The sequence below is a fragment of the Erythrobacter sp. S43 genome (genome assembly GCF_057364955.1).
In genome coordinates this window covers 2,856,366-2,970,611 of record NZ_CP200285.1, presented here as the reverse complement: position 1 = coordinate 2,970,611, position 114,246 = coordinate 2,856,366, and the positions used below count along the sequence as shown (strand labels likewise).

The 114,246-nt window shown below is 57.7% G+C and carries 111 protein-coding genes, 2 tRNA genes and 2 pseudogenes (2 of these 115 running past the window's edge); 62 read left to right on the top strand and 53 right to left on the bottom strand.

Features of this window, described 5'->3' with window-relative positions; genetic code table 11:
• Both AC0V6K_RS14685 and AC0V6K_RS14680 read left to right on the top strand, forming a co-directional pair.
• Window positions 1-1,227, top strand: the 3' portion of a protein-coding gene (locus tag AC0V6K_RS14685) for a beta-ketoacyl synthase N-terminal-like domain-containing protein (protein WP_472623523.1). The gene continues 3 nt to the left of window position 1, outside the view; the window shows 1,227 of its 1,230 coding nt (coding positions 4-1,230); the start codon falls outside the window, past its left edge; its stop codon occupies window positions 1,225-1,227.
• A gap of 31 nt (window positions 1,228-1,258) precedes the next feature.
• Window positions 1,259-2,047 carry an enoyl-ACP reductase FabI gene (locus AC0V6K_RS14680; protein WP_472623521.1) on the top strand — a complete coding sequence of 263 codons (789 nt, stop codon included), beginning with the start codon at window positions 1,259-1,261 and terminating at the stop codon, window positions 2,045-2,047.
• A gap of 6 nt (window positions 2,048-2,053) precedes the next feature.
• Here the strand turns inward: AC0V6K_RS14680 and AC0V6K_RS14675 are convergent, their stop codons facing one another.
• A complete protein-coding gene (locus tag AC0V6K_RS14675) occupies window positions 2,054-2,479 on the bottom strand; it encodes a hypothetical protein (protein WP_472623519.1) in 426 nt (141 codons plus the stop codon).
• A gap of 24 nt (window positions 2,480-2,503) precedes the next feature.
• Entirely contained in the window at window positions 2,504-3,502 is a 999-nt protein-coding gene (locus AC0V6K_RS14670) for a 2-hydroxyacid dehydrogenase (RefSeq protein ID WP_472623517.1), read from the bottom strand.
• A gap of 91 nt (window positions 3,503-3,593) precedes the next feature.
• On the opposite strand from AC0V6K_RS14670, the gene AC0V6K_RS14665 reads away from it, so the two are divergent.
• Window positions 3,594-4,091, top strand: coding sequence for an SH3 domain-containing protein (locus AC0V6K_RS14665; RefSeq protein WP_472623515.1), 498 nt, complete (start codon window positions 3,594-3,596; stop codon window positions 4,089-4,091).
• Between the two features lie 7 nt (window positions 4,092-4,098).
• On the opposite strand, the gene AC0V6K_RS14660 is transcribed toward AC0V6K_RS14665, so the two are convergent.
• A complete protein-coding gene (locus AC0V6K_RS14660) occupies window positions 4,099-5,295 on the bottom strand; it encodes a thiolase family protein (protein WP_472623513.1) in 1,197 nt (398 codons plus the stop codon).
• Between AC0V6K_RS14660 and AC0V6K_RS14655 the strand changes: the two genes are divergently transcribed.
• The 26 genes and pseudogenes from AC0V6K_RS14655 to AC0V6K_RS14530 all read left to right on the top strand — a co-directional run bounded on the left by AC0V6K_RS14655 (window position 5,294) and on the right by AC0V6K_RS14530 (window position 26,999).
• Window positions 5,294-5,497 (top strand): hypothetical protein, encoded by a 204-nt coding sequence (locus AC0V6K_RS14655; protein ID WP_472623511.1) that lies wholly within the window; start codon window positions 5,294-5,296, stop codon window positions 5,495-5,497. The two genes, AC0V6K_RS14660 and AC0V6K_RS14655, sit on opposite strands and share 2 nt — an antisense overlap.
• Window positions 5,458-6,888 (top strand): coniferyl aldehyde dehydrogenase, encoded by a 1,431-nt coding sequence (locus AC0V6K_RS14650; RefSeq protein WP_472623509.1) that lies wholly within the window; start codon window positions 5,458-5,460, stop codon window positions 6,886-6,888. Before AC0V6K_RS14655 ends, AC0V6K_RS14650 begins: the two co-directional genes overlap by 40 nt.
• A 177-nt stretch (window positions 6,889-7,065) precedes the next feature.
• Complete coding sequence (locus tag AC0V6K_RS14645; protein WP_472626169.1) at window positions 7,066-7,440, top strand: NADH-quinone oxidoreductase subunit A; 375 nt, start codon at window positions 7,066-7,068, stop codon at window positions 7,438-7,440.
• 68 nt (window positions 7,441-7,508) lie between these two features.
• The gene (locus AC0V6K_RS14640; protein ID WP_472626167.1) at window positions 7,509-8,042 is read left to right on the top strand and encodes a NuoB/complex I 20 kDa subunit family protein; all 534 of its coding nucleotides are present in this window, start codon (window positions 7,509-7,511) and stop codon (window positions 8,040-8,042) included.
• A gap of 62 nt (window positions 8,043-8,104) precedes the next feature.
• The gene (locus tag AC0V6K_RS14635; protein ID WP_472623507.1) at window positions 8,105-8,617 is read left to right on the top strand and encodes a hypothetical protein; all 513 of its coding nucleotides are present in this window, start codon (window positions 8,105-8,107) and stop codon (window positions 8,615-8,617) included.
• Window positions 8,614-9,228: pseudogene (locus AC0V6K_RS14630) on the top strand (NADH-quinone oxidoreductase subunit C); the annotation flags it as partial. The gene AC0V6K_RS14635 and the pseudogene AC0V6K_RS14630, both read left to right, overlap by 4 nt.
• A 17-nt stretch (window positions 9,229-9,245) precedes the next feature.
• A complete protein-coding gene (locus tag AC0V6K_RS14625; RefSeq protein ID WP_472623505.1) occupies window positions 9,246-10,457 on the top strand; it encodes an NADH-quinone oxidoreductase subunit D in 1,212 nt (403 codons plus the stop codon).
• Window positions 10,454-10,630, top strand: a complete 177-nt coding sequence (locus AC0V6K_RS14620; protein ID WP_472623503.1) for a hypothetical protein — start codon at window positions 10,454-10,456, stop codon at window positions 10,628-10,630. Before AC0V6K_RS14625 ends, AC0V6K_RS14620 begins: the two co-directional genes overlap by 4 nt.
• Window positions 10,623-11,291 carry a complex I 24 kDa subunit family protein gene (locus AC0V6K_RS14615; protein ID WP_472623501.1) on the top strand — a complete coding sequence of 223 codons (669 nt, stop codon included), beginning with the start codon at window positions 10,623-10,625 and terminating at the stop codon, window positions 11,289-11,291. The genes AC0V6K_RS14620 and AC0V6K_RS14615 overlap by 8 nt, the downstream gene beginning before the upstream one ends.
• Window positions 11,288-11,443: a hypothetical protein gene (locus AC0V6K_RS14610; protein ID WP_472623499.1), complete on the top strand. Its 156-nt coding sequence runs from the start codon at window positions 11,288-11,290 to the stop codon at window positions 11,441-11,443. The genes AC0V6K_RS14615 and AC0V6K_RS14610 overlap by 4 nt, the downstream gene beginning before the upstream one ends.
• Window positions 11,440-11,637, top strand: coding sequence for a hypothetical protein (locus AC0V6K_RS14605; RefSeq protein WP_472623497.1), 198 nt, complete (start codon window positions 11,440-11,442; stop codon window positions 11,635-11,637). Before AC0V6K_RS14610 ends, AC0V6K_RS14605 begins: the two co-directional genes overlap by 4 nt.
• Complete coding sequence (gene nuoF, locus AC0V6K_RS14600) at window positions 11,627-12,919, top strand: NADH-quinone oxidoreductase subunit NuoF (RefSeq protein WP_472623495.1); 1,293 nt, start codon at window positions 11,627-11,629, stop codon at window positions 12,917-12,919. Before AC0V6K_RS14605 ends, nuoF begins: the two co-directional genes overlap by 11 nt.
• Window positions 12,916-13,755 (top strand): hypothetical protein, encoded by an 840-nt coding sequence (locus AC0V6K_RS14595; protein WP_486172682.1) that lies wholly within the window; start codon window positions 12,916-12,918, stop codon window positions 13,753-13,755. Before nuoF ends, AC0V6K_RS14595 begins: the two co-directional genes overlap by 4 nt.
• Window positions 13,748-15,769 (top strand): NADH-quinone oxidoreductase subunit NuoG, encoded by a 2,022-nt coding sequence (gene nuoG, locus AC0V6K_RS14590; RefSeq protein WP_472623491.1) that lies wholly within the window; start codon window positions 13,748-13,750, stop codon window positions 15,767-15,769. The genes AC0V6K_RS14595 and nuoG overlap by 8 nt, the downstream gene beginning before the upstream one ends.
• Window positions 15,766-15,957, top strand: a complete 192-nt coding sequence (locus tag AC0V6K_RS14585) for a hypothetical protein (protein ID WP_472623489.1) — start codon at window positions 15,766-15,768, stop codon at window positions 15,955-15,957. The genes nuoG and AC0V6K_RS14585 overlap by 4 nt, the downstream gene beginning before the upstream one ends.
• Entirely contained in the window at window positions 15,954-17,000 is a 1,047-nt protein-coding gene (gene nuoH / locus AC0V6K_RS14580) for an NADH-quinone oxidoreductase subunit NuoH (protein WP_472623487.1), read from the top strand. Before AC0V6K_RS14585 ends, nuoH begins: the two co-directional genes overlap by 4 nt.
• Entirely contained in the window at window positions 16,997-17,485 is a 489-nt protein-coding gene (gene nuoI, locus AC0V6K_RS14575) for an NADH-quinone oxidoreductase subunit NuoI (RefSeq protein WP_472623485.1), read from the top strand. Before nuoH ends, nuoI begins: the two co-directional genes overlap by 4 nt.
• A 43-nt stretch (window positions 17,486-17,528) precedes the next feature.
• Window positions 17,529-18,155: an NADH-quinone oxidoreductase subunit J gene (locus AC0V6K_RS14570; RefSeq protein WP_472623483.1), complete on the top strand. Its 627-nt coding sequence runs from the start codon at window positions 17,529-17,531 to the stop codon at window positions 18,153-18,155.
• 5 nt (window positions 18,156-18,160) lie between these two features.
• Window positions 18,161-18,466: an NADH-quinone oxidoreductase subunit NuoK gene (gene nuoK, locus AC0V6K_RS14565; RefSeq protein ID WP_472626165.1), complete on the top strand. Its 306-nt coding sequence runs from the start codon at window positions 18,161-18,163 to the stop codon at window positions 18,464-18,466.
• 6 nt (window positions 18,467-18,472) lie between these two features.
• Window positions 18,473-20,467: an NADH-quinone oxidoreductase subunit L gene (gene nuoL, locus AC0V6K_RS14560; protein ID WP_472623481.1), complete on the top strand. Its 1,995-nt coding sequence runs from the start codon at window positions 18,473-18,475 to the stop codon at window positions 20,465-20,467.
• Window positions 20,468-20,480: 13 nt separating this feature from the next.
• Window positions 20,481-22,028, top strand: coding sequence for an NADH-quinone oxidoreductase subunit M (locus AC0V6K_RS14555; protein ID WP_472623479.1), 1,548 nt, complete (start codon window positions 20,481-20,483; stop codon window positions 22,026-22,028).
• Complete coding sequence (gene nuoN, locus AC0V6K_RS14550; protein ID WP_472623477.1) at window positions 22,028-23,506, top strand: NADH-quinone oxidoreductase subunit NuoN; 1,479 nt, start codon at window positions 22,028-22,030, stop codon at window positions 23,504-23,506. The genes AC0V6K_RS14555 and nuoN overlap by 1 nt, the downstream gene beginning before the upstream one ends.
• Window positions 23,503-24,213, top strand: a complete 711-nt coding sequence (locus AC0V6K_RS14545; RefSeq protein WP_472623475.1) for a biotin--[acetyl-CoA-carboxylase] ligase — start codon at window positions 23,503-23,505, stop codon at window positions 24,211-24,213. The genes nuoN and AC0V6K_RS14545 overlap by 4 nt, the downstream gene beginning before the upstream one ends.
• Before the next feature lie 11 nt (window positions 24,214-24,224).
• Entirely contained in the window at window positions 24,225-25,016 is a 792-nt protein-coding gene (locus tag AC0V6K_RS14540; protein WP_472623473.1) for a type III pantothenate kinase, read from the top strand.
• A 37-nt stretch (window positions 25,017-25,053) separates the two neighbouring features.
• On the top strand, window positions 25,054-26,709 hold the full coding sequence (locus tag AC0V6K_RS14535; RefSeq protein WP_472623471.1) for a ribonuclease J: 1,656 nt from the start codon (window positions 25,054-25,056) through the stop codon (window positions 26,707-26,709).
• On the top strand, window positions 26,709-26,999 hold the full coding sequence (locus tag AC0V6K_RS14530) for a DUF1467 family protein (RefSeq protein WP_472623469.1): 291 nt from the start codon (window positions 26,709-26,711) through the stop codon (window positions 26,997-26,999). Before AC0V6K_RS14535 ends, AC0V6K_RS14530 begins: the two co-directional genes overlap by 1 nt.
• On the opposite strand, the gene AC0V6K_RS14525 is transcribed toward AC0V6K_RS14530, so the two are convergent.
• Window positions 26,996-29,554 (bottom strand): coiled-coil domain-containing protein, encoded by a 2,559-nt coding sequence (locus tag AC0V6K_RS14525; RefSeq protein WP_472623467.1) that lies wholly within the window; start codon window positions 29,552-29,554, stop codon window positions 26,996-26,998. The genes AC0V6K_RS14530 and AC0V6K_RS14525 overlap by 4 nt on opposite strands.
• Window positions 29,555-29,642: 88 nt before the next feature.
• On the opposite strand from AC0V6K_RS14525, the gene AC0V6K_RS14520 reads away from it, so the two are divergent.
• The 4 genes from AC0V6K_RS14520 to AC0V6K_RS14505 all read left to right on the top strand — a co-directional run bounded on the left by AC0V6K_RS14520 (window position 29,643) and on the right by AC0V6K_RS14505 (window position 33,649).
• Window positions 29,643-29,954: an Hpt domain-containing protein gene (locus AC0V6K_RS14520; RefSeq protein WP_472623465.1), complete on the top strand. Its 312-nt coding sequence runs from the start codon at window positions 29,643-29,645 to the stop codon at window positions 29,952-29,954.
• A gap of 86 nt (window positions 29,955-30,040) precedes the next feature.
• Window positions 30,041-31,252, top strand: a complete 1,212-nt coding sequence (locus AC0V6K_RS14515) for a hypothetical protein (RefSeq protein WP_486172681.1) — start codon at window positions 30,041-30,043, stop codon at window positions 31,250-31,252.
• A gap of 48 nt (window positions 31,253-31,300) precedes the next feature.
• A complete protein-coding gene (locus AC0V6K_RS14510) occupies window positions 31,301-32,245 on the top strand; it encodes a hypothetical protein (RefSeq protein WP_486172680.1) in 945 nt (314 codons plus the stop codon).
• Between the two features lie 9 nt (window positions 32,246-32,254).
• Window positions 32,255-33,649, top strand: coding sequence for a sensor histidine kinase (locus AC0V6K_RS14505; RefSeq protein WP_472623459.1), 1,395 nt, complete (start codon window positions 32,255-32,257; stop codon window positions 33,647-33,649).
• A gap of 54 nt (window positions 33,650-33,703) precedes the next feature.
• Here the strand turns inward: AC0V6K_RS14505 and AC0V6K_RS14500 are convergent, their stop codons facing one another.
• Together AC0V6K_RS14500 and gltX are read right to left on the bottom strand one after the other, a co-directional pair.
• On the bottom strand, window positions 33,704-34,990 hold the full coding sequence (locus AC0V6K_RS14500; protein ID WP_472623457.1) for a citrate synthase: 1,287 nt from the start codon (window positions 34,988-34,990) through the stop codon (window positions 33,704-33,706).
• 41 nt (window positions 34,991-35,031) lie between these two features.
• On the bottom strand, window positions 35,032-36,468 hold the full coding sequence (gene gltX / locus AC0V6K_RS14495) for a glutamate--tRNA ligase (protein WP_472623455.1): 1,437 nt from the start codon (window positions 36,466-36,468) through the stop codon (window positions 35,032-35,034).
• 52 nt (window positions 36,469-36,520) lie between these two features.
• On the opposite strand from gltX, the gene AC0V6K_RS14490 reads away from it, so the two are divergent.
• Window positions 36,521-38,755, top strand: a complete 2,235-nt coding sequence (locus tag AC0V6K_RS14490) for a ComEC/Rec2 family competence protein (protein ID WP_472623453.1) — start codon at window positions 36,521-36,523, stop codon at window positions 38,753-38,755.
• A 24-nt stretch (window positions 38,756-38,779) separates the two neighbouring features.
• Here the strand turns inward: AC0V6K_RS14490 and lexA are convergent, their stop codons facing one another.
• From lexA to AC0V6K_RS14440, 10 genes are all read right to left on the bottom strand, one after another.
• Window positions 38,780-39,466 (bottom strand): transcriptional repressor LexA, encoded by a 687-nt coding sequence (lexA, locus tag AC0V6K_RS14485; protein WP_472623451.1) that lies wholly within the window; start codon window positions 39,464-39,466, stop codon window positions 38,780-38,782.
• A 216-nt stretch (window positions 39,467-39,682) separates the two neighbouring features.
• Entirely contained in the window at window positions 39,683-40,879 is a 1,197-nt protein-coding gene (locus AC0V6K_RS14480) for a molybdopterin molybdotransferase MoeA (RefSeq protein WP_472623449.1), read from the bottom strand.
• The gene (gene moaC / locus AC0V6K_RS14475; protein ID WP_472623447.1) at window positions 40,876-41,349 is read right to left on the bottom strand and encodes a cyclic pyranopterin monophosphate synthase MoaC; all 474 of its coding nucleotides are present in this window, start codon (window positions 41,347-41,349) and stop codon (window positions 40,876-40,878) included. Before moaC ends, AC0V6K_RS14480 begins: the two co-directional genes overlap by 4 nt.
• The gene (trpC, locus tag AC0V6K_RS14470) at window positions 41,346-42,146 is read right to left on the bottom strand and encodes an indole-3-glycerol phosphate synthase TrpC (protein WP_472623445.1); all 801 of its coding nucleotides are present in this window, start codon (window positions 42,144-42,146) and stop codon (window positions 41,346-41,348) included. The genes moaC and trpC overlap by 4 nt, the downstream gene beginning before the upstream one ends.
• Window positions 42,143-43,135 (bottom strand): anthranilate phosphoribosyltransferase, encoded by a 993-nt coding sequence (trpD, locus tag AC0V6K_RS14465; protein ID WP_472623443.1) that lies wholly within the window; start codon window positions 43,133-43,135, stop codon window positions 42,143-42,145. The genes trpC and trpD overlap by 4 nt, the downstream gene beginning before the upstream one ends.
• Window positions 43,132-43,728 (bottom strand): anthranilate synthase component II, encoded by a 597-nt coding sequence (locus AC0V6K_RS14460; RefSeq protein ID WP_472623441.1) that lies wholly within the window; start codon window positions 43,726-43,728, stop codon window positions 43,132-43,134. The genes trpD and AC0V6K_RS14460 overlap by 4 nt, the downstream gene beginning before the upstream one ends.
• Entirely contained in the window at window positions 43,725-44,684 is a 960-nt protein-coding gene (gene pip / locus AC0V6K_RS14455) for a prolyl aminopeptidase (RefSeq protein ID WP_472623439.1), read from the bottom strand. Before pip ends, AC0V6K_RS14460 begins: the two co-directional genes overlap by 4 nt.
• Window position 44,685: 1 nt before the next feature.
• Window positions 44,686-45,522 (bottom strand): phosphodiester glycosidase family protein, encoded by an 837-nt coding sequence (locus AC0V6K_RS14450; RefSeq protein ID WP_472623437.1) that lies wholly within the window; start codon window positions 45,520-45,522, stop codon window positions 44,686-44,688.
• Window positions 45,519-47,048 carry an anthranilate synthase component I gene (gene trpE / locus AC0V6K_RS14445; RefSeq protein ID WP_472623435.1) on the bottom strand — a complete coding sequence of 510 codons (1,530 nt, stop codon included), beginning with the start codon at window positions 47,046-47,048 and terminating at the stop codon, window positions 45,519-45,521. The genes AC0V6K_RS14450 and trpE overlap by 4 nt, the downstream gene beginning before the upstream one ends.
• 21 nt (window positions 47,049-47,069) lie before the next feature.
• Complete coding sequence (locus tag AC0V6K_RS14440) at window positions 47,070-49,004, bottom strand: peptidylprolyl isomerase (RefSeq protein ID WP_472623433.1); 1,935 nt, start codon at window positions 49,002-49,004, stop codon at window positions 47,070-47,072.
• Window positions 49,005-49,217: 213 nt separating this feature from the next.
• Between AC0V6K_RS14440 and tpiA the strand changes: the two genes are divergently transcribed.
• The 3 genes from tpiA (at window position 49,218) to pyrG (ending at window position 52,219) form a co-directional block, all read left to right on the top strand.
• Complete coding sequence (tpiA, locus tag AC0V6K_RS14435; RefSeq protein WP_472623431.1) at window positions 49,218-49,991, top strand: triose-phosphate isomerase; 774 nt, start codon at window positions 49,218-49,220, stop codon at window positions 49,989-49,991.
• An 81-nt stretch (window positions 49,992-50,072) separates the two neighbouring features.
• Window positions 50,073-50,483, top strand: coding sequence for a preprotein translocase subunit SecG (secG, locus tag AC0V6K_RS14430; protein WP_472623429.1), 411 nt, complete (start codon window positions 50,073-50,075; stop codon window positions 50,481-50,483).
• Window positions 50,484-50,584: 101 nt separating this feature from the next.
• Window positions 50,585-52,219: a CTP synthase gene (gene pyrG, locus AC0V6K_RS14425; protein ID WP_472623427.1), complete on the top strand. Its 1,635-nt coding sequence runs from the start codon at window positions 50,585-50,587 to the stop codon at window positions 52,217-52,219.
• Window positions 52,220-52,626: 407 nt separating this feature from the next.
• On the opposite strand, the gene AC0V6K_RS14420 is transcribed toward pyrG, so the two are convergent.
• Complete coding sequence (locus AC0V6K_RS14420) at window positions 52,627-53,103, bottom strand: Hsp20 family protein (protein ID WP_472623425.1); 477 nt, start codon at window positions 53,101-53,103, stop codon at window positions 52,627-52,629.
• A 170-nt stretch (window positions 53,104-53,273) separates the two neighbouring features.
• Between AC0V6K_RS14420 and grxC the strand changes: the two genes are divergently transcribed.
• From grxC to AC0V6K_RS14400, 4 genes are all read left to right on the top strand, one after another.
• On the top strand, window positions 53,274-53,537 hold the full coding sequence (gene grxC, locus AC0V6K_RS14415; RefSeq protein ID WP_472623423.1) for a glutaredoxin 3: 264 nt from the start codon (window positions 53,274-53,276) through the stop codon (window positions 53,535-53,537).
• 9 nt (window positions 53,538-53,546) lie between these two features.
• Window positions 53,547-54,401, top strand: a complete 855-nt coding sequence (locus tag AC0V6K_RS14410; RefSeq protein ID WP_472623421.1) for a carbon-nitrogen hydrolase family protein — start codon at window positions 53,547-53,549, stop codon at window positions 54,399-54,401.
• Entirely contained in the window at window positions 54,398-54,874 is a 477-nt protein-coding gene (locus tag AC0V6K_RS14405) for a DUF1178 family protein (protein WP_472623419.1), read from the top strand. The genes AC0V6K_RS14410 and AC0V6K_RS14405 overlap by 4 nt, the downstream gene beginning before the upstream one ends.
• A 33-nt stretch (window positions 54,875-54,907) precedes the next feature.
• Window positions 54,908-54,984: transfer RNA gene (locus tag AC0V6K_RS14400), tRNA-Arg, on the top strand.
• A gap of 12 nt (window positions 54,985-54,996) precedes the next feature.
• Here the strand turns inward: AC0V6K_RS14400 and AC0V6K_RS14395 are convergent.
• Window positions 54,997-56,223, bottom strand: coding sequence for an MFS transporter (locus AC0V6K_RS14395; protein WP_472623417.1), 1,227 nt, complete (start codon window positions 56,221-56,223; stop codon window positions 54,997-54,999).
• Entirely contained in the window at window positions 56,220-57,206 is a 987-nt protein-coding gene (locus AC0V6K_RS14390; RefSeq protein ID WP_472623415.1) for a haloalkane dehalogenase, read from the bottom strand. Before AC0V6K_RS14390 ends, AC0V6K_RS14395 begins: the two co-directional genes overlap by 4 nt.
• A 13-nt stretch (window positions 57,207-57,219) precedes the next feature.
• On the opposite strand from AC0V6K_RS14390, the gene AC0V6K_RS14385 reads away from it, so the two are divergent.
• The 6 genes from AC0V6K_RS14385 (at window position 57,220) to AC0V6K_RS14360 (ending at window position 62,580) form a co-directional block, all read left to right on the top strand.
• Window positions 57,220-58,380 (top strand): acyl-CoA dehydrogenase family protein, encoded by a 1,161-nt coding sequence (locus AC0V6K_RS14385; RefSeq protein WP_472623413.1) that lies wholly within the window; start codon window positions 57,220-57,222, stop codon window positions 58,378-58,380.
• 112 nt (window positions 58,381-58,492) lie between these two features.
• The gene (locus AC0V6K_RS14380) at window positions 58,493-58,789 is read left to right on the top strand and encodes a septum formation initiator family protein (protein ID WP_472623411.1); all 297 of its coding nucleotides are present in this window, start codon (window positions 58,493-58,495) and stop codon (window positions 58,787-58,789) included.
• Between the two features lie 154 nt (window positions 58,790-58,943).
• On the top strand, window positions 58,944-60,038 hold the full coding sequence (gene pdhA, locus AC0V6K_RS14375; protein ID WP_472623409.1) for a pyruvate dehydrogenase (acetyl-transferring) E1 component subunit alpha: 1,095 nt from the start codon (window positions 58,944-58,946) through the stop codon (window positions 60,036-60,038).
• Between the two features lie 3 nt (window positions 60,039-60,041).
• The gene (locus tag AC0V6K_RS14370; RefSeq protein ID WP_472623407.1) at window positions 60,042-61,385 is read left to right on the top strand and encodes a pyruvate dehydrogenase complex E1 component subunit beta; all 1,344 of its coding nucleotides are present in this window, start codon (window positions 60,042-60,044) and stop codon (window positions 61,383-61,385) included.
• 22 nt (window positions 61,386-61,407) lie between these two features.
• Window positions 61,408-62,061 carry a hypothetical protein gene (locus AC0V6K_RS14365; RefSeq protein WP_472623405.1) on the top strand — a complete coding sequence of 218 codons (654 nt, stop codon included), beginning with the start codon at window positions 61,408-61,410 and terminating at the stop codon, window positions 62,059-62,061.
• 51 nt (window positions 62,062-62,112) lie between these two features.
• Entirely contained in the window at window positions 62,113-62,580 is a 468-nt protein-coding gene (locus tag AC0V6K_RS14360; RefSeq protein ID WP_472623403.1) for an EF-hand domain-containing protein, read from the top strand.
• Here the strand turns inward: AC0V6K_RS14360 and trmFO are convergent, their stop codons facing one another.
• Window positions 62,581-63,966, bottom strand: coding sequence for a methylenetetrahydrofolate--tRNA-(uracil(54)-C(5))-methyltransferase (FADH(2)-oxidizing) TrmFO (trmFO, locus tag AC0V6K_RS14355; protein ID WP_472623401.1), 1,386 nt, complete (start codon window positions 63,964-63,966; stop codon window positions 62,581-62,583).
• A gap of 58 nt (window positions 63,967-64,024) precedes the next feature.
• Between trmFO and AC0V6K_RS14350 the strand changes: the two genes are divergently transcribed.
• Window positions 64,025-64,675 carry a lysoplasmalogenase family protein gene (locus tag AC0V6K_RS14350; RefSeq protein WP_472623399.1) on the top strand — a complete coding sequence of 217 codons (651 nt, stop codon included), beginning with the start codon at window positions 64,025-64,027 and terminating at the stop codon, window positions 64,673-64,675.
• Here AC0V6K_RS14350 and AC0V6K_RS14345 read toward each other — a convergent pair.
• A complete protein-coding gene (locus AC0V6K_RS14345; RefSeq protein ID WP_472623397.1) occupies window positions 64,672-65,511 on the bottom strand; it encodes a TauD/TfdA dioxygenase family protein in 840 nt (279 codons plus the stop codon). The two genes, AC0V6K_RS14350 and AC0V6K_RS14345, sit on opposite strands and share 4 nt — an antisense overlap.
• A 60-nt stretch (window positions 65,512-65,571) precedes the next feature.
• The gene (gyrA, locus tag AC0V6K_RS14340) at window positions 65,572-68,370 is read right to left on the bottom strand and encodes a DNA gyrase subunit A (RefSeq protein ID WP_472623395.1); all 2,799 of its coding nucleotides are present in this window, start codon (window positions 68,368-68,370) and stop codon (window positions 65,572-65,574) included.
• A 333-nt stretch (window positions 68,371-68,703) separates the two neighbouring features.
• Here gyrA and AC0V6K_RS14335 point away from each other — a divergent pair, with 333 nt between their 5' ends.
• Window positions 68,704-70,017, top strand: coding sequence for a tol-pal system YbgF family protein (locus tag AC0V6K_RS14335; protein ID WP_472623393.1), 1,314 nt, complete (start codon window positions 68,704-68,706; stop codon window positions 70,015-70,017).
• Between the two features lie 52 nt (window positions 70,018-70,069).
• Here AC0V6K_RS14335 and AC0V6K_RS14330 read toward each other — a convergent pair whose 3' ends face one another.
• Window positions 70,070-70,798, bottom strand: coding sequence for an NYN domain-containing protein (locus tag AC0V6K_RS14330; RefSeq protein WP_472623391.1), 729 nt, complete (start codon window positions 70,796-70,798; stop codon window positions 70,070-70,072).
• A gap of 40 nt (window positions 70,799-70,838) precedes the next feature.
• Window positions 70,839-71,492 (bottom strand): carbonic anhydrase, encoded by a 654-nt coding sequence (locus AC0V6K_RS14325; protein WP_472623389.1) that lies wholly within the window; start codon window positions 71,490-71,492, stop codon window positions 70,839-70,841.
• A gap of 58 nt (window positions 71,493-71,550) precedes the next feature.
• Between AC0V6K_RS14325 and lipA the strand changes: the two genes are divergently transcribed.
• A complete protein-coding gene (gene lipA, locus AC0V6K_RS14320; protein WP_472626163.1) occupies window positions 71,551-72,507 on the top strand; it encodes a lipoyl synthase in 957 nt (318 codons plus the stop codon).
• Complete coding sequence (locus AC0V6K_RS14315; protein ID WP_472623387.1) at window positions 72,507-72,938, top strand: type II toxin-antitoxin system RatA family toxin; 432 nt, start codon at window positions 72,507-72,509, stop codon at window positions 72,936-72,938. The genes lipA and AC0V6K_RS14315 overlap by 1 nt, the downstream gene beginning before the upstream one ends.
• Here the strand turns inward: AC0V6K_RS14315 and AC0V6K_RS14310 are convergent.
• The 3 genes from AC0V6K_RS14310 to AC0V6K_RS14300 are packed head-to-tail and all read right to left on the bottom strand — an operon-like array spanning window position 72,929 to window position 75,189.
• On the bottom strand, window positions 72,929-73,453 hold the full coding sequence (locus AC0V6K_RS14310) for a CinA family protein (protein WP_472623385.1): 525 nt from the start codon (window positions 73,451-73,453) through the stop codon (window positions 72,929-72,931). The two genes, AC0V6K_RS14315 and AC0V6K_RS14310, sit on opposite strands and share 10 nt — an antisense overlap.
• Window positions 73,454-73,460: 7 nt before the next feature.
• Complete coding sequence (locus AC0V6K_RS14305) at window positions 73,461-74,003, bottom strand: hypothetical protein (protein ID WP_472623383.1); 543 nt, start codon at window positions 74,001-74,003, stop codon at window positions 73,461-73,463.
• 28 nt (window positions 74,004-74,031) lie between these two features.
• Window positions 74,032-75,189: a bifunctional 2-C-methyl-D-erythritol 4-phosphate cytidylyltransferase/2-C-methyl-D-erythritol 2,4-cyclodiphosphate synthase gene (locus AC0V6K_RS14300; RefSeq protein WP_472623381.1), complete on the bottom strand. Its 1,158-nt coding sequence runs from the start codon at window positions 75,187-75,189 to the stop codon at window positions 74,032-74,034.
• Between the two features lie 83 nt (window positions 75,190-75,272).
• Here AC0V6K_RS14300 and dusB point away from each other — a divergent pair, with 83 nt between their 5' ends.
• From dusB to hflX, 7 genes are all read left to right on the top strand, one after another.
• A complete protein-coding gene (gene dusB, locus AC0V6K_RS14295; RefSeq protein WP_472623379.1) occupies window positions 75,273-76,289 on the top strand; it encodes a tRNA dihydrouridine synthase DusB in 1,017 nt (338 codons plus the stop codon).
• A gap of 1 nt (window position 76,290) precedes the next feature.
• Window positions 76,291-77,418, top strand: a complete 1,128-nt coding sequence (locus tag AC0V6K_RS14290) for a two-component system sensor histidine kinase NtrB (RefSeq protein WP_486172679.1) — start codon at window positions 76,291-76,293, stop codon at window positions 77,416-77,418.
• Window positions 77,415-78,839, top strand: coding sequence for a sigma 54-interacting transcriptional regulator (locus tag AC0V6K_RS14285; RefSeq protein WP_472623375.1), 1,425 nt, complete (start codon window positions 77,415-77,417; stop codon window positions 78,837-78,839). Before AC0V6K_RS14290 ends, AC0V6K_RS14285 begins: the two co-directional genes overlap by 4 nt.
• Window positions 78,840-78,910: 71 nt before the next feature.
• Window positions 78,911-81,148, top strand: coding sequence for a sensor histidine kinase (locus AC0V6K_RS14280; protein ID WP_472623373.1), 2,238 nt, complete (start codon window positions 78,911-78,913; stop codon window positions 81,146-81,148).
• 46 nt (window positions 81,149-81,194) lie between these two features.
• On the top strand, window positions 81,195-82,586 hold the full coding sequence (ntrX, locus tag AC0V6K_RS14275; protein ID WP_472623371.1) for a nitrogen assimilation response regulator NtrX: 1,392 nt from the start codon (window positions 81,195-81,197) through the stop codon (window positions 82,584-82,586).
• Between the two features lie 184 nt (window positions 82,587-82,770).
• Window positions 82,771-83,325, top strand: a complete 555-nt coding sequence (gene hfq, locus AC0V6K_RS14270; protein WP_472623369.1) for an RNA chaperone Hfq — start codon at window positions 82,771-82,773, stop codon at window positions 83,323-83,325.
• A 17-nt stretch (window positions 83,326-83,342) separates the two neighbouring features.
• Window positions 83,343-84,641 (top strand): GTPase HflX, encoded by a 1,299-nt coding sequence (hflX, locus tag AC0V6K_RS14265; protein WP_472623367.1) that lies wholly within the window; start codon window positions 83,343-83,345, stop codon window positions 84,639-84,641.
• A 16-nt stretch (window positions 84,642-84,657) separates the two neighbouring features.
• Here the strand turns inward: hflX and mazG are convergent, their stop codons facing one another.
• The 12 genes and pseudogenes from mazG to AC0V6K_RS14205 form a co-directional block, all read right to left on the bottom strand.
• Window positions 84,658-85,425, bottom strand: a complete 768-nt coding sequence (mazG, locus tag AC0V6K_RS14260) for a nucleoside triphosphate pyrophosphohydrolase (protein WP_486172678.1) — start codon at window positions 85,423-85,425, stop codon at window positions 84,658-84,660.
• Window positions 85,426-85,497: 72 nt separating this feature from the next.
• Window positions 85,498-85,668, bottom strand: a complete 171-nt coding sequence (locus AC0V6K_RS14255; RefSeq protein ID WP_472623363.1) for a hypothetical protein — start codon at window positions 85,666-85,668, stop codon at window positions 85,498-85,500.
• The gene (locus tag AC0V6K_RS14250) at window positions 85,665-86,447 is read right to left on the bottom strand and encodes an MBL fold metallo-hydrolase (protein WP_472623361.1); all 783 of its coding nucleotides are present in this window, start codon (window positions 86,445-86,447) and stop codon (window positions 85,665-85,667) included. Before AC0V6K_RS14250 ends, AC0V6K_RS14255 begins: the two co-directional genes overlap by 4 nt.
• Window positions 86,444-87,220 carry a TatD family hydrolase gene (locus AC0V6K_RS14245; protein WP_472623359.1) on the bottom strand — a complete coding sequence of 259 codons (777 nt, stop codon included), beginning with the start codon at window positions 87,218-87,220 and terminating at the stop codon, window positions 86,444-86,446. Before AC0V6K_RS14245 ends, AC0V6K_RS14250 begins: the two co-directional genes overlap by 4 nt.
• Window positions 87,220-88,802, bottom strand: a pseudogene (gene metG, locus AC0V6K_RS14240) (methionine--tRNA ligase). The gene AC0V6K_RS14245 and the pseudogene metG overlap by 1 nt, the downstream one beginning before the upstream one ends.
• A complete protein-coding gene (locus AC0V6K_RS14235) occupies window positions 88,795-89,763 on the bottom strand; it encodes a DNA polymerase III subunit delta' (RefSeq protein WP_472623357.1) in 969 nt (322 codons plus the stop codon). Before AC0V6K_RS14235 ends, metG begins: the two are co-directional and overlap by 8 nt.
• Window positions 89,760-90,419: a dTMP kinase gene (gene tmk, locus AC0V6K_RS14230; protein ID WP_472623355.1), complete on the bottom strand. Its 660-nt coding sequence runs from the start codon at window positions 90,417-90,419 to the stop codon at window positions 89,760-89,762. The genes AC0V6K_RS14235 and tmk overlap by 4 nt, the downstream gene beginning before the upstream one ends.
• Window positions 90,416-91,621: a D-alanyl-D-alanine carboxypeptidase family protein gene (locus AC0V6K_RS14225; protein ID WP_472623353.1), complete on the bottom strand. Its 1,206-nt coding sequence runs from the start codon at window positions 91,619-91,621 to the stop codon at window positions 90,416-90,418. Before AC0V6K_RS14225 ends, tmk begins: the two co-directional genes overlap by 4 nt.
• Before the next feature lie 19 nt (window positions 91,622-91,640).
• Window positions 91,641-92,684 (bottom strand): lytic murein transglycosylase, encoded by a 1,044-nt coding sequence (locus AC0V6K_RS14220; protein ID WP_472623351.1) that lies wholly within the window; start codon window positions 92,682-92,684, stop codon window positions 91,641-91,643.
• Window positions 92,685-92,760: 76 nt separating this feature from the next.
• Entirely contained in the window at window positions 92,761-93,483 is a 723-nt protein-coding gene (locus tag AC0V6K_RS14215) for a sulfotransferase-like domain-containing protein (RefSeq protein WP_472623349.1), read from the bottom strand.
• The gene (locus AC0V6K_RS14210) at window positions 93,480-94,151 is read right to left on the bottom strand and encodes an aminotransferase class IV (RefSeq protein ID WP_486172677.1); all 672 of its coding nucleotides are present in this window, start codon (window positions 94,149-94,151) and stop codon (window positions 93,480-93,482) included. Before AC0V6K_RS14210 ends, AC0V6K_RS14215 begins: the two co-directional genes overlap by 4 nt.
• Window positions 94,105-94,395, bottom strand: coding sequence for an aminotransferase class IV (locus AC0V6K_RS14205; RefSeq protein ID WP_472623345.1), 291 nt, complete (start codon window positions 94,393-94,395; stop codon window positions 94,105-94,107). Before AC0V6K_RS14205 ends, AC0V6K_RS14210 begins: the two co-directional genes overlap by 47 nt.
• A 70-nt stretch (window positions 94,396-94,465) precedes the next feature.
• Between AC0V6K_RS14205 and AC0V6K_RS14200 the strand changes: the two genes are divergently transcribed.
• Window positions 94,466-94,555: transfer RNA gene (locus AC0V6K_RS14200), tRNA-Ser, on the top strand.
• Between the two features lie 14 nt (window positions 94,556-94,569).
• On the opposite strand, the gene AC0V6K_RS14195 is transcribed toward AC0V6K_RS14200, so the two are convergent.
• From AC0V6K_RS14195 to AC0V6K_RS14180, 4 genes are read right to left on the bottom strand one after another with little or no spacing between them, the layout of a single operon-like run.
• Window positions 94,570-95,004, bottom strand: a complete 435-nt coding sequence (locus tag AC0V6K_RS14195; protein ID WP_472623343.1) for a response regulator — start codon at window positions 95,002-95,004, stop codon at window positions 94,570-94,572.
• Window positions 94,946-96,955, bottom strand: coding sequence for a sensor histidine kinase (locus AC0V6K_RS14190; protein ID WP_472623341.1), 2,010 nt, complete (start codon window positions 96,953-96,955; stop codon window positions 94,946-94,948). Before AC0V6K_RS14190 ends, AC0V6K_RS14195 begins: the two co-directional genes overlap by 59 nt.
• 7 nt (window positions 96,956-96,962) lie before the next feature.
• Window positions 96,963-97,604: a response regulator gene (locus AC0V6K_RS14185; RefSeq protein WP_472623339.1), complete on the bottom strand. Its 642-nt coding sequence runs from the start codon at window positions 97,602-97,604 to the stop codon at window positions 96,963-96,965.
• Between the two features lies 1 nt (window position 97,605).
• Entirely contained in the window at window positions 97,606-98,706 is a 1,101-nt protein-coding gene (locus tag AC0V6K_RS14180; RefSeq protein WP_472623337.1) for a sensor histidine kinase, read from the bottom strand.
• 148 nt (window positions 98,707-98,854) lie between these two features.
• Between AC0V6K_RS14180 and AC0V6K_RS14175 the strand changes: the two genes are divergently transcribed.
• Both AC0V6K_RS14175 and AC0V6K_RS14170 read left to right on the top strand, forming a co-directional pair.
• A complete protein-coding gene (locus AC0V6K_RS14175; RefSeq protein ID WP_472623335.1) occupies window positions 98,855-99,406 on the top strand; it encodes a phosphoribosyl-AMP cyclohydrolase in 552 nt (183 codons plus the stop codon).
• A gap of 118 nt (window positions 99,407-99,524) precedes the next feature.
• Complete coding sequence (locus tag AC0V6K_RS14170) at window positions 99,525-100,196, top strand: DUF2490 domain-containing protein (RefSeq protein ID WP_486172676.1); 672 nt, start codon at window positions 99,525-99,527, stop codon at window positions 100,194-100,196.
• A 13-nt stretch (window positions 100,197-100,209) separates the two neighbouring features.
• Here AC0V6K_RS14170 and AC0V6K_RS14165 read toward each other — a convergent pair whose 3' ends face one another.
• From AC0V6K_RS14165 to AC0V6K_RS14145, 5 genes are all read right to left on the bottom strand, one after another.
• Complete coding sequence (locus AC0V6K_RS14165) at window positions 100,210-102,801, bottom strand: putative bifunctional diguanylate cyclase/phosphodiesterase (protein WP_472623331.1); 2,592 nt, start codon at window positions 102,799-102,801, stop codon at window positions 100,210-100,212.
• A gap of 375 nt (window positions 102,802-103,176) precedes the next feature.
• Window positions 103,177-104,589 carry a dihydrolipoyl dehydrogenase gene (gene lpdA, locus AC0V6K_RS14160; RefSeq protein WP_472623329.1) on the bottom strand — a complete coding sequence of 471 codons (1,413 nt, stop codon included), beginning with the start codon at window positions 104,587-104,589 and terminating at the stop codon, window positions 103,177-103,179.
• 168 nt (window positions 104,590-104,757) lie between these two features.
• Window positions 104,758-105,099, bottom strand: coding sequence for an acyl-CoA thioesterase (locus AC0V6K_RS14155; protein WP_486172675.1), 342 nt, complete (start codon window positions 105,097-105,099; stop codon window positions 104,758-104,760).
• 42 nt (window positions 105,100-105,141) lie between these two features.
• Window positions 105,142-105,687: a hypothetical protein gene (locus AC0V6K_RS14150; protein ID WP_472623325.1), complete on the bottom strand. Its 546-nt coding sequence runs from the start codon at window positions 105,685-105,687 to the stop codon at window positions 105,142-105,144.
• A 20-nt stretch (window positions 105,688-105,707) separates the two neighbouring features.
• Window positions 105,708-106,973, bottom strand: a complete 1,266-nt coding sequence (locus AC0V6K_RS14145) for a pyruvate dehydrogenase complex dihydrolipoamide acetyltransferase (RefSeq protein ID WP_472623323.1) — start codon at window positions 106,971-106,973, stop codon at window positions 105,708-105,710.
• Window positions 106,974-107,109: 136 nt separating this feature from the next.
• On the opposite strand from AC0V6K_RS14145, the gene AC0V6K_RS14140 reads away from it, so the two are divergent.
• Entirely contained in the window at window positions 107,110-107,562 is a 453-nt protein-coding gene (locus AC0V6K_RS14140; RefSeq protein WP_472623321.1) for a universal stress protein, read from the top strand.
• Here AC0V6K_RS14140 and rnr read toward each other — a convergent pair whose 3' ends face one another.
• The 5 genes from rnr to alr all read right to left on the bottom strand — a co-directional run.
• Window positions 107,563-109,860: a ribonuclease R gene (gene rnr / locus AC0V6K_RS14135; RefSeq protein ID WP_472623319.1), complete on the bottom strand. Its 2,298-nt coding sequence runs from the start codon at window positions 109,858-109,860 to the stop codon at window positions 107,563-107,565.
• Between the two features lie 57 nt (window positions 109,861-109,917).
• Window positions 109,918-111,189 carry a M28 family peptidase gene (locus AC0V6K_RS14130; RefSeq protein ID WP_472623317.1) on the bottom strand — a complete coding sequence of 424 codons (1,272 nt, stop codon included), beginning with the start codon at window positions 111,187-111,189 and terminating at the stop codon, window positions 109,918-109,920.
• Window positions 111,190-111,342: 153 nt separating this feature from the next.
• Window positions 111,343-112,887 (bottom strand): proline--tRNA ligase, encoded by a 1,545-nt coding sequence (gene proS, locus AC0V6K_RS14125; RefSeq protein ID WP_472623315.1) that lies wholly within the window; start codon window positions 112,885-112,887, stop codon window positions 111,343-111,345.
• 59 nt (window positions 112,888-112,946) lie between these two features.
• Entirely contained in the window at window positions 112,947-113,531 is a 585-nt protein-coding gene (gene phaR, locus AC0V6K_RS14120) for a polyhydroxyalkanoate synthesis repressor PhaR (protein ID WP_472623313.1), read from the bottom strand.
• 79 nt (window positions 113,532-113,610) lie between these two features.
• A protein-coding gene (gene alr, locus AC0V6K_RS14115) for an alanine racemase (RefSeq protein ID WP_472623311.1) crosses the window boundary here: on the bottom strand, window positions 113,611-114,246 show its 3' portion. It continues 411 nt past the right edge of the window; the window shows 636 of its 1,047 coding nt (coding positions 412-1,047); its start codon lies off the right edge, out of view; it ends in the stop codon at window positions 113,611-113,613.

The following is a 114,246-nucleotide window of genomic DNA, read 5'->3' as shown; positions in this document are numbered from 1 at the left end:
CGTCGCGTCGTCGTAACAGGGCTGGGGATAGTATCCTCGATTGGCAACAATGCAGAAGAAGTGCTGGCTTCGCTCAAAGCGGGCAAGTCGGGCATCACCTTTAATGAGGATATGGCCGAGCATGGCTTCCGCTCGCAAATCGCGGGCGCGATTGACCTTGATATCAAGGAACACGTCGACAAACGCACGCTGCGTTTCATGGGGCCGGGCGCGGCCTACGCCCATATCGCCATGGGTCAAGCGATTGCCGATGCGGGGCTAGAGGAAAAGGACGTCGTGAACCCGATGACCGGCGTGATTGCCGGGTCTGGCGGACCGTCAACCTCAGCGATGCTGGCTGCGCATCAAACGGTGCTAAAGACCGGAAACACCAAGCGTGTAGGGCCGTTTGCCGTGCCCAAGACCATGTCTTCGACGGTCAGTGCGAACCTTGCGACTGCGTACCAGATCAAGGGTATGAATATGTCGATCACTTCGGCCTGTTCGACGTCTCTGCACTGTATCGGCCTCGCGGCGCAGCAGATCGCGCTGGGCGTTCAGGATGTGATGTTCGGCGGCGGCGGCGAAGAGCTTGATTGGACGCTTTCATGCCTGTTCGATGCGATGGGCGCGATGTCGAGCAAGTATAACGACACGCCTGAGCGAGCGAGCCGCGCTTTTGATGCAGACCGTGATGGCTTCGTGATAGGCGGCGGCGGTGCGATTGTCGTGCTCGAAGCTCTAGAGCATGCGCAAGCACGTGGTGCGAAAATCTATGCCGAAGTCACTGGCTTCTCGGCCACTTCTGACGGTGCTGACATGGTTGCACCATCGGGTGAGGGCGGCGAACGCGCGATGCGCGGGGCGCTGGCGACTATCCCCGACGGCCGCAAGGTCAGCTATATCAATGCTCACGGCACTTCCACGCCGGTGGGCGATGTGGGTGAGATCGAAGCGGTCCGCCGGGTCTTCGGTGAAGGCTCAACGCCTCCGGTAAGCTCGACCAAGTCGATGACGGGCCACAGCCAAGGGGCGACCGGCGCGCAGGAAGCGGTCTATTGCCTGCTCGCGCTGGAAAACGATTTCATCATTCCATCGATCAATGTCGAGACGCTCGATCCGGAACTGAAGCCGGAAGAGATTGCGACAAGTCTGGTCGAGAATGCTGGCTTGGATACGGTGATGACCAACAGCTTCGGGTTCGGTGGGACCAATGGCTCGATGCTGCTTTCGAAGTTTCACAGTTAGGTTGGGACGCCATTAGGCGAGGGTTGTGAATATGGGTGTGCTTTCCGGAAAACGTGGCCTTGTGATGGGCGTGGCCAATGATCGCTCGATTGCTTGGGGGATTGCGAAAGCCTGCGCCGATGCAGGCGCGGACCTGGCCTTTACCTATCAAGGCGATGCCTTCCGCAAGCGTCTTGAGCCGTTGGCTGAAAGCGTCGGCTCGGACATCACGCTCGATGTTGATGTTACCGATGATACGTCGTTGGATGCAGCGTTTGGTGCGCTGCAGGAGCGGTGGGACAGCCTCGATTTTCTCGTCCACGCCATCGCCTATTCGGACAAATCCGAGCTGACCGGGCGCATCCTCGACACGAGCCGCGCGAACTTCAAAAACTCGATGGATATCTCGGCTTACAGCCTGATCGAAGTCGCCCGCCGCGCGCATCCTATGATGAGCGAGAACGGCGGGGCGATCCTGACGCTGAGCTATATGGGCTCGAACCGCGTGACGCCGAACTACAACGTGATGGGCGTGGCTAAAGCCGCTCTCGAGGCGGGTGTGCGTTATCTCGCCAACGACCTTGGCCCAGAGGGTATTCGTGTGAACGCGATCAGCCCGGGTCCGATGAAGACACTCGCCGGTTCAGCCATCGGCGGCGCGCGCAAGACTTTCAAACACACCGAAGCCAACACGCCGCTGCGCGCCAATGCGACGCTGGAGGCAGTAGGTGGGACGGCGGTGTATCTGTGCTCAGATGCAGGCGCTTGCACGACCGGTGAGATCATCCGTGTCGATGGCGGTTTCCACGTGCTCGGCATGCCGCAGCACGAGAACCTTTAGGGCGGGCTAGACGCAATCGCCGAATGTCGGTGGACCATCGCGCTTGAGCATTTTGGTAAGATCTGCATCAAGTTTGGCAGCGTCTACTTTACGAATGTGAGCGTAAATATCGTCATCATCTGCAAGTTCGCAGATACGCTTGTCGGCAGGTGCTGAAACACCTTGATCCTTCTTGAAGCGATCTAGGTCTTCCTGCCCGTCTGGTAGATTCCTGATGAGATAGGCATCAAGGCGTTCGCGGTAATCCAGCAGGCGTTTTTGGTACTCGGGGTCTTCGCCGACGGCGCATGTTTCACCCTGGATTTGCACGGCATAGAGAAAAGTGCCGATGCACAAGACGCCTTCGCCCGGCTTTGTTTCCCGCTCGATAGGGGAGGCGCCCAAGAGGGCGAGAGCGGCGAAGGGTAGGGCGAGGCAAGGCATCTGCGTCATTCCAAGTTCCTCAAACCAAAGCCGTCAGAACCTGATCGGGGGGCGGTGCCCGTTCACCCAAAACTGGATATTGGCGATCACCTTTTCGCCTGAAGCCTCGCGGCCTTCAACTGTGGCGCTGCCAATATGGGGCAGGGTCATAACGTTGGGGTGTTTGAGCAAGCGCTCGTCGACATTTGGCTCGTCGGGATAGACGTCCAATCCCGCTCCAGCCAGGTGCCCATCATACAAAGCAGCGATCAGTGCCTCTTGGTCGATCAACTCACCACGTGCGGTGTTGATGATGCTTGAGCCCGGTTTCATCGTCGCAATTCGGCGTGCATCGATCATGCCCCGTGTCTCGTCGGTCAGCGGGCAGTGCAGCGTCAGAATGTCAGCCTGAGCTATCAGGTCGTCAGCCTCTGGTACAAACCGCGCACCAAACATGCTCTCGACCGAGGCGGGCAGTTGCTTGCGGTTGTAATAGGCAATTTCCAATCCGAACGCCCGAGCGCGGTGGGCCACGGCCTGACCAATGCGGCCCATGCCGACGATCCCGAGCACCTTTCCGCCGATCTTGCGACCAAGCAGGCCCGAAGGCGCCCATCCGGTCCATTCCCCGCGCCGTACTAACCCGGTTCCTTCGCGGATACGGCGGGGCACGCCGATAATGCCGGCCATGGCGATATCGGCGGTGTCGTCCGTAAAAACGCCCGGTGTGTTTGTAACCATGATCTTGCGCTTAGCCGCTGCCGCGAGGTCGATATGCTCGGTACCCGCGCCGAAATTGGCGATCAGACGCAAGTCGTCTCCTGCCGCTGCAATCATATCGGCATCGATGCGGTCTGTGACCGTAGGTACAAGCACATCGCAATTCTGCATCGCTGCGATCAACGCTTCGCGATCCATCGGCGTGTCCGCCGTGTTAAGCGCGCAATCGAACAGCTCGCTCATCCGTTCTTCCACGCTTGGCATAAGGTGGCGGGTGACCGCGATACGGGGCTTGCCCGAGGCGAATTGAGGAACGTTAGCGCTGTCAGCCATGGCCGTTCGCTACGGGGTTGGGGGCAGGGCGGTCAAGGGCGGTTGTTTCATCGCTTGCAGGGAATCGCAGAGCCTGTTTATTTCCAAAGACATGAGCGCATTACGTCTTCCATCGATCCTTGGTGTGATTGCCCTGCTGATTGCTGCGGTGTTTGTTCAACCCGTGGCTGAACCGGTGCGCGCGCAGGATCGTGAGACGCCGTATTGGGCCTCGCTTAAATTCGATAAGGTCAACATGCGCGTTGGCCCCAGTCGCGAATACCCGATCGACTGGGTGTACCAACGCAAGGGCCTTCCCGTGAAAGTCGTGCGACTGCGCGAAGAATGGCGACTGGTTCAGGACCATGAGGGCACGCAAGGTTGGGTTTCACGCAGCCAGCTGACCGAAGCCCGCGGGGCGATGGTGACTGGCAAGGGCGAGGTTGAGTTGCGCGAAGATGCGTCAGCTGGGTCCACACTTCGGTGGCGCGCACAGCCGGGAGTGGTCGGCAAATTGCTACGTTGCCGCAACGATTGGTGTGAAATCGATATCGATGGCAAGAGCGGTTGGGTACTCGCCGCACGCCTCTGGGGCGCGGGCGAGCCCTGATAGAGATTTAGACCAGTTCGACCGCCACGGCGGTAGCTTCACCACCACCAATACACAGGCTCGCGACACCGCGTGTTTTGCCTTGCGACTTTAGCGCATTTAGCAGCGTTACGACGATGCGGGTGCCCGATGCGCCGATGGGGTGGCCGAGAGCTGTCGCGCCGCCATTTACGTTGATCTTCGCATGGTCGATCCCGATGTCGCGCATGGCGAACATCGAAACGCAGGCAAACGCCTCATTCACTTCCCAGAGGTCGACGTCGTCGACCGACCAGCCCGCATTGGCGAGCACCTTCTCGATGGCGCCGACCGGTGCGACGGTGAAGTCCTTTGGTTCGCGAGCATGAGCGGCCATGGCGACGATCTTAGCGACCGGCTCTACGCCTTTTTCCTTGGCGATGCTTTCGCGTGTCAAGACAACCGCAGCGGCTCCGTCCGAGATCGAGCTTGAGGTCGCAGCGGTGATGGTGCCGTCCTTGGCAAACGCAGGACGAAGGGCAGGGATCTTATCCGGGCGACCACGACCGGGCTGCTCATCGGTATCGACGGTCACTTCGCCCTTCCGGGTGGCAAAGGTGACCGGAACAACCTCACCAGCAAACGCGCCGTTTTCAATGGCAGCGTTGGCGCGGCGCAGCGACTCAATTGAGTAGTTGTCCTGATCTTCGCGAGTCAGCTGGTATTCGTCCGCAGTGTCTTGCGCGAATGTACCCATCGCTCGGCCTTCTTCGTAAGCATCTTCGAGGCCGTCGAGGAACATGTGGTCATAGGCCGTGTCATGTCCGATGCGCGCGCCCGAGCGGTGCTTCTTGAGCAGATAAGGCGCGTTGGTCATGCTCTCCATGCCGCCTGCGATGACCATATCAACGGTGCCGCTGGCGAGGGCTTCGGCGCCCATTATGACGGTCTGCATACCGCTGCCGCACACTTTGTTGATCGTGGTTGCCTGAACCGATTTGGGCAGACCAGCTTTGATTGTCGCCTGACGGGCAGGAGCTTGACCGAGCCCAGCAGGAAGCACGCAGCCCATGTAAGTGCGGTCGAAATCGTCGCCGCTAATACCCGAGCGCTCAACCGCCGCTTTCACAGCAGTCGCGCCAAGATCGGTGGCCGAAACATCGGACAATGCCCCCTGCATACCGCCCATGGGAGTGCGGGCATAAGAGAGGATAACGATCGGGTCTGCGGCAGAAAACTGGGCCATGAAAAGCGTTCCTTTGTTCGAACGATTGAATGTTGCGGGTGATGTAATGCTGCGCTGCGGCAATGGCAATGAGACGAAGGGCCTATTCGTATTCGCTTGTCAGGCTCGCACGATTGCGCAAGAAGAGTGGCAATTCAAAACCAGTGTTTGGGAGAGAGACACATGGCCGACGACCGCCGCGCCGAGCAAGAAGCAATCCTGAAACTCCAGCGTGATGCCTTCACTGCGTCGCGTCCCGAGGGAATGGCAATCCGCAAAGACCGGATCAGGCGGGCGATGGCTCTGCTGAAGGACAAGGGCGAAGAGCTTTGCAAGGCGATGAGCGCGGACTTCGGCAATCGCGCGATGGAGCAGTCAATGCTCACCGATATCGCGGGCACGGTCGGTGCGGGCAAACATGCGCTGAAGCACATGGACAAATGGGCGAAGACTGAAAAACGCCCGGTGCAGTTTCCGCTCGGTCTGCTGGGTGCCAAGGCAGAGGTTCGTTATGAGCCCAAGGGCGTGATCGGCATCCTTTCGCCGTGGAACTTCCCTGTGAATTTGGCTTTCTCACCGCTGATGCAGGTGCTTGCGGCCGGTAACCGCGCGATGATCAAACCGAGCGAATTCACCGAGCGCACCAGCGAACTGATGGCTGAGTATGTCAGTGAGTACTTTGCGCAGGACGAGGTCGCCGTGATGACGGGCGGCCCCGAAGTTGCGGCGGCGTTCTCTTCGCTCCCATTCGATCACCTGGTCTTCACCGGTTCGACCCCGACCGGCAAGATCGTGATGAAGGCGGCGGCAGAAAACCTCGTGCCGGTCACGCTTGAGCTGGGCGGCAAATCGCCCGTTATCATGGGCCGCAGCGCCGATTACGAGAAAGCGGGCGAGCGCATAGCGCTCGGCAAGATGATGAATGCCGGACAGATCTGTCTGTCACCCGACTACATGGTTGTGCCAGAGGATAAGCAAGACGAGGCCGTTGCCGGTGTCGCCAGCGGTGTCGGCAATCTCTATCCGACGCTGCTCGAAAATGACGATTACGCCTCGATTGTTTCGGACCGCCACTTCGAGCGGCTGCAGGGACTGGTGGAAGACGCGCGAGATAAAGGCGCCGATGTGATCGAGGTCAATCCTGGTGGCGAGGACTTCTCCAACGCAAACCAGCGCAAAATGCCGCTCAACATCATCAAGAACGTCAATGACGATATGAAGGTGATGCAGGAAGAGATCTTCGGCCCGCTGCTGCCGGTTATGACATACAAGTCAGTCGATCAGGCGGTCGATTACGTCAACGACCACGATCGTCCTCTTGGCCTCTATTACTTTGGGGATGACAAAGCCGAGCAGGAGCGCGTGCTCACCCGTACAATCTCCGGCGGTGTGACGACCAACGATGTGATTTTCCACGTGTCGATGGAAGACCTGCCATTTGGGGGTGTCGGACCATCCGGCATCGGCAGCTATCACGCGATCGAGGGTTTCCGCGAATTCAGCCATGCGCGCGCCGTGTATCATCAGCCCAAGATCGACATCGCCAAACTGGGTGGGTTCAAGCCGCCCTACGGCAAGGCGACCGAGAAGGCCGCCGCCAATATGATGAAGTGATGCGGAGCGCGATCGCGCGCACCAATCTCTTTCTGAGCCTCGCCGTTCGCCAAGCGCGATTGGCGGGGTTCGCTTTTATGCAACAAATATACGCAGGTTTGCCCGATTCGAGGTCTTGCGCGGTGGCGGCGAGGGGCCTAGTGCGCGCGGTAGGGATTAATAAGCTTGGACATTGCTGTGATAGACCTCAGCCAGTATCTGCCGATACTGTTATTCATCTTGGTCGCGCTAGGCCTTTCAGTGCTCTTCGTGTTTTTGCCGATGGGCGTGTCTCGTCTGACGGGTGCGCACAATCCGGACGCTGAAAAGCTGTCTGAATATGAGTGCGGATTTCCCGCATTTGAAGACGCGCGCAGCCAGTTTGACGTGCGCTTCTACCTCGTCGCGATCAGTTTCATCATCTTCGATCTCGAAGCTGCGTTCCTGTTTCCTTGGGCAGTGAGCCTGGGTGAGACGCAGTGGGTCGGATGGATCGGCATGATGACCTTCCTGTTCATCCTCGCTGTTGGTCTCGCATACGAATGGAAGAAGGGAGCTCTGGACTGGGAATGAGCACCTCGAATAACTCCACAATCATCACGCCGCCCACCGCGCCGATCAACGCAGCCGAAGCCGCTGCGATGATGCCGACCGCGCAAGGCGGCGAGGTGCGTCTGCCTGACGCCGATTACTTCGATGCGCTGCAGACTGAGGTGAATGACAAGGGTTTCCTTGTTACTTCGACCGAGGACGTCTTCCAATGGGCGCGCACCGGCTCGCTGTGGTGGATGACTTTCGGCCTCGCGTGCTGCGCGGTCGAGATGATCCATGTGAACATGCCGCGTTATGACATGGAGCGCTTTGGCGCTGCCCCGCGCGCATCCCCGCGTCAGTCGGACCTGATGATCGTCGCAGGCACGCTATGCAACAAGATGGCTCCGGCGCTGCGCAAGGTTTACGACCAGATGTCTGATCCGAAATACGTGATCAGCATGGGATCGTGCGCCAATGGCGGCGGCTACTATCACTACAGTTATAGCGTTGTGCGCGGATGCGACCGCATCGTTCCGGTTGATATCTATGTGCCCGGTTGCCCGCCGACTGCCGAAGCTTTGCTCTATGGCGTGATGCAGTTGCAGCGGAAAATCCGCCGCGTGGGGACGATTGAGCGATGATGCCAGACCGAGCCAACGAGCGTCCAATTGCACAGTTTGCAGCGAGCTGTGCTTTGCTCTTGATGGGGGGTATCCCCACGTCTGCATTGGCGCAAGAGTTCGACGAGGGCAGTGCCATCGATTTTCAGCAGACGATCAGCAAGAGCGTTACTGTTAAGGGCGCTCAAGTCTCTGCGCAAATGCCATGCGCGAAGCCGTCGACAAGGGTGCACAGCTCTGGCTCATTGTCCAGCCTCTGTGCGGACGAAAACGTGATGTACATTCTCGCTGTCTCCACTGGAGTAGACAGTGACAAGGAATTTCCGATCGTCTCAAATTTTGAGCAGGTCTTGAAAGAAGCAAAGGCTGAGAGCGATTTGATCTCGCTTGATACAAGAGCATCAAACGGTCGGCGTTCGTTTCAAGTCGCTCGCGGACCCGAAACCGAATTTAGCTTGGCTCGCATGGTTGAAGTCGAGCCTGGCTTGATTGCGGCTGCTTTGGTCGTCCGTAGCCCGGGCGCGTCTGAGCCCACCAGCGCTGATCAGAGAACAAAGGCGCTTACATACGTGGCATCGCTAGAGGTCAAGAAATGACAGTCCTCCACTCCGCCCCGAAATTTGCCACCAATGAAGGCGTGATCGACGCGATTGGCGAGACGATCAGCGTTTGGATTGACGGCGCGCACGAAGCGCATGGTGAGGTAATCTTCACCGTCAAACGCGAGGAAATCGCTCGCGTGCTGCAGATCCTTCGTGACGAGCATGAATACCAGCAGTTGATGGAAATTGCGGGCGCCGACTATCCGGCGCGCGGTGAGCGTTTTGAAGTCGTGTACATGCTGCTGAGCCTGACCAATAACCACCGGATCATGGTCAAATGCTCGACTGATGAGAGCACACCGGTGCCGACGGTCACAACACTTTGGCCTAACGCTGGTTGGCTCGAGCGTGAAGTGTTTGACATGTACGGTGTCACATTCGCAGGCAACCCTGACCTTCGCCGCATCCTCACCGATTATGGCTTTGAAGGGCACCCGTTCCGCAAAGATTTCCCGATGACGGGCTATACAGAGCTACGTTACTCCGAGGAAGAAAAGCGCGTGGTTTACGAGCCGGTGGAGCTGGCGCAAGACATGCGGACTTTTGACTTTTTGTCGCCATGGGAGGGTTCGGACTACGTGCTGCCCGGCGATGAAAAGGCCGATGAGAAGGGGGACGACAAATGAGCGTCCAGATGGAAGAATCGCCCACCAATGACGGCGATGTCATCAGCAATTACACGATCAACTTCGGCCCGCAGCACCCCGCTGCGCACGGCGTTTTGCGCATGGTCATGGAGCTGGATGGCGAGGTCATTGAACGCATCGACCCGCATGTCGGTCTGCTTCACCGCGGCACTGAGAAGCTGATCGAGCAGAAGACCTATCTGCAGGCGCTGCCGTATTTTGACCGGCTCGATTACTGTTCGCCGCTGTGCATGGAGCACTCATACGTGCTCGCCATCGAGAAGCTGCTCAATCTCGAAGTGCCCGAGCGTGCGCAATATCTGCGCGTGCTGTTTGCCGAGCTGACCCGCATCTGCAACCACTTCCTCAACATGGGCGCGCATGTCCTTGATGTGGGGGCATTTACACCGAACCTGTGGATGATGGATCTGCGCGAAGATTGCATGAACTTCTTCGAGCGGGCGTCTGGCGCGCGCATGCACTCGGCATGGTATCGTCCGGGTGGTGTCCACCAGGATGTGCCGGAAAAGCTGCTGGTCGATATTGGCGACTGGATCGACAACCGTCTGTTCCAGCTGTTCGATGACGCGATGAGCCTGGTGATCGACAACCGCATCTTCAAACAGCGCAATGTCGATATCGCCGTGGTCAGCCGCGACGATGCGGTCGCATGGGGCTTTAGCGGCCCGATGATCCGCGCGGCGGGCATTCCGTGGGACCTGCGCAAATCGCAGCCTTATGACGTTTATGACCGCATGGAATTCGACATTCCGGTCGGCACAAACAGCGACTGTTATGACCGCTTCATGGTCCGCGTTGCTGAAATCCGCGAGAGTGCGAAGATCATCAAACAGTGCCTGCGCGATATGCCCGAAGGTCCTGTTGCCAGCACCCATGGCAAGGTTTCGCCCCCGAAGCGCGGCGAGATGAAGCAGTCGATGGAAAGCCTGATCCACCACTTCAAACTGTACACCGAAGGCTTCCACGTGCCGGAAGGTGAGGTTTATGTCGCGACCGAAAGTCCCAAGGGTGAGTTCGGCGTCTATCTCGTCAGCGATGGCACCAACAAACCGTACCGCTGCAAGATCCGCCCGACCGCGTTTAGCCACCTTCAAGCAATGGACATGATGAGCAAGGGCCACATGCTGCCCGATGCAACCGCTATCCTAGGCGCTATCGACGTTGTGTTTGGGGAGTGTGACCGTTGAGTAAGCGCCAACTTGCGATCTATGCCCTTGTGCCCCTGGCCATAATCAATGCGCTCAATGCGCTTGATCTGGTCGATCTTGGTTGGCTGCTTTGGCCGCTGGTTTTCGCAATCATTGTGGCTGCTGCGATTGTGATCACAACGCCTAGCGATAAGGACACCGGCAATGGCTGACCGTACACCCGCACCCGATACGCCTGAGCTTCGCGCGCGCTGGGGAGACTTTATGTGGACCCCGGCGAACAAGAAGAAGGCCGACTACCACATCGCCAAATACCCCGAAGGCCGCGCGAAATCCGCGACCATGCCGTTGCTCGACCTCGCGCAGCGTCAGGTCGGCGAAGAAACCGATACGCAGGGCTGGCTCCCGTTGCCGGTGATTGAATATGTCGCTGACTATATCGACGTGCCGGTCATCCGCGTGCTCGAAGTCGCGACGTTCTATTTCATGTACAACATGAAGCCGGTCGGGAAATACCACGTGCAGGTTTGCGGCACGACGCCGTGCATGCTTCGTGGATCGGATGACATCATCTCCGCGTGCAAAAAGCGCGGGATGGAGTTCGGCAAGGTCTCCGAAGACGGCCTTTGGACCCTCACCGAAGTTGAATGTATGGGCAACTGCGCCACCGCGCCGATGGTCCAGATCAACGACGACAATTATGAAGACCTGACCGAAGATCGCCTCAATGCGGTGCTCGATGCTCTGGCGAAGGGTGAGCAACCCAAAGTCGGCACGCAAGAGCCCGGTCGCCATACATCGGAACCCAAGGAAGGCGTCACCAGCCTCAAAGAAATGGTCGATGCCAATCACGACTATAGAGGTGAGTGGTGAGCGGCATTCTCTCTATAATTGCGGCGCTATTCATCGCCTTTATCGCGTACAAATTGCTGATGGGCGTTGTGCGGGTTGTGGTGATCGTCGCTATCTTGGCGACGCTTGGCTACCTCTATTCAACCGGCACGCTTTCGGGGCTGCTCGGATGAACGGTGCAACCATTGCCTTGATGATGGCAGGCCTCGTGTCCTTTCTGGCGGGAGCCTATCTTGCCGCTGACGGCAGCCGAACAACCGGCATTGTGCTGATGGCCAATGGCCTGATCTTTCAAGCGCTAACGCTGCGCCAATTGCGGGCAGTATCGAAGACCGACAAGGATAAGGATGAAAGTGATGCTGGCTGATAAGGACCGCATCTTCACCAATGTCTATGGCTTCCAGGATTGGGGCCTGAAGGAAGCGCAGGCGCGCGGCGATTGGGACAACACCAAGGCGCTGATCGAGCGTGGGCAGGACAATATCATCGAAGAGATGAAGGCTTCGGGCCTGCGCGGGCGGGGCGGGGCAGGCTTCCCCACCGGCCTAAAATGGTCATTCATGCCGAAGGAAAGCAAGGATGGTCGCCCGAGCTTCCTCGTCATCAATGCTGACGAGTCCGAGCCGGGTTCGTGCAAAGACCGCGAGATTATCCGTCACGATCCGCATAAGCTGATCGAAGGTGCGCTGGTCGCCGGTTTCGCAATGCGTGCGCGCGCCGCCTACATTTACATTCGCGGTGAATACATTCGTGAAGCCGAGACGCTCCAGAAGGCGATCGACGAGGCATATGACGCCGGCCTGATTGGCAAGAACGCCAGCGGTTCCGGCTACGATTTCGATGTGTTCATGCACCGCGGTGCGGGCGCTTACATCTGCGGTGAGGAAACCGCGATGATTGAAAGCCTTGAAGGCAAAAAGGGGCAACCGCGCCTCAAGCCGCCATTCCCGGCAGGTGCTGGATTGTATGGTTGTCCGACCACGGTCAACAACGTCGAGTCCATCGCGGTTGTACCGACGATCCTTCGTCGCGGCGCATCGTGGTTTGCAAGCTTTGGGCGGGAAAACAACGCTGGCACCAAACTGTTCCAGATCAGCGGCCATGTTGAGCAACCCTGCGTTGTCGAAGAAGCCATGAGTATTCCCTTCCGCGAGCTGATCGAAAAGCATTGCGGCGGCATTCGTGGTGGTTGGGACAATTTGCTGGCTGTGATCCCTGGCGGTTCCTCGGTTCCGTTGGTTCCCGCAGAGCAGATTATGGACGCGCCGATGGACTTTGACGGTCTCAAAGACCTTGGCTCCGGCCTCGGCACGGCTGCTGTGATCGTGATGGACAAATCGACCGACATCGTTCGCGCAATTTCCCGTCTGAGCTATTTCTACAAGCACGAGAGCTGTGGCCAGTGCACGCCTTGCCGTGAGGGCACAGGCTGGATGTGGCGCGTGATGGAGCGCCTGCGTACTGGCGATGCGGCGATTGAAGAAATCGACATGCTGCACGAAGTGACCAAGCAGGTCGAAGGGCATACGATCTGTGCGTTGGGCGATGCAGCGGCGTGGCCCATTCAGGGCTTGATCCGTCACTTCCGCCCGGAACTCGAAAAGCGCATCCACGAACACAACGCCCAATTTGCGGAGGCGGCAGAGTGAACCGCCTGATCGCTTTTGGTGTTATCGCCAGCTTGATGGCTGGGGCCCTTAACGCGCAGCCACGTCCGCGTATGGAGCAGAATGTTGCGAAGCAGCGTGAGGCTGTGGAGGCATGGACCGCGTGTATTGCAGACGAGAATGTCGAGGAAGTCAGCGAAGTGCTGGTGCTCGATTTTCGTTCTGGTCCGTACGGCGAGAAGATGAAGAAGCTTGCGAAGAAGCGCGTGAGCCAGCGTTGTTTTGATGCCATGCCGCGCAGCTACCGCAAGATTGAGCTTGGCGGCCTGCCTTTCGCGGGTGGTCTTGCCGAGCGGCTGATAGAAACTTCGGCGGAACCGCTGCTCAAGCGCTTGTCCTATGCAGCTATTGGCAAGGCTCCGGCAACATTCTCTTACACCGACGAAGTTGCAAGTTGCGTCGTACGCGGTGCGCCCAATCTCGCCGCCGATCTGTTCGCAACCGAGATCAACTCGGAAGAGGAAACAGCCGCACTGGGAGCTATTGCGCCGGTGACAAAGATCTGCACTTCGCAGGGCACGCCAATCGAAGCCTCGCCACTGGCTTTGCGCTCGATGCTCGCCACCGCTGCGTTTCGCGTTTTGGCTGCGCAGGGCGCGGTTGTTAGCGACCAAGAGCCGGAGGCGGCCTTTGTCGCGTGCCTCAAAGACAAGCAGCCAGACATGATCGCCAAGATCCGCGACGCATCCGGCGAAGACGCATTCCTTAGCGCGCTCAAACAGGGCGCGGAAATCTGCTCAATCAAAGTCGAAGGCATGAGCATGGGTAAGCTTTTCAAGGCATTGAACGCATACAAACAGGACGACACCGATGCCTAAGGTAACCGTAGACGGACAAGAGGTCGAAGTGCCCGCAGGTGCCACAGTGCTTCAGGCGTGTGAGGCAGCGGGCAAAGAGATCCCGCGCTTCTGTTATCACGAGCGTCTCAGCATTGCCGGCAATTGCCGCATGTGTCTGGTCGAAGTGAAGCCGGGACCGCCGAAGCCTCAGGCTTCGTGTGCGTTGCCCGCTGGTGACGGTCAGGAAATCCGCACCGACACGCCAATGGTCAAGAAGGCGCGTGAAGGGGTGATGGAGTTTTTGCTCATCAACCACCCTCTCGATTGCCCGATTTGCGACCAGGGCGGCGAATGCGATTTGCAGGACCAAGCGGTCTCCTATGGCCGTGGCGGCTCGCGTTACGAGCGCGAGAACAAGCGCGCCGTGACCGAGAAGTACATGGGGCCGCTGATCAAGACGATCATGACCCGCTGCATCCACTGCACCCGCTGCGTGCGTTTCTCCGAGGAGATTGCGGGCGTGGACGAGATCGGCGCGCTCTATCGCGGCGAAGATATGCAGATCACCACCTATCTGGAGCAGGCGGCGTCGCACGAACTTTCGGCGAATGTGATTGATCTGTGCCCGGTCGGTGCGCTCACCTCGCGTCCTTACGCATTTGAGGCCCGACCATGGGAATTGAAGCGCACGCTGAGTATTGATGTTAGCGATGCGGTCGGCGCGAACATTTCGCTCCATTCCAAAGGCCGCGAAGTCATGCGCGCGCTTCCGCGCGTGAACGACGAGGTCAACGAAGAATGGCTGTCGGACAAAGGCCGATATCAAGTCGATGGCCTGAGCAAGCGGCGCTTGGACAAGGTCTTCATCCGCAAAGGCGGCAAGCTGCAAGCTGCGGATTGGAGCGAGGCCTTTGATGCCATCGCGAAGAAGCTGAGAGGCAAGAGCAAATCGAGCATCGCCGCGGTTGCGGGCGATATGGTTGATTGCGAAACGATGTTCGCGGCCAAGACGCTGCTGAAAGCTTGCGGAAGCGACCTTACAGAAGCGCGCCAGACCGGCATGACATATGACGTGTCGAATCTCGCGGCGGTGAACTTCAACTCGACGCTGGCGGGGATCGAAAAGGCGGACTGCATCCTGATTGTGGGCGGCCAAGTGCGCTGGGAAGCAGCGTTGGTGAATACACGTCTGCGCAAAGCCGCCAAGAGTGGCGCGAAGGTGTTTGTGGTCGGCCCCGAATGGGAAACAACCTACCCGGCGGAATTCCTTGGCGAAGACCTGAAGGTACTCAATCGCGTGCCCAAGGCTTTGGGCGATGCGATGAAGGCCGCAGAGCGTCCGGCGGTGATCCTCGGCGGAGCGGCTCTGGCCAAAGGTGCGCTGGCACCCGCTCTGAAGCTTGTCGACAAGTTCGACTTGGTTCGTGACGATTGGAACGGTTTCAACGTTTTGCACATGAGTGCAGCGCGCATGGGATCGCTGATGCTCGACTTTACCGTTGAAGGTGGCATGGCCGACCTCGCAGCGGCTAAGCCCAAAGTGGTGCTGAGCCTTGGTGCAGATGAAATGGACTTCGAAACGTTCGCGGACAGCCTCAAAGTCTATATCGGCCACCATGGCGATGTTGGCGCACATGCCGCCGATGTGATTCTGCCTGCGGCGTCCTATGCCGAGAAAGACGGCACCTACGTCAACACCGAAGGTCGGGTACAGTTCGCTGAAAAAGCCGTGTTCGCGCCTGGTGACGCACGCGAAGACTGGACGATCCTGCGCGCTCTCGCCGATGCATTGAAGGTGAAAGTCGGCTTCGACAGCTTCGACGAATTGCAGACAGCAATGATCCAAGCGGTTCCGGCTCTGGGCGAAGAAGGCCTGGCCGATTACGGCGCGCTTCCCAAAGCGGACAGCAAGGCGAAGGCGGAAGGCGAAATCAACGCCTATCCGATTGCAGACTTCTACCTCACAAACCCTATCGCCCGCGCAAGCGCCGTGATGCAGCAATGTTCGGCGGAACTGCTCCATGCGGACGAGCTTAAGGAGGCGGCAGAATGAGCGATCCGTTCACCCGCTTTGTGGCACGCTATACGCCGCACTTTCTCATCGTGTTTTTTGTATACGCAATCGGCGCAACCGTGCTCTTCAACGGGCCGATCATCGAAAATGTGTTCTACGGTAGCTGGCTGCTGATCGCCGCAGCGCTGCTCACCCGGCTCGACATGTATATGGAGCGTCGCTCGTGACCGAGTTCTTCCAATCCTTTGGCATGTCCTATGAATGGGCATGGACCATCGCGACATTTGTCGGGATCATCGTGATCTCGCTGCTGGTCATGTTCTCGGTCGCCATGGTGATCTATGTCGACCGTAAGGTGCTGGGCGCGATCATGTTGCGGCGCGGTCCGAACGTGGTGGGGCCGTTTGGGCTACTCCAGTCCTTTGCGGACGGCCTCAAGGTGTTCCTGCAGGAAACCATCATCCCGAGCGCCGCGAACAAAGGTATCTTCCTCCTCGCGCCGATCATCACCTTCACGGTCGCGCTCGCCGCGTGGGCGGTTATCCCGTTTGACGAGGGCGTGCTGGTCTCGGACATCAACCTTGGCCTGCTATACATCCTCGCGATCAGCTCGCTGGGTGTTTACGGCGTGGTGATGTCGGGTTGGGCCTCCAACTCGAAGTACCCGTTCTTCTCCGCGATGCGCGCTGCTGCGCAGATGATCTCTTATGAGGTCTCGATCGGCTTTATTCTGGTTTGCGTGGTTCTGTGGACCAAGAGCTTCAACATGACCGATATCGTCATGGCTCAGAAGGGTCACGGCCTTGGCTTCGTCAACGGGTTCTATTTCAACCTGCTGCTGTTCCCGATGTTTGTGGTGTTCTTCATCTCGGCGCTGGCAGAGACGGCCCGCGCGCCGTTTGATCTAACCGAAGCAGAGTCGGAGCTCGTCGCCGGGTATCAGACCGAGTATTCGAGCATGGCCTTCGCGCTGTTCTGGCTTGGCGAATATGCCAACATCCTGCTGATGTGCTCACTGTGCACGCTGCTGTTCTTCGGCGGGTGGTTGCCCCCTGTTGAATGGGCGCCGCTGTACTATGTGCCGGGCATCATCTGGTTCCTGACCAAGACGTTCTTCTTCTTCTTCCTCTTCAGCTGGATCTGGGCGACCGTGCCGCGGTATCGCTATGACCAGCTGATGCGGCTTGGCTGGAAAGTGTTCCTGCCAATGAGCCTGTTCTTTGTCGCTGCAATCTCTGGCTACCTGATGGCCATTGGACACTTCTCATGACCTCCGCAACCCAACTCCTCAAATCGTTCACCCTGTGGGAATTCTTGAAGGCCCACGCGAAGACCATGCGCTATCTCTTCAAGCCCAAGGTGACGATCAACTATCCGTTCGAGAAGAACCCGCTGTCGCCCCGATTTCGCGGTGAGCATGCGCTGCGCCGTTATCCCAATGGCGAAGAGCGCTGCATTGCTTGTAAGCTGTGCGAAGCGGTGTGTCCGGCGCAGGCGATCACGATCGAGAGTGAACCGCGCGATGACGGCAGCCGCCGCACCACGCGCTATGACATCGACATGACGAAATGCATCTATTGCGGCTTCTGTCAGGAAGCGTGCCCGGTGGATGCAATCGTTGAGGGACCAAACTTCGAATACGCCACCGAAACGCGCGAAGAGCTGCTTTACGACAAAGCCAAGCTGCTCGCGAATGGTGACAAATGGGAACGGGCCATCGCGGCCAATCTTGAAGCCGACGCACCCTATCGTTAAGGGCGCCCATCGCTAGGGATCAGCGGGACGGAAAACAGGGATCATGTTACAAGCAATCGCTTTCTATATTTTCGCGACGATTGTTGTGGCCAGCGCGGTCATGGTGATCATGTCGCGGAACCCCGTACACAGCGTGCTGTGGCTGATCCTCGCGTTCTTTAACGCGGCGGGTCTGATGGTTCTGGTAGGCGCGGAGTTTATCGCGATGCTGCTGGTGATTGTCTATGTCGGTGCGGTCGCGGTCTTGTTCCTTTTCGTGGTGATGATGCTCGATATCGACTTCGCGGAGATGCGGGCCGGTTTCATCAAGAATTTTCCGCTGGGGATCGCGATTGCGGCGGTGCTTCTGGCTGAGCTTTTCCTTGGAATTGGCGCATACAACGTTGGCGGGCTGGAGCTGGCCTCGTCCGCAGACACAGTCGCAGCGCAGGGCGCAGATGAGAGCAACATCGAAGCTATCGGTCGCTTGCTCTACGGCCCCTACATCTTCCTATTCGAAGTGGCTGGCATCATCTTGCTGGTGGCCATGATCGGCGCGATTGTGCTGACCCACCGCGCACCGAAGCCGGGCGCACGCGGCCGTCAGGATATCGGCAAGCAGATCGCGCGACGTCCCGAGGATGCAACCGTCATGAAAAACCCGGAAACTGGGCAGGGGGTCGAGCTGTGAACGACATCATTGGCATCGAGCATTTCCTTGTCGTCGGCGCGATCCTGTTCGTGCTGGGCGTGCTGGGCATCTTCCTCAACCGCAAGAACATTATCGTCATCCTGATGGCGGTCGAGCTGATCTTGCTGGCTGTGAATATCAACCTCGTCGCGTTTAGCGCGGCGATGGACAATCTTGTGGGACAGGTCTTCGCGATGCTGGTTCTTACGGTTGCTGCGGCGGAGGCTGCCATCGGCCTCGCCATTCTAACCATCTACTATCGTGGACGCGGAACCATCGCCGTCGACGATGTGAACCGGATGAAGGGATAAGCTCCGGTGCAGACCCAAATCCTCATCATCGTCTTCTTGCCATTGCTCGCGTCCATCGTGGCGGGGCTGGGCAACCGGATGATCGGCAATGTCGCGGCAAAGTCGATCACGACGGGCGCGTTGTTCATCGCCGCTGGCCTTAGCTGGCCGATTTTCCTTGGCTTTTTGAACGGCACAGCGACCGCTGAGGTCGTACCTGTGCTCAAATGGGTGCAGTCCGGCACGTTGAACTTTGATTGGGCGCTTCGGGTCGACACGCTGACCGCGATCATGCTGGTCGTGATCAACAGCGTCTCGGCGCTCGTTCACCTGTATTCATGGGGATACATGGAGGAAGACCCGGATCAGCCGCGCTTCTTCTCCTACTTGTCGCTGTTCACCTTCGCGATGTTGATGCTGGTGACGGCGGACAACCTCGTCCAGATGTTCTTTGGATGGGAAGGGGTGGGCCTTGCCTCGTATCTGCTGATCGGCTTCTGGTTCAAAAAACCGAGTGCCGGTGCCGCCGCCATTAAGGCGTTTGTGGTCAACCGCGTGGGCGACCTTGGCTTTATGCTCGGCATTTTCGGCACCTATCTGGTGTTCCAGACCACTTCGATCACCGAGATCCTTGAAGCTGCGCCCGCGATGTCGGGTGCGAGCATCGGTTTCCTCGGCACGCGCTTCTACACAATGGATATCCTGTGCATCCTGCTGTTCATTGGTGCGATGGGTAAGTCGGCGCAGCTGTTCCTGCACACATGGCTGCCTGACGCGATGGAAGGTCCGACACCGGTTTCGGCGCTGATCCATGCTGCAACCATGGTGACTGCAGGCGTGTTTATGGTTTGCCGCCTGTCGCCGATGTTTGAAACCGCCCCGACGGCGTTGACCATTGTGGCGGTAGTAGGTGCGGCGACATGTTTCTTCGCGGCGACCATCGGCACCACCCAGTGGGACATCAAACGGGTCATCGCCTATTCGACTTGTTCGCAGCTGGGCTACATGTTCTTTGCTGCGGGCGTTGGCGCATATGGCGTCGCCATGTTCCACCTGTTCACGCACGCTTTCTTCAAGGCGTTGCTGTTCCTTGGTGCGGGTTCGGTCATTCACTCGATGCACCATGAGCAGGACATGCGCTATTACGGTGGCCTGCGTAAGCATATTCCAGTGACCTTCTGGGCCATGATGGCAGGCACGCTCGCGATCACCGGTCTGGGTGTCTATCACCTTGGCGTTGGCTTTGCAGGCTTCTGGTCCAAAGATGCGATCCTCGAGGTGGCCTTTGCGCGCGGTACCGAGGTTTCAACGATGGCCTTCTGGCTCGGCGTCACTGCCGCGCTGCTCACAAGCTTCTACAGCTGGCGCCTGATGTTCCTGACATTCTGGGGCAAACCGCGCTGGATCGAGAGCGAGCATATTCAACACACGGTCCACAAAACACCCGAAGAAGCGGGCGAAGACACAACCGGCGGCTATCACCCGCACGAAAGCCCGTTGGCGATGCTCATCCCGCTTGGGTTGCTGACCGTGGGCGCAGTGGCCGCTGGCCAGGTGTTCGCGCCAAGTTTCCTAGATGATGCCGCGTTCTGGGCAGGGTCCATCTTCTACAACGAGAACCTAATCCACGCGATGCACGCTGTTCCGTACTGGGTGAAGTATTCCGCCTTTGTTGTGATGATCCTTGGCTTCGTTGGCGCTTATGTCGCTTACATCGTCAAACCCGATATTCCGGCCAAGTTCGTCGCTGCGGTTCCATGGTTGCACAAGTTTGTGTTCAACAAATGGTATTTCGACGAGCTGTATGATCGCATTTTCGTTAAGCCGGCCTTCTGGCTCGGCCGCCAGTTCTGGAAGTTAGGCGATATCGGTACGATTGACCGGTTTGGCCCCAACGGCATCGCCTGGGTGGTCGAACGTGGTTCGGCGGCCGCCAAGACGTTCCAGTCTGGCTATCTCTACACCTATGCGCTGATCATGCTTCTCGGCTTGATCGCCGCTGTAACCTACGTGCTGTTGTAGGGAGGGCGGTCTAATGGAAGGTTTCGCCATTCTTTCGGTCATGATGCTGGTGCCGCTGATCGGCGCGCTCGCTTGCCTGTTTATCGGTGCCGCAGCCTCGCGCTGGGTCGCCTTGATTTCGACACTGGTCACTTTCGTGCTCGGCTGCTTGCTGTGGGCGAATTACGAGATCGGCGGCGCGCAGTGGCAGTTTGTTGAACGGGCTGAGCTGTTCCGCGGCTTCAGTTATGCACTCGGCATTGATGGCATTTCGCTGATGCTGATAATGCTCAGCGTCTTCCTGATGCCAATCTGTATTCTCTCCAGCTGGACCGCAATCACGAAGCGCGTTGGCGAATACATGAGCGCCTTCCTGTTTATGGAAGTGCTGATGATCGGCACCTTCGCGGCGCAGGATATCTTCCTGTTCTACATCTTCTTCGAAGCTGGCCTGATCCCGATGTATCTGATCATCGGCGTATGGGGCGGCGATAACCGGATCTACGCGAGTTATAAGTTCTTCCTTTACACGCTGCTTGGCTCGGTTCTGATGCTGATCGCGATGTTCTGGATGGTGGCCGAGGCAGGCACCTCGGACATTCCGACGCTGATGCAATATGACTTCCCGGCCGGCGCGCAGATATGGCTCTTCCTTGCCTTCTTTGCCTCCTTCGCGGTGAAGGTCCCGATGTGGCCGTTCCACACGTGGTTGCCTGACGCGCACGTTCAGGCTCCAACGGCGGGTTCTGTCATTCTGGCGGGCGTTCTGCTGAAACTCGGCGGATACGGTTTCATCCGTTTCAGTTTGCCGATGTTCCCAGAAGCTTCTGCTGACCTCGCTTGGCTGGTGTTTGGCCTGTCGATGGTTGCGGTTATTTACACCTCGCTCGTTGCTCTGGTTCAGCACGATATGAAGAAGCTGATAGCTTATTCATCGGTCGCGCACATGGCGATCGTGACGGTTGGTCTGTTCGCATTCAACGTTCAAGGCCTTGAAGGCGCAATGATTGTGATGCTGTCGCACGGCCTTGTTTCGGGCGCGTTGTTCCTGTGCGTGGGCGTGATTTACGACCGCTTGCATACCCGCGAGATTGACCGTTACGGCGGTCTTAGCATCAATATGCCTTATTACGCGCTGTTCTTTCTGCTGTTCACTATGGCGAGCATCGGCCTGCCGGGCACGAGCGGGTTTGTCGGCGAATTCCTGTCGTTGGCGGGTATCTACCAGACATCGACCACAGTCGCGCTAGTCGCCACCACGGGTATCATCCTTGGCGCGGCATACATGCTCTATCTCTATCGCCGTGTCGCATTCGGCGACCAGAAAAATGAAGACGCTGCGGCCATGTCCGACATTTCCGCGCGCGAGTGGATCATGATGACGCCAATCGCAGCCGTGGTGCTGTGGATGGGTGTTTATCCGGAGAGCTTCCTTGCCCCCATGCGCGCGGACATCGCTGCGTTGGATGCCCGGATCGCATCCGCTGCCCCCGAAAGTGACAGCCAACTCGAGGCCGGTGAGCCTCGTGAGAAAGCCGCCAATGCAATCGAGTTTGAAGCCAAGGAAGGGGAGGCTCACTGATGGATTTCGCCGCTTCCTTTAAACTGATCGTTCCGGAGCTGAGCCTGACGGTGGCTGGTCTTGTTCTATTGCTCGTGGCGGCATGGGCGGGCGACAAGTCTGCGCGCGCCGTAACATTGCTCGCGTGTGCTGTTCTGTTCGGCGCCGGTCTTACGCTCATTCCGAATCTGCATGTCGGGACTGATGGTCCGCAAACGCTGGCCTTTGGCGGATTGCTGACGGTTGATAGCTTCGCACTCTATGCCAAGGCGCTGATCTATCTCGCCGCAATCGGCTGTCTTGTGGTGGCGCCGGCCTTCTTCGACGGGCCTGCCGCCGGGCAAGAGCGCGGCATGCGCGCCGAATATTCGGTGCTGGTGCTGTTTGCCGTAGTTGGCATGAGCATCATGGTGTCGGCCACCGACTTTATGGCGCTCTATCTGGGGCTCGAACTGAACAGTCTGGCAGCCTATGTGCTCGCTTCGATCCTGCGGCGCGACACGCGCTCAGCAGAGGCTGGTCTGAAGTACTTCGTCCTTGGCGCACTCGCCTCCGGCATCCTGCTCTACGGTATGAGCCTGCTTTACGGCTTCACCGGCGGTACCGACTTCGATGTCGTCCGCGCTGGCCTAACTGGTGAAATTTCAACCGGTGCGCTGTTCGGCCTGATCTTTGTCATGGCAGGCCTCGCGTTCAAGATCGCGGCTGTGCCGTTCCATATGTGGACACCGGACGTGTACGAGGGCGCACCAACGCCCGTCACGGCTTTCTTCGCGACCGCACCCAAGGTTGCCGCTGTGGCTCTGACCGCGCGAGTGGTGTTCGACGTTTTCGGGGCGCAGGAGGCCGCGTGGCAACAGATCGTGATGTTCGCCGCATTGGCTTCAATCGTGTTCGGCGCACTGGGCGCCATCGGTCAGAGCAATCTCAAGCGTCTGCTGGCCTATTCTTCGATCAACAATGTCGGCTTCATCCTGCTGGGATTGGCCGTCGCCACACAGACAGGTGCAAGCGCTATGCTCATCTACCTGTTCATATATGTGGCCATGAGCCTTGGTAGCTTTGTCGCTTTGCTGATGCTGCGCGATGGTGAGGGCAATCTGTTCGAAACGTTTGATGACATCAAAGGTCTAGCGGTCACACAACCTGCAATTGCATGGAGCCTGCTGATCCTGATGTTCAGCCTTGCTGGCATTCCGCCGCTTCTTGGCTTCTACAGCAAGTTTGTGGTGTTCCAGGCGACAGTAGAGGCGGGTCTGGTAGCCTTCGCAGCCATTGCCATCGCCGCCAGCGTGATTGGTGCGTTCTACTACATCAAGTTCGTCAAAGTGATGTTCTTTGATGAGCCTGCCGAATTGGTCACTGGCAAGAGCGGGGCAGGGCACTGGACCGTTCTGATCATAACCGTGCTGATCGTCTCGCCGTTGGGCTATTTGATGACACCATCGATTTCTGATCTGGCAGACAAGGCGGCTTCGGCGCTATTTTTGATCCCTTGATCACAGTCGTTGAGGAAACGGGCTCGACCAACGCAGATTGCGTTGCGGCGTTGAAATCGGGGGCTGCGCCGGTCGAAGGTGATTGGATCGTTGCCCGTCGGCAATCAGCCGGGCGCGGGCGCCAGTCGCGTAACTGGGAAGACCATCCGGGCAATTTCAAAGGCTCTACGGTTGTCGATATATCTCAGGGTGGCCACGTCCCATCCACCCTGAGTTTCGTTGCGGCATTGGCAGTTGCCGACGCAGCAGAGGAGGCGTTGGGTGGCGCATGTGCGCCCGAGTTCAAATGGCCCAACGATGTGCTTATCGATGGAGACAAGCTGGCGGGCATTCTGCTTGAAATGGTCGGCACATGGGTGGTGATCGGCATTGGTGTGAATATCGCCCATGCGCCGCAACTGTCCGACCGGAAGACTGCTGCAGTTTCCGACTATGCACCTGCAATGCCGATTGAAGAGTTCGCTGAAATTCTCGCGTCATGCTTACGCGAGAGGCTTTCAGAGTGGCGCACACACGGGTTTGTGACTATTTTGCGCGCCTTTATGCAACGGTCCATCCATAAGGCTGGTGACCCGATCACTGTCCACGACACCGATGGTTCAAGACTGACAGGCACATTCGTGGAGCTGGACCAACATGACGGCGCGTTGCGCATTCGCTTGGCCCACGGCGAGGAACGTGTAATTCGCGCTGGTGATATTTCTTAGGAGACACGCATATGCTGCTCGCTGCTGATGTCGGAAACACAAATGTTGTATTCGCGCTTTTCGAGCCAAATGGCGAGGGCGGGCACGATGTGCGCGCGCGGTGGCGCATTGCCACGGACCCGCGCCGGACGGGTGACGAGTACGCCGTTTGGCTGATGCAGTTACTGGCCATCGAAGGCGTCGCGAAGGAAGAGATCACTCAAATCATCTTCGCTTCGGTGGTGCCGCGGGCGGATCATAACCTCACGGTCCTGTCGCAGAAGTATTTCGGCAAAACGCCGATCATTGCGGGGCAGGGTGCAGCGGCGTGGCCATTCCAGATCGATGTGGACCAACCCAGCTCACTTGGCGCCGACCGCGCGCTCAACATCCTAGCCGCGCATCACAAGTACGGAGGTGATCTGATCGTCCTCGACTTTGGAACCGCAACCAAGTTTGAAGCGATCGATTTCAATGGGACTTACAAAGGCGGTTCGATCGCGCCCGGTATCAATCTCTCGCTTGACGCACTTGTGGGTAAGACCGCGAAGCTCCCACGCATCGCTATCCGCGCACCGGAAAGTCGCAGTGTGATTGGCCGCAACACGGAAGATCAGATGCTGATTGGTGTGTTTTGGGGCTATGTTGCGATGATGGAAGGTGTTGTCGAACGCATGAAATCCGAGATTGGTCGACCGACCAAGGTTGTGGCCACAGGGGGACTTGCGATCCTGTTTGATGATGCCACTGACATCTTTGACTATGTCGATGCAGATTTGACCATTCAAGGTCTGTCGATCCTCGCAACCCAAGCGGGTGCGTGAGCGTATCTGATTCAGACCATTTGAACATCGAGAACACGTGAAAAAGAACTACCAACCTGAAAACGAGCTGCTGTTCCTTGCGCTGGGCGGCTCGGGCGAGATCGGCATGAACGTCAACCTGTATGGGTGCGACGGCAAATGGCTAATGGTCGATCTGGGCATGACATTCTCTGGCGGGGAATATCCCGGCGTTGATCTGGTGTTTGCCGATCTGGATTTCATCGAGGAACGCACCAAGGACCTGCTCGGCATTGTCCTGACCCATGGGCATGAGGACCATATCGGCGCCGTTCCCTATTTCGCGGGCGAGCTTGGCGTGCCGCTCTATGCGACGCCGTTCACCGCCGATCTGGTTGCGCGCAAGCTGCAAGAGGCGGGGCTTCAGGACGATGTCGAGCTGAACATTATCCCTGAAGATCACGGCCAGATCGGTATTGGACCGTTTACGGTAACCTATCTGCCGCTTGCGCACTCTATCGCCGAGGGCAACGCGTTGTTGATCAGCACGCCGTATGGTCGCGTGTTCCACACTGGTGACTGGAAACTTGACGAAGAGCCGATCATCGGTGAGCCGACCACCGAGGAAGAACTTCGCGAAATCGGTGACGAAGGTGTGCTGGCGCTGGTGTGTGACAGCACCAATGTCTTCAACCCGAACCCGTCTGGCAGCGAGGGAGCCGTCCATCGCGGCCTGATGGAAGAAATCGCGCGCCACGATGGCAAGCGTGTGCTCGTGACAACCTTCGCCAGCAACGTTGCGCGCCTGCAAATCCTCGGAGAGGTAGCACGCGAGACGGGGCGGCATTTGTGCATCGCTGGCCGCTCGCTCGACCGCATTATCGAAGTTGCGCAGGACAATGGCTATCTCGGGGACTTTCCCGAGCCCGTCGATTTCGACACAGCCATGCGACTGCCGCGCGGCGAAGTCCTGATCCTCGCCACCGGCGGGCAGGGTGAACCGCGCGCGGCACTTTCACGTATTGCAGAGGAAAACCATCCGCTAGAGCTCTCACGCGGCGACGTGGTGTTGTTCTCATCACGTCAGATACCGGGCAATGAGATCGCGATCGGCAAGATGCAGAATCGCTTGGCCGAGCGCGGGATCGAAATGGTCACGGATCGCCAGAGCATTATTCACGTGTCCGGGCATCCGGGGCGCCCCGAGCTTGAAGCGCTCTATTCATGGCTTCGACCCGAAATCCTCGTGCCGGTGCACGGTGAAATGAGGCACATGCAAGAGCAGGCGCGGGTGGGCAAAGCGTGCGGCATTGCTGACAACATTGTCCAGTCCAACGGCGACATCGTGAAACTGGCACCCGGCCACCCACAGCGCATCGGGCAGATCGAAACCGGACGACTTGTGCTTGATGGCGACATCATCGCGCCAGCGGACGGCGATGCGATCACCATGCGCCGCCGCATATCGGGCGAGGGGGCTATGGTCGTTGTGCTGGCCAAGGCTGCACGCCCTTACATTGAGATGTTCGGACTCCCACTTGATGAAGACCTGCCAGAATTTATCGAGGAAACGCAGGAAGATATCTTAAAGGCCATAGGCAAATTGCGCGGCCGCGACGCTCAGGATCCCGCTCAGGTGCATGAGGCCGCCCGCCTTGCTGCTCGACGTGCGGCGCGGCGCTGGTCGGGCAAGAGCCCTCAGGTTCGCGTAGTTATGCCGGGAGCAACCAACTGATGCAGTGGACCAGTATCCTTGCGATCTATTTCCTGATCTGGGTGATGTCCGCCTTCGTCATGCTCCCATTCGGCGTGCGCACAGCTGAAGAAACAGGCGAGGAACTTGTGCCCGGACAGGCGGAAAGCGCGCCAAGCAAATTCCGCCCGGGAAAGATCGTGAGTCGCGCGACGATAGTCGCGGCCGTCCTGACCACCCTATACGTGCTCAACTACGAGTATGGCTGGATCACCGTAGATGACATCGACATTCTGCCCGAACCACCCGTTGAGATCGGCCCACGCGACTAGTTGCGGAAACGCTCAATTGCCTGTGCAAGCAGGACGTAGAGCTTGCCCATATCCGACCCCAACACGGTAACGCTCAACGCGTTGCCATCACGGGTCGAGAGCATGGAGCGAAGCATAGATTCGAAGTCGTGAATGTAGCGGCTGACATTGCTCTTGAACGCCTCATCGGCCTGATACAGGTCCGCGATCTCCTTCGCGTCGCCGCTATCGAGAAGGCGCACTGCGCGGCGGGTGAAGATGCCACGATCCCCTTTGAGATAGGCGTCCCAAGCGGTGTCGGTCACTTCGGTCGAGAGCGAACCCGCGATATCGATGGCGTTTGAATTAAGGCTGTCAGTGATCAGAGCCATTCGCCGTGCAAAATCATTGTTCACTTGCTCTTCGGCCAGTTCACGCGCCCGGGTGATGCGCTGTTCGAGATTGCCGGTCAGCTCGTTCACAGCCGACAGCTGATCGCGCAGCTGGACCGTCGCTTCACGACCAACTCCAGATGCATGTGAGGCGGCCTGTTCGAGAGCACCAATGGTCTCCGCGGTCTCGTTTCGAAGGCCTCGTTCAAGCGCTTGCAGCGCTTCGTTGCTCAGGTCACCGGCAAGCGCCTGAACACGTTCCCGTGCTCCGGTGTCGAGTGCAGCGAAGGACTGGGTGGTCGCCTGCTCCAGCTCCGCAAGTGCATCGCGAAGTTGCCCTTGTTTCTCTGTTGCCAGTCCTTCCGTTTCCTCGGAGAATTGCGACAGGCGACTGCGCAGGCCTTGCAGCTTGGCCATTGTGTCGTCGGCTTGCTCGCTCAGCTTGGCCTGTACCGCGTCCAGTGAGCCATCCGCCGTCTCGATATCGGCCTGAGTTTTGAGCACATAATCGCTCAGCGCGTGGCCGCTCTCTGCGGTCTGCATCATCAATAGATTAACCGCGCTGGTGCGCTCTTCGATCGACGTCAGCGCATCTGACGCAGATGTTATCGCCTCGGGCAGGTCCTCGCGGCTATGCTTGGCGCCCGACTGAATGATCTCGAGAAGACGAATGCTTGCCTCGGTGACTGAGGCCAATTGGTCCTCGGTCTCAACGAGAGCGGTCCGTTTCGCGGCGAGCTCTTCTTCAAACGCGCTCAGCCCTTCGCCCAAGCTAGCACGAGCACTCTCGCTGGATTCGTTGATCTGCGAAATCAGCGCATTGAATGCTTCAAGCTCATTCGTCATCTCGCGTCCATGCTCGACCAGTTTGGCGGTTTCGGCCATCTGGGTCTCACGACGTGCTTCCAACGCTTCGTCCAACTCGGCAAGGCGTAGCGCCAACAGTTCGCTGGCTTGGGTTTCACGAGTTTCGAACTCGGCCTGACGGCGCTCGACTTCTTCGACAACGCGTTGATCGCGCTTCTGCAATTCTTCATCGAATTTGCCAGCCTGTATATGCAACTGGCTGATGCGTTCGCGTGAGCTAGAAGCAGCCTGCTCGTCCAGCTTGACGACGGATTGCACCATCGCTTTCATATCGCCTTGGAGACGCTCAATAGCCGCGCTCATCTGCGCGGACGTTTCTTGCTCGGCCTCCTTCATGCTTTCGGCAAGCGAAGCGGTTTCCGACTGAAGCTCGCCAATACGGCTCCGCATCTGCTCGAGGGCAGATGCTTCATTGTCATCAATAGTGACACGATAGCTTTCGGCATCCTGTTTGAGAGCATCGAAGCGTTCGTTGATCGACGTGTCGATTTGACCGAGCTGCGCTTGATAACCGCCAAGCATTTCCTCGATACGAGTGCCGAGCGCGGCAACTTGCGTCTCGCTCGCTTTCCCAAACTCATTGAGCCGTTCGAAACCGGCCACAAGATTTTCGACCCGCTCTTTGGCGGTGCGGCCTGCGTTGCCGATCTGGTTGGTTACATCCCGCGCTGATGTCGCGACAACGGGCAGGTCATCACGCAGGCTTGTCATGTTGGCGAGGGCGCTTTCACTTGCCGATCCGATGCGATCGACCTGCGCGCCATTGTCCATGATCAACTGCTGCAATTCGCCTGCATGGGTGGATATGCGCTCCGAAGCTATGCGACCCAGCGATTCGAGCTCGCGTGATTGCGCCGCGAGAAACTCGCGGGCAAGGCTCAGCTCGCGATTTACAATCGTAAGCCGGCCCTCAAGCTCTTGGCTCTCCTGACTGAGCAGAGCCGCAGATTTGGCGAACCGTGACGCTTCAGCGCGAGAATTGCGCATCGCGATCATCCAGACCATGCCAATCAGTACAACTGGGATTGCCCAGTCAATGATCAGGCGGACCCAATCTGCGGGACCAGCCCCTCCGATCCCGTCCAGGGTGCTTTGCATGGCCCAGCCATAAAATCCGGTCCAAGCGAGGACAAAAAGGCCAGCAATCGCCGGAGCGACCCATTCCCGCCTGGGTCCAGCGGTGTAGGCTTCCTCTGGGTATTCGTCCTCTTCGAAGACAGCGTCATCGCTCCCGATGAGATCGTCAACGCTTTGATCAAGCTGATCGGTCGCTGCAGGGGTTTCACCTTCAGCGGGGCTCTCTGCGTTCGCATCGGTTTCGTCACCGACGGCGCGCATATGTTTTCCTCCGGTCATGGCGCGGGGATACCACAGGACGCCACAGGATAAACCCCGCTTTAACCTGAAGTGTTTTATTGGCATTTCCATGGTTTACGAAGCCGGAGCCCTTGATGCCACGTTGGCCGCTGCAGCAGGCGATGATTCTGCACTGCTGGGTGAGCTGCGCAGTGCGTTTTTAGAGAGCGCTTCCAAACAGTTAGACTTGCTCAAGCGGTCTCGCTGTGATGGAAACTGGAACGTTGCCGCGATGCGCCTGAAAGGGCTTGCAGCCAGTTTTCACGCTGAGGATCTCCTCTTGGCGGCGGAACACGCATTGGATTCCGCCCCGGGTGAACCGGCTGCAATTCGCGATATTGAGGCTGTTCTGGAGCGCTTTTCGGGCAATCCCAGCTTCTGACAACTGCCCAATCGGGGCAAAATTTCGAACATTTCACCGCTGTCTGCTTGAACGGGGCCGGATTTCACTCCTACGCTCATGTGACGTTGGGAGAATTAGCGGTGCGCACGGCGCTTTTATCTGCACAAAGGCATAGCGATAAAGGTGATCTTCGCGCACTGGCCAAGATGGCGGGGCGCAGCATCCTTTCGTGGCAAGCTGACTTTGCGCGCGAGCTGGGTTGTCAGCGGATCATATGCCTCAGCGAGACGCCTTCTCCGGATTTGCTCGCGCTACAGCGTGAGTTGGAGGCCGACGGGCTGGAGTTTCATCTGGCGCGCAGCAGCATGCAAGTGCTCGCACTGCTGCGGTCCGGTGATCAGCTTGTGATGGTTTTGGATGGATTGCTTACTCAGTCGCTCGATCCCAGTATGATTGAAGTGCGAGGCGATCGGCTTGCCGCGCAAGTGCTAACGCTCTCATCAGATGCGAACAGCGCGATTCAACACCCAGATGAATTTGAGCGCATTGATGCTTCGCGGCATTGGGCCGGCATTGCTGTAGTTGGCTCGGCGACCGTCCAGAAACTGGCCGATTGTCCGCCAGATGGCGAAGTTATGTCACTACTTCTCAGGCTAGCCCTGCAAGACGGCGCTGTTTGCAAGGCCATGCCTCTTGATCCCGAGGAGACAGCGCACGGTCTCATTGCGATGGCGCCAAAAGTCCTTGCAGAGCGCGAAAATCGACTGTTGGCCAAGCATTTGGGTGATATGAGGTGGAGTGGGCCTTCGATTGCGCTGAGCAGGGTCGCGACGTCGAAACTGGTTCGCAGCGATCTTGACCTATCTTCGGGCATGATTGCCGGGGCCATGGGTTTGGTGGCTCTAATCGCAATGCTGCTATTCTGGTTTGAGCAACCAGCGATTGGTTTGTTGGCCTTGGCGGTGAGCGCACTGGTTGGTCAGATTGCTTCGAGCTCGGCGAGACTTCAATCCAATCTCAGGAAAGTTTCTAAGAAAAGAGTTTATGACACTGTAATATCGATATTTATTGATAGCATGTGCATTGCTGGATTGATCGCTGCCCTTGGTCCGGAAACCGCTCCGATTGAGAAGATGGCTTTACCTGTTTTCGCAATTGGTCTCACCCGGATTGCTTCGCAAACGAATGAGCCGCAGTTCGCTGCTTTCTGGCGTGATCGCCCAGCACATCTGCTTATCTTTGCTATCTCTGCTTTTGCGGGGTGGTTATCCTTGGCTCTTATCCTGTTCGGAATGGGGGCACTTGCGTACAATTTGCTGCGCGGCAGGGGCAATTAAGCTAACCGTGGCTTAACTGTAACGCTCTAAGGCGGCGCCATGGGCAAGATGGACACTCAACAGACGGCAATTCCGCGCGTCGAAATCATCCTTCGCAAAGAGCTTGCGAAAGGCGCAAAAGCTCTGGGCGGCGTGGCCCCCATCTTATCGCACCTCCTATCCAGTTCGGGTTTTTCCTTGGTTAGCGAGGCCGTTGTCGCCCGGGTTGGTGGCATGCTTTCTGATATTGCGCGGCAGGTCTTGATGGCCGCAGACGGGAAAGGAGCCAATTCGGTACCGGATTCCAGCAGTGTTGATCAGCTCACAGATTTCCTTGCATCGGACAGCGCAATCCTAAGCCATCTCTATGCCGCAGCGATGGAAGCACGCCTGACGGAACGGTTCGAGACATCGCAGTCAATCGACCCGGTTCTAGGGCCGCTTCTCCAAGAATTGATCGGTTCCGAGCAACCGCAGACCGCAGAACTGGCCATGAGCACAATGGCGGCCCAATCTCGCTTCATGCAAAGCCAGCGGCGCATGGAGATGCCCATTTATGAGCTTCCTGCCGAACTGTTTAATCTCGTTGTGCGACGCTGTGCCAGCTTCTTTGCCGAGAATGAGGAGATGGGATCGCACCACGTCGTGCCGAAGCTCAAGCGCAATTACGATGAAAGCACGACGCGTGTGGGGCTCCTAACACGGCTTGTTGCGGGTATGGGTGAGGGTGCTCGTGCCGCTTTGGACATCGAACATGCGGGAATGGCTATTTTCGCCACTGCGCTCAGCACTCTGACGAAACAACCGCGTGAGCTTGCAGCATTGGCCTGCCAAGAGCGGCAGGGTGCGCGGCTTGCCATAAGCCTGCGCGCGGCCGGATTGGACGAGGACGCCATTGAGCGCCAGTTTGCCCTGATCGAGCCCAGTGAGATGCTTCCCACGGGATTGAGCGATCTATCCCCCGCACGGGCACTCGCGATCCTTACTAATGCGCCGATGCGCGGAGTGAGCTAAGGCAGCGCGATGCACACTGGCCAAACTTCTCTGCTTGCTGCGCGCGGATTGACGGATGACGCCGATCGTCTGTTGACCGCCGATGAGCCTTTGGCTGATCTGCATGCGCGCTGCGGCGGGACGTTGCCGGGTACGCTGGCCGTTCCAGAGCTTCTTGCCTTGGTTAAGCAAGGGCGGGAGTTGGGCCTGAAGATTGCGCGCGAGTTCTCAGCGTTTGATGGCGAAGAGATTGTGCGCGGTTTCGTGCGCGTCAGCCCTTTGGAAGAGCATATGGGTGGGGGCTGCGAAGTCCTGATCGAGCAATGGCAAACCTATCCTCAGCCCGAAGAAGACTCGGCGTCCACCGCCTCGCTACTCGATGACGTGGATCGTGCTTCAGCGGAGATCACAGCGCGATTGGACCAAAGTCAAAAGGCGCAAATCTGGAGCTTCGGCGCAGCGGACGGGGACGAGCTCCGTCAGATCGTGCAGTCGGATCCCGGCGCAACATGGTCGAAATACGTCGAACTGCAGGGTGTGGCGCATCAACAGCCTATGCACTGGCGGCTTCTCGACGGTGCGCAGTGCCGAGTGCCAGGCTCCTCCCGGAAATGGAAAGCACGTCTTCTGCCATTAGGGACCGAACAGCAATTGCCGCGTGGCTTCGAACTGCTGCTGGTTCCAGAGGAGCCTCTGGGACAAATTTCTCACGGTTCCGATGGACTGGGTGAAGATGCGATGCGCTCAGGCCTAGTCGGTAGCACTTTGACGCCAGTTCTACGCCAACCCATTGCGCGGGTGATTGCCAATGCAGAGACAATGCGCGCGCGGCTCGCAGGTCCATTACGCGCTGAGTACAGCGATTATGCGGGCAACATTGCCTCCGCCGGGCAGCATCTGGCGGGTATGCTCGACGATTTGACTGATCTGGAAGCGGTCGAAGCGCCCGGCTTCTCGACGATTAGCGAGGCAGTCGACCTGAATGACGTCGCACGCCGCGCCGCCGGCATTCTGGGTGTGCGAGCTCAGGCCCGATCGATAGCACTCCGTGTTCCAGAGCCTGAGCAAGCTTCCAAAGTGGCCAGTGGCGAGTTTCGCCGCATCCTCCAGATTGCGATCAATCTGATCGGGAATGCTATCTCCTACTCGCCCGAGGGCAGCACTGTCAGCGTGAGTGTAGAAGAGGGCCCCTCATCCCAGGCGATTCTCTCTGTAAGAGACGAAGGCCCCGGCGTTTCGGAAGAACAGGCCAAGCGGATCTTCGACAAATTTGAGCGGCTTGGACGCGACAATGACGGTGGTTCGGGGCTCGGCCTCTACATCTCACGCAAGCTTGCACTTGCAATGGGCGGCGATCTGATGGTTGCCAATGCCGGGGGCGAAGGCGCGGAATTCCGCTTGGAGCTCCGGCGTCACGACAAGTAAAAAGGGCGGGTCCGAAGACGCCGCCCTTTCCAAAAGCAGTAAATTGCTGTGAGCTTACCGCTCGCTAACAGGCACATAATCGCGCTGTGTCGGGCCAGTGTAGAGCTGACGCGGGCGACCAATGACCTGGCCTGGATCGGAGATCATTTCGTTCCACTGCGCGACCCAGCCCACGGTGCGGGCGAGAGCGAACAGCGCAGTGAACATCGTTGTCGGGAAGCCAACCGATGACAGGATGATGCCCGAGTAGAAGTCCACATTCGGGAACAGCTTTTTCTCTTTGAAGTAATCGTCGTTCAGAGCGATTTCTTCGAGCTGCAGCGCGGTTTCGAATACCGGATCGGTGGTTTTGAGCGCTTCAAACACTTCGCGAAGAGTCTTCTGCATCACGGTCGCACGCGGGTCATAGTTCTTATAGACGCGGTGTCCGAAACCCATCAGGCGGAACGGATCGTTCTTGTCCTTGGCACGCTCAATGTAGTGAGGAATGCGGTCAGGCGTGCCGATCTCTTTCAGCATGTTGAGCGCCGCTTCATTGGCGCCGCCGTGTGCGGGTCCCCAGAGACATGCGATACCTGCTGCGATACAGGCGAACGGGTTGGCGCCCGAAGAGCCGGCAAGACGCACAGTCGAGGTCGAAGCGTTCTGCTCGTGATCGGCGTGGAGGATAAAGATGCGATCCATTGCCTTCTCGATGGCCGGGTGGATCTCATATTCCTCTGCAGGAACGCCGAAGGTCATGCGCAGGAAATTGCCCGTGTAGCTGAGCGAATTGTCCGGATACATGAATGGCTGACCGACCGAGTACTTATAGGCCGCAGCGGCAATCGTCGGCATCTTAGCAATAAGGCGATGCGACGAAATCTTGCGGTGCTCAGGATCAGAGATGTCCGTGCTGTCGTGATAGAAGGCCGAGAGGGCGCCAACTACGCCGCACATGATAGCCATAGGGTGCGCATCACGACGGAAGCCGCTGTAAAAGGTCATCAGCTGCTCATGCAGCATGGTGTGACGGGTGATGGTGTTCTCGAAGTCACCCAGTTCTTCGCCCGACGGTAACTCGCCGTTCAGCAAGAGATAGGCGGTTTCCATAAAACTGGAGTTTTCGGCCAGTTGGCCGATCGGGTAACCGCGGTGGAGGAGAACACCTTCCTGACCGTCAATATAGGTCAGGGCACTTTCGCAGCTCGCAGTTGATTTGTAGCCGGGATCGAAAGTGAAGGCACCGGTCGCGCCATACATTTTGCGGATGTCGACAACGTCGGGACCCGTGCTTCCTTCAAAAATCGGAAGGTCGTACGTCTCACCGCCCAGTTCGAGTTTGGCGTGCTTATCAGCCACAAAGTGTCTCCTGCTCAATCCCTGCCATCAAAGGCTCGCGCTCATGCCGCTTGGGCGTCGAGGCGTGCCAAGGCTTCTTCCCGTCCCAAGAGGACCAGAACATCGAAAATACCGGGGGACGTTGTCGTCCCGGTCAATGCCGCGCGCATAGGCTGCGCGAGCTTGCCGAAGCCCAATCCCAGTTCTTCGGCTAGCGATTTCGTAGTGGCTTCGAGAGCCTCGATTGTCCAGTTATTTTCACTGGCAAGCTTGTCGTAAACATGACGAATTCTTGCCTTGCCTTCATCATCGAGCAAACCGGCCGCTTTCTCGGTCATCTCCAGAGGGCGTTTCGCAAACAAAAACCCTGCACCTTCAGCAAGTTCTTGCACATTCTTTGCCCGAGACTTCAAGGCTGGCATTGCCTGCTCCAACAGTGCCAAATCTGCACCATCAGACAGGTGTGATGCTGCCAAAGTTGCAAGATACGCATCATCTGCTTCGCGAATGTAATGTCCATTCAGGTTCTGAAGCTTCTTGATATCAAACCGCGACGGACTTTTGCCGACACCGGACAGATCAAACAGCTCAATCGCTTCCGCGCGGCTGATCTCCTCGCGGTCGCCATGACCCCACCCAAGACGCAGCAAGTAGTTGAACAGGGCATCGGGCAGGATGCCGAACTCATCGCGATAGGATTCTGCACCCAAAGCTCCGTGCCGTTTAGACAGTTTCGCTCCGTCTGGACCGTGGATCAGCGGGACGTGTGCATAGACCGGCTCAGGCCATCCTCCTTCGATCTGATCCATCGCGTGATAGATCGGCAGCTGACGGAAAGCATTGTTAAGGTGATCGTCTCCGCGGATCACATGGGTTACGCCCATATCGCGGTCATCGACCACCACGGCGAGCATATAAGTCGGCGTACCGTCAGCGCGCAGGATGATATAGTCGTCGATTTCTTCGTTCTTGACTGACACGCGGCCCTGAACACAATCTTCGATTGTGGCTTCGCCTTCTTGCGGGGTCTTGATCCGAACGGTGAACGGTGCACCATCCGGTGCCTCTGAGGGGGCGCGATCGCGCCAACGGCCGTCATAACGCATCGGCTGCTTATTGGCGCGCTGCTCGGCGCGCATTTCTTCGAGTTCTTCGGGTGTGGCAAAACACTTATAGGCGTGGCCGGCTTCGAGCAGTTTGTGGGCAACTCCGGCGTGCCGATCTGCGCGCTTGGACTGGAATGTCGGCTCTTCATCATAGTCGAGGCCGAGCCAATCAAGACCGTCCAAAATGGCATCAATCGCTTCCTGCGTAGAGCGCTTGCGATCAGTGTCTTCGATCCGAAGTAGCGCTTTGCCACCATGGTGACGCGCGTAAAGCCAGTTGAACAGGGCCGTGCGCGCACCACCAATATGCAGGAAACCGGTGGGTGAGGGGGCAAAACGGGTGACCACTGTGCCGGCGCCATTCGCCTCGTTTGTGCCGCTTTCGCTTGCCATAACCTCTTCAATCCTCTTCAATTCTTTGCCGCGCCATAAAGGGGGCAAGGCAGTGCGCGATACGCCAATCATTCCGATGGGGGACGATACCGAGGGCGTTTCGGGCCCCGATGCTGCACCGCAACGTAAATCCGTGCTGCGCCCTTGGCAAAGCGGGGCGGACTTGTCCAGCGCAGGGGTGTTTTCCTTCAGGCGAATAACCTCTACTGCTGAGCGGTTCCTGGGTGGTGCTGGTTTTGACCGTGCGCCATGGCTGGCCGTGGCTTTTGGATGCGGGATCTTGGCATGGTTCGGTTTGAAGACCGAATGGCAATGGATCGCCGCAATCACCTTCGGACTTCTTTCGGCATTGAGCGCAATTGCAGTTTGGCGGGGAGTGGATGACCGTGCACATCTGCGCCAGGCGATTGTGGCGGTTGGATTGGTTTTCGCCGCAGGGATCGCGGTTATTTGGGTGCGATCGGAGATGGTTGGAGCGGAGCCGATTGATCGCCCGACGATCGAACGCATTGAGGGCTACGTCCTGGACCGTGAGGATCAACCGGCAGATGACCGGATCCGCCTAACTCTGGCGGTGCGCGATGCCGAAACCGCGCAAAGCAGGAAGATCCGCGTCAATGTGACCTTGGAAAAGGCCAGCGATGCTATGGCTGACGGCGCAGTAGTGCGAGCGCGTGTACGGTTGATGCCGCCCGCAAGCCCGATGTTGCCCGGCTCGTATGATTTCGCCCGTGCAGCGTGGTTCAAGGGTCTGGCCGCAACAGGGAGCGTGCTGGGCAAGGTCGAGTTGATCGAACCTGCCAGCCAAGATGGCACCATAGCCGCCATTCAGAGAGCTCTGTCAGGGCACGTGCGCGAGCGGGTGGACGGATCACCCGGCACCATCGCCGCCGCCTTTGCCAGCGGTGATCGCGGTGCAATTGGTGAGGAAGATGAGGAGGCGATGCGGGATGCAGGTCTGACCCATCTTCTCGCGATCAGCGGGTTGCATGTCAGTGCCGTGATCGCTGCTGCCTATTTTGTCGCGCTCAAGCTGCTCGCGCTCTTCCCCGCCTTGGTACTGCGTGTCAGGCTGCCGTTGATAGCTGCGTCGGTGGGAGCAATAGCCGGCGTGTCATACACGCTTCTGACCGGCGCTCAGGTGCCGACAGTGCGGGCTTGTGTTGCGGCCATGCTGGTGCTTGTCGCATTGGCCATGGGACGCGATGCGTTGTCCCTGCGGATGGTTGCGGTGGCCGCCGGCGTTGTCATGCTGCTTTGGCCTGAGAGTGTGGTCGGGCCCAGCTTTCAGATGAGCTTTGCCGCGGTGCTCGCGATCGTAGCCTTGCACACGAGTGATCGGGTGAAGGCCTTCCTCGCGCCGCGCGAAGAGCCATGGTCCCGCCATGTTAGCAGGCGGGTGTGGATGCTCTTCATCACCGGCCTGGTGATCGAAATCGCGCTGATGCCGATCGTCTTGTTCCACTTCCATCGAGCGGGTGTTTACGGCGCCGTTGCCAATGTTCTCGCCATTCCATTGGTCACCTTCATATCAATGCCGTTGATCGCGATAGGATTGGTGCTCGATCTGGTCGGGCTCGGCGCGCCAGCTTGGTGGCTGGTCGAGAAGTCACTGCAAATCCTATTGGGTATAGCCCACTTCACATCAAGCCAACCCGGCGCGGTGAAACTGATGCCACAAATGACCTGGACGACCATAGCCCTGTTTATCGCAGGGGGGCTTTGGCTCGCCCTATGGCAGAGGCGCGCGCGGTTGCTTGCTGCCATACCCGTTGCGATTGCTTTGGGCATGTTGTTGAGCACCCCAGTTCCCGATCTCCTAATCGGGAGGGAAGGGCGGCACGTTGGGATAGTGCTTGACGATCCAGACGGATCCGCGCGCCTCGTTTCGCTGCGAGATAGCCGGTCAAGCTATGCGCGAGACAACCTTCTCGAGCTTTCGAGCGTGTCTTCCGAGCCTATCGCTATTTCTGAATGGAGCGGGGCTGACTGCTCACCTCAATTCTGTGTTGTAACGTTGGAGCGAGGAGGCCGTGATTGGACGCTGCTGTTGGCGCGTAACCGTGATCTGGTTGAAGAGATGGCGCTAGCCGCGGCTTGTGAACGCAGTGATATCGTTGTGGCTAACCGCTACCTGCCGCGCTCTTGCAAGCCGAAATGGCTGAAAGCTGATCGCCGTTTGTTAGCTAAAGAAGGTGGCCTAGCGGTCGATTTGGGGTCCGAAACCGTCACCAGTGTCGGCGCGTCGCAGGGAGATCATGGGTGGTGGCGCGGGGAGAGCGACTGACCCCGTATCCCCGCGCTCACGCAATCAGTGGTAACGGCGCAAGAGCCCAGCAAGCTTACCTTGAACCTGCACTTCATCAGGCCCGTAGACCTGCGGATCATAGGAGGCGTTGGCTGGATCAAGCCGAACCAGACCGCCATCCTTGTGGAGGTATTTCAGGGTAGCTTCTTCTCCGCGCACCAGAGCGACGACAATCTCGCCATCGCGCGCGGTTTCGGTGCGTTTCACCAAAGCGAAGTCACCATCAAAGATGCCTGCATCGACCATGGAGTCGCCTGACACTTCGAGCGCGTAGTGGTCGCCCGGGCCAAGCAATGCTGCAGGAACCGGCAACGAGCTCTGTCCTTCAAGCGCTTCGATCGGCGCACCGGCAGCGATTCGGCCATGCAGCGGGATTTCAATCACGTCATTCGCTGGCGCCGGCGCTGTCGTCGGTGGCGTTATCGGAGCAACCACATCATTGGCAGCACGCGTTGCGCGAGGCGCTGGTGTCGCATCTTCGGGCATTTTGATAACTTCAAGTGCCCGCGCACGATTAGCGAGGCGGCGAATGAAGCCGCGTTCTTCTAGTGCAGAGATCAGGCGGTGCACGCCGGATTTACTCTTGAGATCAAGAGCCTCTTTCATCTCTTCAAAACTGGGTGAAATTCCCGACTCCTCCAACCGTTGCTGGATGAAGCGGAGCAATTCGTGCTGCTTTGCTGTCAGCATTGATAACCTCCCTCGGGCGACATGGGATGCAAGGTGTATGACTTTGCACCCCGCCGCACAGGATCACACTTGGCGCGCGCCAAGAGGCACCACTCTCAAGCGAGAATTGGGTGCTTTGCCGCACTGTTTCGCCCGCCGATATGGTGAACGAATGTGGAACAAGTAGGCAACATGATCCGGTGAGTCAAGCGGCTATGGCCCGCAAACCCGCAGAATTCAGCCATTCTGGAGGTTAAACACCTGAACCGGTTTACCAGCCTTCACCGGCGGCGAGTTGGGAGGCCGATCAATAAGGCAGTTGGCTAGTGCCATTGAACGCAAGGCGCTCGAGTCCTGCGAACCAGCAAGCCTGACATTGGCACCATCGCTGATACCACGCAGGAACTCGCGGCGGCCGCCCGTAGCCGGGAGACCCTCTGATGAGATCAGTGTTTGGTGTTTTGGGAAAGGGTCAGGATCACCCATTGATGCGCGTATCAGGGGCAGGGCGAAGAGAAAGCAGGTCACGAAGCTTGAGACTGGATTGCCCGGTAGGCCTAGGATGACTTGCGTGCCCAATTCATCCACGCGCGTAGCGACCAACAACGGTTTACCCGGCTTGATAGCGACCTTCCAAAAGTCGATTTTTGCACCCCAGTCCTCCAGCGCCGTCTGGATCAGATCATGGTCACCGACTGACGCCCCGCCAGAGGTGATGAGGATGTGATTTTCTGCGGCACTATCGAGAGCGGCTGCCAGAGCGACTTCATCATCAGGCACGGGACCGAGCTGCTCAACACTACCCACATAGGGTGAAACCATTGCGCCTATCATCAACCCATTGCTTGCTGGGATCTGGTGCGGTTCGCAGGGATCGCCGGGTCTTACCAACTCGTCTCCGCTGTCCAGCACGGCCACTGATGGCGGTTCGACCTCTGATAGGGAATGCTGCCCCGATGAAGCTGCAAGCGCGAGGACGGCAGGTGTGACCCGAATTCCTTTGCGAAGCACGGTGTCACCAAATCCGAAGTCAAAACCCATTGCGCGGACATGGCTGCCGGGACCGGGCATAACCTGAGCTGCAACGGTGTCTCCATTGACCGTTGCGTTCTCCTGGATAAGCACGCGGTCAGCACCTTGAGGCATGTGTGCCCCGGTAGAGATGCGCACACACTCGCCAGCTTGGAGTGCCCCTTCATAAGGAGAACCAGCGCGGCTTTCTCCCACTCGTTTCCACGGGCCGTGTTCACCCGCAAGGGCATAGCCATCCATAGCGGACAGGTCGGCGGGCGGTTGAGTGCGCCGGGCTACAACATCTTCAGCTAGGTAACGCGGCGGCGCGTTTGGCATCAAGCCAATGCTTGCCGAATGCCTCTTCGGCGCCAGCGCCAGCAGCCGTTCCCAAGCTTCCTCAAGAGTGAGCATTGCGCTCATTCAGCCGCTTTCCAGTGTCCCGACTTGCCTCCGCGCTTTTCGATCAAGCGAACAGCATCGATGACCATGCCTTTATCGATAGCTTTGGCCATATCATAGATGGTCAGCAGCGCTGTGGAGACTCCCACCATTGCCTCCATCTCAACCCCGGTTTTGCCAGTCAGCGAAGCGGTTGCTGTGGCGCGCACGGCATCCTCTTCGAACGCAAACTCAACATTCACGGCATCGAGCGCGAGCGGGTGGCAAAGCGGGATCAACTCACCGGTCTTTTTGGCGGCCATGATCCCGGCGATACGGGCGGTGCCAAGAACATCGCCTTTGGGTGCATCTCCGTCTCTGATAGCGGCAAGTGCTTCGGGCGACATCCGTATCCGGCCCGATGCAATGGCTACACGTTCGGTGGCCGCTTTACCTCCGACGTTGACCATGCGCGCCGCACCGTCTTCGCCGATATGTGTAAGGTCGCTCATGCAGCAGAATGTGCGCCAAGCAGCTCTTGTGTGGCAAGGGTTATGTCATCGCTGCGCATAAGACTTTCGCCAACGAGGAATGTGCGCACGCCCGACCTTGCCAGCCGCTCGCAATCATCGTTCGAGGCGATGCCGCTTTCGCCGACCAGCAATGCCCCCTCTGGGGCGAGTGGGGCGAGCCGTTCGGTAGTTGTGAGCGAAGTGGTGAAGGTCTTCAGATCGCGGTTATTCACCCCGAGCAGGCGGGACTTAAGATGCTTGGCCGCGCGTTCGAGCTCTTGCTCGTCATGGACTTCGATCAAGACATCCATGCCATGTTCAGCGGCCGCCGTTTCTATCTCGACCATTGCCGAATCCTCGAGCGCGGCAACAATGATCAAGATCGCATCCGCCCCGATGGCGCGCGCCTCCAGGCACTGCCACGGATCGACCATAAAGTCTTTGCGCAGCACTGGTAGGTCACAGGCATTGCGCGCGGCGATGAGGTATTCCTCATGCCCTTGGAAGTATGACGCATCGGTCAGGACTGATAAACACGTTGCTCCACCAGCCTGATAATCACGGGCATGATCTGCAGGACGGAAGTCTTCTCTAATCAGGCCCTTAGAGGGGCTAGCCTTCTTAATCTCCGCGATCAGACCAAAGGCGGTCTCTGATGCAGCGCGCAATGCCGTTTCAAAGCCGCGGGGAGCGGACTGTTCGCGTGCCATGGCGCGCAGATCACCAGTTGAGACCTTCTGCTTGCGTGTATCAACCTCGTCGCGCTTGGTAGCGCAGATTTCTTCGAGCTTGTTCATTGTGCCAGCGCAATCCAGTCCGCGAGGAGTTTACCAGCCTTGCCGCTGTCGAGTGCCTCTGCGGCAAGCGAAGCGCCTTCACCCCAATCATCAGTCTTGCCCGACACTACCAGAGTTGCTGCAGCATTGAATATGACCGCGTCACGGTACGCGCCCGGGGTACCTTCAAGTAGAGCCTTCAGAGCCTTCGCATTGTGATCCGCTTCACCGCCACGAATGGCTTCAACCGGCGCATGCTCTAATCCAATCTGTGACGCGTCGACCCGTCGCATCGCAAAATCGTTGCCGTCTACATCGGCAAGCTCGTTCCCGCCGGCGAGACTAAGCTCGTCAAGGCCCTCATCACCCGAAACAATAAACGTACGCTCTGTGCCGAGCCGCGCTTTGGCATCGGCATAGATCGGGACATAACCCGGGCGGGCGATCCCGATAAGCTGACGCTTGACCCCAGCAGGGTTCGACAATGGCCCCATCAGATTGAAGATCGTCCGCTTGCCCAGCTTTTGGCGAATGGGCTGAATACGGCCCATTGCGGGGTGGTGGTTCTTTGCGAAGAGAAAACAGATCCCGATTTCCGCCAGCGTCTTTTCGGCCGTACGTCCAGCTGCGTCCATATCGAGACCGAGGGCTTCAAGGGTGTCCGCCGCGCCCGATTTTGAGGAGGCGGCGCGGTTCCCGTGTTTGGCGACCGGAACTCCGCACGCTGCGACGACAAGACTTACGGCAGTCGAGACGTTGAGCGTGTGATGGCCATCACCGCCAGTGCCGCAGCAGTCGATGGCGTTGTCTGGGGCTTCTATCGGGATTAACCGGGCACGAAGCGCACGCGCTGCGCCTGCAATTTCTTCGGCGGTCTCACTGCGCTCCGTCATCGCCAGCAGGAAGCGCGCGATTTCTTCTTCGCTCGCTTCGCCATCAAGTATCCAGCCGAACACCTCTTCGGCTTCGGTTTCACTCATGTGAGGGACGGCGAGGGGGAGTGTCTTCATGGTTTCACTCGTTCGGGCAGCTGCGCTTCGATGCCGCAGATGTTTAGGAAATTGGCAAGCAGCGCGTGACCGTATTCAGTTGCGATGCTTTCAGGGTGAAATTGGACGCCGTGGATGGGCAGTTCTGTATGACGGAAGCCCTGCACATGGTCATCGTCCGAGCGAGCGTTAACCGCGAGGCAATCGGGAATGTCTTCAACAATCAGAGAGTGATAGCGCGTTGCGGTGAAGGGCGAGGGGATACCCGCAAACACGCCTGTCCCATCATGCGTGACCGGCGAGGTTTTGCCATGCATCAACCCGCCCCGTGTAACTTTGCCGCCAAAATGTTGGCCGATGCTTTGATGGCCGAGACACACGCCAAGCAGCGGCTTTACGCTGTCTGCGCAGGCGGCAACGAGATCGAGGCTGATCCCCGCCTCGTTGGGTGTACACGGTCCGGGTGAAATCAGAAAGCCCGCCGCACCTGTGGCCAAGGCTTCATTGGCCGACATCGTATCATTACGCTCCACCCGCACCTCGACACCCAGCTCCAAAAGATAATGGACAAGGTTGAAGGTGAAGCTATCGTAATTGTCGATAACGAGGATCATTGAGCTGCCTTGGCGAAGTGATCTGTTGCTCGTATCAAACCGTCGACAATGCCCGGCTCTCCCGCGCTGTGGCCGGCATCGTGGATGATCCAAAGATCGCCTTTGGACCAGACTTTGGACAGCGCATAGGCGGATGTCGGCGGGCAGCACACGTCGTGGCGGCCTTGCACGATAATACCGGGAATGTCGGCGATCTTGTCCGCATTTTGCAAAAGCTGACCGTCTTCGAGGAAGAAGTCCTGAAGGAAGTATTTTGCGCAGATGCGCGCAAAGGGGACCGCTTTTGACGGGTCTTCGAACTCAGCCAAAAGGTCGGGGTTGGGCAGCAGCGTTGCCACTGATCCCTCCCACAGCGACCATTGCGTCGCCGCCGCCAGACGCGTGGGTTCATCCTCGCTCGTCAGGCGGTCATAATAGGCTTTGACGAGGTTGCTGCGCTCGGCTTCCGGAATGTGACCGCTAAAGCTGTCCCACTGTTCGGCCATGATCTCGCTGGCCCCATATTCGTACAGCCATTTCTTCTCACTCTGGCGAGCAAGGAACACGCCGCGCAATATCAGCTCGGAAACACGGTCAGGATGCCGCTGGGCGTAGGCGAGGGCGAGGGTGGCTCCCCAGCTGCCACCGAACACCTGCCATGTGTCGAACCCGCAATGCTCGCGCAGATGCTCAATGTCGGCGACGATGCGCCATGTGTCATTGTTCTCGATCTCGGCAAAAGGCATCGACTTGCCGCAGCCCCGCTGGTCGAACAGCACGACGTCGTACTTTTCTGGATCCCATTGGCGGCGATGCGAGGGCGCCATGCCGCCGCCGGGGCCGCCATGAAGGAAGACCGCTGGTTTTGCACCAGGGGTGCCGACCCGCTCATAATACAGCGAATGTCCCTCACCGACATCGAGCATGCCGGTCTCATAGGGTTCAATTTCAGGATAAAGCGTGCGCCGTTCGGTCATGTCAGGATGCTTTCTTGGTCACAACTATGATGGCGCCAACACTGCCTTGGTCGAGCCGTCCTTTGGCCGGATCCCAAAGGGTAGAGCTGCCACTGTTCAGGAACAGGGCATTTCTGGCTTTGATATCATCGCGGAAGAAACGGGCTAGTTGGCCAAAGCTGAGCGGATCGCTGCTGATAACGAAATGCGCTTTGCCATCGGAGGTTACGCCGACTCCGCTGCGCACGCTGCGCGACGGACCATTCTCGGAGATTTCCGGATGCAGTTTGCCGTCTACAACCAGCATCGGGCCAGATTGCGTTCCGAATTCAGGACGATCACCGACGGTGGAGTAGAAACTGGGTGTTGCCAGAACCCGCCATGTCCCACCGGTGCCGAAGAACACGCCATTGGGCTTGAGGAAGAAGTTGCTGTCTCCGTCACCAAGGTTCAGCTCAACGATGCGATCCTTGTCCTCAACGTAGTATCCGCGTGGTTTGCCGCCATCGCCATTGGGACCTGCATTAATTGCGAAGGCGATCGATGTCTTGTCGACTGTCTGCGCATATCCTGCGATTGATCCGTAGCGCGCGCCTCCACGCTGCTGAAACGCGGTCTTGATGCGATGCTGTGCTGGGTCAGCGATGCAATGCGTCAGGGATACGCCTTCAAACTCGGCTTCGCGACATGCTGATGCCATTTCCAGTTCGGTGGTTTCGGTTGCCTCGGGCTCCGGTTCGGACACCGATTCGACTTCCGATCCGTCGAGATTGGAGCGCACAATCGGCTCGCCTTCCGGCTGCTGTTCGCAAGCGGTCAAGGCGAGAGGCACGGTGGCAAGCGCTATCATCCGCTTCATTGGCCAAACTCCGGTTCGCTAGCCACACGCACGGCCTCTTTCGCCGCAGCGATCAAAGCGCCAGCCTTTGCGCGACATTCTGCCAGTTCGTAGTCCGGATCGCTGTCGGCGACGATGCCGGCGCCTGCCTGCACATGCATGGTCCCGTTCTTCACCACGGCTGTGCGAAGAACAATACAGCTGTCGACCGAACCGTCTGGTGCGAAATATCCGACACCTCCTGCATAGGCACCGCGTGTTTCAGGCTCCAGTTCGGCGATGATCTCGCAGGCTCTGATCTTGGGTGCGCCCGATACTGTGCCCGCCGGAAAGCCCGCGAACAGGGCATCGAGCGCGTCTTTATCGTCGGCCAATTGGCCCACCACGTTGCTGACAATGTGCATAACATGGCTGTAGCGTTCGATGCCGAAGCTGTCAGTCACTTCCACACTGCCCTTTGCCGCTACGCGGCCGACATCGTTCCGGCCCAGATCGAGCAGCATCAGGTGCTCGGCCCGTTCTTTGGGATCAACGATTAGGGAAGCTTCATTCGCCTTGTCCTCAGTGGGTGTCGCGCCACGCGGACGGGTTCCTGCGATCGGACGAATAGTTACCTCGCCATCGCGCACCCGCACGAGGATTTCGGGGCTTGATCCGACGATGGCAAATCCCGGCAAATCGAGGAAATAGAGGAACGGGGAAGGGTTTACACGCCGCAGGGCGCGGTAAAGCGCCAACGGTGGCAGTTCAAAATCGCAAGTGAAGCGCTGGGCCAGCACGACTTGAAAGATGTCTCCGGCCAGGATGTAATCCTTCGCGCGCGTCACCAGCGCCTTGTAGTCTTCGCCATCCAATGTCGGGAGAAGCTCCGGCTCTTGCGCCGTTCCGGGTAAACGCGGCTCCGCTGGGCGGGGTTTCGTCAGACTTCTTAGCGTTTCGGCGATCTTATCGCCTGCCCGCTCAATTGCCACTTCGGGATCGCTTGCCTCCCATATCGGCGCCACGCAGAAAAGCGTGTCGCTCAGGCTATCGAACACCAGAATGATAGTCGGGCGGACGAACAGCAGATCGGGCAAATCCAATTCGCTCGGTGCGGCACGCGGAAGGCTCTCAACCAGACCGATTGTCTCGTAGCCGAAATAACCCACCAAGCAGGCAAGGGCAGGGGGCAGGGCCTCGGGCACATCAAGCTGGCAGAGCTTTGACAGCGACCTGAGCTCGGTCAGCGCGTCTTGCTCACATGGCTGAAAGGCTTCGCGATCTTGATGCCAGTTGGCGTTTATTTCCGCCCGAGATCCTTGTCCTCTGAACACGAGATCAGGATCGAGCCCAAGAAGGCTGTAGCGGCCACGAACCTCACCGCCTTCTACCGACTCCAGCAAGAAGTCGCCTCGGCCGGGCACAATTAGGCGCCGCGCTGCGCCAACTGGTGTGTCGCTGTCTGCAATGACTTTTTGCCACACCAGCGACGGTCGCCCCGCGCTCAACGCGCGAAAGGCTTCATCCGCATTTTGCAGAGTGGCTGTGGATCCCAGTGTTTCGGTCACGCGGGGGCGCTGCCTCGCTTATCAGGTGTTGCCAAGAAGGCGCTCGCGGACTGCGTTGATCGCATCTTCATTGCGTTCAACACCCACGGAATCGCGGATCGCACGGGTCAGCTGCTCGGTATATTCGCGTGCCAGCGCAGGGGCGAGTTGCTGGCGCGTGTTAGTCAGCACTTCGTCATCCTCGTCCGGCAGCTCTGTCTCAATCGAGTCGAGATCGACGACAAACCAGCCTTGATCGGCAGGAGCTTCAAGGAGCTTGGTTGAACCGGCAGCCATGCTGAACATCAACACCAATGGCGGCGGGATGTTGTTGCGGGTCTGCGTCATCAGTTCCTGCCGCGCCAAATTCACATCGTCGATTGGCGGGAAAGAGCCATCTTCTTTGGCCAGCGCCTCGGCCAGCGAAGATTTGCCACGAACCGCTTCGAGCACGCGATTGGCAGCTGCTTTGGCCTTTTTGCTTCCTTCAGAAAGGCGCCACGCAGCGACAACCCGTTCGCGAATGTCAGACAATGGCGGAGCGGCTGCTTCTTGAATGTCTTGAACATCGAACACCACAAACTGCTGACCGGGGATCAATGGGGCCAGCTGCGGCTCGCCTTCGTCCATTTGGAATGCGGTCGACAGCGTCGGACGCAGGGGCTCGGGAACTTGTGTGTTCGGCTGTCCGAATACGCGTCCATCTGCAAGCAAAGGCGCGCTGGTAACGACATCAAGGTCGTATTTGTTGGCGACCTCAACCAGAGCTGAACCGTTATCCAGCTCCTCTTCAATCTTCGCGCTGAGATCAGCCAAGGCCGCAGCCCTTTTTTCTGTTTCAATCTGGCTGCTAAGCTCTTCAGTTGCTTGGGCCAGTGAACGGGCTGGCGTTGACGTCACATTGTCGATGCGGGCGATATAGAAACCCAGAGCGCTTCGAGCGGGGTCGGCGACGCCTCCACGTGGGGCCTTAAATACAGCATCAGCGACTTCCGCGCTGAACGCACTAGAAACCTGATCTTTGGTCTGATCCTCAACCGATGACACATTGAAGTTTGCCTCAGCGGCGGCCGTTTCGAGCGACGTTCCACCGCGAATTCGAGCAACAATCGCGTCTGCGGCCTCTTTGGTAGGGACCAGGAAAGAGGTTACGCTGCGCGTTTCGCTTGCGGCGAACTGCTCCGGATTTTCATCATAGCGGTTTTTGATGTCCGCTGCTGTTGCCGTGGTGCTAGTCGTGATCGCATCTGCTCCAAAAGCCGCGTAGCGCACTGTTCGACGTTCAGGGCGAACATAGCGGGCGCGGTTGTCATCGTAGAACTTCGTCAGCTGTTCAGATGATGGATCACCGCTTGGCGCAAACTCGGAGCTGGGGATCAGAGCAATTTTACCCTCGCGACGCTCTGTAACCAGCGCTGCATAGTGTTTGGCAACTTTGGCCGGCATCTGCGGCGCGGCAAATGCAGGGGCGAGCAGTTGTTGCGCCAGAAGTCCATCGCCCAAATCACGGCGGAAATCGCTTTCGGAGATATTCTGTTGCTGCAATGCGCCGAGAAAAGCCGCCTGATCAAAGTCCCCGCTTGCACCGCGGAATGCAGGGAACTGCAAAATCTCGCTGTTGACCAAGTTTTCCCCAGCTCTCAATCCGTTCTCTTCGGCGTAGGCGCCGATGGCGTAACGGTCGATCATCTGGCCAAGAACCTGCTCGAAGATGCCTTCTTCGATTAGCTGCTCGATCGTAATTGTCGGATTTTCCTGTCGCAACTGGCGCAGGGCCGATTGCGTGTTACTGGTCAATTCGTTGGTCGAGATCCTCTCATCTCCAACCACGGCTACCCGGTCACCACCGGAAACGCTCCCCGCCAGACTGCCGGACATATCCGACGCCGCGAATGCGAGAGCGATAAGCCCGATAAACACGAATGTGATCGCGAGGCCGATCTTTGACTTAAAGAAGTTGCGAAATGCAGAGATCATGGTTGTGGGGTTTTCTCATTAGATATGCAGGTCAACGTAGCGTCAAAGAAACCAAGTGCGTCCTCGACGAATTTCTCAGCGGTCTTTATCGGCCATGCGACCTCGCGGCAACAGTGCAAGATGGCTTTTGACTGAAGTGCTTTACTCGGGTAGCGGACGCCGCCCCCGATCCCTAAGTCGGGCCCCAGATTCGTAATTTGCAGGAATTCATCAATGGCCCAGCGGCCCTACATCGTTGGAAACTGGAAGATGCACGGCACCCGCGCCATGCTTTCGGACGCTCGCGCAATTGACCGCGCGGCCCAACGTCACATGAAAGTAGAGGTTGCGATTGCGCCTCCATACACGCTGCTTCATCCGGTTCACCGTGAAGCAGAACAAATCGGCGTTGGCGCACAGGATTGCCATCACGAAGCCGAAGGCGCGTTCACCGGAGATATCTCGGCGGCAATGATCGCCGATGCAGGCGCCAAATTTGTGATCCTTGGTCATAGCGAGCGCCGTGAAGCGCATGGCGAGACAGCATCGATGATTGCGGCGAAGGTGCAAGCAGCACTTGATGCCGGTTTGCGCGTGATCCTTTGCTGCGGCGAACCTGCCTCTTCACGCGAAAGCGGAAATGCCACGTCGTTTGTAAAGCGCCAGTTGAAAGCGTCGCTTCCTGAACCGTCGGAAACGTTGGGTGATGCGAGTGAGAAGATCACCGTTGCGTATGAACCGATCTGGGCAATTGGCAGCGGCAATGCGGCCACTGTGGAAGACATCGCCGAAATGCATGCGGTTATTCGCGGTGTTCTCGTCGAACTTTACGGTGAAGAGCAGGGCGAGGAAACTCGCATCCTCTATGGTGGATCGGTCAAGCCCGATAACGCCGCTGAAATCCTCGCTACCCCCAATGTCGGCGGCGCATTGGTTGGTGGTGCCAGCCTGAGCGTAGACAGCTTTATGGGTATCGCGCTTGCCGCTGGAGACAGCGACGAAGACTGATCCTGCATTGCCACCGTCTCCCGGCTTGTCGTGAGGCGTGTGCGAGACTACATGCGCTGAAAGCTTTTTCGAGAAACACACATGTCACTCTTTATCTTCCTCACCGTTCTTCAGGCGATTGTCGCTGCTGCGCTCGTGGGCGTGGTCCTTATGCAGCGTTCCGAAGGCGGTGGCCTTGGCATCGGCGGCAGCCCTGGCGGTGCACTTGGTGCGCGTGGCGCGGCGGACTTTCTTACCCGCTCAACGAAGTGGCTCGCCGTGGCATTTGTGACGCTTTCGATTGCGCTTGCCGCTGTGGCGGTTGAGACCACGAGTTCGGACACGGTCACGTCGACTGTTGATCGCAGTACCGGCGGCGGAGCTACTGACCTGGTTCAGGATAATCAGGAAACAGAGGCCGATCCGCTTGCTGCCCCTGACGCTCCTGCAGTTGAAGGTGAAGGCTCAGAGGCGGCGCCTGAAGCAGCTGACGAAGACCCGCTCGCTCAGTAAGCGCAACCAAGCTCCAAATCACGAACAACTGTGGATGGCTTCAAAAGCCATTCGCAATTCGCTTGCCCCGAATCCGTCGACACGCTTAAGGCCCAACTCCCATGGCGCGGTACATTTTTATCACCGGCGGCGTGGTCTCCTCGCTCGGCAAAGGTCTCATGGCGGCAAGCTTGGCGTCGCTCCTTCAGGCGCGTGGGTACAAGGTCCGCATCCGGAAATTCGACCCCTATCTGAATGTCGATCCGGGCACGATGAGCCCGTATCAGCACGGCGAAGTGTATGTGACGGATGACGGGGCCGAGACTGACCTGGACCTTGGCCATTATGAGCGCTTCACCGGCGTATCTGCACGCCAGAGCGATAACATCACCTCTGGCCGCGTTTATCGCGACATCATCGCGAAAGAGCGGCGTGGTGATTATCTCGGCGCGACTGTGCAGGTCATCCCCCACGTAACCGACGCAATCAAACAGTTCGCGCTGGCTGATCAGGATGATCACGATTTCATCCTATGCGAAATTGGCGGCACGGTCGGTGACATTGAATCGCTTCCTTTTATGGAAGCGATCCGGCAAATCCGGAATGAGCTTGAGCCATTCCAGACGCTAAGCGTGCATGTAACGCTGGTGCCGTACATCGCGGCAGCGGGCGAGCTGAAGACCAAGCCAACGCAACACTCGGTCCGTGAGCTGGCCAGCCTTGGCATTAAGCCGGATGTGCTGCTGTGTCGTGCCGAGCATCCGATCCCCGACGGCGAACGCCAGAAGATCGCCAATTTCTGCAACGTCCGGAAAGAATCGGTCATCCCGGCTTTGGATGCGCCGTCGATTTACTCGGTGCCACTGCAGTACCATCAAGAAGGCCTCGACGAAGAGGTCCTGCGCGGCTTCGGCATTACCGACGCGCCTGCGCCCGATCTTTCCGCCTGGCACGATGTCACCGATCGCTACTTCAATCCGGAAGGTGAAGTAACGATTGGCGTGGTTGGCAAATATGTAGGTCTGCAAGACGCCTATAAGAGCCTGAACGAAGCGTTGGTTCATGGCGGACTCGCCAACCGGGTGAAGGTCAAGATCAAGTGGATCGACGCCGAGCTGTTCGAAGGCGATGAAAGTGAGATCGTGTCAGAGCTTGAGCCGCTGCACGGCATTCTGGTGCCTGGCGGCTTCGGTGAGCGGGGCAGTGAAGGAAAGATCTCCAGCGTACGCTTTGCCCGCGAACGCAAAGTGCCGTTCTTCGGCATCTGTCTCGGGATGCAGATGGCCTGTATCGAGGGCGCGCGGAATGCGGGATTCGCAAACGCATCCTCAACTGAGTTTGGCGAAACTGAGCAACCAGTTGTCGGGATCATCACAGAGTGGATGAGCGAAGACGGGCTTGAACAACGTGAGGCCGATGGAGACCTTGGCGGCACGATGCGACTTGGTGCTTATGACGCTAAGCTGACTGGCAACAGCCATACCTCACGTATCTATGGCGGGGCAGAGATGATCTCTGAACGCCATCGTCACCGCTATGAGGTCAACAGCGCTTACATCGGACCGTTGGAAAAGCAGGGCTTGGTGTTCTCGGGGATGTCTCCTGATGGTTTGCTGCCCGAGATTGTCGAACGGCCGGATCACCCATGGTTTGTCGGCGTGCAATTCCACCCGGAATTGAAGTCTAAGCCGTTTGATCCACATCCGCTGTTCGCCGGCTTTATCGAAGCAGCGCTGGAACACTCGCGACTCGTATAGCGAAGTACCTTTGCAGAATGCGAAATTCTGCGGTTTTTGAGCGCTGAAAGACCAGTTAGATTGTTATAACGTCACCGCTGAAGCGATGATGGTTACCGCGCGATTAAGTTTCGTTCGAAAACGCACGAAAATGCCAATTTTGCCCTTGCGTTCGCGCACTTTAACGCACTACCCGAGGGCAGGCCTACAGGTTTTAGTAAGGGGGTCAGTGCTAACGCCCTCTTCTTCCAGCTTCGCATGTGAACGCTAACGCGGCTGCGGACCAGGGGACAGCTTGTTCCGGCGTTGACCATCTTCTGCGACCCGGATGGTCAAAACCGGTCGAGGCGGCGTCTAACGTCGCAGGGGCGGATCACCATGATCCGCCCCCACGGGTTTCAAGATTTCAGATTTGCTGAATAAGCGTGTTACGCCGCGTCGGTCTTATCGCTGTCTGCATCGGGCACGGCAGTCAGAGCCGGAGCGCCATTCACCGCAATCTTCTTAGGCTTCATCGCCTCTGGCACTTCGCGCACCAAATCGATGATCAGCAATCCGTCTGCCAGGTCAGCACTTGCAACGCGGACATAATCGGCCAGTTCAAAGCGGCGCTCAAAACCGCGATTGGCGATGCCGACATGCAGCATCTGACCAGCTTCACCGTCATCCTCGCGCTTCTTACCTTGGACGGTCAGCAAGTTCTGTTGAGCAGTGATATCGATATCGTGCGGGCGGAAACCAGCTATTGCCAAGGTGATGCGATATTCATCTTCGCCGCGGCGTTCAATGTTGAAAGGGGGGTAATTGTCGCCAGCATTGGAGCGAGCCTGATTTTCGAGCAAGTCGAATAGGCGATCAAAGCCCACAGTACTGCGGCGATACGGGGTAAAATCAAAACGTGACATAGTTTCAAATCCTCTTGTTTGAGCAATTTGGTTTTCATTTGCGAACCTGCCTCATGCAGCGCCCGCTGGATTGTCACAGTGATGTCTCCCAAGACTGGCGAAACGCTGCGACACAGGCTATTTGGTGTGCGACAAAGGCCTTTCAAGAGGCATCAAATGGGATCACACACATGGCTCAGCCAACCATCGATATGTACACGAAATTCGCTTGCCCCTTTTGCGTTCGGGCCAAACGGCTGCTTTCGTCGAAGGGTGTAGAGATCAACGAATATGACATCACGATGGGTGGACCAAAGCGCGAGGAAATGATGCAACGCGCACCCAATGCTATGACGGTGCCGCAAATCTTTATCGGTGATACGTATGTCGGCGGGTCCGATGATCTCGCCGCCTTGGAAGAAGCCGGCAAGCTTGACGCATTGCTAGCGGGTTAGGGCGCTACTGTGCCCAAAATTGCCGTCCTGCAGATGACTTCGGGGATCGATCCGGAGGTCAATTTTCGCGACATCGCCGAGGCGGCAAAATGTGCGGCGGGTGAAGGAGCACGAATTCTCTTCACCCCGGAAATGTCACTGCTGCTCGATAAAGATCGCAAGCGTGCGCTGCAGACTATGTCTCAGCCGGGGTATGGAGTGGCGGAGAAGGAACAGGACGGTTCGCTCGAAGAACGCCTTTGGCTCCTAGCCGAGGACGTTCAGATCGACATTGCTTTGGGATCCATGCCACTTCCCTTTGAGGACGGAAAGCTGGTTAATCGATCTCTGTATATTCGCGCCGACGGAAACAACGCAGGGCATTACGACAAAATGCACATGTTCGATGTGCAATTGGGGACGGGAGAAACGTGGCGGGAAAGCTCAGCGTACCAACCTGGCGAAGAGCCATCGAGCATTTATGATTCGCCCTTGGGAGAATTGGGCCAAACGATTTGCTATGATCTTCGCTTCCCGGCCTTGTTTGACTGGCTGGGCCGTGTGCCTTGCGATGCCATCGCGGTTCCCGCTGCTTTCACCAAGCCGACAGGCGCCGCGCATTGGCACGTGATGTTGCGTGCGCGTGCCATCGAAGCCTCGGCTTTCGTTATCGCCGCCGCACAAGTTGGAAGGCATGAGGACGGACGCGAAACATATGGTCACTCACTCGTTGTCGATCCATGGGGCGAAGTGCTGCTCGACATGGGCGGCGAGGAGCCGGGTGTTGCCTACTGCGACATTGATCTATCGCGCATCGCCGAAGTTCGTCAGCAAGTTCCAAGCCTTGCCAATCGCCGCGAAATCCCCAAATCAGGCGCGCGATGATTGTATTCGATCTCCATTGTGACGACGGCCACCGTTTTGAAGGGTGGTTTGGTTCATCCTCCGATTTTGACGACCAGCGCGAGCGGGGTCTTCTGTCGTGCCCCCAGTGTGGGTCAGGTGTGATAAGCAAAGCGCCAATGGCGCCAGCGGTGCCTGCCAAGGGCAATACAAGGCCATCAGAACAATTGCCGGTCGAGGCATCGGAAACTACCCCGATCTCAAATACTCCGATGCCCACTGAAGTTCAAAAGGCGATGGAGGCGCTCGCAAAGGCTCAGGCCACTGCGTTGGAAAAAAGCACTTATGTCGGTGACAAGTTCGTCGAGCAATCGCGCGCCATGCATTATGGCGAACGGGATGATGCGCCAATCCATGGTCAGGCGAGCCTTAAGGAAGCAAAAGAGCTGGCAGACGAGGGTGTGCCGATTGCGCCTCTGCCATTTCCCATCGCTCCACCCGACAAACTGAATTGATTGGTCAGTCTGCGCTGCTATTGGTCGCGGCGGGGCCCCGTAGCTCAGCCGGATAGAGCATCAGATTCCTAATCTGAGGGCCGCGTGTTCGAATCACGCCGGGGTCACCATTTTTTCAATTGCTATGCGGGCGCGCTTTGCGCCGTCCCGTTTCCGTAAAGCCGCAGGGACAGGATGCAGAGCGCGGTCAAAGTGGCGCATGCACAGGTGATCGCTATTGCCGTGCCGCTCCAACCCGCTGCGTCATAGAGCGCCGTGCCGACAAAGGAGCCGATCCCGCCGCCGATAAACATCATCACGACATAGATCGTCGTCAGTCGTGTTCGTAAGGATGCTTCCTGCGACAGAAACGTCATACGACTGGCAACGTCGATGGCAGGTCCGACAGTAGAGGTGATGGCGATCGGGATCATCAGCAACCATACACTTCCGCCAAAGGGCAGAAGCAATGCAGTTCCAGCGGTCTGGATCATAGCCAAATACACCCGCGCGCGCCTCGCTCCGATACGGTCCGCCCACTCTCCGAAACGCGGGGTGGTCAGCACACTTATCGCGGCAAACCCGGCTAGGCAGCCAACGACGTCGGTGCCATATCCCATTTCGGGTGAGGTGAGATGAAGCGCCAGCCCCAGCCAGAGGGCGATGAATTGGCCAAAGCCGATGCCCTGAACCGCGCCCGATATGATGATCTCTCGATGCGTGCGAAGCAGCGGGAACACTGACAAGACCAATGCGGAATATGGCTGCTTCACGTCCTCTGACGCGGGCATCTCGGTCTTTGGCATGATGTATGGGAGCGCAACAGCGATGGAGATCATCGCGGCGCTTGCGATGTAGTACACGCTGCGCCACCCATAATATTCGGCGACCACGCCAGCGCCCACGCGCGCCAGCAATATCCCGAATATCACCCCGGCAGTCAGTGTCGCTGTCACATGACCAAGCCGTTCTGGTGCCACCCTGCGGGATGCATAAGCGGGCAACAGATAGGGCGCGATGGTGAAGAACCCCAGCAAGGTCGATCCCGCAGTGAACCAGAAGAAGTCGGGTGCGAGCGTCATCAAAATCAGGCCGACGCACTGACCGATGGTGAATAGGATCGTCAGCCTCCTGTTCGAATATCGGTCGCCAAGAGGCAGAAGCAAAAGGATTCCGATGGCCAGCGCCAACTGGTTCAGCGCCGGGACCAGACCGATGCGTGCGGCGCTGGTGCCAAAGCCATCAGCGACATCTGCGATAATCGGGTGGATGTAATACGCATTGGCGGTCACCACCGCGACAGCGAGGGCGAGCAACAATTCCTGCCGCCGCGTCAAACGCTGCGGCGACGCGGCAGCAACATCGCTCAAACCAGAAAACCTGCTTTCTTGGCGGTATCGATCACACCTTGAGCAAGCTCTACTGGGCGATCTTCCTGACAGAAGTGACCACAGGTTGAGAGCATCCCGTGTGGCATGTCTTTCGCCCCAGCAATGCGCTCAATCAGTGGCTTTGCGAGCCCGCCGGTGACCGGATCGTCTTCACCAAACAGGGTCAGGAACGGCTTGTCGAAGGTTGCAAGGCCTTCCCAAGCCACTTTGTTCTGCTCGATCCCGTCCATTCCGTCTTCCACCGGAACAAGTTGCGGAAATGCGCGCGCACCGGCCTTGCTTGGTTCATCGGGGAAGGGAGCATCGTAGGCTGCGACCTCCTCGGGCGTGCGCTCGGTGGCTGTTGCGCGCTGGAGCAATTCGCCAATCTTGAATTCGGGCGAAGATTTGGCGAATTCCCGCCAAGCCAGAAAAGCTGGCGAAGGTGTCCCGCCGGTCGGCAGGAAGGTGTTGCTGGCAACGACGCAGGTAAATTTGTCCGGTTCCTCGCCAACCATGCGCAGGCCGAGCAGACCGCCCCAATCCTGACAGAAAAGCGCAGCCGGCTCAGGCGCAACCGCCTCGCGCCATTGCTTCAACCAGCTGATATGGCGGTCATAAGTGTAGAAACCGATATCGTCCGGCTTGTCGCTTTTGCCAAACCCGATGAGGTCAGGGGCGAGGCAACGGAAGCCGGCATCGAGGAGAACCGGGATCATCTTGCGATACAGAAAGCTCCAGCTAGGCTCGCCGTGAAACAGCAAGACAGCAGGAGCATCCTTTGGGCCTTCATCAATGTAATGCATGCGACCGGAGTGGCCTTGACCAAGATCAATATCGACCCAGTTTTCGGCGAACTGATAATTGGGGATGTGTGCAAAACGGGCGGGGTCATGTTTCAGAACTTGCATCTCTTGTGTCTCCTCTCCCTGACGTGCAGAACCAGTATCAGAATAAAACGCAACTGCCAGCAGGCGTTCCATCAAAAGGACCCCAATGAGAGACGAAACCGAAGAGCTTACTGAAATCCGACGTGCCGTGCGGGCGCTGTGCGATGATTTTCCAGGTGAGTATTGGCGCGCCAAAGATGCCGCTCGCGAATATCCGGGCGAGTTCGTAGATGCGCTAACCAAAGCCGGTTTTCTCGCTGCCCTGATACCGGCTGAGTATAGAGGCAGCGGACTTAGCCTTGATGCTGCCTGCGTCATTATGGAAGAGATTCAGGCGAGTGGCTGCAATGGCGGCGCAGCGCATGCGCAAATGTACATTATGAACACGCTGCTTCGCTATGGCAGCGAGGATCAGAAGACCGCCTATCTCCCTAAGATCGCCGATGGCTCGCTCCGCTTGCAGGCGTTTGGGGTTTCCGAACCGACCAGCGGCACCGATACACTAAGCCTCAAAACACGCGCCGTTCGTGATGGCGACGAGTATGTTATCAACGGGCAAAAGATCTGGACCAGTCGCGCCGAGCATTCCGATCTGATGCTCCTCCTCGCGCGCACGACGCCGCGAGAGAATGTTGAGAAGAAGACCGAGGGACTCTCTATGTTCCTCGTCGATATGCAGCAGGCAGTCGGAAATGGAATGGAGATCAAGCCGATCCGCACAATGATGAACCACTCATCATGTGAGGTGTTCTTCGACGATTTGCGTATCCCGGCCAGCGCGCTTGTGGGTGAGGAGGGGAAAGGCTTTCGCTACATTCTCTCCGGCATGAACGCCGAGCGCATTCTGATCGCCGCTGAATGTATCGGCGATGCCAAGTGGTTCATCGATCAAGCCAAGACATATGCGAGCGACCGCAATGTCTTCGCGCGGCCCATCGGCCAGAACCAGGGTGTGCAGTTCCCCATTGCTCGCTGCTACGCCCAGATGCGCGCGGCGGAGTTGATGGTGCACCACGCCGCGCAAGTTTTTGATGAAGGTGGTAACGCGGGCGAGGAGGCCAATATGGCGAAGCTTCTCGCGTCAGAGGCCAGCTGGGCGGCAGCGGATATGTGCGTTCAAACCTTCGGCGGTTTCGGCTTTGCCGAGGAGTACGATGTCGAGCGAAAGTTCCGCGAGGCGCGCCTTTACACAGTGGCTCCAATTTCGACCAACCTGATCCTGTCCTACCTCGCAGAGCACGTTTTGGGCCTTCCACGCTCTTATTGAGACATTCTGAGTCCGAAATAGCACAGACAACAGCGGTTTTTGCGGCTGATTGCACGATTGCGCTTGAACCAGCGCGTTAACTGTGATTCTGTGTGACTTGAGGTTGGGGACTATGATCAAGACACAGTCAGAACAGTTCAAGCAGGGCGCTGCACTCGCGGTGTTGCTGCTGTTGACTGCGCTGACCATTGCCGGCCCAACCGGATTGCTCGCTTGGAGCGAAAATTCGCAAGCGTTGGAGCAACGGCAAGCACAGGTTGCGATGCTGACCGAGAAGCGGGATGCGCTGAAAAACCGCGTGGAACTGCTTGATCCGGAAGCGGCTGATCCTGATCTGATCGGTGAATTGCTGCGCGGTCAGAATGTCGTCCACGCCGACGAGCTTGTGGTGACTATCGAAGAAGAGTGATTGCTCTTTTCGATCGCGCCAACCCGTCCACATTTCTGCATACCAATACAGTCGCTTTACGTTGCGTGAAGCTGGGTTTGGCGGCATAGAACACTTGCGCAAGATCCTCCCCGAGTGCGCAGTCACACTGTGAAGAGAACAAAGGAAATCAGCCTTGGCCAAACAGCCCAGCAAGGCAAAAAAGCCCGCGACCAAGAAGCCTGAAAGCGTCGCACCGTCGGACGATCCGGACTTCATTCTGCACTCACTGCAGGAAGAGTTTGAGAAGGCAAAGCGCTTCAATGCGAGCGAAGAGCAGATGCTCGAGTTTTACGAGCAGATGCTGCTGATCCGTCGTTTCGAAGAGAAGGCGGGCCAGCTTTATGGTCTAGGTCTGATTGGCGGGTTCTGTCACCTTTACATCGGACAGGAAGCTGTCGCGATTGGCCTGCAGTCGGCGCTCGATGGCGATAAGGACTCGGTCATCACCGGCTACCGGGACCATGGCCACATGCTCGCATACGGCATCGACCCTAAGGTTATCATGGCGGAGTTGACCGGTCGTGAGGCTGGCATCTCGAAGGGCAAGGGCGGCTCGATGCACATGTTCAGCACCGAGCACAAATTCTACGGCGGCCACGGCATCGTGGGTGCACAGGTTGCGCTGGGCGGCGGTCTGGCGCTCGCTCACCAGTATAACAATGATGGAGGCCTGTGCCTCGCTTATTTCGGCGACGGCGCGGCCAACCAAGGTCAGGTCTACGAGACTTTCAACATGGCCTCTCTCTGGAACTTGCCGATCGTTTTCGTAGTCGAGGACAACCAATATGCCATGGGCACATCAACCAAGCGCTCTTCGGCAGAAACCCGCTTCTATCGGCGCGGCACATCTTTCCGCATTCCGGGTATGGAAGTGAACGGCATGGATGTGCTCGAAGTGCGAGCCGCTGCTGAAGTCGCATTCAAGCACGTTCGCGAAGGCAAAGGCCCTGTTCTAATGGAGCTCAACACTTACCGTTATCGCGGGCACTCGATGTCCGACCCTGCGAAGTATCGCACGCGCGAGGAAGTGCAGGATCAACGTGATCATCACGACCCGATCGAAGGGCTCAAGAAGACGTTGATCGAAAGCGGCAAGACCGAGGAAGACTTGAAGGCTATCGACAAGGCTATCCGTGCCCGTGTGGCCGAAGCGGCAGACTTCTCCGAAAGCTCACCAGAGCCCGCGCCGGTTGAACTCTACACCGATGTTTTGGTGGAGGAGTATTGAGACATGGGTATTGAACTTAAAATGCCTGCGCTGTCTCCAACCATGGAGGAGGGCACGCTTGCCAAATGGCTTGTCAAAGAGGGCGACGAAATCGCTCCAGGTGACATTATCGCCGAGATTGAGACCGACAAAGCCACGATGGAATTCGAAACCATTGATGAGGGTGTTATTGGCAAGATCATGGTGGCCGAGGGCACCGAGAATGTCGCTGTTGGCACGGTAATCGCGATGCTCGAAGGCGAGGGCGAGGAAACGCCCGTTCCGGCGGCGACGCCGACAGCTGCCCCGGAGCCGACACCTGTCGCAGCGGAAGCACCTGCTCCGAAGCCGGCAGCACAGGATCCTGAAATTCCCGAAGGCACCAGCTACACGGCCATCCCGGTTCGCGAAGCCTTGCGCGACGCGATGGCCGAGGAAATGCGCCGGGACGAGCGTGTGTTCGTTATGGGCGAGGAAGTCGCCGAGTATCAGGGCGCGTACAAAGTCACCCAAGGGCTGCTTGATGAGTTCGGCCCCAAGCGCGTGATCGACACACCGATCACCGAATACGGTTTTGCCGGTATCGGCTCTGGTGCAGCAATGGGCGGCCTGCGTCCCATCGTCGAGTTTATGACGTTCAACTTCGCCATGCAGGCGATCGACCACATTATCAACTCGGCGGCCAAAACGAACTACATGTCCGGCGGCCAGATGCGTTGCCCGATCGTGTTCCGTGGTCCCAATGGCGCGGCGTCGCGCGTGGGTGCGCAGCACTCGCAAAACTATGGCCCATGGTACGCCAGCGTCCCCGGCCTCATCGTCATCGCGCCTTATGACAGCGCCGATGCGAAAGGCCTGATGAAAGCAGCCATTCGCAGCGAAGACCCTGTGGTCTTCCTAGAGAACGAGCTGGTCTATGGCCGCAGCTTTGATGTGCCTGATATTGATGACCACGTGCTGCCAATCGGCAAGGCGCGGATCATGCGCGAAGGGTCTGATGTCACCATCGTCAGCTACTCGATCGGCGTTGGCCTCGCGCTCGAAGCGGCTGAAGAGTTGGCAGGCGAGGGCATCGACGCTGAAGTTATCGACCTGCGCACGCTGCGCCCGCTAGACAAAGAAGCTGTCCTGACCAGCCTTGCCAAGACCAATCGACTGGTCGTCGCGGAAGAGGGCTGGCCCACATGCTCAGTTGCCAGCGAGATTCAGGCGATTTGCATGGAAGAAGGCTTCGACGATCTCGACGCACCTGTTCTGCGCGTGTGCAACGAAGACGTGCCACTGCCTTATGCTGCAAACCTTGAGAAACTCGCTTTGATCGACGCCCCGCGCATCGTCGAGGCGGTAAAGAAGGTTTGCTACGTTTAAGGCGAAGCAGGCTGGGTGATGTGTGAGCGATCAGCTGCCTGAAACACTGCCCGATGAACGCGAATTGGCACTGGTGCATTCGCCGACGTCCGTTCGCGAAAAGCTGCGTGTGCTTCTCTGGCTTGATCAACGGCTTGCGCGGATAGTCTCACAAACGACTGAGCCCATGCTTGGGCAGATGCGGCTTGCATGGTGGCGCGAAATGCTTGCCAAGCCGGCAGAGGACCGGCCGCAAGGTGATGTGGTGCTGGACGGCATTGCACGGCACTGGTCCGGGAGTGAGGCCGCGCTGTCTGCTCTGGTCGATGGGTGGGAGCGTATGCTCGACGAGCCACCCTTGTCCAAAGAGGCAGCGTTGGAAATGGCCACAAGCCGCGCCGTGCCGTTTGTCGCTGTGGGCGATGTCGCCGTCGGATCAGATACAAGCGCGTTGACCGCAGGCAAGCTGTGGGCGCTCGTCGACACAGCTTTGAACACTGAGAATGCTGACGAGCGCGCAATGCTGTTCGACTTGGCTCGTGAACTGCCCCGTTCCACCAGCCTTCCGTCTAGCCTCAAGGGATTGGCCGTTTTGAACGCATTGGCGCGGCGTTCGCTCGACAAAGGCGGACGGCCCTTGATGGAGGGTCGCGGCGCGGCCTTGGTCGCCATAAGAGCGGCTATCTTTGGCAGGTAAACCCGTGTTATCACTTATCTAAGTCAAGTATTGACGAAGGGGCGTGACAGCATGAGGCAAGCATTTCTTGGATTATTGGCTGGTTTGGTTTTGGCCAGTGTTGGTGTTTACTGGTGGCAAGCGGTCGCCCAAGTGGAAGAACTGGCCCCAGAACCGCCGCCTGAACCGGAAGAAACGGCACCTCCGGAGGACGAACTGCCCAGCGCAGACCCCGGCGATATGCGCGGGCCAGCGCCGCCAACAACGACCGAGCTGACGCGAGAGGAGAAGCGCTTCTTCCGCTATGATCGCAACCGTGACCGACAGATCACACGTAACGAGATGCTATCCACTCGTTCCAAGGCGTTCCGTAAGCTCGATAAAGACGGCAACAACCTGCTGACATTCGAGGAGTGGGCGGTGACCACAGCCAATCGGTTTGACGGCGCAGACGCGAATGGAAACGGTAAGCTGTCTCAGGCAGAATTCGCTACAACCGCTCCCAAACGCAGACCGCAACGGGCAAGGTGCCGTTGCTGATCAGGCGGGAACGAGTTCGCCTGAGTTTGTGAGCCAGTCCTGCAAATCCGCTTTGGCGCGGGAGGTGTAGGCTTCTTTGCGATGTTTCTTTGGCACATCGTGCAACGGCGGGAACAGGCCGAAATTGACGTTCATAGGCTGGAATGTATCCGCCTCGGCATCGCCCGTGATGTGGCTTAGCAGCGCGCCCAAAGCGGTGGAGGCGGGCAGGGGAGCCCAGTCGCGGCCTGCATGCTCTGCCGCCGCCATCATTCCGGCAACCAGTCCGATAGCTGCGCTTTCAACATAGCCTTCGCAGCCGGTCACCTGTCCGGCAAACCGGACATGCGGCGCGGCTTTCAGTCGCAGCTGGCGATCAAGCACTTCGGGTGCGTTGAGGAAGGTGTTGCGATGCAGCCCTCCGAGCCGTGCGAACTCCGCGTTCTCGAGGCCGGGGATCGTTCGGAACAACTCAATTTGCGCGCCGTATTTCAGCTTGGTCTGAAACCCGACCATGTTCCATAGTGTGCCGAGCTTATTGTCCTGACGCAGCTGCACCACCGCATAGGGCCAACGCCCCTGCGGGTGCTCTTCGGTCGTATCATAAGGGTTGTCGAGCCCGACGCCTTTCATCGGGCCATAGCGCAGCGTCTCAACCCCGCGCTCGGCCATGACCTCGATCGGCATACAGCCATCGAAGTAAGGCGTGTCTTTTTCCCATTCCTTGAACTCGCCTTTGTCGCCATCGATCAGGCCTTTGTGGAACGCGAGATACTGCTCCTTCGTCATCGGGCAGTTGATGTAATCACCATCTTCGTTCGAGGCGGCTGTTGTCTTGTTCCAGCGCGACTGAACCCAGCATTTCGACATGTCGATGCTGTCGCGGTGGACGATCGGGGCGATGGCATCAAAAAATGCGAGCCGTTCTTCACCGGTTGCACCGACGATGCTCTGGGCCAACGATTGCGCGGTGAGAGGGCCAGTGGAAACGATCGTCAAACCAGCATCGGGCAGGGCGTCCACCCGCTCGCGCACGATGGTGACGTTGGGATGCCGTGACAGCGTCTTCTCGACTTCGTCTGAAAACACATCACGGTCCACGGCCATCGCGCTGCCTGCCGGGACCCGAGCAACTTCGCCTGCGCGCATAACGATGCTGTCGAGCTCGCGCATTTCGTGGTGGAGAAGGCCGACCGCATTCTTGGTGTCATCGTCGGACCGGAAACTGTTCGAACACACGAGTTCGGCCAGTCCATCGGTCTGATGCGCAGGGGTCATCTCGCCTGAGCCGCGCATCTCTGACAAACGCACTTTCAGGCCGCGCCGAGCCAGCTGCCATGCCGCCTCGCTACCTGCGAGGCCGCCACCAATAATGTGCACATCGTGCGAAGTTGTTGTCCCAGTCATAGCAAGGCCAAGTAATTGCGTGCTAGCAATGCGGCAAGAGGGAGGATCACCTTAGGCCATGCCCAGACGTGCATTGATCGAACACCGCCCGTGGTTGCTTGCCAGTATGGTGAGCGCGCTAGCGTTCTATTTCCTGCGCGATACCGCCTTGCCCGAAGTGCAATTGATGGCAGTGAAAGCGGCGGGCGTCGGGTTCCTGGCGTTCTATGCGTGGCGGCGCACCCACGGCGTCGACGGTCTACTTTTGGTCGCGGTGATGGTGCTATGCGCTTCGGCAGATGCGGCGCTGGTGATCGATCTTACGACCGGCGGTGCGCTGTTCGCGGTAGCCCATGTGGTCGCCTGTATCCTCTATCTGCGCAATCGCCGCGACCGCCCCACGCAAAGCCAAATGCTTCTGGGCGCGACATTGCTGTTTGCGGCTCCTGCGTTTTCTTATGTGCTGAGCGGCGATCCGTTGATCGGGGTCTATGCCATTACGCTGGGAGCCATGGCGGCGACCGCATGGACGAGCCGTTTCCCCCGTTATCGCGTAGGGATCGGCGCGGTGCTGTTTGTTATCAGTGATTGGCTGATCTTCAGCGAGCTCGGGACCTATGATCTTGGCTCCATCCCGCACTGGATGATCTGGCCGCTTTATTATGCGGGCCAGCTTATGATCGCGACGGGAGTTGTGCAGACCCTGCGTGGGGAAACGCCCGTTCGTTAGGCTGCGGCGGCGATGGTCGTGCGGTGTAATTCGCGCCTATGACCTTCATAGCCGCCCGTCGCCTTGTGAAGGACGCTGCGGTTGTCCCACATCACCAACATGTTGGGCTCCCAGTGGTGGCGATACACAAATTCGTCGCTCGATTGCCAGGCCGCGAGGTCCATCAGGAACGCAATCGCCTCGGCATCCTCCATCCCTTCTATCCCGATAATGTATCCCAGGGTCGAATAGATGGCTTCCTCACCAGTTTCAGGATGAGGCTGGATCAGTGGGTGAAGATACGTCTCGTTCGCGCTTTCATCCGGCCGGATGGCCATGGAGCGATCCGTCGCCTGATCCTTCTCGCCATAAGTGCCATCAGGCGCATAAGCGAGCTTAGCCGAATGGATCGCCGAGAGTGAACGCAGATAATCCTGACGATCACGGGGCAGGGCGGCAAAGGCGCAGACTTGATCCGCGAAAAGCGTGTCACCGCCATGGGGCGGGATATCGATGGACAGCAGGCAGGTGCCCGCTGGGGGCTTGGCAAGAAAGCTCCAGTCACTGTGCCAATTTTCGGCGAAGAGCGGTGCCTGTTCGTTGGCCTCCCGTACAATCGCCGCGATGTTCTTCCGCCCTTCGATAGGATCGAAGAATGGGTCTTCGCCAAAGCCGCCCATGGCGATGGTAAAGCGCTCCAGGGCGTCGTCATCCATTGACTGGTCAGCGAAGGCGATAACCTTATGCCTGAGCCAAGCCGCGCGAACTTCTTCGACCAGTTCAGGCGAAAGATCGCCACTCAAGTCGACACCCCGAATGGTCGCGCCGCACGCGGCACCGCTCAGTTCAATAATCACTCTGACCTCTCCCAAAGTCCCTTTTCGGAGAGCTATCAGGAGAGGGCGGGATCGCAAACCCTATTCAGAAGCAGGCTCGCAATCACTGCCGGTTTCGCCCTCTGCAGCAACGCCATCTTCTTCTTCGCCGTCTTCATCATCGCCTTCGGTCTCTTCGATCCGTGCGACGCCGACGATTTGTTCGTTCTTCGCAACGTTGAACAGACGATTGCCTGACGAACCCCGACCATAGATGGCCCAGCCTTTGTGCTCTTCAAAGCCGTTCTCGAGAAGGTGGCGGAATTGCACGCTGAGCCGGATCAACTTGCCCTGATCAGTGACCAGCATAATCTGATCGCCGTGGGTCACTGGGAAGCTGGAGACGACTGGACCATTGCGGTCCTTGTCCGAAGGCTCGCCAATATTGGTCAGACCCTGACCACCGCGACCGATGGTGCGATATTCGTAAGCCGAGCTGATCTTGCCATAGCCATTGGCGGTTAGCGTGAGGATGTACTCCTCTTCTTCCGCCATCGCGGCCTGTTTGTCGGCATCGAGTGTCGGCTCGGCATCGTTGTTTTTCCAGATGGCAGCACGCAGATATGCGTCGCGCACTTCCGGATCACGCTCACCCGGATCGAGCACGGCCATCGAGACAACCTTGGCGTCGTTTTTAAGCGTCATTCCGCGAACGCCAATACCGGTGCGGCTTTTCGTCTCGCGAGCGTCAGTAGCGGAGAAACGGATTGCCTTTCCAGTATCGCTGGCAAGGAACACTTCTTGCCCCTCGGTCAGCAATTCGACTCCGATCAGGCGATCGCCGCTGCCTTCGACAAAGCCCATCGCGTATTTGCCTGCAGTCGGCACATTGGTGAAGGCGTCCATTGAGTTGCGACGCACCATGCCTTGCTCAGTGCCGAAGATGATGTTGAGCGAACCCCATTCATCTTCATCCTCGGGCAGGGCGAGCACGTTGGTCACACGCTCATCATCACCCAGTGGCAGCAGGTTCACCATCGGGCGGCCTTTGGTCTGCGGACCGCCTTCGGGCAGCTTCCAGACCTTCATACGATAAACGCGGCCCGTGTTGGTGAAGAACAGCACTGGATTGTGCGTCGAGGTGACGAACATCTCGGTGACGGCGTCTTCTTCTTTAGTCGCCATTCCCGAGCGGCCTTTGCCGCCGCGTGCCTGCGCGCGGAACGTGTCGAGCGGCGTGCGCTTGATGTAGCCACCGTGGGTGACGGTGACGACCATCTCTTCACGCTCGATCAGGTCTTCGTCTTCAATGCCGTCCCAAGCCGGGGCGATCTCGGAAACGCGATCAGTGGCATACGTTGCCCGGACTTCAGTGAGCTCTTCGCGCATGACGCCGTAAAGCTTTACCCGGTCGGCGAGGATCGAGAGGTACTCTTCGATCGCCATCGCCAATTCCTTGAGCTCGTCGCCGATCTCGTCACGGCCCAAGGCGGTTAGACGGTGCAGACGCAGTTCGAGGATAGCCTTTACCTGCCGTTCGGACAGGCGGTAAGTGCCGCCTTCCTGATCGGCAGTCGGCTCGATGGCTTCGACCAGCTTGATGTACTGGGCGATGTCGCCAATCGGCCATTCCTTGGCGAGCAGTCGTGCCCGGGCTTCAGCGGGGTTCGCCGCGCCGCGGATCATCGCGACCACTTCATCAAGGTTGGATACCGCGATAACCAAACCGAGCAATCGGTGCGCGCTTTCGCGGGCTTTGTTCAGCTCATATTTGGTACGGCGTGTGATGACTTCTTCACGGAAGGCAATGAAGCTCTGAACAATATCGCGCAGCGTCAATGTTTCCGGACGACCGCCGCGAATAGCAAGCATGTTGGCCGGGAAGGATGACTGGGCAGGAGTGTAACGCCACAGCTGGTTTAGAACGACATCTGCGGAGGCATCGCGCTTGAGATCGACAACGACCCGCACCCCTTCGCGCGAACTCTCATCACGGATGTCGGAGATGCCCTCAATCCGCTTGTCCTTGGCCGCTTCAGCGATCTTCTCGACCAAGCCAGATTTACCGACCTGAAACGGGATAGAGGTCAGCACAATCGACTGACGATCCCCGCGCTTCGTCTCGATCTCGTGACGCGCCCGCATCAAGATTGAGCCGCGACCGGTGGTGTAGGCCGCCTTCGCGCCTGACTGGCCGAGGATCAACGGTGCAGTCGGGAAATCTGGACCAGGAATGTACTCGATCAGCTCTTCGGTGGTGATGGCAGGATTATCGATAAATGCCAGACAGCCATCAATCACTTCGCCCAGGTTGTGCGGCGGCACGTTGGTCGCCATGCCCACCGCGATCCCGCCTGCGCCGTTGACGAGCAGATTGGGGAACCGGGCAGGGAGCACCTGAGGCTCCTGGCGCGAACCATCATAGTTGTCGGCAAAGTCGACCGTGTCTTTATCAAGATCATCGAGCAGCGTGTTCGCGACCCGTGCAAGACGCGCTTCGGTGTAACGCATTGATGCTGGCGGATCGGGGTCCATCGAACCGAAGTTCCCCTGACCATCGATCAGCGGAACCCGCATGGACCAATCCTGCGTCATGCGAGCGAGCGCATCGTAAATCGCGCTGTCACCGTGCGGGTGATAGTTACCCATCACGTCACCGACGATCTTGGCGCTCTTGCGGTATGGCTTGCCAGCGACGAAGCCGCCTTCCTGACTGGCAAACAGAATACGGCGGTGGACCGGCTTCAAGCCATCGCGCACATCGGGAAGGGCACGCGATACGATAACGCTCATCGCGTAGTCGAGATAGCTCGTTTTCATTTCATCGACGATGTCGACGCGTTCAAATTCACCCTCTGGTGCGGGGCCGGTTGGTTCGAGAATATCGCTATCGTCGCTCAAGGTGTTTCCGTTCCTGACAGGGCCATTACTGGCCGCCCGTTTTCGAGCATGTTCTTATGTTTGTAATATAGGCTAACTGACCCTTTACCGCCACTGCCGGGGGTTATCTTGCGCGGGAAAAGTCGGCGTTTTCCACACCTCCAAACAACAACCCAAAAAATGCGTAAGTGCGCAAAAATGTTACGCGGATTTACATTCCATTCAAAGGCGGTTCAGCCCGTTTCATCTACTTACAATTGCAAATCTGGCGCGGTTTGTTCAAAGGGCGCGGCAGAAGCAGTTTTTGCGGAGCGCACCCCCTTGCTCCGCCAGATACACCTCAGGAGGTATTCGATGAAAATGTTCAACATGCGCAAACGTGCATCCGGCATGGCGATGGGCATCGCTTTGGCAACCGGCGCAATGGCTGCCACCAGCGTGCTTCCGGCTGAAGCGCATGCGCAGCGTGCCCCTAAAGGCGAAAAGAAGAAGAAAAGCTCGAAGAAGGGCAAGCACTCGAAGCAGTTCACGGCGGCTTACAACGAGGTGGCTGGCCTGCTCCAGGGCATCACCGTCGATACCGCCGCGCTTGGGCCAAAGGTTGACGCGCTTGTGGCGGTGGCTTCGACACCGAGTGAAAAGAACTCCGCTGGCCGTGCTATCTTTGAAGCCGGTTCGAAATCGAACAACGCAGCGATGCAATTCCAAGGCATTGAGCTTGTGCTTGGCAGTGGCATGGCCTCCGAGACGGAAGCCGGACAGTTCAACTTTATCGCGTACCAGCTCGCATCGAACTTGAATGACTGGGGCAAGGCTCAGTCTTATTTGCGGACCGCAATCGATCTGGGTTTTGCTCCCGCCGGCAACACACCCAATGATTTGCGCGCAACTCTTGCTGAAACATATTTCTCGCAGAACCAGTTCCGCGAGGGACTTGTGGCGCTGCGTCAGGCAATCGATATCAAGATCCAGCAAGGTGAGACCGTGGATGAAGCATGGTATCGCCGCGGTCTTGGCATTGCGTACAACAACGAAGTTCTCCCGGAGACATATGACTGGGCAGCGCTTTGGGTTGGCAAGTTCCCGTCGGATAAGAACTGGCGCGATGCGGTGAACATCACCCGCAACCTCAACGAGTTCGAAAGCCCCGAAATGCTGGATGTTCTGCGCCTCGCAAAACGCGTGGGCGTTCTCGACGAGCGTGATGCGGTGACATACTACGTTGAATCTGCTGACGCGCGTCGTCTTCCGCTGGAAGTTCAGAACGTGATTGAGGCGTTCTTTGCCGTAGACACAGCTGCTCGCGACGACATCTATCTCGTCGATCAGTTGGCGGTAGCGAAGCAGCGTATTCCAACTGATCGCACCGAGTTGCCAGAGCTTGAAGCAGAAGCCGATGGCACCACGACTGACACCAAGATCGTAATGGCCGCCGGCGACACGTTCTACAGCTATAGCGAGTTCGCCAAGGCAGAGCGCTTCTTTGCGAAAGCGCTCAACATGCCGGGCGTGGAAACACAAGTCGCTCTGACCCGATTGGGCATGGCCCAGATCGAACTTGGCAAAATCGACGAAGCAAAAGCGACGCTGGCGAAGGTAACCGGTGTTCGTAAGTCGATCGCTGGCCTTTGGACCGCTTACGCCGACGATCAAGTCACTGGCGGTTGATAGCTATCCAACTTGAATGACAGGGGCGTCGGAGCGATCCGGCGCCCCTTTTTTAGCGCTGACGTTTGACCCAAAAGGCGCCATCATCACGTGACTCAACCACGAAATTGCCGAGGCTTTCGAACATCTCTTTCAGGCTCTTGAATCCATAGTTGCGTACATCAAAGCTAGACCGGTTGCCCGCAATCTGGCCCACTTGGCTCAACCGTGCCCAGCCTCCGTCGCTCTTGGCTTCAGAGTAAGCGGCGGTGATCAAGTCCATCAGGTCCTCATCAACACCATCTTGTGAGGCATCTGATTTCTCTTTGGGTTCAGCCGAATTCACATCCTTGGCATTTGTCGCAATCAATTTCTTGATATCGATAAAACGCGTGCAGACCGACTTGAAAGCTTGCGGTGTCTTCGCCTCGCCAAAACCATAGACCAAAATACCGTCCTGACGCAGGCGGGTGATAAGCGGGGTAAAATCGCTGTCCGAGGTCATGATGCCAAACCCATCGACTTTGCCCTGATACAGCAGGTCGATCGCATCGATCGTCATCGCCATATCAGTGGCGTTCTTTCCTTTGGAAACGTCAAATTGCTGCTGTGGTCGAATGCCGAATTTCGTCGTGATCGTGGCCCAGCGCGAAAGATTATCTTTCGCAAAATTGCCGTAAGCCCGCCGAATGTTCACTTGCCCCAGCTCGGCCATAACAGTCAAAACCGGGTCGATGCCTTCCGGGGTCGTGTTGTCGGCATCGATCAACAAGGCGATGTTCTTCAGTTCAGTTTCAGCCATGAGTGTCTACATGGTCGTGAGAGAAACAGGCGACAAGTTCTTATTCCACGACTGAGAATTCGCCGCTTGCCTTGTCAAGCAGGTATAGCCGACCTTCGGCGATCGAGAAATGCGTGCCGCGCAGCGTTAAATCACCACTTTCGACCTTTTTACGCACAAATGGAAAAGTCATTAGGTTTGCGAGACTTACCTTCACCGCAGCAAATTCCATTTGCCTTTCAGCGTCAGGGCTTTCGGTGCCATGCTCGCCAGCCACTTGGACCTGCGCGTCATCAAGCAGAGATATCCAGTGCCGAACGAACGCACCTTCGCCGAAGTCAGCATTGTCCATCGCACGGGTAAGTGCCGCCTTACAGCCACCGCAAAGCCCATGTCCCATAACCAGCACTTCGCGCACTTTCAGCACTTGCACTGCAAATTCGAGAGCAGCTGAAACGCCATGCTGACCCGGCGTGGTTTCATATGGTGGCACCAAAGCCGCGACGTTTCTTACGACAAAGATTTCGCCCGGCGCCACGTCAAAGATTTGCGAAGGATCAACGCGGCTGTCTGAGCAGGAAATGACCATCGTCTGTGGGGATTGGCCTTCAGCCAGCTCAGCCCAACGGGCGCGATCATCGGCCCAGTCATTGTCGCGGAATCGGTGATAGCCAGTGAGAAGTCCATCAAGCGGGGGAGTTTGATTGTCAGTCATGCGCGCTCCATGCCGCGAGGCATTGCCAGTGGCAAGAGCAATGACTAAATCCGCCCTCATGAACGACCTCGCCAACACCCCTCAGCCTGAAAAGGATGATTCCCGCCCGCCGCGCCAGCGCAAGCCGGATTGGATCCGTGTCCGAGCACCGGTGAGTAAGGAGTACAATGAGACGCGCAAACTGATGCGCGATCTCAACCTTAACACGGTGTGTGAAGAGGCGGCTTGCCCGAATATCGGTGAATGCTGGTCAAAGAAGCACGCGACAGTGATGATCCTTGGCGATGTCTGCACGCGCGCCTGTGCGTTCTGTAACGTCAAAACAGGTATGCCGCGCGCGGTTGACCCGATGGAGCCAGAAAATACCGCGATTGCCGCGGCAAAGATGGGCCTCGAGCACATTGTCATCACCAGTGTCGACCGGGATGATCTGCCCGATGGCGGGGCAGGGCAGTTTGTAAAGGTGATTGAGGCGCTGCGTCGCAACACGCCGGACACGACGATCGAGATCCTTACGCCCGATTTCCGCGGCAAGATGCGCCAAGCGGTCGAGATGATCTGCGAGGCGGGTCCAGATGTTTACAACCACAACCTTGAGACCGTGCCGCGCCTGTACCCAACGATCCGCCCCGGTGCGCGCTACTACGCTTCGCTGCGACTGCTGGAAGAGGTGAAGGCGCACAACCCACTGATCTTCACCAAGTCGGGCATCATGCTCGGGCTGGGCGAGCAGCGTCTTGAGGTGCATCAGGTGATGGACGACATGCGGAGCGCCGAAGTCGATTTCATCACAATGGGCCAATACCTTCAGCCAACGCCAAAGCACGCGAAAGTGGAGGAGTTTGTGACGCCCAAAGCGTTCGACGCATTTGGCTCCATCGCGCGCGCCAAGGGCTTCCTGCAAGTCGCGTCCAGCCCGCTGACCCGCTCAAGCTATCATGCGGGAGATGACTTCGCCGTGATGAAGGCAGCGCGTGAAGAAAAACTGCGCAAGAAGGACCGCTTGACGGTCTGATGCCCGGAATTCGTGAAACCCGTCGGCTCCCTTACAGCGCCGAGCAGATGTTCGATCTTGTGGCTGATGTCGGCCGCTATGGCGAGTTTTTGCCCTGGGTGGTTGCCACACGCGTGCGGTCCAATTCAGAAACAGAAATGGTCGCGGACATGGTGGTGGGTTTCAAAGCTATTCGCGAGCGATTCACCTCGCGTGTGGCCAAGGACCGGCCCAATGAAATCGCGGTGCATTACGTTGACGGGCCTTTGAGCGACCTCGACAATGTGTGGACCTTCCGCGCGATCGACGACACGACATGCGAAATCGACTTTCTGGTCGATTTTACGTTCAAGAACAAAGTGTTTGAGAGGATTGCGGGTCAGTATTTTGACCGAGCTTTCCGTAAGATGGTGCAGGCGTTCGAGATGCGCGCCTTTGATCTTTACGGCTGACCCTCGGGCAGCAGCAATTCTAACGCACAGATTGTCGCCTGATGGCGGATTTTGGCGCGACCATCGGGGCCTTCGCCGCCGTCAAACTTCTTCAGCTCGCCCTCTGGTTCACCCGTCTGATTGCGATAGGCGCGGGCGAAAACGACAGTGCCAACGGGTTTCAGCTGCGTCCCACCGCCGGGGCCGGCAACGCCGCTGACCGCAACGGCAACATCCGCATTGGAATTCTTGAGCGCACCCTGAGCCATGGCCCAGACACAGGCGATAGAAACCGCGCCGAATGTCTCGATGATATCTGAAGGAACGCCGAGCGACTCCATCTTTGCTTCATTCGAATAAGTCACGAAGCCGCGGTCCAGCACCGATGAGGAGCCAGCGATCTCGGTGAGGGCACCAGCCACCAATCCGCCCGTGCAGCTTTCTGCGAGCACAACCTTGCGCCCTGCTGAGGCGTTCTCTGCAATCACCCGCTCGGCGAGATCGGTGATATCCTTGGGGAGGAGATATTGGCTCATGCGTCGATTATTTCTTTGAAGAGGTGCAGACTTTGAAATTGGTGAAATTGGCGATGTCAGCAACGAATGGGAACAGCTGCGCCACATTTTCAGGGGGAAGGGGGCTGAGAAGCTTCATACCCCGTTCGATACGGTTGCATTGCGATGGCTTGATCTCTTTAGCGACGGTCTGACCCAACATCGCGTCCGCCATAGGGCGCACGGTCGAGGCAGGTGCACTTTCTAGCAGGTTCACAAGGTCTGAGCCCTTCATGCCCGAGAAACTGCGCCCTTCAATCTGCTTCTTCATAACGCGGAAGGCGCCCGGCCAAGCCTTTGCCTGCTTAGCGCGGAATGGGGCGATGAATTTGTCGCCATTGGTCGCCATAAATCCATTTGATTTTAGACGCTTCGCGCACGCATCTCTTGCTGCGTCATAAGCGATCGGCATCATATAGATCGCCGTGTCGGACAGATCATCAGGCGCGTAACAAGTTTGCTGAGCTTGCGCTGCCTGTGCAGTCGTAAGTGCGACCATGGCAGCGCCAGCGGCGAAAAGAGAGGATTTCATACGTCGGAGTCTCCTTGTTCGCCGTGGTCTATGAACGAGAAAGGCTGACTATAGCCTGAGCAGCGATGCCTTCACCACGACCCGTGAAGCCGAGTTTTTCGGTGGTGGTGGCTTTAATGCTGACGGTATTCTCAGCAAGTCCGGTCAAACGCGCAACTTCGGCGCGCATTGCCGGGCGGTGAGGGCCAATCTTGGGGGCCTCGCAAACTATGGTGAGATCAACGTTGCCGAGGGCGTATCCGGCCTCGCGAACCAGCTTGACAGCATGCTCAAGGAACTGGCCAGAACGCGCGCCCGCCCATTGCGGATCGCTCGGTGGGAAATGTGTGCCGATGTCACCATCGCCAACCGCGCCAAGGATCGCGTCAGTGATCGCATGCAACGCTACATCGGCATCGGAGTGGCCGGCCAATCCGTGTGTGTGCTCTAGCTTCACACCGCACAGCCACAGCTCTTCGCCCTCGGCCAAGCGGTGTACGTCATAGCCTTGGCCGACGCGGAATGCGGGCAGGGGAGAGATATCGTCCACAAAGTCCTCCGCAAAAGTGATTTTCTTGAGGTGTTCGTCGCCTTGGACCAACTCAACGGTAAGCCCGTGTTTCACCAGGACCTGAGCGTCGTCTCCAGCGACAGGTTCGCCCTGCCATTCACGGTGCGCAAGATATATATCATCAAACCAGAATGCTTGAGGGGTCTGCACACGGCGCAATTGATCGCGGTCCGGGCTGCTGCCTATCGCACTACCCTTGGCGAACACCATGCTGTCGACCACCGGCAAAACAGGGATGGCGCCAATAGCGTTGCGGTCCAATGCTTCGAGCAACCGTGCAATCACTTCCCGCGGAAGGTGAGGGCGGGCGGCGTCATGAATAAGAACGCGTCCTTGCATACCTGGAGAGAGTGCTTCGAGCGCGTTTCGCACCGATGCCTGCCGAGTAGCACCGCCAGTTACATAGGTAACATCAAGCCCCGCGAGAGCCTCCCGCGCGAGCTCTAATCCACCTTCGGGGATGGCAACGACGACTTCATTCGCACCAGTTGCCAAAAGCGTCTCGACTGAATGTCTTACTAGTGGCTTGCCACGCCACTCCTTGAATTGCTTTGGAGTTTCTCCGCCCGCACGCAGGCCTTTTCCTGCCGCCACGACAATCGCTTCATACGGGGGAAGAGGAGCAGGGGCGGCCATAATCTGGCGCTGCGCTTAAGGTCTGGACGGATTTTGTGCAATCCACTATGCGCTGCCCAATATTTAGGCAGCATCACGCAAACATGACGACACTTCCCGCTCCTCCGGCTCTGAAGCCGATCCAGATTGGTCCTGTGACCATCGATGATCCGGTCATCCTCGCTCCGATGACCGGGGTGACAGACATGCCGTTCCGTACGCTTGTTCGCCGCTATGGCTCGGGCCTCAACGTCACCGAAATGATCGCCAGCGAGGCGGCCATCCGCGAAACGCGCCAGTCTGTGCAGAAGGCGGAATGGGACAAGACCGAAGAGCCGGTTTCGATGCAGCTGGTCGGCTGTGACCCGGAAAGCATGGGCGAAGCTGCCAAGCTTCAAGAAGGCAATGGCGCAGCGATCATCGACATCAATTTTGGTTGTCCGGTTCGCAAGGTCGTGGGCCAACTCGCTGGCTCGGCTTTGATGCGCGAAGTGCCTTTAGCGACAAAGCTGATGGAAGCCACCGTGAAAGCGGTCGATGTGCCTGTGACGGTGAAGATGCGAATGGGCTGGGACCACCAGAGCCTCAATGCGCCCGAAATGGCGCGCATTGCCGAGGATCTGGGTGTGAAAATGATCACCGTCCACGGCCGTACGCGTAACCAGATGTACAAGGGCAGTGCTGATTGGTCCTTCATCCGCAAGGTGAAGGAAGCGGTGAACATCCCCGTGATCGTCAATGGCGATATCTGCACCATCGAAGACGCATCCCAAGCTCTGGAACAATCTGGCGCAGACGGCTTGATGATCGGGCGCGGCGCTTACGGTAAACCGTGGCTGCTGGGGCAGGTGATGCATTGGTGGCGCACAGGTGAAGCCATCCCGACACCCGATTTCGACGAGCAGTACGAAACGCTGGTCGAACACTATAACCGCATGCTTGATCACTACGGGGCGAATGTTGGCACCAAGATCGCCCGCAAGCATCTAGGGTGGTATACTAAGGGAATGCACGGCTCCGCCGATTTCCGGAACAAGGCCAACTTTATCGACGATCCCGATCAGGTCTTGGGCGAGATTGAACGCTTCTACGAGCCATTCCTAAGGCGTCGGGCTGCTTGACGTGCACGTCTCGACTGATGACGACACGACGCAGGCTGCCACTCCAAATGCACAGGCAGAAATGAGCGACGGACCCAGCGCTGCTGCTCAAATCGGAAGCTTGGTTTTCGCCATGCTCTTGATCGATGGCGAAGGCATCATTCGTGAGGCAAACCACGCGACAGAAAACCTGCTGGGTATCAGCGCAAGGCGGCTAGAAGGCCATTGCCTGATTGGCATACTGGGCGCCATCGAACCCCGTGTTGCAGCGCGTTTGACAGATGCCGACGCAGCCTTGGTGGCGCGAGACATCGTGATTATCGCAGCGGGTGTGGAAACTCGCATGAATATGACGGTTTCCCCGATCAGCGGCCATCCTGGCTGGAGGGCTGTCACGCTGTCGGAGATCTCGCACGAGGACAACGCGAACGAGGGCCATGTGGCCAGCTCTATCGGCGCGCCTTCGATCCTCGCCCACGAGATCAAGAACCCTCTCGCGGCAATTCGCGGGGCCGGGCAACTGGCCGCACGGAAGCTACCGCTGAAAGACAAGAAGCTGGCGAGAATGATCACGGATGAAGTCGATCGCATTGCCCGCCTGATTGATCGAATGCAGCAGCTCGGCAGCAAAGCGAGCGAGCCAGTCTCCGCGTGCAATCCGCACGAAGCCATCCGGTCAGCGATTGCCACTGTCAGAGCGGCAGGCACGGACGGCATCACCATGCGGGAAGAATTCGATCCCTCTCTCCCGCCAGTGCTCGCGAGCAGAGATGCCCTGGAACAGGTGCTGATAAACCTAATATCCAACGCCCGCGATGCGGCTGCCACCAGCTCGAAGCCCGAAGTCACAGTGCAAACCCGCTTTGTCAGCGGTCTAACCTTCAGCGCCATCAGGCTGGGCCGAACAGTCCGCTTGCCGGTTGAAATTACAGTTTCGGACAATGGCCCGGGAATTGATCCATCCATCCGCAATCAAGTATTCGAACCCTTCGTGACATCAAAGTCGTCGGGCCAAGGTCTGGGCTTGGCATTGGTGCGAAAGCTGGTGCGCGATATGAATGGCAGTGTTAGCCATGAGCGAGATTCAAAGCTCGGCCTGACCCATTTCAGACTGCATCTGCCCCTCGATGACGGGAAGGCCAAATCATGAGCGGTAAGGTCCTGCTGGTAGAAGACGATCAAGCGATCGCCACGGTTATTATGGCGGCCCTTGAGGATGAGGGCTTTGAAACGGACCATTGCACCAGCGTGGCCGCGCGCGACGCAATGCTTGGACTGGCATCATATGATGTCATGCTGACTGATGTGGTGCTGGAAGACGGCGATGGCATCGCCACGCTGAAAGAAGTCAGGAAGGCTTCTGCCGATCTGCCAATCATCGTACTTTCGGCTCAGAACACGCTCGATACGGCCGTTCGCGCCAGCGACAGTGATGCGTTCGAATACTTTCCAAAGCCATTTGATCTCGATGAGCTGATCCAAGCCGTTATCCAAGCCTCTGGCCGCAACGAGCAGAAATCGGGACAGTTCGACGCAGAAAGCTCGGGTGACAGCGGTATGCCGCTGGTTGGGCGAAGTCCTGCGATGCAGGGGGTGTACCGAATGATCACGCGCGTGTTGCGCAATGATCTGACGGTCCTGATTACGGGTGAGAGCGGAACGGGCAAAGAGCTTGTCGCTGAAGCTATCCACCAGCTAGGCAGCCGCAAGACAGGCCCCTTTGTCGCAGTAAACACTGCCGCGATCCCCGCTGATTTGATTGAAAGCGAGTTGTTCGGCCACGAAAAGGGCGCTTTCACCGGAGCCATCGCTCAATCCATCGGCAAATTCGAGCAAGCCAATGGTGGCACGCTGTTTCTGGACGAGATCGGCGATATGCCCGCCGAAGCGCAAACGCGTCTGTTGCGGGCCCTGCAGTCGGGCAGAATTAGACGTGTGGGTGGTCGCCAGGAAATCGCGGTGAATGCGCGGATCGTGGCGGCGACCAACCGAGATCTGGAACCCATGATTGCGGAAGGGACATTCCGCGAAGACTTGTACTACCGGCTTAATGTCGTTCCGGTTGAGCTACCTCCACTGCGGGAGCGGCGCGAGGATATTGAGGTGCTTTCAAGACACTTCTTGGCTCAAGCGGCCGAAGATGGACTGCCGAGGCGCTCGCTCGCGCCCGACGCACTTGCAACGCTTGAAAAACGGTTGTGGCGCGGAAATGTCCGTGAACTGAAGAACGTGATCTATCGCCTGGCCCTTATGGCGCGTGAAGATGTGATCAACGCCGTGAGCCTTTTGGATATCATTGGCGAAGAGGTTGCCGCCAACGACGATGAAAGCGGGGGTCGCGGAATTGAAGGCGCGCTTCAACACTGGCTTGCCGCCAATGCGCCGCAAAGCGGCACTGTATATCACGCTGCTTTGGCGGCATTTGAAAAACCTCTGATCGAATATGCCTTGGGTCAGACCGGCGGCAACCAGCTTCGCGCTGCGCACCTTTTGGGTATTAATCGCAATACGTTACGCAAGCGCATCGGCGAGTTGGGACTTGAACCGGATCGCTTCGCCAGAGAATTCTAATCAAAACGAACGGGTGACTACTCCAGTTTCGACTTGCATAATTGCAACATGCGAGTTGTAATATAGCAACGATGGAAGTCACTTCCCCCTCGGCTGATCAAGCATCACCTCGGCATTCCCCGCGCTGGTGGAGGCAAGCGGTGGTCGCTGCGCGCCGGGTGAACATCTACATCTGGCTCGAAATCCTGTGTCTGATTGCAGTGGTTGCAGCCATCGTTGCGACCTACTTTGCGTTTAGCCGTGAATCGGACGGAAGCGATGTTCTTCCTACGCTCGAAGTGTCGTTGCTTCTGATGGCTACGCTGGTGCCGGCAATGGCATTGCTGGTCCTGATCGGGCGCAGACTAGCGCTCCGTCGGGCTGCGGGCAGCACTGCTAGACTCCACGTCAGGCTGGTGTTTTTCTTCTCGGTGATTGCTGCAATTCCGACGTTGCTCGTGGCTGGTTTCGCCGCGTTCCTGTTCCAATCAGGCGTTGACTTCTGGTTTTCCGATGATTCCCGGGGGTTGCTCGAAAACGCCAATGAGCTGGCCCAAAACTACTATGACGCCAACCAACGCGACGTAGAGCAAAACACCGTCGTAATGGCGGGCGACCTGCGATTTTATCTTGGCACAATGTCAGTGGCTGAGAACGATTTTCAGGTTGTCTATGCCTATCAAATGGAAGCGCGCGAAGTGTCCGAAAGCGCGATTGTCCAGCGGATGGACGATGGCAGTCTGCGTGTAGCGATCGCGCTAGACCTCGTTGAAGGGAACGATCCTCTCGAATTCAGCACGGAAAGCGTGGCGAAACTTGACGCAGGCGATCTGGTAGTGGTCGGCGCTTCTCCGGAGCGCATTTCAGCGCTTGCACCGATCGACGCCGAAAGCGGTATTTATCTCTACAACGCGCGCAATACCGAAGAGAACATGTTCAATTCGTGGTCGCGCGCGCAGGCGATTGTATCGTCCTACGATTCACTGACCAAAGATGCTCGCACGCTGCAGCTGCGTTTCAACATTGCGCTCGTTTTGGTCAGTTTGGCCCTGGTCGGTGTAGCGATCTGGTTTGCGTTGCGCTTTGCCGACAGACAGGTTGAGCCTTTGACCGATCTCGTCGGGGCCGCCCGCAAAGTGGGGCAGGGCAACTTCTCTTTGCGCGTGGATGGGCGCACAGGTGCGGATGAAATCGGGCTTCTCAACCGAGCGTTCAACCGTATGACCGCGCAGCTGGAAAAGCAGACAGACGATCTGGTTCGGGCCAACCGCCAGCTTGATGATCGTCGTGCCTTTATGGAGGCCGTGCTCGATTCCGTAACGGCGGGAGTAATCTCGGTCGACAAAAACAGCCGCGTGACGCTGATGAATGGCTCAGCGCAGGCGCTGCTTACCGATGAAGACCCAGAGGCAAATGGGTCCGGTGATCTGATCGGACTTTCGCTCGATGAGCTCTCGCCCGAGATTTGCCAAATGGTGACCGAGGGCAAGGAACGCGCAGTGGTCAGCCACGCCAAAGGCTCCGAGCTTTTCACGCTTGCGGTGATGGTTGCGCCTGGCAGCAATGGCTATGTCATCACCTTTGAAGACATCACCCGCCAACTGCTCGATCAACGTCAGGCCGCTTGGTCCGATGTCGCGCGCCGCATTGCGCATGAGATCAAGAACCCGCTCACTCCGATCCAGCTCGCGACCGAGCGCCTGCGTCGCCGCTATCGCAAGAACATCGAGGAAGACGGCGAGCTGTTCGACGAGCTCACCAGCACCATTGTGCGTCAGGTGGGCGATTTGCGCAAAATGGTCGATGAGTTCTCTTCATTTGCGCGGCTGCCAAAGCCGGTGTTCCGCGGTGAGGATGCGGTAGACCTCGTCCGTCAGGCCGTGTTCCTGCAGGAAGTGTCTCATCCGGGCGTCGCTTTTTCCGTCGTCAGCGAGGGGCTGGAAGATCGCATCATCCATTGCGACCGGCACCAACTGGGGCAAGCGATGACCAACGTGCTAAAAAACGCCGTGGAGGCCATCGAGATGCGCGTCAGCGAAGCCGCCGGAGAATATGCGGGTCAGATTAAAACGCACATTTCGGGCAATGATGAATTCCTGATGATTGCGGTCGAAGACAATGGCATCGGCCTGCAACTGGAACGCGAGCGACTGACCGAGCCCTATGTCACGACCCGCGAGAAGGGCACCGGCCTTGGCCTCGCAATCGTCAACAAGATCATCGACGAACACGGTGGCGACATGACCTTCGCCAACGGGGAGCAGGGCGGTTCAAAAGTCGTCTTGCGCTTTGCCCGTGACCCGCAGGTTACCGACGGTGAACCGTCATAATGATTATCCAGAGTAACCCCCACGAATACCAATCAAGGAGCCGCTCATGGCGCTCGAAATCCTGATCGTAGATGATGAACGCGACATCCGTGACCTTGTGTCCGGCGTGCTCGGTGATGAGGGCTATGAATGCCGTACCGCCGCCGACAGCACGGGCGCGTTGGCTGCGATCGATGAACGCCGACCGAGCCTCGTATTGCTCGATGTGTGGCTTCACGGCAGCGACATGGATGGGCTTGAGCTGCTCGATGCGATCAAGGCGCGTGAACCCGATCTGCCCGTCATCATCTTTTCCGGTCACGGCAATATCGACACCGCAGTCGCCGCCGTAGGACGCGGGGCAATGGACTTCATTGAGAAGCCCTTCGAAGCTGAACGTTTGCTGCTCTTGGTCGAGCGCGCAACGGAGACTGAGCGTCTGCGCCGGGAGAACACGCGGCTGCGCGAAGGCAACTGGGGCAGCGCAGAATTCACTGGCAACTCAACCGCGATCAACGCTGTTCGCGCGACTCTGAAACGTGTCGCCAACACAGGCAGTCGTGTTCTGATTTCCGGTCCGGCCGGTGCCGGTAAAGAAGTCGCCGCCCGCCTTTTGCACTCATGGAGTGGGCGTGCTGACAAAGCATTCGTGCTAGTCAATTCGGCGCGCATCACGCCAGAGCGGTTTGAACAGGAATTGTTCGGTGAAGAAGCCGACGGCAAGCAAGTGCGTCCCGGCCTTCTGGAAATGGCCGATGGAGGCACGTTGTACTTGGATGAAGTGGCAGACATGCCGCTCTCAACTCAAGCACGCATCCTGCGTGTCCTGACTGATCAAAGCTTCGTCAGGGTGGGGGGCACTCGCCAAATCGGCGTGGATGTACGCGTCGTCTCTTCCACGACCCGTGATCTTGCGGTCGAAATGGAAGAAAAGCGGTTCCGTGAGGACCTGTTCTATCGCCTGAATGTGGTTCCCGTGGCGCTCCCATCGCTGGCGGAAAGGCGCGATGACATTCCCGCACTCGCGGAGCATTTCTTCACGCGTTACTCGACTGATCAGGGCATTCCTCAACCGGAAATCTCTGAAGAAGCCATGGCTGCGCTCCAATCCTATGATTGGCCCGGCAACGTCCGCCAACTGCGCAATGTGGTTGAGCGCACCATCATAATGACGCCGCGCGAGCGCCTGCAGGTTGTCGAACCTGATATGCTGCCGAGCGAGATCACCGGCGGGCGGCTCGCTGCATCGGGACAAGGTCTGTCAGCGATGATGGGTGTGCCACTGCGCGAAGCCCGCGAAAGCTTTGAACGCGAGTACCTAACGATCCAGATCCGGCGCTTCTCAGGCAATATCTCCAAGACCGCGACGTTTATCGGTATGGAACGCTCTGCCTTGCACCGGAAGCTAAAGCTTCTTGGCATGGCCGAACGGCGCGAAAGCGCAAGAAAAGACGGTTAAGCCCATCAATTGTTCCAAGAATGGGGCAATCAAATGCCTAATTTGTACGGTTGACCATAATTCAGGCATTGCCGGAACAAGTTACAATCGCCATTATAGCTCTGTGATGTCGCGAGTGGTGGGCAGTCGTCGGCATCAATAACGCGGATCGTAAAAACGACCGCCAATAACAGGAGCATCAGGCATGTCGGGTGGGCGAACTCTCTCTCCACGTCCCAATTCCGCGCCATCTCGTGGCGGATCAGATGGCCCCACACAGGGCAATCTTCAGGACGCGTTTCTGAATTTACTGCGAAAGAACAAGACTCCGGTCACCATGTTTCTGGTGAAAGGCGTTAAACTTCAAGGGATTGTCACGTGGTTTGACAATTTCTCGATCTTGCTGCGCCGCGATGGCCAGTCTCAACTGGTCTACAAGCATGCAATCTCTACGATCATGCCGGGACAGTCGATTGACACTGAGCAGTTTCACAGCCGCTCGAGCAGCTCGAAACAACCGCTCTTGCAGGATGTGTTCCTGAACAAGGTCCGCGACTCTCATGTCGAGGTGACAATGTTTCTGGTAAATGGCGTGATGTTGCAGGGGCGGATTGCCGCCTATGACCTGTTCTGCATGCTGCTGGAACGCGATGGCTCGGTCCAACTGGCCTACAAACACGCCGTTTCGACGATCCAGCCATCCAGTCCTGTCGATCTGACGGATACGACGGATGATGACTTTGATGAGGCTGAAGACTGAGTTTCGACGATGATTTGATGGATGAGGTAACCCGCGGTGCGCGGGCCCTGATCCTGTGCCCGGACATAAGGAGCTTTTCCTACGATCTGGACGCCGATGAACGTTTGGCTGAGGCTCAGGGCCTCGCGCTGGCGATCGGGGTTGTGATTGCGCACAGCGAGATATTGCCGGTGCGTGCGATGCAGCCAAACACGCTGTTCGGCTCCGGTCAGGTCAAGAACATTGCAATCCTGTGTGAGCTCCATGAGTGCGAATTGGTCATTGTTGATGGCGCGCTGACCCCGATCCAGCAGCGCAATCTCGAGGACAAGCTCAAGCGCAAGGTCATCGACAGGACTGGCCTAATCCTTGAAATCTTCGGCGAGCGCGCGGCTACGGCCGAAGGTCGATTGCAGGTTGAACTCGCACACCTAGATTACCAGCAAAGCCGCCTGGTGCGCAGTTGGACCCACCTGGAAAGACAGCGCGGCGGCTTCGGCTTCCTGGGTGGTCCGGGTGAAACGCAGATTGAATCTGACCGCCGGATGATCCGCCAGCGCATGGCACGCTTGCGCCGCGAACTGGAACAGGTGCGCAAGACGCGGGCGTTGCACCGCGAGCGCCGGGGCAGGGCGCCATGGCCGGTTATTGCTCTGGTTGGCTATACGAACGCCGGCAAATCAACGCTTTTCAATCGGTTGACTGGCGCGGACGTGATGGCAGAAGATCTGTTGTTCGCCACGCTTGATCCCACCATGCGCGCAATCAGCTTGCCCGGCGTCGAAAAAGCGATCCTTTCGGATACGGTGGGCTTCATCTCCGACCTTCCGACGCAGTTGGTGGCGGCATTCCGTGCGACGCTGGAGGAAGTTACCGGCGCTGACATCATCTGCCACGTTAGAGACATGTCCAATCAAGCGCATGCCGCGCAGAAGAAGCAGGTCATGGAAGTTCTGGCCGAACTCGACGTGGTCGACGCCGAAACTGGGCAAGGGGACATTCCAATCCTTGAGGTTTGGAACAAGGTCGATCTTCTCGATGAGGAGCGTCAAGCCGAACTCAGCGAAGCAAGCGAGGGGCAGGGGGCTGTGCTAATCTCGGCGGCGACCGGTGCTGGCCTTGAAGACTTCGCTGCAAAGATCGCGGAACTGTTGACCGAGAAGGCGCAGGAACTCTGCGTGACGTTACCCGTCAGCGATGGACGCCGAATGGCCTGGCTACATGCACACGGTGATATCTTATCAGATGAAGATGCCGGGGAGGGGGACGAAGGACCGATGCGACGCCTAACCGTACGCCTCAACCCTAAGGAATTCGGTCAATATCAGAGTCTATAGATTTGATATTGTGAGATTATTCCGCACTTTTAACCTGCTCCCAGAGCGCTTCTTGTTCGTCGAGGGATAGGTCAGGGAAACTGCCTTCAGCCAGTTTTTCCATGGCGAGAAAGCGACGTTCAAACTTAGAATTGGCGGCTTTCAGCGCGTCCTCCGCACTTATCCCATGCGCGCGGACGAAGTTGACTGCGGCGAACAAGAGATCGCCTGCTTCTTCGACTTTGTGCTGATCCGAGCTGGCGGCCTTAAGCTCTGAAATTTCTTCGACAATCTTCGCTTGAGAGCCACTTGGATCGGGCCAGTCAAATCCCGTTCGTGCGGCGCGTTTTTGAAGCTTCTGCGCGCGCATCAAAGCTGGCAAAGCCTTCGCAACACCGTCGAGAGCGCTGCTGGCACCTTTTTCGGACCGCTCGGCTTCCTTAAGATCTTCCCAGCGTTTCTCACCCATTGTGCCGTCTTCGTCGCCGAAGATATGTGGATGCCGGGCTTCCATCTTGTCGCTGATCGACCGGGCGACGTCTTCAAAGGCGAAATCACCGGCTTCCTCTGCCATTCGGGCATGGAATACGACCTGAAGCAGCAAGTCGCCTAGCTCGTCTTTGAGATCTGCCATATCGCCGCGTTCGATGGCGTCTGCGACTTCGTAGGCTTCTTCGATCGTGTACGGCGCGATTGTCGAGAAGTTCTGGGCCAGATCCCAGTCACAACCGCCGTCAGGGTTCCGAAGCTGGGCCATGATGGTTAGGAGACGGTCGATTTGTGTGAGTGGGGCGCCCTCTGACATACCGCTCCTTGAGATTGATAATATATATTATGTTAAATTAACAAAGGCCGGATTCATCGCCCTCATATGTACTTACTGAACAAACGCCCCAACCAGCAGCGTTCCTCCTACGAAGATCGCTAACCATACTAGCGCCAACTGGATTGTCTTACTCCAACCAAGTTTGAACGAAGCAAAGGCGCTGCTCGCCAAGAACAACCAACCGACCATCGCAACGATCGAAATAATCGCATATTCGCTCATGCTGTCATCTCCAATCCGTCATAACCTACAGTGACGAACTCAGGCACCTCGTCAACCAGTGTCTGGTAATCCATGCTCTTATCAAGATGGCTAAGAACAAGTCGCTTGGCACCACAACGCTTAGCCAACTCAATCGCCATTTCGAGATGAGCGTGCGTCGGATGTGGCTCGCGGCGAAGACAATCACTCACGAGAATGTCCACGCCATCAAAAAGATCAATCATATCATCAGAGATCGCGCTGTAATCGGTGGCATAAGCAATCGACGCGCCGTCAGCCTCAAACCGATATCCGGTGGTCTCTCCAGGCCCGTGTTCCATCTGACACCATTCGACACCGAAGCCGGCAATGATCTTCAAACGGTCTAAATTCTCGAGATTGATGATCGTTGGATAGCCATACTCGCCCGCAAACACATAGCTGAAACGATCTCGCAGCCGCCGAACCGTCACGTCCGAGGCATAGCCAGGAAGGGGGCCACCGCGCCCATATCTCAGCACCCGCAGGTCATCGACCCCGTGGCAGTGATCAGCATGATCGTGCGTCCAAAAGACTGCGTCGATCTTGTTGATCCGATTGGCCAGCAATTGGGCTCGACAATCCGAGGAGGTGTCGATCAGCAGTCGCGAGCCTTCGTTGCTTTCGACCAGAATCGATACGCGCGTGCGCCGATTGCGTGGCTCATTTGGGTCGCAGTCACCCCAGTCACCTGTGCCATCGTCTCCACCAATGCGCGGGACACCTGTCGACGTGCCCGAGCCAAGCATGATGAACTTCACAGCGCCGCCTTGCTGAATAAGGACTTGAAGTTATCGGTGGTTATGTCGGCCAGTCGCTCCGCTTCCGTTTCGCGCAACCCTGCCACAAACCGGGCGGTGTCGGCGACGAAGGCTGGTTCACACGGACGCCCGCGGTGCGGCACAGGCGCAAGGAACGGACTGTCGGTTTCCACCAGCAGCCGATCATCCGGCACCTGCTTTGCCGTTTCTTGCAGGTCTTTCGCATTCTTGAAGGTGACAATGCCCGAAAGAGATATCGTCAGCCCCAGATCAAGCACCTTGCGGCCAAAATCCTGTGTTGCTGTAAAGCAATGGATCAAAGCGGGGAATTTCCCCTTCTCCATCTCTTCAATCAAGATCTGATGCGTATCATCCTCGGCATCGCGCGTGTGGATGATAACCGGCAATCCTGTTTCTCGTGCTACATCGATGTGCATGCGGAACAGCTTGGCCTGCGTTTCGCGATCAGAATGCTCGTAGTAATAGTCGAGGCCCGTCTCTCCGATAGCGATGACGCGCTCATTCTCAGTCGCAGCGAGTAAGACGCCCCGCCCCAAGTCCTCGTGCTGGTCAGCCTCGTGCGGGTGGATCCCGACGCTGGCGAACACATCACTTTCACGGTTTGCAGTGCCGACAACCTGATCCCACTCGGATTGCTTAGTCGAGATATTGAGGAAGGCCCCCACCCCTGCCTCACGCGCTCGTGAGAGGACGCCAGCCTGATCTTCGATCAGACCTTTGTACTCGAGGTGACAGTGGCTATCGATCAGCATCACGCTTCCTCGGATGTTTCCGGCAATTCGAGACGCGGGAAAAGCGGTTTGGGGGGCTCAATTTCGAACCCGCTTTCAGCCAAGGGCGAATACCAGTGGCCACGAATGCCAGCATAACTCCGGCAATCGTCTGGAATACCCATATGGTCGAGCAGCTTCCGGCTGCTTCCGGGGATCACCGGCTCAATTGCTACAGCCAGTTGCGCAATGCAGATGTACAGCGTCGCAAGGACAGTTTCCATGCGCTCCGGATCGGTCTTGCGCAGTGCCCATGGCGCCTCGGCATCGATGTAACTGTTACAAGCGAACGCAGCCTGTAGCCAAGCTTCTACACCTTGTTGCAGCGCGAGGCTCTCAAAAGCTTTTGGGATCTCTTTTGAGACGGCGCGATCCACCGCTTCGAACAGTGCATTGTCCGCATCTGTGTGCCCGTGGATTGCGGGTAATGAACCGCCAAGGTTCTTGGCAATGAATCCAAGTGTGCGCTGCGCCAGGTTGCCGAACGCGTTGCCCAACTCTCCGTTGGCGCGCTGAACGATGGCTTCGGCAGAATAGCTGCCATCCTGACCAAAGGCGATCTCGCGCATAAAGAAATAACGCAGCTGATCGGTGCCAAACATATCGGCCAATTCCATCGGATCGACAACGTTACCGGCACTCTTGCTCATTTTCTCCCCGCCGCGTGCGAGCAGGAAGCCGTGGCCGAACACCTGCTTGGGAAGTGGCAGATCCGCACTCATCAAAAATGCGGGCCAATAGACGGCGTGGAAGCGCACAATGTCCTTGCCGATCATGTGGATGTCGGCAGGCCAGTATTTCTGGAACATTTCGCCGTCGCTTTCGGGGAAGGCAACGCCGGTCATATAGGTCGTGAGCGCGTCGACCCAGACATACATGACGTGCCCCTCGCTGTCGGGCACCGGAACGCCCCAGTCAAAGCTGGTGCGCGAAACACTCAGGTCCTTCAGACCGCCCTCTACAAAGCGCTGCACTTCATTCCGGCGGCTCGCCGGACGGACGAAGTCCGGATTGTCGCGGTATAGCGCGAGCAGCTTGTCTTCGTACTTGGAGAGCTTGAAAAACCAAGTCTCTTCTGCAGTCCATTCAACGGGAGTGCCCTGTGGAGAAAGCTTCTCGCCCCCTCTCCTTCTTCGAGCTCACTCTCGTCGTAAAACGCCTCGTCGCGGACCGAATACCAGCCTTCATACCGGTCAAGGTACAAGTCACCGTTCGCCTTCATCCGGTTCCACAGCTCAATGCTGGCCGAATGGTGGCGCGGCTCGGTGGTGCGCACGAATTCATCGTAGCTAATGTTCAGTGTCGCGCACATTTCCTTGAAATAGCCGGACATTTCGTCAGCCAATTCAATTGTCTCGCGGCCCAGCTTGCGCGCCGTCTGGTCCATTTTCAGGCCATGCTCGTCGGTGCCGGTGATAAAGCGCACGTCGCGCCCCATCAGCCGCTGGAAACGTGCCATGACGTCGGTCGCAATGCCTTCATAAGCGTGACCGATATGCGGTCGACCATTGGGATAATTGATCGCCGTCGTGATGTAGAAAGGGGTTTTGTCAGCCTCAGCCATGGGCCGGTTCGCTAGCCGCGCTTGCCTCGACAAGCAAGGTGCCGATTTCAAGGGTGAGCAGACCAGTATCAAAATTGTAGGTCGGTGCCTGTCCTGCAAGTGCGACAAGCTTGCCGTGCGCCCCTATCAACCGGCTGCGGTGACCGGGTGCTGAAACCGACTTTGCCATATCCGTCACTTGCGATTGCGCAAGCTCCAGCACAGCCTGTAGACGTTGCCTGTCAGCACGAGGTCCAATCACTTGGCTTAGCATGCCGCGCGCGCCAAAACCCTCATCCCCCTCGCGCAAAATCCGCTGGATCAATTCTGCGATTGGGCCGAGGTCTTGCTCAATAAAGCCGAGCGCCGCGCCAAAGGATCCGCGCGAAGCCTGAAGCGCGGCGTCGATTGCAGCCGGATCACCCCCCTGCCCTGACGCAGTCAGCATTTCCTCCATTTGCGACCGATTGAGGACCGGAAAACGCAAGATTCGGCAGCGCGAACGAATTGTCGGAAGCAAACGCGAGGGGCGGTTTGAAACGAGAATGAAGAACGTGCCTTGCGGCGGCTCCTCCAGACTCTTGAGCAGCGCGTTGGACGCACTTGTCTCCATATCATCAGCAGGGTCGATGAGTATCGCACGGCGCGAGCCTAGTGTTGGCCGAGTGGTCAGCCTTCTTTGCATCGCCCTGATCTGCGCGACGGAGATATTGCGCTTCGTTTGATAGGGTTTGCCTTCTTCCCGCTTCTTCTCCTCTTTGTCATCCTTGGGAAGGTTGGTGAGCAGCAGAATATCGGGATGGTCGCCCGCAGGTTGTGGAACACCATCTTCAGCGACAAGCTCGCGCGCGGCCGCCATTGCAAAGTCATGCTTGCCAAGGCCGCCCTTGCCCGCGAGCAACCACCCATGATGCATGCGCGTGCCACTCAGGGCTTCTCGCCATTCACGCCAAGGACCGGAATGATTGGGCCAGTTCGTCATGACCGACCCAACCCCACCGAGAGCCTATCGTCCAGCGCCGCAAGAATACGTTCGTGCACCTCTTCTGGACTGCCGTTACCGCTAAGCACAACGAAGCCATCTGGATCAGCCTCGGCCAATTGGCGAAAAGATGCCGCTACCGCGCGGTGATAGTCGAGCCCTCGCCCTCCGATCGCGTCGCTTTCACCGCCATCGCGTACGGCAAGGCGTGACGCCAATGTCGCTTCGTCTACTTCCAAGAGGATAGTCAGGTCTGGCCGCAATCCCCGGCTACCGAAGGCATGGAGGGCTGTGATGGCATCATCGCCCATGCCCCCTGCCCCGCCTTGATAGGCGCGGCTTGAATCGACGAAGCGGTCACAAACGACCCAACTGCCATTCGCAAGCGAAGGCCGGATTAGCTTTGCGACATGATCGGAGCGTGAGGCGGCGAACAAAAGCGCTTCAGCCTCTGCATCCCAGCCCTTTCCAGGTGGGTGCAATAGCAACTCGCGAATTGCTTCTGCTCCAGGTGTCCCTCCCGGTTCACGGGTCAGAACAGCGCTTTGGCCGCTGCTTTCAAGAGCCTCAACGAGCAAACGCGCCTGTGTCGACTTGCCCGTCCCCTCGCCTCCTTCAAACGCGATGAAGCGAGCACCGCCAGATGACTGGGTCATGAGAACCACCCCACAATGCCATTCAATAGCCTTGTGAAGGCCCCTGCCTCACCCACGTCCTCTGCCGCAAGCAAGGGCACGCGCGCTGGCTCCATATTCGGCACATCAACCACCAAAGTGGCAATTCGCTGCCCCTTCTTGAATGGAGCGCGGACCGGTCCATCATATTCGATGGTCGCGCTCAAATCCGAAGAACGGCTCATTGGAACATTGGCGAAGACGTCTCTATCCGTAACCAGCGCAATGGAACGGGTATCACCGCTCTGAACGCGCGCACTGCCGACTTCGTCACCTTTGCGATACAACCGTCTCCGGTCAAAATTGGCAAAGCCCCATTCGATGTATTCGCGTGCTATGCGGTCACGATCGGACGATTTGTCGAACCCGGCAAGAACCAGAACAAGCCTTTGCCCGTCTCGCTTGGCTGTCCCAAGAAGGCTCGAACCTGCCTCTCGGGTGTAGCCTGTCTTCAAACCGTCAGCCCCCTCTGTGCGCCCCAGCAAAGGGTTGCGGTTGAACTGTTCGATATTGTTCCATGCAAACGTTTGGATCGAGAAGTACTCGGCGTAGAGCTTCGGGTGCCGGGTAATCACAGCATTGGCCAGTTTCACAAGATCTTGCGCTGTCGTAAATGTGTATCCCTCGTCCGGGAAGCCATTCGGAGTGCCGAAATGGCTGCCCGTCATTCTTAGCTCGCGCGCCTTCTCATTCATCAGCGCAGTCCATTTTTCGACCGAACCTGCGGCTCCCTCTGCCAAAACGATTGAGCCGTCATTGGCGGAAACGGACATGATCCCTCGCAGCAAATCGTCGACTGACGTCGGCTCTTCGGTGTCGAGCCACATGGTCGAACCTTCGCCGTTCCATTTCTCGAATGTCTCGTTCGACATCGACAGTTTTTGGTCGAGGCTGAGTTTGCCTTCCTTGATGAGCTCAAACGCGACGAAGGCCGTCATTGTTTTCGTCATCGAGGCCGGGATGATGCGACGCGACGAGTGCTTGGCATGCAGCACCTGTCCGCTGGTCATATCCATGAGCAGAGCAACCGGAGCGTCTTCTGCCGGGCTGGCGTCAAGGCTGGGCGAGTATGCCGAGGTTGCGCTCGTCATCAATGCCACTGGCACCGCGAGAAGGCTGGCTTTGAGCACTTTGGGAAACAGACTTGCGAACACGAGAACGTTATAGCCGCCAGTCAGACGCAAAGCGAGGTGTCCGTCTGCGTTACTTCACGATTTCGTCAGCCATCAGGCCCACGCTCATCGCGTAATAGTTTGAGCAATTGTATTCGAGGATCGCTCGGTAATTGCCTGTGAGCAGCCAAGCCGGCTTACCTGGTCCGTCAGGCTGAAAGAGCGAAACGAGTGTATCATCAGGCAATGCCCCTTGCGGCGAGACACCCAAAGCACGCCATTCGGAAACCGTCTTCCATTGGCTGTGACGCTCATGGACGCGCGGGCAAACCTTGGCGTCGATCTTCGACTTATGAGCACCGACATTAAACCCATTGGGCACGAACGCGCGCACCGCCCATGGCTGACCAGTCCGCCAACCCGCATCTTTGAAATAGTTGGCGATGGAGTGATATGTATCCGCGCGGTTGGTGAAGATATTGGCGCGTCCATCACCGTCGCCATCGACCGCTAGTCGAAGATAGACCGAGGGCAGGAATTGCGGGTTACCAAATGCCCCGGCGTAGCTCCCCACCAATTGGCTCCGTGAGAAACCGCGATCGGCGATCTTGAAAAGCGCGATCAGCTCGCCTTCGAACAATGTCCGGCGGCGTCCTTCCCAAGCTAGCGTGGCAAGGCTGCGTGACAGATCAAAGTTGCCACGGATCGCGCCATAACCTGTTTCGTGTCCAAAGATGGCAACAATGATCTCCGCAGGAACCCCATATTTTCGAGAAGCAGCTTGAAGTGCGCTGTAATTGTTGCGGAGCTCTCTACGTCCACCATTGACGCGCGCCGAATTCACATGCGTACTGATGTATCGCGACATCAGCGGATACCCACGCGATGTAGCGCTGCCAGGCTGGTTCTGATCAAGGCGGATGACACGCGGGTTCGGAGTTAGGCCAGCGGTCATACGCTGAATAGTTGCTTCACTTACACCCTCCGACCGGGCGCGCGCCTTCACCCTTTCAATATAAGTATCGAAGGCGATTCCGTCGCGTGCTTGTTGCGCCTGCGCAGGTTCAGAGGAAGTTGAGACAAAACCGGTAACGGCAAGGCTAACGGCGATCAGAGCTGTTCGGGCAAAATTCATTCCCCGCTAGTCTCACAGCCAAGCTGAATTGCCAATTACCCAAGCCCGCAAATCGACAGGCAATTGCACTTGTGCGCTAAATTGAGTGGGCAAGCAGCGCTTCGTAATCATCTCGGCAGGCTTCCGCGACTGCGAGATAGCCGCCTTCTAGCACAGGCAGGCTACCAGGAGCGTTACCGAAACCCGTTGAGGCGTTGACCTTGTCATACCAATGCTCGCCCCAAACGCCGTCTTCTGGCAACGGCCCTTTGGACCAGTGCAGCATGGCTGGGTCCCAGCCTATGCCGAGTCTCTGACAAAGTCGCTCAAGTACGGTCGCGGGATCACGCAAGATTGCATCAGAATCGACGACAATGGGCGCTTCACCGGTGCGCTCAGCCTCCCAATCGAAATACTGCCTCAGCTGCGCGAAACCGAGCATTTCGGGCCGTCGCAGTTCATTCTTGTTGCGATAGCTTGCGACCACACGTTCCGGCGCGCGGATCAAGAATGTGTGGCGGTGGCCAGGGAAGTCCCGAATGTCAATGTGCCCAACCATGTGGTGCGGCATGTGCTTTTGATACCAGACCAGCGCATCTTCCGGCGCGGCCCCGGATTGGGTCGCCAGAACACTGTTCCAATCGCAATCCATCGCCGCGATCGTTTCCGCCGCCATCGGATGCGGCTCACCGCTGTGCTTCAGAAATGCACCATAGAATGGCTCGTCGCTCACCGCGCAATCGGAGCGCGAGCCAAAACTGCGCATCATCGCCGTGGAGATGTTACGCGGCCCGGACCACATTGCGATCCTAATGGTCATGAGACATCTCGCTCCATCAATCCCTTATAGAGTGATTGGAGGCGATCAACCATTGCCCCCCTCCCCTCCGTCAGCGAACGACCATCAACCTCAGTAACTGGGACCACGCCGGCGAATGTGCCTGTCACGAACGCCTCGTCAGCGCCGTAGACATCGGTAAGCGAAAAGTTCTTCTCAAACACGGGAATGCCGTTTTCGCGGCACACACGGATAACGTTCGAACGCGTAATCCCGCCAAGGCAGTAATCCCCACTGGAGGTCCAAACTTCCCCTTTGCGAACGATGAAGAAATGCGTCGAATTGCACGTTGCCACAAATCCATGCGGATCCAGCATTAGAGCTTCGTCTGCGCCCGCCTGTGTTGCCTGAATACAGGCGGTGATGCAGTTGAGCTTTGAATGCGAGTTGAGCTTCTGATCCTGCACCGCTGGATCACCGCGCCTGACATGGACCGTGAACAGGCGGATACCCGTCTCAATCGTTGAAGGCAGCGGCGCCTTGTATTCGGGGATGATCACGATGGTCGCTGGAGAGATCACAACCCGAGGATCCTGATACGGCGTCGAGCGAATACCACGTGTAACCATCAGGCGGATATGGACTCCCTCGGCGTCGCGCATCTCATTGCCATCTACGGTGTCGTAGATCTCGTTTTTCAAGCTCTTCACGCGATAGGCCAACGTCCATCGCAATCGCTTTCGCACCTTCATAGAGGCGGTCCATATGCTCTTCGAGAAAGGCGATTTTGCCACGATGAAGGCGCAGCCCTTCCCACACGCCGTCGCCCAGCATGAAGCCGCTGTCGAACACCGAAATGGTCGCCTCAGGTCTCGGAACCAGAGTGCCGTTGACGTTTATAAGGACGCTTTCGTTGCGCGGATCGGGTGCGAAGTCGTGAGTGCCTTGAGCCATGAAATGCGTGTACACCGATGAAGGCGGGTGACAAGCGTCCACACTCGCGCTAACGGGCTGTTGCTCGCGCGGACAGGTGGCAGAGCGGTTGAATGCACCGGTCTTGAAAACCGGCAAGGGTGCAAGCCCTTCGTGGGTTCGAATCCCACCCTGTCCGCCAGCACTTCCCGAAAGTCAGCCTTTCAGCCGCTCATAAAGCAGGCGCGTTTCCAGCAGGTTGGAGATGCGCAAGCCCACCTCGATCACATCGAAAGGTTTGGCCACGAAATCCTTTGCCCCCAGAGCCAAAGCCTTTCGACGCGCCTGAATGGTTGTGTCAGCAGTCAGCACCAAAACTGGGCGGAATTCATTGGCTGAATCGTGCCGAGAAAAGGCCTCGAGCAGTTGGAAGCCATCCACCTCCGGCATCATCAGGTCGAGCAGAACGATATCGGGTTCGATATCAATGTATGCCCGGAGCGCTTTGCTAGAGTCCGTCAGACAATGAATGTCTGTGTATCCCTCGCGTTGCAGAAGGTTGCGCAAGAGCAGGACGTTGGCTTCTTCATCATCAATCGCGAGGACTTTGCACCCGAGGATTTCTTCGCTTGAAACCAGTTGTGTAGGCATCATTTGGCCCCTTGCGTTTCAGCCGCATTGAGCGACGCATCGCCATCATGAAGAGAAAGCGTGAACCAGAAGCGCGCGCCCTCCCTCCCGGCTCATAGCCGATCTCTCCGCCCATAGACTCGACGAGACTTTTGGACAGTGCCAAACCTAGTCCCGTCCCTTCAGCTATTGGCCGTTTTTGCTGACCAAGCCGGTCAAAAGCTGTGAATAGACGCGGCGCATTGGCTGGATCAATTCCGGGTCCATCATCCTCTACAAACACACGGACATTTCCGCTTGCGCTTGAGGCGCTCAATCGAACAAAAGAGCCTTCGGTATTGTACTTTGCTGCGTTCCCAACAAGGTTCAGGATAACCTGCGTCACGCGCCTTTGATCAGCGCTAACAATTGCCGGACTATCCGGAAGGCTCATATCGAATTTCAAGCCCGCACTGGCGACTATGGGCTCTGCAAGATCATGCACTTCCTCAAGCAATTTGCTCATATCTACAGCTTCGATCTCAACGTCGGCGCCACCCGCTTCGATGCTTGAGATATCGAGCAGGTCATTGATCAGCGACAAAAGATGACGTCCCGCTTTGGTGATCTGCTCAATCGCCGCCTTATGTGGCTCGGCAAAATCATCCTCATCAATCTCAAGCAGCTGCCCAAAACCAAGAATGGCATTCAATGGCGTGCGCAATTCGTGGCTGGTCCGTGAGAGAAATTCACTTTTCGCGAGGTTCGCGGCCACCGCATCTTCGCGTGCGACCCGCAACGCCTCCTCGCTACGGCGACGCTCGGTCATGTCTCGCGTAACCTTGGCGAAGCCCTGCAAGTCGCCAGCTTCATCGCGCAAAGCGGTAATTACAACGTTAGCCCAAAAGCGCGAACCATCCTTCCGAAGCCGCCAACCTTCGTCTTCTGCTGCGCCTTCGATACTGGCCCGCTCAAGCATCTGATTCGGCAGAAACTCCCGCGTATCTTCAGGGTAGAAACGGCTGAAATGCTTGCCGAGAATTTCCTCGGCCTGCCACCCTTTGATGCGTTCTGCACCAAGGTTCCAACTTGTAACTGTGCCAGACTGATCGAGCGTGAATATGCCGTAGTCGCGTACTTGCTCGAGAACGAGGCGGAACCGCTCCTCGCTCGCCCTCAAGTCAGCCTCGCGCTCCCTCAATAGCGCGCTGGCACCAACCAAGCGTTGTGACAATCGCCCGATTTCGTCAGCTTCCTCGGGCATTTCGCTCAAGCGCTCACCGCGCGCGAGCCTACCCGCACTGCTTTCCAACTTGCTAACGCGTCGGACGATCCCAGTTGAGAAGAGATACACTGCAGCGAGACTGCCAAGCAGACCAACGATACCGCTCACTGCTGTAAGTGTGAGAAACCGAGTGCGCACATCATCAACGAGGGCACGGCGTTGATCCAGCACTACGGCCTCGCGCACTTGAATCTTGTCAATGACGCGGCGGACGTTGTCCAGCGCCAGCTTGTTCGCGATCAAGGCGCTTTCTACCTCGGCGGCTGTAAGGTTGTCCGCGTCTTGGGCCTCGACAACCGTAGCGCTCAAACCCTCGCGCTTTTCTGCAGCGACCAGCTCTAGCTCGCCAAAATACTCCCGAACAACTTCATCCTCGATCGCATCATCCAGGCGTTCCATTGTCGCTGGTAGGTCTTCTTCCGCCGCACGATACTGCTCTAAAAACCGATCTTCTCGGGTCAGTACATAGCCGCGTACGCCCGCCGCAGCTTCGGCTAACAAAGCGTGGACCTGATAGATATCGCGCTGAATCGCAAACGCTCGTCGTACATCATCTTCGGCACGTGTCTCCGCACTACTCGCAAGATAGAGTGAGACGAGAGACCCGATGAGGATCGTCAACGGCAGCGCGACAACCACCAATCCTTTGAAGGTCAGTGGCCTGTCAGTCCAAAGCCTCTTCGGAGTTGAAACGGATCGGTTCGCCATAGTTTGCTTACTGCTCCGATTTCATCTGGACGGCCAGCACAGCAGCCTGCGTACGGTCTGCCACGCCTAGCTTACCAATCAACCGTTCAACATGAACTTTGACCGTCGCCGGACTAATCTCTAACTCGCGGGCGATTTCTTTGTTGGTAAGCCCTCTTGCAACAAGCCCAACCACATCCTGTTCGCGGTTTGTAAGGATCTGAGAAAGGTCACGGTGCGGCGTTGGTTTCGTATCCTCACGCATGGCTGCGCTTACCAAGTCCAATGGCAATGCCGATTGCCCTGCCATTACCTGATCGATTGCCGCCCGCAGATCACCAATCTCGGTATCTTTCAGGACATAACCAGCAGCTCCGGCGGACAATGCCTGTCTCACGTAACCTGGCATATCGTGCAGCGTGAGCATGATCACCTTGGTAGGCAGCGCCATCGCGACTATCCGTCGTGTTGCTTCTAGACCATCGATACCATCGCCGAGGCGAACATCCATCAACACCACGTCAGGACCAAGCTTCTCGACGAGGGTGATTGCCTCTTCACCCGTTTCAGCAACGCCCACAACTTCGATCCCGCCGGCGCTAAGGACAGCCTTCAATCCTTCACGCGCAAGCTGATGATCATCGACAATAAGAATACGTGGAGCAGCCATATCAGTAAGCCTTCGGAAGTCGCGCTTCGACCACGACGCCCTTCTCGCTGCCTGCCCGCCACTCCAAGCGACCACCAATTGCTGTCATACGCTCTTTCATCACCTCAATGCCGACATTGTTGCCGGACTCTGAGGGTGCTGAGTGTGTCGCTTCAGATGGTCCGTTGCCAAAGTCTATCACTCGAAGAAACTGCTCGTCATGATCTGGCGAAAGTTGAGCCTCGATAATGACATCACAGGGGCCTCCCGCGTGCTTGTGAATGTTCGCGATTGCTTCTTGTGCGACACGATACAGAGCATTCTCTACTACTGCGGGAAGTCGAACGCTGTCCGCGCCCAATCGTTCTGTGATGGTAAATCCTTCAGCCTCCAGCCCTTCTATCAGTGTGCGCAAAGCTGGGAGCAATCCCAGATCATCGAGAGATGTCGGTCGAAGCCCCGCAATCACGCGGCGCAATTCTGACACAAGGCCTCGCGCCACATCAGCGTGCCCAATACCATCGTCGCCCACCAAGGCAGTATTCCCCGCTTCGACACTTTCAAGCATTCGAACCAAAGCGGTTGCAGTTTGCGCTACCCCGTCATGCAGCTCGTGCGAAACACGGCGACGCTCGTCTTCCTGCGCAGTGAATATCCACTCCAAGAGCGTTTCGAGCCGTCGCTCCCTGTCCTTCAGTTCGAGCAGCAGATGAGTCTTCTCGCGCTCTTGTTGAATGCGGCTCATCGCGCCGCCCAACATGTCGATCAGCATACGGACAGTTTCGCGATCTTCGCGATCCGGGATTGAGTCCAAGGACGGTAGGCCATCAATCTTGATCGCCGCCAGCACATCATCTTGGTTGCCTGGCGCCGGGATCGGGATGCCGCCGGGCTCTCCAGTTGCGACCAGTGAACCCGACTTGCGACCTACGAAGAAAGCGATGCGGGACGCACAGTCTCGAAGCACCTGCTCAAGGGTTTCAGCGCCCGCGCCAGCCAGATGTTGCCCAGTGACATGCAAGAGCCGCAGACGCGCGGCGCGGGCCTCAGCCTCGCGATATAACTCCCGAAGCTCGGCAATTGTCTCGGTATCAGACGGCATCACAGGCAGTTGGTTCGACATTACCGCTAACTTAGAGGTCAAATTTCAAAACGCATAGGCCATACGGCCTAGGCCGGAGAGCATGCCATCCGGCTGATTTTCGAGATTCGAACTGATCATATCTCTTGCCCATCAGCCGCTGACCCGGTTGCCCAACAGGAGATTACACATGAAAAAGACTGTTTTGCTCGCTGCCGCTGGCGCTACCATGGCGACTTTCGCCACGCCTGCACTCGCTGGTGGAGCTCCCATCACCACTGAGGAAGTGGAAGCTGCTCAGAAAGCTTGGGGCGAAGGCATCGTCAAAATCAGCGCGACCCATGCTGCTAATGGTGACTACAAAGCTGCAGCCAAGAAGCATCTCGACACACTCTACAACTACGACAATGGCATGGTTCTCTTCAAGCCAACCCTAGCTGCCGAAGATCAGTTCCGCGGCACATATGATGAAGCCCTAAGCTACTTCGTGAAGGGCATGCGCGCCGAAGACAGCGGTTTCGCGATCAAAGGCTGGACGAATGTTCGTTTTGAAAACGAAGGAATCGTCACTGATGATGACAACGCAATGGCCATGGGTAACTACTTCTTCACCGGCCCTGACGGCAGCATCACGAAGGTTGAATACACATTCGGCTACGTCCGTGATGCCGATGGCAACCTGAAAATCAACACCCATCACAGTTCGATGCCTTTCTCTCCAGCAACTGTCGCATCGAACTAATGAGCTGACCCCGCGCATCCATCACCTCCCCCTTCTCCGATGGATGCGATCTTCAAACGGGCGGCACCAAAATGGTGTCGCCCGTCTTTTTTGCTTAGAACACAGAGTGATTGATCCCATGCATATCAAGAAACTTGGCCTAGCCGCCGCTGCACTATCAATGCCAATCGCGACACCCGCGGCAGCAGAAGAGGACTTCAACATTTGGACGGGACAGTTTGCTACTGTTGACGTCGATGATGACGTTTTCATCCGGGTTGAAGCCCAGGAGCGTTTCACAAACGATGCTGATCGTCTCGGCCAACTCTTACTGCGATCTCTTGTCGGATACAGGCTGAATGACAAAGTCAGTGTTGGCGCCGGATATGCCTATATTCTCACCGATCCGGTTGGTCCGGTGGAGGTCAATGAACACCGTTTCTATCAAGAGCTGAACGTCCGTCTTTTCAAAACATCAGGCGGCACCACGATCGATTCACGGAACCGTTTCGAGCAACGCACTTTCGAAGAGGATGGTGAAGTCGCTCTGCGCTTCCGGCCTTTCGTGCAGTTACGAGTGCCGATCAGCGGCAACAACAAATTCGTCGCTTACACGGAGCCATTCATTGCTCTCAACGAAACACCACTTCAACGCGATGGCATCGGCCTGTGGCGCAACTTTGCCGGTGTCTCCGTCCCTATCACTCAAGGTGTGGAAGTTGTTCCGGGCTACCTAAACCAGACCGCCTTTCGTCCAGGGCAAAATCGCACGGATCACGTTGCCAACGTCAATCTCTTTATGAAGTTCTGAGGCGACTGCGGCCTTATGCCGCAGCGGACTTCTGTTTTTTGTCGGACGAGCGGCTGTCTTGTTCAACGACTGCCTCAGGGCGGGCAAAATGGAACCCTTGGAGACACGAGCATCCAAGGTTGAGCATAGCGTCAACTTGATCCTCTTCCTCAATGCCTTCTGCCGTAACATCAATATTGAGCGAGTTTGCCAGCGACACAATCGCAGTAACGACTGCCTGGCTACGGACCGATCCGGCAGCCGCAGCTTGAACGAATTCGCGATCAATCTTGATCATCGAGAAGTGCATCTTTTCAATGTAGTTGAGCGACGAGTAGCCACGCCCGAAGTCATCCAGCGCCAATGAAACGCCCAGTGCCTTGAGGCTGCTCAACAGCTGCTCAAGATCATCGTCCATTTCGACGATCAGAGACTCGGTGAGTTCAAGGATCAAACGTTCAGGTGCTAACCCGCTCGTCGCTAGAGCATGCGTTACGGTGCTAAGGAATGACGCGTTCGACAGCTGCAACGTTGAAATGTTCACTGTCAGCTTGATATGCTCAGGCCAATTTGTTGCTTCCGCGCAAGCGGAACGCAGCATCCATGCCCCCAAACGATCAATAAGAAGCGCGTCTTCAGCAACCGGAATGAACACGCCGGGTGAAACAACACCGCGTTCGGGATGAGTCCAACGCATCAGGGCTTCGTAGCCCAGCACGGAGCGGTCCGATCCGGTAATGATTGGCTGATAAACAATCGACATCTGACCATTTTCGAGCGCGTCGCCTAGATCGTTTTCAAGGCTAGATCGGTCTTCAAGCTTCTCACGCATGGAGGGCTCGTACGTGACGCAAATGCCTCGGCCACGGTTTTTCGCTTCATAAAGTGCCAGATCGGCGTTCGTCATGTGCCAACTTGTCGAGCCTTCGCCGTTGATAGAAGTGACACCGATCGAAGCCCCGATCGATACTTCAAAGTCCTCAAGTTTATAGCTTTCACTCACGCGTGCGATGATCGCATTGGCCATTTCGATAGCGCTGCCAAACTCGGTTCCAGGTGGAAGCAACAGGCCAAACTCGTCACCGCCCAAACGCCCGATAATCGCATCTTTCCCAGCTGCCTCACGGAAACGGCTTGCCACCTGCGTTAAAAGCAAGTCACCAATACCGTGACCGTAGATGTCATTGACCTGCTTAAACCTGTCGAGGTCGATGAACATCAACGCAGCCTCATTCCCGCGTTCGCGACAAACCTTCGCCTTTTCCTCAAGAAGATGGCGGAAATGATCGCGAGAGAAGAGACTGGTCAAGCCGTCATGCTGGGTCACATAAGTCAGCTTCTCGTTCGCCGCGCTGATTGCGGCCTTGCTGCGGCTAACAGTGCGTAGAATTCCAAGCGCAACGAGGAATGCCACGATAACAAGAAGGATACCCAGCGTCAGCAGAATGACTTGGTTGTTTGCGCTGGAGAGACGCGCTTCGTTAGCCTCTTTCTCAGCCGAGAGTTTGGAGATGCGTAGCTCTCTGTTCGCGGCATCAAAGCGCGCACCCAGCAGAGAGCTGTTTGCGGTCGCAGACAGATCTCGAGCTTCATCATCAATTCTGTGGAACGCAGCAAAGTGCTCCAGCGCCAGCTTGCTGTCACCGCGCGCGGAGTACACTTTATGCGCGGTGGCATGGAAGTCGCGGAAGAAAGGCGACGTCTGGCTCAGATCTTCGCCAGCAAAGGTCATTCCGATGTAACGTTCCGCGGTCGCAGTCTGTCCTAACGCAAGGGCATTCTGTGCGCGAACGCCATATAGGAAGCGGCGCCATTCGGGCGCATCTGCATAGGCAATCCGAAGTCCGCGGACCACGGTTTGCTCCGCGGCTGCGTATTCACCCTTCGCATATTGGGTCGACGCGATATTTGTTAGGATTCGTGCTTCGAGGAGCGGGCTGCCCATCTTTCCAGCTGCTTCGAGCGCCTGACGGAAAGCCTCCTCGGCCTCATCAAACCGCTCCAGCTCCTTTAGCGCGTTGCCCGTATTGTTATAGGCAGAAAGAGCTAGCGCATTGTCATCTGGAAACGCTTCGTTTGCTTGTCGATAATACCGCAGAACACGCTCATAATCTCGGGCATCTGAATAGAGCGAACCGATATTTTGGAGCACGATTGCGCGGCTACGATCTTCACCCAGCGCTTTGTATTTGTCATGCGCGGTCAGAAATGCGTCGAGCGCTTCACCGTACTTGCCTGCTCCAGCATTGAACGATCCTTGCGAACGCAGAAGGTCGGCATAGAGCTTATCGTCGGGAAACCTCGTCTCCGCTTCTTCCAAAGCGCTCTCGATGATCGAGCCGGCTTCTTCAGACTTGCGAAGGCGCATCAACGCTTCGGCTTCAAGCCATTGCGCGGTTAGCTTGTCCTTCACGGCATCATCGGTCTCTTCCGTAACAAGCTTTTGAGCATCACGCGCGAGCTCAAGCGCTTTCGCGGAGTCAGCCATCATCAGAGATTTGGCTTCACCAATTGTGTCGTCAAAGACTTTGGAGCTGGAGTGTGTGTCGGCCAGTGCCGGCGAAGATAGGGCCAAGCATAGCGGACCGAGCAACATGCCGAGCTGATTGATAGTGGCTTTTCTCATCACTCAGTCCCTTGCGTTGCTAAAACTATTTCGCGGCCTAATCCCAAGCTTCCCATCCCCGTTTGAACAACAGAACGAAGGGTCTCGGGATGCTCAGCGTCACCCAAACAATGAAAACCGCAATATTTGGTTAACTGGGACCAATCAGCCCGCTGATTGACATCACTTCCGAAGGACGTCCCGCTGTGCTTAGCGACCCAGTTGGGGATCGGAGCATCGAGTGCCCGTGTCCCCTTGGCTAGCATTTGCATTTCTCGACATCCCCAAAAAGCGGAGGTCAAAGACCCCGGACTTCGGAGAGCAATATCGAAATGCCGTTCGAATGGGGTTCACGCGGTTGGTTAATGTCTTAACAACGCCGCGACATGGTTTGCCCTAAAAGTGCAGCGCTCTTCCATAGGCATCGAGAACACTTTCGTGCATCATCTCTGAAAGCGTCGGGTGCGGGAAGACAGTCTGCATCAGCTCCACTTCAGTCGTCTCGAGCACTTTGCCGACGGTATAGCCTTGGATCAATTCGGTAACCTCTGCGCCCACCATATGCGCGCCAAGCAGCTCGCCCGTCTTGGCGTCGAACACCGTTTTGATCATCCCCTCAGCCTCGCCCAGCGCGATAGCTTTGCCGTTGCCGATGAAAGGGAAGCTGCCAACTTTGATGTCCTTGCCCATCTCTTTGGCGGCGGCCTCGGTCATACCAACACTCGCGACTTGCGGGTGGCAATAGGTGCAGCCCGGAATCGCGCTGCGATCAAGCGGGTGCGGGTGGACATCTTTGTTCCCCAGCTCCTGCGCGATGGCCTCGGCGCAAGTCACCCCTTCATGGCTAGCCTTATGCGCCAACCAGGGACCTGGTGTGCAGTCACCGATGGCCCAAAGACCCTTTGACTTCGTGCGGCCGTAGGGATCGATCTGGATGAAGCCGCGATCCATCTCGGCCAGCGTGTCGATCCCGATGTTCTCGGTGTTCGGCACGATGCCGATAGCAACGATTACATGGCTAAACTCGGTCGTCTCGACTTTGCCCTTCGCATCCTTGATCTTCGCGCTCACGCCTTTGTCGGCAACCTTCAGGTCCTCGACCCCGGCGCCGGTCATCACGTTGATGCCCTGCTTTTTCAGGCTCCTTTCCAGGAAGGCAGAGATGTCATGGTCCTCGACCGGGACGATCCGATCAAGCATTTCAACCACTGTAACATCAACGCCCATGTCATTGTAAAAGCTTGCGAACTCAATGCCGATAGCGCCCGATCCAATCACAAGCAGCTTCTTCGGCATCTCCGGCGGCACCATGGCGTGGCGATAGGTCCAGACACGTTTGCCGTCGGCAGGGGCGAACGGCAGGTCCCGCGCCCTTGCACCGGTAGCGACGATCACGTGCTTGGCGCTGAGCTTCTCTTCGCCCTTCTCGCCTTTCACCGTTAACGAGGTCGGGCCGGTCAGCGTGCCCTCTCCCATATGCACGGTGATCTTGTTCTTCTTCATCAGGTGACCAACGCCCTGATTGAGCTGCTTCGCAACACCGCGGCTGCGCTTCACAATCGCTTCGAGGTCCGCCTCGATCCCCTTTGCAGCGAGGCCATAGTCCGCCGCGTTCTGCATGTAGTGGTAAATCTCTGCCGAGCGCAGCATCGCCTTGGTCGGGATACAGCCCCAGTTGAGGCAGATACCGCCAAGGTTCTCTCGCTCGACAATTGCAGTCTTCAATCCAAGCTGCGCACAGCGGATCGCGGCGACATAGCCACCCGGGCCTGATCCAAGGACGATCACATCATAGGAGGTAGCAGTCATTCAGGTTTCCCATCTGAAGTCTGACTCGTGAAACACTTGTTACACTGTCCAGAAAGCAAAAAAAGCGGCTTCGCACATTGCGGCGCGGTGAGGTGGATAGGCGGAAAGGGACTGCTGATATGCGCATCGCGCTCATACTCCCACAGCGGGCATGCGGTAGGAAAACGATCATGTCGCAACTGCCTCGACCGGTCGCGGGCGATCATTCTCGTCCAGCAGCACGAATTTAAACGTACCGTGCGCGACCGTCATCTCCGCTTCACCATTGCGTTCGCGCGCAATTCCCTCGGCGAAGATCGTTAGAGACGTGTTCCCCGTATCGCGCAAATCGCAATAGACGCTGAGTTCATCGCCAACCGCCATTGCGCCCGGAAAGGCAAAGTCGGTCGCGGAGACGACCACAGCTTTGCCCCGCCCCACGCGGCTTGCCAACGCACCCGCGCCAAGCGCCATCTGGCTCATCAGCCAGCCACCGAACACGCCCCCGTACGGGTTTGTGTCAGCAGGCATAGCTGTGACACGGATAAGTGGGTCGCGGTCAGCCAAGAGCAGTTACCCGGCAATCAAGGTGACGTATTTTGCACTCACCCAACCTGACTGACACGGACCTGGATAATTCCTGGTCGCATCAATAGGCGAGCCTGTGCCGCAGTCCTTGCCGCCTGACTTGTCGTAAACAACGCCAATCCAGCTGTTGCCCTTGGCCGAGTCACAGAACGTGACGCCTTGGCCCGATCTAAGACGATCGAGCTCAGTCGCTTTCACGTCCGGTGCTGCACGCACCGAAAGGAAGCCATCGCCGCCTGCTTTCAGGCCACTGACTTCACCGTAGCTGCCGCACGCATCAAGATCGGGGCCGTCAAAGCCATACCGCACAGGTTGCGCGGCGATCGTTGGCGCTTCGACAGTGTTGCTGTCTTCCGCCGTTTCCGTCTCAACGGCTTCCGAAGATTCCGCATCCTCAGAGCTATCGGCACCATCCTCGACAGTGCCGTCTTCCGTCGTCTCCTCAGTCGGAGCGGTCTGATCTGGTTCGGCTTCGCTTTCGCAGGCGACCAGTGTCAGGCCCGCCAGCGTTGCAATCACGATGTTACGCATGAAATTCCCCCTCGTAGTTCTTAGACGACCAGCCCCATCGGGCTTTCGATCAGGCTGCGGAACTGGTCGAGCAGTTTCGCACCATCCACCCCGTCAATCGCGCGGTGATCGAAGCTGCCCGTGACCGACATAACAGTCGCAACCTGCAGCGCGCCATCGACCACATAGGGCCGCTGTTCACCCGCGCCGACGGCGAGGATCATGCCCTGCGGCGGATTGATAACGGCGTCGAATTGCTTCGTGCCGAACATGCCGAGGTTTGACAGCGATGCGGTGCCACCCTGGAATTCGTGGGGTTGCAGTTTTCCGTCGCGCGCCTTGCCCGCAAGCTCTTTCATCTCGGTCGAGATTTCGGCGAGACCCTTGCGACCGGCATCTCGGATGATCGGCGTGATCAGGCCAGTGGGCGCAGCCACGGCAACGGAGATATCCTGCCGTGTGTACTGGTGCATCACGTCGCCTTGGAAACTGACATTGCATTGCGGTTCGCGTTGCAAAGCGCGGGCGAGCGCCTTGATAATCAGATCATTGACCGAAAGCTTCACGCCGTCAGCCTCGAGGCTTTCATTCAACTGCTTGCGCAGCGCGAGCAGCGGATCGAGACGAACATCGACGGTCAGGTAGATGTGCGGGACCTGCTGCTTAGCTTCGGTCAGGCGCTTGGCGATGACTTTGCGCACATTGTTGAGCTTCTGCTCTTCAAACGGCGCATCATATTCTGTCGCGGGCGGTGTGAGAGCACTTGCAGCAGGCGCCGCGGCTGCCTTGGCCGGAGCTGTGCCAGCTTGTGCACCTTCCACATCTGCTTTGATAATGCGCCCGCGCGGACCGCTTCCGGTTACGCTTGAGAGGTCGACCCCTTTCTGACCAGCAATTCGCTTGGCAAGCGGCGAGGCAATGATGCGGTCGCCCTCCGATGAAGCGGCGGCGGGAGCAGGTGCCGGGGCGGGAGTTGGTGCTGGTGCAGGCTTTTCCTTGGCTTCAACCGGAGCTGGCGCGGGAGCAGGCGTGGCGCTCGGAGCCTTCACATCGCCGACATCCTCACCGTCCTCGGCGAGCATCGCGATGACCGTTCCGACTTTCACATCTTCACTGCCTTCATCGACAAGGATCGCTGCCAGCGTTCCCTCATCCACAGCTTCGAATTCCATCGTCGCCTTATCCGTCTCAATCTCGGCCATGATATCGCCGGAGGAGATCTCATCGCCCACCTTCACCAGCCATTTGGCCAGAGTGCCTTCCTCCATCGTGGGCGAAAGCGCGGGCATTTTGATTTCGATAGGCATTGCGTGCAGAGACTCCCTTGACCCATTCTGCAGTAATTCGGGTGCATTCTGATTTGGCGAATTCAAGACGCTTGGGCAAGGCCTTGCATTGTTCGGATTTTGGCCGGATACCCGAATGGGGGAGCGAGATATACGTATGCGCACATTTCTCGTAGTCATCGATGAAAGCGAAGAGGCCCGCGCGGCGCTGCGCTATGCAGCGCGCAGGGCGGTAGCAGTCGATGGCGGCGTGCATCTCCTCGCCCTCGTGGCTCAGCAGAATGTCAGCGCGTTCAGCGGCGTTCAGGCGACCATCGAACAGGAAGCGCGCGACCGGGCGGAAGTTATGGCGCACGGCGTTGCGGGCAATTTGTTGGCCGAAAGTGGGATTATGCCCACAATTTCTGTGGCAATCGGCAATGGCCAGAAGATCGTGACCAAGTTTTTGGCAGAGCACAAAGAGGTCGATGCTCTCGTCCTGGGCGCGGCAAAAGGCGGCAATCCGGGCCCTCTCGTTTCGCACTTTTCCGGCAATGCAGGCACGCTGCCCTGCCCGCTCTATGTCATCCCGCCTGGTTATGACGAGAAGAAGGTGGATAAGCCGGAGTAGTTACCGCCGGCGACCCTGATGCCGGATATTGCCCGGCCGTCCGCGTTTTCCCTTCATATATTTTCCGCCCTTTTTCGGCCCGCCTGGTCCACGACGGCGATGCTCGGGTCGACCACCACGCGTTTCAATGGCATTGCCTTCAGCATCCACCGGCACAAATTTGAGCGCACCGGTGAGCGCGTTGGCCTCTCCGAGCTTCAGTTTTAGCCTGTCACCCACCGAGTAAGTCGTTCCAGTGTCAGCGCCGACCAATGATTGCGCGGCTTCGTCATGACGGAAGTACTCTCCGCCGAGGGTTGAAATTGGGACGAGGCCGTCCCCCCCGAGCCCTTCGATGGTGGCGAAGAAGCCGAAACTCTGGACACCTGTGATGCGCGTGTCGAACACTTCGCCCACACGGTGGGAAAGCCATGCCGCGACATAGCGGTCGATCGTGTCGCGCTCTGCCTCCATCGCGCGCCGTTCGGTTTGGCTGATCGCATCGGTGATCGCTTGCAAATTGTCGCGGTCGCGGTCTGCAAGGCCAGATGTGTCTGGAATCGAGCCCGGCGGTGCTGGCTGCTCCAGCCAATACGCGTCAACAAGTGCACGGTGCACCAACAGGTCCGAATAGCGCCGGATAGGCGACGTGAAATGCGCATAGGAGCCGAGCGCCAAGCCGAAGTGCCCGGCATTGTTCGGCCCGTAATAGGCCTGTGTCTGGCTGCGCAGCACGGCCTCCATAAGTTGAGCCTTTTCAGACTCATTTTCGATATTCTTGAGCATGGAATTGAAGAGACCCGGCGTGATCACCTGACCCAGCGCAAGCTTTTTGCCCAGGGTCGCCATGTAATCGCGCAGCGCGATCAGCTTCTCGCGAGCCGGTTGCTCGTGGACGCGGTAAACCACCGGCGCGGCCTTGGCTTCCAGCGCCTTTGCTGCGGCGACATTGGCAGCGATCATGAAATCTTCGACCACGCGGTGCGCATCAAGCCGTTCGCGCACTGCGATTTCCGCGATCTGGCCTTCTTCATTCAACACAACGCGCCGTTCTGGCAATTCCAGTTCCAACGGATCACGTTTCGCCCGCGCATCGGCGAGCAATTTCCATGCGTCCCAAAGGTTCTGCAAATATTCGGGCGCGTCGCCCTTATCGATGGCAGCCTGTGCATCCTCATATGCAATATTGTGATGGATACGGACAAGCGCGCGCGTAAAGCGGAAGTCCTTGATCTGACCCTGCGCGTCAATGTGGAGATGACACGCCATCGCCGCGCGGGCCTCGCCCTCCTTTAGTGAGCAGACATCGGCGGACAGTATCTCTGGCAACATCGGCACAACGCGGTCAGGGAAATAGACCGAGTTTCCACGCTTGCGCGCCTCTCGGTCCAACGCAGAGCCCGGCCGGACGTAGAAAGAGACATCCGCAATCGCGATGAGCGCGTTGTAGCCGCCCTTCCCGTCCGGCTCGGCCCAGATCGCATCATCGTGATCCCGCGCATCAGCGGGGTCGATGGCCACGATAGGAAGCGCGCGCAGGTCCTCTCGCTTATCCTCAGATAGCTTGAGCTTTGCCGCGAGCGGCGCCTCATCGAGCACTTCTTCCGGAAAGATGTGCGGGATGCCGTGCTTGGCGATGGCAATCAGACTAAAGCTCTTGGGTGCAAGAGGATCGCCATAGACCTCGACCACCTTCACACCCGACCGTTCCGAACGACCGGTGCGCTCGGCGAGAACGAGCTGTCCTTCCTTTGCCATGCCCAGATCGCTGATCCGCGCGGATTGGCGGATGCGTTTGTCGACCGGCGCGAGCCATGCCTTGCCCGCTTTGTCGATCTCAACCACGCCCATCATGCCCTCAGTGAGCGTAGGCAGCCTTTTCATCGGATAGGCGATCCATCCGCTCTCCCGCTCCTCGGTTCGAGAAAGCACCCTATCACCGCGTTTGAGCGCAGGCGCGCGTTTGCCGCCCCGTCCTTTCATCTCGCGCAGCGTCAGACGCGGGGGCTTGTCGGGCGCATCGGGGGACCACGCGTCAGGCACCGCAATCGCTTCGCCATCCTCTATTTCGACCACACGCAGCACCGTGACTTTCGGAACTCCGCCCATGCGGTGATAGGCGGTCTTGCGCCCGTCTATCAGGCCCTCTTCGGCCATGTCTTTAAGCAGCTTTTTGAGCGCGATTTTCTCCTGCCCCTTCAACCCGAAAGCCTTGGCAATCTCGCGCTTGCCGGCGGGGGTGTCAGAGGATTGGATGAACTCGAGAACCTGCTTCTTGGACGGCAGGCCCTTGGGGTACTTTGGCTTGAACTGGGGCATCGGCGTGCCCTTACCCGTTCGGCCCAAGCTTGTCGAAGAAGGATTTTTCGCTGAGCGTTAGTCGTCAGGCTGCGCCACAGGCTCAAACGCACCGCCGGGTACTGCGCTTGAAACGGGCGAGCAGTACTCGCCAGTGCATGCCGAAATGCCGAACAACCAATCATCACCGCGCAACGGCACAGACACTTCATAGCTGATGGTCGACGCCGGCACTATGTCGCGAATATCCTCGCCTTTGGTGCCATCGGGCAAAACATCGCGCCAGTACGGCTCATCGGTCCGTCGCGCCTTGATGATGAATTTGTCGGCGCCCTTGGTGAGGCCCCAATTCAGCACAGTATCCACCCGCACAGCCGCATCGGCAGTCACAGAAGGTGGCATGGGTGCATGGGCCAGACGGTGCAGCGCGCGGACATTCAACTGCGAGGCTCGCGTCAGGTAATTGAAGTCCAGCTCATCAACCGTATCGCCGTATTTCACGCCATCTTCAGTGCGCAGGTCTTGGTGCTGATGCTCATAGTCTTCGACCGAAACAGCAATGCGCAGCGCGGGATAGCCTTTATCGAGGAACGGGATCTGGTCACCGCCCCGCCCCATACGGTCGGTCCGCCAAATCTGACGCACCTGCATTCCCGTCGGATAGGCCTTGGCCACATCCCCAACCCAACGCGCAAGATTGCGTCCCGGCATATCATTCTCGCCACCAAAACGGCGTTGGCGTGAACGCAAACGTTCGGTTGAGTCTGCGCGCGGGCCCTCGGAAAAGACGCGGACATGTTCAAAGTCGCAATAGCCATCGGAGCCGCAAGGACTGCCGATCATATCGTTGTTGAGCACGCCTTTGACCGTCATGCCCTGCTCTTCCACCCAATCGGCGAGGATGCGTGCGCCGTAGAGGCCTTGCTCTTCGCCGGTTAGCAGCGCGTAGATAATCGTGCTTGGATACTTGCGCTGCGAAAGGATGCGGGAGGCTTCGAGGATCATGACGCTGCCCGAGCCATCATCGTTCGCACCTGGCGCATCATCGGTACCGTTGAGCGGATCGGTAACGCGGCTGTCATAGTGCCCTTGAACAATGATCACTTCCTTGGGCCGTTCGCTGCCCCACTGGATTGCGACGGCATTGCGCACCAGCGTGTCTTGCGGGATACGGCGACCATCAGCTTTGATCACGCGCTCAACCGACTTCACATCAAGGCAGCCATCACACTTCGCACCGATACGATTGAATTCATCGAGTGCCCAATTGACCGCCGCGCCAATGCCACGCTTGGGATCGGTCTGGGACGATAACGTATGGCGCGTGCCGAAACCGACAATCGTGTCCATATCCGCGCGCAAGCGTTCCTCAGAACACCTCGGTGCCAGGATCGTGGTTTTGGCTGGAGTGGTCGCCGGCAGCGAGTGGAGCGGCGGCGAATGCGGCTAGCAATGCAAGACGTTTGATCATGCGCCGTCTTGTGCAGCGCAGCCGCCGCCAGATCAATAGGCGCGCGCGATCAGAATCCGCTCAACCGCAGCTTCGCCGGTGAAGATGCACTCGCCCTCGGCAGGCTTGCTGTCCTTTGGCACATTGCGGATGGTCAGCTTCTCGCCTTTGAGTTGCTCGACCACTTTCTCCAGCACGTCGCCGGTGGGCTTCGACCAGTTGACTTCGACCCAACCTGGGTACTTTCCGCCCTTACGGAAGAAGTTCACCACATCATGCCAGTGCCCAACCTCACGCGTGATGTTCGCATCGCGGCGGGTGCGGGCTTCTTCCAACATCCCGTTCTGGATATCTTCGAGCAGCGCGGCGGCACCGCCCACGAACTCGTCGCGCGGCGTGAAAGCCATGGCAGGCTTGCCATTGTCCATGTTCCAAAGAGCGTCACGCCGCAGGACAGCAACCTTGCCGCCTTCCATATCGCGCGGACCGACTTCGAGGATCACTGGCGCACCTTTGCGCACCCAGTCCCAGCGTTTGGCCGAGGCTTTGCCCGGTTTCTTATCAAGCAGCACGCGGATGGGTTCGCCCATGCTTGATTGGCCGGCAAGGCTTGCACGAACTTCCTCGCAATAGGCGAGCAATTCCGCATCTTCGGGCTTATCGCGTAGCATTGGCAAGATGATGATCTGATGGGGGGCAATACGCGGTGGCACACGCATACCGTCATCATCGCCGTGTGTCATAATCACCCCGCCAACCATGCGGGTCGAAGTGCCCCAGCTGGTGGTATGGCAAAGCTGCTGCGTGCCTTCGGCGTCCTGATAGCGGATGCCCGCTGCCTCGGCGAAACTGGTGCCGAGATAGTGACTGGTGCCAGCTTGAAGCGCCTTGCCGTCCTGCATCATCGCTTCGATCGACCAGGTTTCGTCAGCGCCAGGGAAGCGTTCGTTCTCCGGCTTCTCACCAGCAATGACGGGCATGGCGAGGTCTTCTTCGACACAGGCGCGGTACATTTCGAGTGCGCGGTGCGTCTCCTCCAGCGCCTCTTTGCGCGTGGCGTGAGCGGTGTGGCCTTCCTGCCAGAGAAACTCACTGGTGCGCAGGAACATGCGGGTGCGCATTTCCCAGCGCACGACATTGGCCCACTGGTTGAGCATCAGTGGCAAATCGCGCCAGCTCTGAACCCAGCGCGCCATCGCATCACCGATGATCGTTTCGGAGGTAGGACGAACCACCAATGGCTCTTCCAGTTTGGCCTCAGGATCGGGGATCAACCCACCCTTCCCGTCCGCAATCAGGCGGTGGTGGGTGACGACTGCCATTTCCTTGGCAAAGCCATCGACATGATCGGCTTCGCGCTCGAAATTGGCGAGCGGGATGAACAAGGGGAAATACGCGTTGGCGATGCCCGCCGCCTTGATCCGGTCATCCATCAAGCGCTGAACACGCTCCCAGATGCCATAGCCCCACGGCTTGATCACCATGCAACCGCGCACGCCCGACTCCTCAGCGAGATCGGCGGCGGAGATGACTTCCTGATACCATTTGGCGAAATCGTCGGCGCGCTTCACGTTCAGCGCGTGGCGGATATTGGACACGGTTCGGTGATCCTGATCTTTGGTGTTGTTGGGCCGCTTGGTTCGCGACGCCCTTCGCTTTAGTTGCCGATTTCGTCCAGCTTCTTTTGCATCGCCGCCATCTGCTCACGCAGGGCTGCAATCTCGTCAGCTGATGTGTCAGTGGCAGTATCGTGATCGGCCGGTTTGCTGCCAGCTGCTTTCTTGACAGCACCCGGGATGAATACATCCGCCGCAGCGCGCATCATTGCCATGTTTGTCTCATGGATTGCAGCAATCGGATTGTTGCTCATTCCGCTCTGGAAAGCCTCTTTGATCTTGGCCTGATTTTCGCGGAAGTTTTGCATGCTCGCTTCGAGATAGCTGGGCATCATCGTCTGCATTGAATTGCCGTACATGCTGATCAGCTGGCGCAGGAAACTGACTGGGAGCATCTGCTGCTCTCCACTCGATTCCTCTTCCATGATGATCTGGGTCAGGATCGAGTGAGTGATGTCATCACCGGTCTTGGCATCGAGCACTTGAAATTCGATGTTTTCACGGACCATGCCGGCCAAGTCTTCCAACGTGATGTAGCTTGAAGAGCTGGTGTTGTAGAGGCGGCGGTTTGCGTACTTCTTGATGATTACGGCGTCGCCTGATGAGCCGCCTGATTTTTTAGCCATGTTTGATTGCTCTCGATCCCATTTGAATGCTGTGCAACCTTAGCACTTGCACAATGTGCAGTGCAACATCGCAGGTGCACTATTGGAACCGCTGCCCCAGAACGGTGAGCAATTCGTATTGAGTTAGAGGGCTTTGCTGCGCAGCATCGGGCAAATGATACGGCACTTGCAGCCAGTCTCCGTCCCGCAATTCAGGTGCATTTGCGAGATCGACGATCACCATGTCCATGGAGACTCGGCCCAGTACCGGCAGGTGACAACCTTCATGTATCAAGGTGCCTACGCCGCCCCAGCTGCGCAGATATCCGTCAGCGTATCCTAGAGAGACCGTGCCAACCTGCATCTCGCTTGGCGCATTGAAGGTCGCATTATAGCCGACCGTGTCGCCTGCCCTGATTGTCCTGGTCTGGATAATCGCAGCCTCTGGAAAGGCGACCTGCTTGATCTGAGAGCCCAACTCATCGCGCGGAATGCCGCCGTAAAGAGACAGCCCCGGCCGCGTGAGGTCAAAACTGTAGTCTGATCCCAGCGCCACCCCGGCACTGTTCGCAAGACTTAACCGGCGATGGCTGATCGCTGGCACCGCCGCTTGGAAATCACGCAGTTGCCGCGCGTTGATCGGGCCATCTTCGTCGGCGCTCACCAAATGCGACATCAGAATATCGACCTCGAGCGCCTGCAAAGCTGCATTGCCAAGATCATTCAGCGCAACACC

Bases quoted from the DNA above. Each gene is read 5' to 3' on its own strand.
- AC0V6K_RS14315 (WP_472623387.1), top strand. From the start codon at position 72,507: ATGCCCGGAATTCGTGAAACCCGTCGGCTCCCTTACAGCGCCGAGCAG.
- phaR (WP_472623313.1), bottom strand. From the start codon at position 113,531: ATGGCTAAAAAATCAGGCGGCTCATCAGGCGACGCCGTAATCATCAAG.
- trmFO (WP_472623401.1), bottom strand. From the start codon at position 63,966: ATGACTGGGACAACAACTTCGCACGATGTGCACATTATTGGTGGCGGC.
- AC0V6K_RS14390 (WP_472623415.1), bottom strand. From the start codon at position 57,206: ATGGAACGCCTGCTGGCAGTTGCGTTTTATTCTGATACTGGTTCTGCA.
- nuoN (WP_472623477.1), top strand. From the start codon at position 22,028: ATGGATTTCGCCGCTTCCTTTAAACTGATCGTTCCGGAGCTGAGCCTG.
- tpiA (WP_472623431.1), top strand. From the start codon at position 49,218: ATGGCCCAGCGGCCCTACATCGTTGGAAACTGGAAGATGCACGGCACC.
- AC0V6K_RS14585 (WP_472623489.1), top strand. From the start codon at position 15,766: ATGAGCGATCCGTTCACCCGCTTTGTGGCACGCTATACGCCGCACTTT.
- AC0V6K_RS14205 (WP_472623345.1), bottom strand. From the start codon at position 94,395: ATGGCTCAAGGCACTCACGACTTCGCACCCGATCCGCGCAACGAAAGC.
- trpC (WP_472623445.1), bottom strand. From the start codon at position 42,146: ATGAACAAGCTCGAAGAAATCTGCGCTACCAAGCGCGACGAGGTTGAT.
- AC0V6K_RS14615 (WP_472623501.1), top strand. From the start codon at position 10,623: ATGGCTGACCGTACACCCGCACCCGATACGCCTGAGCTTCGCGCGCGC.
- AC0V6K_RS14450 (WP_472623437.1), bottom strand. From the start codon at position 45,522: ATGAAGCGGATGATAGCGCTTGCCACCGTGCCTCTCGCCTTGACCGCT.
- AC0V6K_RS14285 (WP_472623375.1), top strand. From the start codon at position 77,415: ATGAGCGGTAAGGTCCTGCTGGTAGAAGACGATCAAGCGATCGCCACG.
- AC0V6K_RS14525 (WP_472623467.1), bottom strand. From the start codon at position 29,554: ATGCGCGCCGTCGGTGACGAAACCGATGCGAACGCAGAGAGCCCCGCT.
- lipA (WP_472626163.1), top strand. From the start codon at position 71,551: ATGAACGACCTCGCCAACACCCCTCAGCCTGAAAAGGATGATTCCCGC.
- rnr (WP_472623319.1), bottom strand. From the start codon at position 109,860: ATGCCCCAGTTCAAGCCAAAGTACCCCAAGGGCCTGCCGTCCAAGAAG.
- AC0V6K_RS14370 (WP_472623407.1), top strand. From the start codon at position 60,042: ATGGGTATTGAACTTAAAATGCCTGCGCTGTCTCCAACCATGGAGGAG.
- pip (WP_472623439.1), bottom strand. From the start codon at position 44,684: ATGACCGAACGGCGCACGCTTTATCCTGAAATTGAACCCTATGAGACC.
- secG (WP_472623429.1), top strand. From the start codon at position 50,073: ATGTCACTCTTTATCTTCCTCACCGTTCTTCAGGCGATTGTCGCTGCT.
- AC0V6K_RS14155 (WP_486172675.1), bottom strand. From the start codon at position 105,099: ATGCCTGCTGACACAAACCCGTACGGGGGCGTGTTCGGTGGCTGGCTG.
- lpdA (WP_472623329.1), bottom strand. From the start codon at position 104,589: ATGACTGCTACCTCCTATGATGTGATCGTCCTTGGATCAGGCCCGGGT.
- trpD (WP_472623443.1), bottom strand. From the start codon at position 43,135: ATGAAGACACTCCCCCTCGCCGTCCCTCACATGAGTGAAACCGAAGCC.
- lexA (WP_472623451.1), bottom strand. From the start codon at position 39,466: ATGCTGACAGCAAAGCAGCACGAATTGCTCCGCTTCATCCAGCAACGG.
- AC0V6K_RS14680 (WP_472623521.1), top strand. From the start codon at position 1,259: ATGGGTGTGCTTTCCGGAAAACGTGGCCTTGTGATGGGCGTGGCCAAT.
- AC0V6K_RS14530 (WP_472623469.1), top strand. From the start codon at position 26,709: ATGCAGTGGACCAGTATCCTTGCGATCTATTTCCTGATCTGGGTGATG.
- AC0V6K_RS14540 (WP_472623473.1), top strand. From the start codon at position 24,225: ATGCTGCTCGCTGCTGATGTCGGAAACACAAATGTTGTATTCGCGCTT.
- AC0V6K_RS14505 (WP_472623459.1), top strand. From the start codon at position 32,255: ATGCACACTGGCCAAACTTCTCTGCTTGCTGCGCGCGGATTGACGGAT.
- nuoI (WP_472623485.1), top strand. From the start codon at position 16,997: ATGACCTCCGCAACCCAACTCCTCAAATCGTTCACCCTGTGGGAATTC.
- dusB (WP_472623379.1), top strand. From the start codon at position 75,273: ATGACGACACTTCCCGCTCCTCCGGCTCTGAAGCCGATCCAGATTGGT.
- gltX (WP_472623455.1), bottom strand. From the start codon at position 36,468: ATGGCAAGCGAAAGCGGCACAAACGAGGCGAATGGCGCCGGCACAGTG.
- AC0V6K_RS14130 (WP_472623317.1), bottom strand. From the start codon at position 111,189: ATGGACACGATTGTCGGTTTCGGCACGCGCCATACGTTATCGTCCCAG.
- AC0V6K_RS14635 (WP_472623507.1), top strand. From the start codon at position 8,105: ATGGGGGGTATCCCCACGTCTGCATTGGCGCAAGAGTTCGACGAGGGC.
- AC0V6K_RS14140 (WP_472623321.1), top strand. From the start codon at position 107,110: ATGCGCACATTTCTCGTAGTCATCGATGAAAGCGAAGAGGCCCGCGCG.
- AC0V6K_RS14605 (WP_472623497.1), top strand. From the start codon at position 11,440: ATGAACGGTGCAACCATTGCCTTGATGATGGCAGGCCTCGTGTCCTTT.
- AC0V6K_RS14220 (WP_472623351.1), bottom strand. From the start codon at position 92,684: ATGAATTTTGCCCGAACAGCTCTGATCGCCGTTAGCCTTGCCGTTACC.
- AC0V6K_RS14385 (WP_472623413.1), top strand. From the start codon at position 57,220: ATGAGAGACGAAACCGAAGAGCTTACTGAAATCCGACGTGCCGTGCGG.
- AC0V6K_RS14255 (WP_472623363.1), bottom strand. From the start codon at position 85,668: ATGAGCGAATATGCGATTATTTCGATCGTTGCGATGGTCGGTTGGTTG.
- AC0V6K_RS14380 (WP_472623411.1), top strand. From the start codon at position 58,493: ATGATCAAGACACAGTCAGAACAGTTCAAGCAGGGCGCTGCACTCGCG.
- AC0V6K_RS14185 (WP_472623339.1), bottom strand. From the start codon at position 97,604: ATGGCTGCTCCACGTATTCTTATTGTCGATGATCATCAGCTTGCGCGT.
- hflX (WP_472623367.1), top strand. From the start codon at position 83,343: ATGGATGAGGTAACCCGCGGTGCGCGGGCCCTGATCCTGTGCCCGGAC.
- AC0V6K_RS14190 (WP_472623341.1), bottom strand. From the start codon at position 96,955: ATGGCGAACCGATCCGTTTCAACTCCGAAGAGGCTTTGGACTGACAGG.
- AC0V6K_RS14405 (WP_472623419.1), top strand. From the start codon at position 54,398: ATGATTGTATTCGATCTCCATTGTGACGACGGCCACCGTTTTGAAGGG.
- AC0V6K_RS14480 (WP_472623449.1), bottom strand. From the start codon at position 40,879: ATGAGCGCAATGCTCACTCTTGAGGAAGCTTGGGAACGGCTGCTGGCG.
- AC0V6K_RS14170 (WP_486172676.1), top strand. From the start codon at position 99,525: ATGCATATCAAGAAACTTGGCCTAGCCGCCGCTGCACTATCAATGCCA.
- AC0V6K_RS14660 (WP_472623513.1), bottom strand. From the start codon at position 5,295: ATGGCCCAGTTTTCTGCCGCAGACCCGATCGTTATCCTCTCTTATGCC.
- ntrX (WP_472623371.1), top strand. From the start codon at position 81,195: ATGGCGCTCGAAATCCTGATCGTAGATGATGAACGCGACATCCGTGAC.
- AC0V6K_RS14555 (WP_472623479.1), top strand. From the start codon at position 20,481: ATGGAAGGTTTCGCCATTCTTTCGGTCATGATGCTGGTGCCGCTGATC.
- AC0V6K_RS14670 (WP_472623517.1), bottom strand. From the start codon at position 3,502: ATGGCTGACAGCGCTAACGTTCCTCAATTCGCCTCGGGCAAGCCCCGT.
- moaC (WP_472623447.1), bottom strand. From the start codon at position 41,349: ATGAGCGACCTTACACATATCGGCGAAGACGGTGCGGCGCGCATGGTC.
- nuoF (WP_472623495.1), top strand. From the start codon at position 11,627: ATGCTGGCTGATAAGGACCGCATCTTCACCAATGTCTATGGCTTCCAG.
- AC0V6K_RS14325 (WP_472623389.1), bottom strand. From the start codon at position 71,492: ATGACTGACAATCAAACTCCCCCGCTTGATGGACTTCTCACTGGCTAT.
- AC0V6K_RS14570 (WP_472623483.1), top strand. From the start codon at position 17,529: ATGTTACAAGCAATCGCTTTCTATATTTTCGCGACGATTGTTGTGGCC.
- AC0V6K_RS14335 (WP_472623393.1), top strand. From the start codon at position 68,704: ATGAAAATGTTCAACATGCGCAAACGTGCATCCGGCATGGCGATGGGC.
- AC0V6K_RS14175 (WP_472623335.1), top strand. From the start codon at position 98,855: ATGAAAAAGACTGTTTTGCTCGCTGCCGCTGGCGCTACCATGGCGACT.
- AC0V6K_RS14330 (WP_472623391.1), bottom strand. From the start codon at position 70,798: ATGGCTGAAACTGAACTGAAGAACATCGCCTTGTTGATCGATGCCGAC.
- AC0V6K_RS14165 (WP_472623331.1), bottom strand. From the start codon at position 102,801: ATGAGAAAAGCCACTATCAATCAGCTCGGCATGTTGCTCGGTCCGCTA.
- pyrG (WP_472623427.1), top strand. From the start codon at position 50,585: ATGGCGCGGTACATTTTTATCACCGGCGGCGTGGTCTCCTCGCTCGGC.
- mazG (WP_486172678.1), bottom strand. From the start codon at position 85,425: ATGTCAGAGGGCGCCCCACTCACACAAATCGACCGTCTCCTAACCATC.
- AC0V6K_RS14215 (WP_472623349.1), bottom strand. From the start codon at position 93,483: ATGACCATTAGGATCGCAATGTGGTCCGGGCCGCGTAACATCTCCACG.
- AC0V6K_RS14300 (WP_472623381.1), bottom strand. From the start codon at position 75,189: ATGGCCGCCCCTGCTCCTCTTCCCCCGTATGAAGCGATTGTCGTGGCG.
- AC0V6K_RS14235 (WP_472623357.1), bottom strand. From the start codon at position 89,763: ATGACGAACTGGCCCAATCATTCCGGTCCTTGGCGTGAATGGCGAGAA.
- tmk (WP_472623355.1), bottom strand. From the start codon at position 90,419: ATGACCCAGTCATCTGGCGGTGCTCGCTTCATCGCGTTTGAAGGAGGC.
- hfq (WP_472623369.1), top strand. From the start codon at position 82,771: ATGTCGGGTGGGCGAACTCTCTCTCCACGTCCCAATTCCGCGCCATCT.
- AC0V6K_RS14280 (WP_472623373.1), top strand. From the start codon at position 78,911: ATGGAAGTCACTTCCCCCTCGGCTGATCAAGCATCACCTCGGCATTCC.
- AC0V6K_RS14195 (WP_472623343.1), bottom strand. From the start codon at position 95,004: ATGCCTACACAACTGGTTTCAAGCGAAGAAATCCTCGGGTGCAAAGTC.
- AC0V6K_RS14665 (WP_472623515.1), top strand. From the start codon at position 3,594: ATGAGCGCATTACGTCTTCCATCGATCCTTGGTGTGATTGCCCTGCTG.
- AC0V6K_RS14440 (WP_472623433.1), bottom strand. From the start codon at position 49,004: ATGATCTCTGCATTTCGCAACTTCTTTAAGTCAAAGATCGGCCTCGCG.
- AC0V6K_RS14180 (WP_472623337.1), bottom strand. From the start codon at position 98,706: ATGTCGAACCAACTGCCTGTGATGCCGTCTGATACCGAGACAATTGCC.
- AC0V6K_RS14510 (WP_486172680.1), top strand. From the start codon at position 31,301: ATGGACACTCAACAGACGGCAATTCCGCGCGTCGAAATCATCCTTCGC.
- AC0V6K_RS14350 (WP_472623399.1), top strand. From the start codon at position 64,025: ATGCCCAGACGTGCATTGATCGAACACCGCCCGTGGTTGCTTGCCAGT.
- AC0V6K_RS14145 (WP_472623323.1), bottom strand. From the start codon at position 106,973: ATGCCTATCGAAATCAAAATGCCCGCGCTTTCGCCCACGATGGAGGAA.
- AC0V6K_RS14655 (WP_472623511.1), top strand. From the start codon at position 5,294: ATGAAAAGCGTTCCTTTGTTCGAACGATTGAATGTTGCGGGTGATGTA.
- AC0V6K_RS14245 (WP_472623359.1), bottom strand. From the start codon at position 87,220: ATGCTGATCGATAGCCACTGTCACCTCGAGTACAAAGGTCTGATCGAA.
- AC0V6K_RS14305 (WP_472623383.1), bottom strand. From the start codon at position 74,003: ATGAAATCCTCTCTTTTCGCCGCTGGCGCTGCCATGGTCGCACTTACG.
- AC0V6K_RS14360 (WP_472623403.1), top strand. From the start codon at position 62,113: ATGAGGCAAGCATTTCTTGGATTATTGGCTGGTTTGGTTTTGGCCAGT.
- AC0V6K_RS14520 (WP_472623465.1), top strand. From the start codon at position 29,643: ATGGTTTACGAAGCCGGAGCCCTTGATGCCACGTTGGCCGCTGCAGCA.
- AC0V6K_RS14640 (WP_472626167.1), top strand. From the start codon at position 7,509: ATGATGCCGACCGCGCAAGGCGGCGAGGTGCGTCTGCCTGACGCCGAT.
- AC0V6K_RS14675 (WP_472623519.1), bottom strand. From the start codon at position 2,479: ATGACGCAGATGCCTTGCCTCGCCCTACCCTTCGCCGCTCTCGCCCTC.
- AC0V6K_RS14310 (WP_472623385.1), bottom strand. From the start codon at position 73,453: ATGAGCCAATATCTCCTCCCCAAGGATATCACCGATCTCGCCGAGCGG.
- AC0V6K_RS14650 (WP_472623509.1), top strand. From the start codon at position 5,458: ATGGCCGACGACCGCCGCGCCGAGCAAGAAGCAATCCTGAAACTCCAG.
- AC0V6K_RS14625 (WP_472623505.1), top strand. From the start codon at position 9,246: ATGAGCGTCCAGATGGAAGAATCGCCCACCAATGACGGCGATGTCATC.
- nuoG (WP_472623491.1), top strand. From the start codon at position 13,748: ATGCCTAAGGTAACCGTAGACGGACAAGAGGTCGAAGTGCCCGCAGGT.
- grxC (WP_472623423.1), top strand. From the start codon at position 53,274: ATGGCTCAGCCAACCATCGATATGTACACGAAATTCGCTTGCCCCTTT.
- AC0V6K_RS14420 (WP_472623425.1), bottom strand. From the start codon at position 53,103: ATGTCACGTTTTGATTTTACCCCGTATCGCCGCAGTACTGTGGGCTTT.
- AC0V6K_RS14460 (WP_472623441.1), bottom strand. From the start codon at position 43,728: ATGATCCTCGTTATCGACAATTACGATAGCTTCACCTTCAACCTTGTC.
- AC0V6K_RS14150 (WP_472623325.1), bottom strand. From the start codon at position 105,687: ATGCGTAACATCGTGATTGCAACGCTGGCGGGCCTGACACTGGTCGCC.